Annotated in this window: 84 protein-coding genes, 6 pseudogenes and 2 riboswitches; of the genes and pseudogenes, 52 read left to right on the top strand and 38 right to left on the bottom strand. The window is 60.4% G+C overall.

The features are described 5' to 3' along the window. Nucleotides 1-384 precede the first annotated feature (384 nt). Nucleotides 385-1125 carry a TetR/AcrR family transcriptional regulator gene (locus tag R8871_RS36170; protein ID WP_175054704.1) on the bottom strand — a complete coding sequence of 247 codons (741 nt, stop codon included), beginning with the start codon at nucleotides 1123-1125 and terminating at the stop codon, nucleotides 385-387. Between the two features lie 280 nt (nucleotides 1126-1405). Between R8871_RS36170 and R8871_RS36165 the strand changes: the two genes are divergently transcribed. The 4 genes from R8871_RS36165 to R8871_RS36150 all read left to right on the top strand — a co-directional run bounded on the left by R8871_RS36165 (nucleotide 1406) and on the right by R8871_RS36150 (nucleotide 7235). Continuing rightward, a complete protein-coding gene (locus R8871_RS36165) occupies nucleotides 1406-2587 on the top strand; it encodes an isovaleryl-CoA dehydrogenase (protein WP_175054697.1) in 1182 nt (393 codons plus the stop codon). Between the two features lie 119 nt (nucleotides 2588-2706). Next, complete coding sequence (locus tag R8871_RS36160) at nucleotides 2707-4314, top strand: carboxyl transferase domain-containing protein (RefSeq protein WP_175054696.1); 1608 nt, start codon at nucleotides 2707-2709, stop codon at nucleotides 4312-4314. Nucleotides 4315-4342: 28 nt separating this feature from the next. Next, a complete protein-coding gene (locus R8871_RS36155; protein ID WP_175054695.1) occupies nucleotides 4343-5128 on the top strand; it encodes an enoyl-CoA hydratase/isomerase family protein in 786 nt (261 codons plus the stop codon). 94 nt (nucleotides 5129-5222) lie between these two features. Beyond that, nucleotides 5223-7235, top strand: a complete 2013-nt coding sequence (locus R8871_RS36150; protein WP_175054694.1) for an acetyl/propionyl/methylcrotonyl-CoA carboxylase subunit alpha — start codon at nucleotides 5223-5225, stop codon at nucleotides 7233-7235. Between the two features lie 15 nt (nucleotides 7236-7250). Here R8871_RS36150 and R8871_RS36145 read toward each other — a convergent pair whose 3' ends face one another. The 4 genes from R8871_RS36145 to R8871_RS36130 form a co-directional block, all read right to left on the bottom strand. Then, the gene (locus R8871_RS36145; RefSeq protein ID WP_175054693.1) at nucleotides 7251-8042 is read right to left on the bottom strand and encodes a phosphate/phosphite/phosphonate ABC transporter substrate-binding protein; all 792 of its coding nucleotides are present in this window, start codon (nucleotides 8040-8042) and stop codon (nucleotides 7251-7253) included. Between the two features lie 19 nt (nucleotides 8043-8061). Further along, nucleotides 8062-8340: a DUF1488 family protein gene (locus tag R8871_RS38820; RefSeq protein ID WP_154558316.1), complete on the bottom strand. Its 279-nt coding sequence runs from the start codon at nucleotides 8338-8340 to the stop codon at nucleotides 8062-8064. 183 nt (nucleotides 8341-8523) lie between these two features. Further along, the gene (locus tag R8871_RS36135) at nucleotides 8524-10659 is read right to left on the bottom strand and encodes a pyridoxamine 5'-phosphate oxidase family protein (RefSeq protein ID WP_175054692.1); all 2136 of its coding nucleotides are present in this window, start codon (nucleotides 10657-10659) and stop codon (nucleotides 8524-8526) included. Between the two features lie 38 nt (nucleotides 10660-10697). Beyond that, a complete protein-coding gene (locus tag R8871_RS36130; RefSeq protein ID WP_175054691.1) occupies nucleotides 10698-11339 on the bottom strand; it encodes a glutathione S-transferase family protein in 642 nt (213 codons plus the stop codon). Between the two features lie 128 nt (nucleotides 11340-11467). On the opposite strand from R8871_RS36130, the gene R8871_RS36125 reads away from it, so the two are divergent. The 6 genes and pseudogenes from R8871_RS36125 to R8871_RS36100 all read left to right on the top strand — a co-directional run bounded on the left by R8871_RS36125 (nucleotide 11468) and on the right by R8871_RS36100 (nucleotide 17046). Next, nucleotides 11468-12382 (top strand): LysR family transcriptional regulator, encoded by a 915-nt coding sequence (locus tag R8871_RS36125; RefSeq protein ID WP_175054690.1) that lies wholly within the window; start codon nucleotides 11468-11470, stop codon nucleotides 12380-12382. A gap of 301 nt (nucleotides 12383-12683) precedes the next feature. Further along, nucleotides 12684-13589, top strand: coding sequence for a TauD/TfdA dioxygenase family protein (locus R8871_RS36120; protein ID WP_246288001.1), 906 nt, complete (start codon nucleotides 12684-12686; stop codon nucleotides 13587-13589). Nucleotides 13590-13647: 58 nt separating this feature from the next. After that, nucleotides 13648-13905, top strand: a pseudogene (locus tag R8871_RS36115) (ABC transporter permease); the annotation flags it as partial. A gap of 136 nt (nucleotides 13906-14041) precedes the next feature. Beyond that, complete coding sequence (locus tag R8871_RS36110) at nucleotides 14042-15448, top strand: selenium-binding family protein (RefSeq protein WP_175054688.1); 1407 nt, start codon at nucleotides 14042-14044, stop codon at nucleotides 15446-15448. Beyond that, entirely contained in the window at nucleotides 15445-16128 is a 684-nt protein-coding gene (locus R8871_RS36105) for a hypothetical protein (RefSeq protein ID WP_175054687.1), read from the top strand. The genes R8871_RS36110 and R8871_RS36105 overlap by 4 nt, the downstream gene beginning before the upstream one ends. Nucleotides 16129-16335: 207 nt before the next feature. Then, nucleotides 16336-17046 carry an SDR family NAD(P)-dependent oxidoreductase gene (locus R8871_RS36100; protein ID WP_175054686.1) on the top strand — a complete coding sequence of 237 codons (711 nt, stop codon included), beginning with the start codon at nucleotides 16336-16338 and terminating at the stop codon, nucleotides 17044-17046. A gap of 67 nt (nucleotides 17047-17113) precedes the next feature. Here R8871_RS36100 and R8871_RS36095 read toward each other — a convergent pair whose 3' ends face one another. The 3 genes from R8871_RS36095 to R8871_RS36085 all read right to left on the bottom strand — a co-directional run bounded on the left by R8871_RS36095 (nucleotide 17114) and on the right by R8871_RS36085 (nucleotide 22668). After that, a complete protein-coding gene (locus R8871_RS36095; RefSeq protein WP_175054685.1) occupies nucleotides 17114-19330 on the bottom strand; it encodes a TonB-dependent siderophore receptor in 2217 nt (738 codons plus the stop codon). 196 nt (nucleotides 19331-19526) lie between these two features. Further along, the gene (locus R8871_RS36090) at nucleotides 19527-21851 is read right to left on the bottom strand and encodes a sensor histidine kinase (protein WP_175054703.1); all 2325 of its coding nucleotides are present in this window, start codon (nucleotides 21849-21851) and stop codon (nucleotides 19527-19529) included. Nucleotides 21852-21858: 7 nt separating this feature from the next. Next, the gene (locus R8871_RS36085) at nucleotides 21859-22668 is read right to left on the bottom strand and encodes a response regulator transcription factor (RefSeq protein ID WP_175054684.1); all 810 of its coding nucleotides are present in this window, start codon (nucleotides 22666-22668) and stop codon (nucleotides 21859-21861) included. Between the two features lie 443 nt (nucleotides 22669-23111). Here R8871_RS36085 and R8871_RS36080 point away from each other — a divergent pair, with 443 nt between their 5' ends. From R8871_RS36080 to R8871_RS36070, 3 genes are all read left to right on the top strand, one after another. Continuing rightward, nucleotides 23112-25079 carry a YadA family autotransporter adhesin gene (locus R8871_RS36080; RefSeq protein ID WP_175054683.1) on the top strand — a complete coding sequence of 656 codons (1968 nt, stop codon included), beginning with the start codon at nucleotides 23112-23114 and terminating at the stop codon, nucleotides 25077-25079. A 1282-nt stretch (nucleotides 25080-26361) separates the two neighbouring features. After that, on the top strand, nucleotides 26362-32805 hold the full coding sequence (locus R8871_RS36075; RefSeq protein WP_175054682.1) for an ESPR-type extended signal peptide-containing protein: 6444 nt from the start codon (nucleotides 26362-26364) through the stop codon (nucleotides 32803-32805). An 81-nt stretch (nucleotides 32806-32886) separates the two neighbouring features. Then, nucleotides 32887-33609 carry an OmpA family protein gene (locus tag R8871_RS36070; RefSeq protein ID WP_175054681.1) on the top strand — a complete coding sequence of 241 codons (723 nt, stop codon included), beginning with the start codon at nucleotides 32887-32889 and terminating at the stop codon, nucleotides 33607-33609. Nucleotides 33610-33781: 172 nt separating this feature from the next. Here the strand turns inward: R8871_RS36070 and R8871_RS36065 are convergent, their stop codons facing one another. Continuing rightward, nucleotides 33782-35053: a trans-sulfuration enzyme family protein gene (locus tag R8871_RS36065; RefSeq protein WP_246287999.1), complete on the bottom strand. Its 1272-nt coding sequence runs from the start codon at nucleotides 35051-35053 to the stop codon at nucleotides 33782-33784. Further along, nucleotides 35050-36276 carry an MFS transporter gene (locus tag R8871_RS36060; protein WP_175054701.1) on the bottom strand — a complete coding sequence of 409 codons (1227 nt, stop codon included), beginning with the start codon at nucleotides 36274-36276 and terminating at the stop codon, nucleotides 35050-35052. Before R8871_RS36060 ends, R8871_RS36065 begins: the two co-directional genes overlap by 4 nt. 150 nt (nucleotides 36277-36426) lie before the next feature. Between R8871_RS36060 and R8871_RS36055 the strand changes: the two genes are divergently transcribed. Continuing rightward, a complete protein-coding gene (locus tag R8871_RS36055; protein WP_175054680.1) occupies nucleotides 36427-37221 on the top strand; it encodes an AraC family transcriptional regulator in 795 nt (264 codons plus the stop codon). A 460-nt stretch (nucleotides 37222-37681) separates the two neighbouring features. Beyond that, the gene (locus R8871_RS36050; RefSeq protein WP_175054679.1) at nucleotides 37682-38041 is read left to right on the top strand and encodes a VOC family protein; all 360 of its coding nucleotides are present in this window, start codon (nucleotides 37682-37684) and stop codon (nucleotides 38039-38041) included. A 142-nt stretch (nucleotides 38042-38183) separates the two neighbouring features. On the opposite strand, the gene R8871_RS36045 is transcribed toward R8871_RS36050, so the two are convergent. Further along, nucleotides 38184-39077 carry a LysR family transcriptional regulator gene (locus tag R8871_RS36045; protein WP_175054678.1) on the bottom strand — a complete coding sequence of 298 codons (894 nt, stop codon included), beginning with the start codon at nucleotides 39075-39077 and terminating at the stop codon, nucleotides 38184-38186. A gap of 115 nt (nucleotides 39078-39192) precedes the next feature. On the opposite strand from R8871_RS36045, the gene R8871_RS36040 reads away from it, so the two are divergent. After that, on the top strand, nucleotides 39193-39804 hold the full coding sequence (locus R8871_RS36040; protein ID WP_175054677.1) for an NIPSNAP family protein: 612 nt from the start codon (nucleotides 39193-39195) through the stop codon (nucleotides 39802-39804). Between the two features lie 128 nt (nucleotides 39805-39932). Then, entirely contained in the window at nucleotides 39933-40370 is a 438-nt protein-coding gene (locus R8871_RS36035) for a YciI family protein (protein ID WP_175054676.1), read from the top strand. 1006 nt (nucleotides 40371-41376) lie between these two features. On the opposite strand, the gene R8871_RS36030 is transcribed toward R8871_RS36035, so the two are convergent. Beyond that, complete coding sequence (locus R8871_RS36030) at nucleotides 41377-42417, bottom strand: GlxA family transcriptional regulator (RefSeq protein ID WP_175054700.1); 1041 nt, start codon at nucleotides 42415-42417, stop codon at nucleotides 41377-41379. A 109-nt stretch (nucleotides 42418-42526) separates the two neighbouring features. Here R8871_RS36030 and R8871_RS36025 point away from each other — a divergent pair, with 109 nt between their 5' ends. The 8 genes from R8871_RS36025 (at nucleotide 42527) to R8871_RS35990 (ending at nucleotide 49202) form a co-directional block, all read left to right on the top strand. Further along, nucleotides 42527-43060 carry a tautomerase family protein gene (locus R8871_RS36025; protein ID WP_175054675.1) on the top strand — a complete coding sequence of 178 codons (534 nt, stop codon included), beginning with the start codon at nucleotides 42527-42529 and terminating at the stop codon, nucleotides 43058-43060. Nucleotides 43061-43145: 85 nt separating this feature from the next. Next, complete coding sequence (locus R8871_RS36020; protein WP_175054674.1) at nucleotides 43146-43568, top strand: hypothetical protein; 423 nt, start codon at nucleotides 43146-43148, stop codon at nucleotides 43566-43568. Between the two features lie 7 nt (nucleotides 43569-43575). Continuing rightward, a complete protein-coding gene (locus tag R8871_RS36015; protein ID WP_175054673.1) occupies nucleotides 43576-44040 on the top strand; it encodes a MarR family winged helix-turn-helix transcriptional regulator in 465 nt (154 codons plus the stop codon). 78 nt (nucleotides 44041-44118) lie between these two features. Beyond that, nucleotides 44119-45111 carry a carbon-nitrogen hydrolase family protein gene (locus R8871_RS36010; RefSeq protein WP_175054672.1) on the top strand — a complete coding sequence of 331 codons (993 nt, stop codon included), beginning with the start codon at nucleotides 44119-44121 and terminating at the stop codon, nucleotides 45109-45111. Between the two features lie 66 nt (nucleotides 45112-45177). Further along, nucleotides 45178-46242: an alpha/beta fold hydrolase gene (locus R8871_RS36005; protein ID WP_217468937.1), complete on the top strand. Its 1065-nt coding sequence runs from the start codon at nucleotides 45178-45180 to the stop codon at nucleotides 46240-46242. Nucleotides 46243-46327: 85 nt separating this feature from the next. Then, complete coding sequence (locus tag R8871_RS36000) at nucleotides 46328-47263, top strand: SDR family NAD(P)-dependent oxidoreductase (protein WP_175054671.1); 936 nt, start codon at nucleotides 46328-46330, stop codon at nucleotides 47261-47263. 100 nt (nucleotides 47264-47363) lie between these two features. After that, nucleotides 47364-48716, top strand: a complete 1353-nt coding sequence (locus R8871_RS35995; protein ID WP_175054670.1) for an epoxide hydrolase family protein — start codon at nucleotides 47364-47366, stop codon at nucleotides 48714-48716. 147 nt (nucleotides 48717-48863) lie between these two features. Beyond that, entirely contained in the window at nucleotides 48864-49202 is a 339-nt protein-coding gene (locus R8871_RS35990; RefSeq protein WP_175054669.1) for a muconolactone Delta-isomerase family protein, read from the top strand. A gap of 412 nt (nucleotides 49203-49614) precedes the next feature. Here the strand turns inward: R8871_RS35990 and R8871_RS35985 are convergent, their stop codons facing one another. The 3 genes and pseudogenes from R8871_RS35985 to R8871_RS35975 all read right to left on the bottom strand — a co-directional run bounded on the left by R8871_RS35985 (nucleotide 49615) and on the right by R8871_RS35975 (nucleotide 52243). Beyond that, complete coding sequence (locus tag R8871_RS35985; protein ID WP_175054668.1) at nucleotides 49615-50088, bottom strand: DUF6130 family protein; 474 nt, start codon at nucleotides 50086-50088, stop codon at nucleotides 49615-49617. A 597-nt stretch (nucleotides 50089-50685) separates the two neighbouring features. Then, a pseudogene (locus R8871_RS35980) lies at nucleotides 50686-51030 on the bottom strand (fatty acid desaturase); the annotation flags it as partial. Nucleotides 51031-51931: 901 nt separating this feature from the next. Next, complete coding sequence (locus R8871_RS35975; protein WP_175054666.1) at nucleotides 51932-52243, bottom strand: hypothetical protein; 312 nt, start codon at nucleotides 52241-52243, stop codon at nucleotides 51932-51934. Between the two features lie 809 nt (nucleotides 52244-53052). On the opposite strand from R8871_RS35975, the gene R8871_RS35970 reads away from it, so the two are divergent. Next, entirely contained in the window at nucleotides 53053-53298 is a 246-nt protein-coding gene (locus tag R8871_RS35970; RefSeq protein WP_175054665.1) for a hypothetical protein, read from the top strand. A gap of 429 nt (nucleotides 53299-53727) precedes the next feature. On the opposite strand, the gene R8871_RS35965 is transcribed toward R8871_RS35970, so the two are convergent. Together R8871_RS35965 and R8871_RS35960 are read right to left on the bottom strand one after the other, a co-directional pair. Beyond that, on the bottom strand, nucleotides 53728-55053 hold the full coding sequence (locus R8871_RS35965; protein WP_175054664.1) for a PQQ-dependent sugar dehydrogenase: 1326 nt from the start codon (nucleotides 55051-55053) through the stop codon (nucleotides 53728-53730). A 171-nt stretch (nucleotides 55054-55224) separates the two neighbouring features. Continuing rightward, nucleotides 55225-55944, bottom strand: coding sequence for a Crp/Fnr family transcriptional regulator (locus R8871_RS35960; protein ID WP_175054663.1), 720 nt, complete (start codon nucleotides 55942-55944; stop codon nucleotides 55225-55227). 265 nt (nucleotides 55945-56209) lie between these two features. On the opposite strand from R8871_RS35960, the gene R8871_RS35955 reads away from it, so the two are divergent. Then, nucleotides 56210-60247, top strand: coding sequence for a CheR family methyltransferase (locus R8871_RS35955; protein ID WP_175054662.1), 4038 nt, complete (start codon nucleotides 56210-56212; stop codon nucleotides 60245-60247). Between the two features lie 23 nt (nucleotides 60248-60270). On the opposite strand, the gene R8871_RS35950 is transcribed toward R8871_RS35955, so the two are convergent. Continuing rightward, nucleotides 60271-61356, bottom strand: coding sequence for a lysylphosphatidylglycerol synthase transmembrane domain-containing protein (locus R8871_RS35950; RefSeq protein WP_175054661.1), 1086 nt, complete (start codon nucleotides 61354-61356; stop codon nucleotides 60271-60273). Between the two features lie 300 nt (nucleotides 61357-61656). Here R8871_RS35950 and R8871_RS35945 point away from each other — a divergent pair, with 300 nt between their 5' ends. From R8871_RS35945 to R8871_RS35925, 5 genes are all read left to right on the top strand, one after another. Further along, nucleotides 61657-62694 (top strand): zinc-dependent alcohol dehydrogenase family protein, encoded by a 1038-nt coding sequence (locus R8871_RS35945; protein ID WP_175054660.1) that lies wholly within the window; start codon nucleotides 61657-61659, stop codon nucleotides 62692-62694. 332 nt (nucleotides 62695-63026) lie between these two features. Beyond that, nucleotides 63027-64412 (top strand): glutamate decarboxylase, encoded by a 1386-nt coding sequence (locus tag R8871_RS35940; RefSeq protein WP_175054659.1) that lies wholly within the window; start codon nucleotides 63027-63029, stop codon nucleotides 64410-64412. A 27-nt stretch (nucleotides 64413-64439) separates the two neighbouring features. Continuing rightward, on the top strand, nucleotides 64440-65960 hold the full coding sequence (locus R8871_RS35935; RefSeq protein WP_175054658.1) for an amino acid permease: 1521 nt from the start codon (nucleotides 64440-64442) through the stop codon (nucleotides 65958-65960). A 33-nt stretch (nucleotides 65961-65993) separates the two neighbouring features. Then, nucleotides 65994-67037: a DnaJ C-terminal domain-containing protein gene (locus R8871_RS35930; protein WP_175054657.1), complete on the top strand. Its 1044-nt coding sequence runs from the start codon at nucleotides 65994-65996 to the stop codon at nucleotides 67035-67037. Beyond that, entirely contained in the window at nucleotides 67034-67345 is a 312-nt protein-coding gene (locus tag R8871_RS35925) for a chaperone modulator CbpM (protein ID WP_175054656.1), read from the top strand. Before R8871_RS35930 ends, R8871_RS35925 begins: the two co-directional genes overlap by 4 nt. Before the next feature lie 10 nt (nucleotides 67346-67355). Here R8871_RS35925 and R8871_RS35920 read toward each other — a convergent pair whose 3' ends face one another. From R8871_RS35920 to R8871_RS35910, 3 genes are all read right to left on the bottom strand, one after another. Continuing rightward, a complete protein-coding gene (locus R8871_RS35920; protein ID WP_175054655.1) occupies nucleotides 67356-68645 on the bottom strand; it encodes an NRAMP family divalent metal transporter in 1290 nt (429 codons plus the stop codon). A 42-nt stretch (nucleotides 68646-68687) separates the two neighbouring features. Then, complete coding sequence (locus R8871_RS35915; protein ID WP_175054654.1) at nucleotides 68688-69239, bottom strand: general stress protein; 552 nt, start codon at nucleotides 69237-69239, stop codon at nucleotides 68688-68690. Nucleotides 69240-69318: 79 nt separating this feature from the next. Further along, nucleotides 69319-69606 (bottom strand): hypothetical protein, encoded by a 288-nt coding sequence (locus tag R8871_RS35910; RefSeq protein WP_175054653.1) that lies wholly within the window; start codon nucleotides 69604-69606, stop codon nucleotides 69319-69321. 593 nt (nucleotides 69607-70199) lie between these two features. Between R8871_RS35910 and R8871_RS35905 the strand changes: the two genes are divergently transcribed. After that, on the top strand, nucleotides 70200-70919 hold the full coding sequence (locus R8871_RS35905) for a Crp/Fnr family transcriptional regulator (RefSeq protein WP_175054652.1): 720 nt from the start codon (nucleotides 70200-70202) through the stop codon (nucleotides 70917-70919). A 516-nt stretch (nucleotides 70920-71435) separates the two neighbouring features. Here the strand turns inward: R8871_RS35905 and R8871_RS35900 are convergent. After that, the gene (locus R8871_RS35900) at nucleotides 71436-75476 is read right to left on the bottom strand and encodes a chemotaxis protein CheB (protein ID WP_175054651.1); all 4041 of its coding nucleotides are present in this window, start codon (nucleotides 75474-75476) and stop codon (nucleotides 71436-71438) included. Nucleotides 75477-75740: 264 nt separating this feature from the next. Between R8871_RS35900 and R8871_RS35895 the strand changes: the two genes are divergently transcribed. From R8871_RS35895 to R8871_RS35885, 3 genes are all read left to right on the top strand, one after another. Then, nucleotides 75741-76460 carry a Crp/Fnr family transcriptional regulator gene (locus R8871_RS35895; protein ID WP_175054650.1) on the top strand — a complete coding sequence of 240 codons (720 nt, stop codon included), beginning with the start codon at nucleotides 75741-75743 and terminating at the stop codon, nucleotides 76458-76460. A gap of 208 nt (nucleotides 76461-76668) precedes the next feature. Beyond that, nucleotides 76669-77256, top strand: coding sequence for a BPSL1445 family SYLF domain-containing lipoprotein (locus R8871_RS35890; protein WP_175054649.1), 588 nt, complete (start codon nucleotides 76669-76671; stop codon nucleotides 77254-77256). Nucleotides 77257-77317: 61 nt separating this feature from the next. After that, complete coding sequence (locus R8871_RS35885) at nucleotides 77318-77464, top strand: DUF3096 domain-containing protein (protein WP_115102851.1); 147 nt, start codon at nucleotides 77318-77320, stop codon at nucleotides 77462-77464. A gap of 203 nt (nucleotides 77465-77667) precedes the next feature. Here the strand turns inward: R8871_RS35885 and R8871_RS35880 are convergent. From R8871_RS35880 to R8871_RS35870, 3 genes and pseudogenes are all read right to left on the bottom strand, one after another. Next, nucleotides 77668-78388 (bottom strand): annotated as a pseudogene (locus R8871_RS35880) (Crp/Fnr family transcriptional regulator). 370 nt (nucleotides 78389-78758) lie between these two features. After that, nucleotides 78759-79112, bottom strand: a complete 354-nt coding sequence (locus R8871_RS35875) for a hypothetical protein (RefSeq protein ID WP_175054648.1) — start codon at nucleotides 79110-79112, stop codon at nucleotides 78759-78761. 71 nt (nucleotides 79113-79183) lie between these two features. Then, nucleotides 79184-79531, bottom strand: coding sequence for a Spy/CpxP family protein refolding chaperone (locus tag R8871_RS35870; protein WP_175054647.1), 348 nt, complete (start codon nucleotides 79529-79531; stop codon nucleotides 79184-79186). A gap of 311 nt (nucleotides 79532-79842) precedes the next feature. Between R8871_RS35870 and R8871_RS35865 the strand changes: the two genes are divergently transcribed. Then, nucleotides 79843-80022 (top strand): CsbD family protein, encoded by a 180-nt coding sequence (locus tag R8871_RS35865; RefSeq protein WP_175054646.1) that lies wholly within the window; start codon nucleotides 79843-79845, stop codon nucleotides 80020-80022. On the opposite strand, the gene R8871_RS35860 is transcribed toward R8871_RS35865, so the two are convergent. The 3 genes from R8871_RS35860 to R8871_RS35845 all read right to left on the bottom strand — a co-directional run bounded on the left by R8871_RS35860 (nucleotide 80017) and on the right by R8871_RS35845 (nucleotide 84109). Further along, on the bottom strand, nucleotides 80017-80877 hold the full coding sequence (locus tag R8871_RS35860) for a sensor histidine kinase (RefSeq protein ID WP_175054645.1): 861 nt from the start codon (nucleotides 80875-80877) through the stop codon (nucleotides 80017-80019). The genes R8871_RS35865 and R8871_RS35860 overlap by 6 nt on opposite strands. Nucleotides 80878-82725: 1848 nt before the next feature. Next, a complete protein-coding gene (locus R8871_RS35850; protein WP_175054644.1) occupies nucleotides 82726-83076 on the bottom strand; it encodes a hypothetical protein in 351 nt (116 codons plus the stop codon). Nucleotides 83077-83494: 418 nt separating this feature from the next. Further along, nucleotides 83495-84109, bottom strand: coding sequence for a TetR/AcrR family transcriptional regulator (locus R8871_RS35845; protein ID WP_175054643.1), 615 nt, complete (start codon nucleotides 84107-84109; stop codon nucleotides 83495-83497). 117 nt (nucleotides 84110-84226) lie between these two features. On the opposite strand from R8871_RS35845, the gene R8871_RS35840 reads away from it, so the two are divergent. The 3 genes from R8871_RS35840 (at nucleotide 84227) to R8871_RS35830 (ending at nucleotide 86735) form a co-directional block, all read left to right on the top strand. Continuing rightward, nucleotides 84227-85201 carry an SDR family NAD(P)-dependent oxidoreductase gene (locus tag R8871_RS35840; RefSeq protein ID WP_175054642.1) on the top strand — a complete coding sequence of 325 codons (975 nt, stop codon included), beginning with the start codon at nucleotides 84227-84229 and terminating at the stop codon, nucleotides 85199-85201. A 161-nt stretch (nucleotides 85202-85362) separates the two neighbouring features. Further along, nucleotides 85363-86109, top strand: coding sequence for an SDR family oxidoreductase (locus tag R8871_RS35835; protein WP_175054641.1), 747 nt, complete (start codon nucleotides 85363-85365; stop codon nucleotides 86107-86109). A 197-nt stretch (nucleotides 86110-86306) separates the two neighbouring features. After that, the gene (locus R8871_RS35830; RefSeq protein ID WP_175054640.1) at nucleotides 86307-86735 is read left to right on the top strand and encodes a RidA family protein; all 429 of its coding nucleotides are present in this window, start codon (nucleotides 86307-86309) and stop codon (nucleotides 86733-86735) included. Between the two features lie 126 nt (nucleotides 86736-86861). Here R8871_RS35830 and R8871_RS35825 read toward each other — a convergent pair whose 3' ends face one another. Both R8871_RS35825 and R8871_RS35820 read right to left on the bottom strand, forming a co-directional pair. Further along, on the bottom strand, nucleotides 86862-87608 hold the full coding sequence (locus R8871_RS35825) for an SDR family NAD(P)-dependent oxidoreductase (RefSeq protein ID WP_175054698.1): 747 nt from the start codon (nucleotides 87606-87608) through the stop codon (nucleotides 86862-86864). Nucleotides 87609-88443: 835 nt separating this feature from the next. Further along, entirely contained in the window at nucleotides 88444-88923 is a 480-nt protein-coding gene (locus R8871_RS35820; protein ID WP_217468936.1) for a cupin domain-containing protein, read from the bottom strand. A 283-nt stretch (nucleotides 88924-89206) separates the two neighbouring features. Between R8871_RS35820 and R8871_RS35815 the strand changes: the two genes are divergently transcribed. The 3 genes and pseudogenes from R8871_RS35815 (at nucleotide 89207) to R8871_RS35805 (ending at nucleotide 90964) form a co-directional block, all read left to right on the top strand. Beyond that, the gene (locus R8871_RS35815) at nucleotides 89207-89794 is read left to right on the top strand and encodes a TetR/AcrR family transcriptional regulator (RefSeq protein WP_175054638.1); all 588 of its coding nucleotides are present in this window, start codon (nucleotides 89207-89209) and stop codon (nucleotides 89792-89794) included. 81 nt (nucleotides 89795-89875) lie between these two features. Then, nucleotides 89876-89986, top strand: a pseudogene (locus R8871_RS38770) (SDR family oxidoreductase); the annotation flags it as partial. Nucleotides 89987-90412: 426 nt separating this feature from the next. Then, the gene (locus R8871_RS35805; RefSeq protein ID WP_175054637.1) at nucleotides 90413-90964 is read left to right on the top strand and encodes a hypothetical protein; all 552 of its coding nucleotides are present in this window, start codon (nucleotides 90413-90415) and stop codon (nucleotides 90962-90964) included. Between the two features lie 522 nt (nucleotides 90965-91486). Here the strand turns inward: R8871_RS35805 and R8871_RS38605 are convergent. Continuing rightward, nucleotides 91487-91753 (bottom strand): annotated as a pseudogene (locus R8871_RS38605) (rhomboid family intramembrane serine protease); the annotation flags it as partial. Between the two features lie 701 nt (nucleotides 91754-92454). On the opposite strand from R8871_RS38605, the gene R8871_RS35795 reads away from it, so the two are divergent. Further along, entirely contained in the window at nucleotides 92455-92700 is a 246-nt protein-coding gene (locus R8871_RS35795; RefSeq protein WP_175054636.1) for a helix-turn-helix transcriptional regulator, read from the top strand. Here R8871_RS35795 and R8871_RS35790 read toward each other — a convergent pair. Continuing rightward, nucleotides 92657-93958 (bottom strand): tyrosine-type recombinase/integrase, encoded by a 1302-nt coding sequence (locus R8871_RS35790; RefSeq protein WP_175054635.1) that lies wholly within the window; start codon nucleotides 93956-93958, stop codon nucleotides 92657-92659. The genes R8871_RS35795 and R8871_RS35790 overlap by 44 nt on opposite strands. Before the next feature lie 739 nt (nucleotides 93959-94697). Between R8871_RS35790 and R8871_RS35785 the strand changes: the two genes are divergently transcribed. From R8871_RS35785 to R8871_RS35770, 4 genes are all read left to right on the top strand, one after another. Continuing rightward, nucleotides 94698-95435 (top strand): response regulator transcription factor, encoded by a 738-nt coding sequence (locus R8871_RS35785; protein WP_175054634.1) that lies wholly within the window; start codon nucleotides 94698-94700, stop codon nucleotides 95433-95435. Then, on the top strand, nucleotides 95432-96886 hold the full coding sequence (locus R8871_RS35780; RefSeq protein ID WP_175054633.1) for a FecR family protein: 1455 nt from the start codon (nucleotides 95432-95434) through the stop codon (nucleotides 96884-96886). The genes R8871_RS35785 and R8871_RS35780 overlap by 4 nt, the downstream gene beginning before the upstream one ends. 66 nt (nucleotides 96887-96952) lie before the next feature. Further along, entirely contained in the window at nucleotides 96953-99466 is a 2514-nt protein-coding gene (locus tag R8871_RS35775; protein WP_175054632.1) for a CHASE2 domain-containing protein, read from the top strand. A 34-nt stretch (nucleotides 99467-99500) separates the two neighbouring features. Then, complete coding sequence (locus tag R8871_RS35770) at nucleotides 99501-100097, top strand: DUF4136 domain-containing protein (protein ID WP_246287995.1); 597 nt, start codon at nucleotides 99501-99503, stop codon at nucleotides 100095-100097. A 22-nt stretch (nucleotides 100098-100119) separates the two neighbouring features. Here R8871_RS35770 and bluB read toward each other — a convergent pair whose 3' ends face one another. From bluB to cobA, 5 genes and pseudogenes are all read right to left on the bottom strand, one after another. Then, nucleotides 100120-100779, bottom strand: a complete 660-nt coding sequence (bluB, locus tag R8871_RS35765) for a 5,6-dimethylbenzimidazole synthase (RefSeq protein WP_175054630.1) — start codon at nucleotides 100777-100779, stop codon at nucleotides 100120-100122. Then, nucleotides 100763-102061 (bottom strand): cobyrinate a,c-diamide synthase, encoded by a 1299-nt coding sequence (locus tag R8871_RS35760; protein WP_175054629.1) that lies wholly within the window; start codon nucleotides 102059-102061, stop codon nucleotides 100763-100765. The genes bluB and R8871_RS35760 overlap by 17 nt, the downstream gene beginning before the upstream one ends. 3 nt (nucleotides 102062-102064) lie before the next feature. Further along, nucleotides 102065-102667, bottom strand: a complete 603-nt coding sequence (gene cobO, locus R8871_RS35755; RefSeq protein WP_054036361.1) for a cob(I)yrinic acid a,c-diamide adenosyltransferase — start codon at nucleotides 102665-102667, stop codon at nucleotides 102065-102067. Continuing rightward, nucleotides 102664-103209: a cobalamin biosynthesis protein gene (locus R8871_RS38810; RefSeq protein WP_322789533.1), complete on the bottom strand. Its 546-nt coding sequence runs from the start codon at nucleotides 103207-103209 to the stop codon at nucleotides 102664-102666. Before R8871_RS38810 ends, cobO begins: the two co-directional genes overlap by 4 nt. Further along, nucleotides 103210-103932, bottom strand: a pseudogene (gene cobA, locus R8871_RS38805) (uroporphyrinogen-III C-methyltransferase); the annotation flags it as partial. Nucleotides 103933-104155: 223 nt separating this feature from the next. Beyond that, a riboswitch (cobalamin riboswitch) is annotated at nucleotides 104156-104383 on the bottom strand. Nucleotides 104384-104462: 79 nt separating this feature from the next. Continuing rightward, nucleotides 104463-104735: riboswitch (cobalamin riboswitch) on the top strand. Nucleotides 104736-104919: 184 nt separating this feature from the next. Between cobA and cobW the strand changes: the two are divergent. From cobW to R8871_RS35730, 4 genes are all read left to right on the top strand, one after another. Continuing rightward, nucleotides 104920-106020 carry a cobalamin biosynthesis protein CobW gene (gene cobW, locus R8871_RS35745; protein ID WP_175054627.1) on the top strand — a complete coding sequence of 367 codons (1101 nt, stop codon included), beginning with the start codon at nucleotides 104920-104922 and terminating at the stop codon, nucleotides 106018-106020. A gap of 6 nt (nucleotides 106021-106026) precedes the next feature. After that, complete coding sequence (gene cobN, locus R8871_RS35740; protein WP_175054626.1) at nucleotides 106027-109827, top strand: cobaltochelatase subunit CobN; 3801 nt, start codon at nucleotides 106027-106029, stop codon at nucleotides 109825-109827. After that, a complete protein-coding gene (locus R8871_RS35735) occupies nucleotides 109824-110891 on the top strand; it encodes an ATP-binding protein (protein WP_175054625.1) in 1068 nt (355 codons plus the stop codon). The genes cobN and R8871_RS35735 overlap by 4 nt, the downstream gene beginning before the upstream one ends. An 80-nt stretch (nucleotides 110892-110971) precedes the next feature. Further along, nucleotides 110972-111562 (top strand): vWA domain-containing protein, encoded by a 591-nt coding sequence (locus R8871_RS35730; RefSeq protein ID WP_175054624.1) that lies wholly within the window; start codon nucleotides 110972-110974, stop codon nucleotides 111560-111562. Nucleotides 111563-111603: 41 nt separating this feature from the next. Here the strand turns inward: R8871_RS35730 and R8871_RS35725 are convergent, their stop codons facing one another. After that, nucleotides 111604-112545 carry a flagellar brake protein gene (locus tag R8871_RS35725; RefSeq protein WP_175054623.1) on the bottom strand — a complete coding sequence of 314 codons (942 nt, stop codon included), beginning with the start codon at nucleotides 112543-112545 and terminating at the stop codon, nucleotides 111604-111606. Between the last annotated feature and the right edge of the window lie 753 nt (nucleotides 112546-113298).

Here is a 113298-nt window from a genome sequence, read left to right as displayed (position 1 = left end):
CATCTTCATCGCAAAGATCACGCCGCGCTCTTCGGCGCTCAGATGTTCGTATATTTTTCCCATGCAACGCATCCTAACTGAGGCTGTTGCACTTGTATTTTGAAACCGCCCCTACTTTTCTTTGCAGCCGGCAAAGAAAAGTAGGGGCCGCCCCGCACAGGGGCAACGCTAATAGACCACTAACAATGCAAGGAAAGGCACGAAAGCCAGAGCAAGGAAAGGCACGAAAGCCAGAGCAAGGAAAGGCACGAAAGCCAGAGCAAGGAAAGGCACGAAAGCCAGAACAAGGAAAGGCACGAAAGCCAGAACAAGGAAAGGCCAAAGCCCTAAGAACACTGACAACAAGCGTCGCGCAGACAAAAAAAACCAAAAAAACCAAAACAACTATCTGCCGCGAGGCCCCCGAGCCGCCCCAGCCGCCTCTTCAAACCTCCGGTTAGCCTCCTCAACCTCAGCCCTGAACTGCTGCAAAGCACTAACCTCCAGATCCGGCGGCATCAAAGCCGCCCATAACACGTCAATTAACTGCCCCGCGGTAGCGTCAATATCGATATGCCGATTAGCCAGCGTAGCGTCCCACAGCACATGTTCCATCGGCCCAAACACCATCGACCGCAACAACCTCAACGGCATGTCAGCCCGAATCTGCCCCGTCTCCTGGCCCTGCGCCAGCACCCGCATCAATGGCGCCGTATACCGCCGCTGCAATTCAGTCAGCGCCTCACTCAACTCATGATGCCGGGCCCGGCCCTCGGACAACACCAAAGCACACAGGTCCGTGCCATTCAGCAGCATCAACCGCAAATGCGTCCGCACAATAAAAGCAAACTGCTGCCGCACACTGCCATCACGCGGCAGCCCCGACTCGATCGCTTCAATGATCTCGTCATACCAGTCGCCGATCACCCGCGCGCATAACTCCCGCTTGCCGCGGAAATAACTGAATACCGTCGCCTCGGAAATCCCCAGGCGCTGCGCAATCTCCGCCGTCGTCGCGCGCTCGTAGCCCTTCTCGGAGAACACGTCGCGCCCCGCCTGCAAGATCTCCTTCACGCGCTGCTGAGACTTGCGTCCGGCCGGCTGGCGGCGCGAGGCGGGTAACTCAGCCTTCATGGCAACCGTCATATGAGTCCAGTTCAGTTTTGTGAGGCCAACGGCCCCGGTCACATCCATCCCATCACTGTATAGCGGCTCCAGACGCGTGCCAACCGGTTTCTGAGTGATACTCAAAAATACCACTTGACGCTTACGTAAATCTGGCGTGAAATGCGCCTTGAACGTTTCGCGCCTCGTGCGGGGCGGCAAGGGCGGCCCATAAGGCTGCCGCCGCCAGCTGAGCCGCACTCAGACGGGCCGGCGCCTAGCCAGGCAATCCGGTCCGCTAACGAACTCTGGAGACACTGCAATGAGCAACCTGCCCGGTCTGCAATTCCCGCTCGGCGAAGAAATCGAAATGCTGCGCGACAGCATCGCCGGATTCGCTGCCAAAGAAATCGCCCCGCGCGCCGCGGAAATCGATCGCACGGATCAGTTCCCCATGGACCTGTGGCGAAAATTCGGCGACCTGGGCGTGCTCGGCATGACGGTCTCGGAGGAATACGGTGGCGCGAACATGGGCTACACGGCGCACATGATCGCGATGGAAGAAATCTCGCGCGCGTCGGCATCGGTTGGCCTCTCGTACGGCGCGCACTCGAATCTGTGCGTCAACCAGATTCATCGCAACGGCACGGCAGCGCAGAAGGAAAAATATCTGCCCAAGCTGGTCTCCGGCGAACACATCGGCGCGCTCGCCATGAGCGAACCGAACGCGGGTTCGGACGTCGTCAGCATGAAGTTGCGCGCGGACAAGAAGGGCGATCACTATGTGCTGAACGGCACGAAAATGTGGATCACCAACGGCCCGGATTGCGACACGTTGGTCGTCTACGCCAAAACCGATCTCGAAGCGAATTCACGGGGCATTACGGCGTTTATCGTCGAGAAAGGCATGAAGGGTTTCTCGGTCGCGCAAAAACTCGACAAGCTCGGCATGCGCGGTTCGCATACCGGCGAACTGGTGTTCCAGGACGTCGAAGTGCCGGAAGAAAATATCCTCGGCCAGTTGAACGGCGGCGTGAAGGTGCTGATGAGCGGCCTCGATTACGAACGCGCCGTGCTCGCCGGTGGCCCGACGGGCATCATGGTCGCGGTCATGGACGCGGTTGTGCCGTATATCCACGACCGCAAGCAGTTCGGTCAGCCGATTGGCGAATTCCAGCTGATTCAGGGCAAGGTCGCGGATTTGTACACCACGCTGCAGGCGTGCCGCGCGTATCTCTACGCGGTGGGCCGTCAACTCGATACGCTCGGCAAGGAACACGTGCGCCAGGTGCGCAAGGACTGCGCGGGCGTGATTCTCTACACCGCTGAAAAAGCGACGTGGATGGCCGGCGAGGCGATCCAGATTCTCGGCGGCAATGGCTATATCAACGAGTATCCGGTCGGCCGTCTGTGGCGCGATGCGAAGCTGTATGAAATCGGCGCGGGCACGAGCGAAATCCGCCGCATGCTGATCGGCCGCGAACTTTTTGCCGAGACGGCTTGAGCCAGACTTTGCATGGGACCGGAGTAGGTGCTGAAGCGGCAACTCCGGTCGACAGCTTTGCATGGGACCAGAGTAAGCGCTAAAGCGCTAACTCTGGTCGACAAAGGAGAATCCAAGCAATGCCGATTATTGAATCAAAACTGAATCCGCGCTCGGACGACTTCCGCACCAATGCGGTGGCGCTCGAAGCGCTGGTCGCCGATCTTCGCGCGAAGGTCGAGAAGCTCGCGCTGGGTGGCGGGCAGGCGGCGCGCGACAAACACACGGGCCGCGGCAAACTGCTGCCGCGTGACCGTATTGAGAAACTGCTCGATCCGGGCACGCCGTTTCTCGAGTTCTCGCAACTCGCAGCCTACGGCATGTATCACAACGATGCGCCGGGTGCAGGCGTCATCACCGGCATTGGCCGTATCGCGGGGCAGGAGTGCGTGATCGTCTGCAATGACGCGACAGTCAAAGGCGGCACGTACTATCCGGTCACCGTGAAAAAGCACGTGCGGGCGCAGGAAATCGCCGCCGAAAATCATCTGCCGTGTGTCTATCTGGTCGACTCGGGTGGGGCAAATCTGCCGAATCAGGACGACGTGTTCCCCGATCGCGATCACTTCGGTCGCATCTTCTTCAACCAGGCGAATCTGTCCGCAGCGGGCATTCCGCAGATCGCCGTCGTGATGGGGTCGTGCACGGCAGGCGGCGCCTACGTGCCGGCCATGAGCGATGAATCGATCATCGTCAAGAATCAGGGGACGATTTTTCTGGGCGGCCCGCCGCTCGTCAAAGCCGCAACCGGTGAAGTGGTGAGCGCGGAAGACCTCGGCGGCGGCGACGTGCATACGCGTCTGTCGGGCGTGGTCGATCATCTCGCGCAGAACGACGCGCATGCGCTGGGTATTGCACGCAGCATCGTCGGCAATCTGAATCGCACGAAGCAGGTGCCGGTGGCGTTGCAGGAACCGAAGCCGCCGCGCTACGACGTGAAGAGCATGTACGGTGTGATTCCCGTTGATACGCGCAAGCCGTTCGATATCCGCGAGGTGATCGCGCGTATCGTCGACGATTCCGCTTTCGACGAATTCAAGGCCCGTTACGGCACCACGCTCGTGTGCGGCTTTGCGCATATCTGGGGGCATCCGGTCGGCATCATCGCGAACAACGGCATTCTGTTTTCGGAGTCGGCGCTCAAGGGCGCGCACTTCATCGAACTGTGCTGCCAGCGCAAGATTCCGCTGGTGTTCCTGCAGAACATCACAGGCTTCATGGTGGGCCGCAAGTACGAGAACGAAGGCATCGCGCGTAACGGCGCGAAGATGGTGACGGCCGTGGCCACGGCGAAGGTGCCGAAGTTCACGGTGATCATCGGCGGTTCGTTCGGCGCAGGCAACTATGGCATGTGCGGCCGCGCGTATTCGCCGCGCTTCCTGTGGATGTGGCCGAATGCGCGCATCTCGGTGATGGGCGGCGAGCAGGCGGCGTCGGTGCTGGCCACGGTCAAACGCGACGGCATCGAAGGCAAGGGCGGTTCATGGAGCGCCGAAGAGGAAGAGGCGTTCAAACAACCGATCCGCGACCAGTACGAGCACCAGGGCCATCCGTACTACGCCAGCGCCCGTCTGTGGGACGACGGCGTGATCGATCCGGCGCAAACGCGCGATGTGCTTGGCCTCGGCCTCTCGGCGACGATGAACGCACCGATCGAAGACACGCGTTTCGGCGTGTTCAGAATGTGACAGAGCGCAACGCGAAGGAGCTGTAACGATGCAATACGAAACGCTGAATGTCGCCTACGCCGGGCAGATCGCCACGGTCACGCTGAATCGGCCTGACGTGCGCAATGCGTTCAACGAAGCCATGATCGCCGAAATCACCTCGGTTTTCACGGCCCTGAATGCGCGCGACGACGTGCGCGCCGTGGTGCTCGCCGCGAACGGCAAGGCATTCTGCGCGGGCGCCGATCTGAACTGGATGAAGAAGATGGCCGGCTACTCGGACGACGAGAACCGTGCCGACGCCATGCTGCTGGCGAACATGCTGTCGTCGATCTATCGCTGCAGCAAACCGGTGATCGCGCGGGTGAACGGCGACGCCTACGCGGGCGGCATGGGTCTGATCTCGGCGTGCGATATCGTCGTCGCGGTGGAGAGCGCGCGTTTTTGCCTGTCGGAAGCGCGTCTCGGCCTGATCCCGGCGACCATCGCGCCGTACGTGATCCGCGCATTGGGAGAGCAGGCCTCGCGCCGCTACTTCGCGACCGCTGAGCAGTTCGATTGTGCGACGGCGTTTCGTCTGGGTCTGGTTAGCGAAGCAGTCAGCGCGGAACAACTCGACGCTACCGTGCAGCAGATCGCCGAGACGCTTTGCGCAAATGGTCCGCAAGCGGTGCGTGCCTGCAAGCAGCTCGTGCAGGATATTGCCGGTCGCGAGTTGAACGCGGCGCTGATCGAGGACACGGCGGCGCGCATCGCGCGCACGCGAGCCGGCACGGAAGGCCGTGAAGGCGTCGCGTCGTTCCTCGAAAAACGCACGCCTTCCTGGCGCAACTGAAGCGCAACAGGCAGACATTCAAGCAGACATCCCGAGGCGCTTGTCAGCCCTCATCAGAACAACAGCCCGAGCGGGACATTCACCGAGACACCTCATGTTCAACAAGATCCTGATTGCCAACCGCGGCGAGATTGCGTGCCGCGTCGCCGCGACCTGCAAGCGGCTCGGTATCGCGAGTGTGGCCGTGTATTCCGATGCGGACGCCAACGCGAAACACGTAGCCGCATGTGACGAGGCCGTACATATCGGCGGATCGACCGCGGCGGAAAGCTATCTGCGGGTCGAACGCATCATCGAAGCCGCGCGTGCGACCGGCGCGCAGGCGGTGCACCCGGGCTACGGTTTTCTATCGGAAAACGAAGACTTCGCGCATGCCTGCGAAGCAGCCGGCATCGTCTTCATCGGACCGCCGGTCGAAGCGATCGCCGCCATGGGCTCGAAGGCGGCCGCGAAGGCGCTGATGCATGCGGCCGCCGTGCCGCTCGTGCCGGGTTATCACGGCGACGATCAGGACGCTGAGTTGCTGCATCGCGAAGCCGATGCGATCGGTTACCCGGTCTTGCTGAAGGCGAGCGCGGGTGGCGGCGGCAAAGGCATGCGCGTGGTCGAACGCACGGAAGACTTCGCGGCCGCATTGGCGTCGTGCAAACGCGAAGCGGCCAGCAGTTTCGGCAACGACCGCGTGCTGATCGAAAAGTATCTGACGCGGCCGCGTCACGTGGAAGTGCAGGTGTTCGCGGACCGTCACGGCGGCGCGGTGTATCTGTTCGACCGCGATTGCTCAGTGCAGCGGCGTCACCAGAAGGTGCTGGAAGAAGCGCCGGCGCCTGGCTTGTCGGCGGAAGTCAAACGCGAGATGGGCGAAGCGGCGGTGGCTGCTGCGCGCGCGGTGAATTACGTGGGCGCGGGCACGGTCGAGTTCATCATGACCAGCACGGGCGACTTCTACTTCATGGAGATGAACACGCGCCTGCAGGTCGAGCATCCGGTCACGGAAATGGTGACGGGACAGGACCTGGTGGAGTGGCAATTGCGCGTCGCCGCCGACGAACCGCTGCCGCTTTCGCAGGAGCAACTGAAGATCGACGGCCATGCGATCGAAGCACGTATTTACGCCGAGCATCCTGCCCGTGGCTTCCTGCCGTCGACGGGTACGCTCAAGCATTTGCGCATGCCCGAAGGCGTCGAATTCACCCTCGGTGAGCCGGATCGCAAGGCGCCGGTGCGCATCGACAGCGGCGTGCGCGAAGGCGACGCCATCACGCCGTTCTACGATCCAATGATTGCCAAGCTGATCGTCCACGGCGCGACGCGCGAAGAGGCGCTTGCGCGGATGAATCGTGCGCTGCGTGCCTGCGAAGTGGTCGGTCCGCACACCAACGTCGAGTTCCTGCAACGCATTGTCACGAGCGAACCGTTTGCGACGGGCGATCTCGATACGGGTTTGATCGAGCGTCATCACGATGCCTTGTTCGCGCCCGTGAAAAAGCCCTTCAAGGAAGCGCTCGCGCTCGCTTGCGCTGCATTGTTGACGCGTGAAGGCGGCACCGCGCACGGCGCGTCGCCGTGGGATGCACTTTCGCACTGGCGTCTGAACAGCGGCTATACGCAGACGCTCGGTTGGCGTGACGTCGAAAACGAAAGCGTTTTCACGGCCACGTTTGCTCGCGACGGCGCCACGCAAACGCTCGAACACGACGGCGTGCGCGAAGGCTTCACGTGGTCGGAGGGCACTGGCCAGCACGAATATCGCGCGACGATCGGCGATGCGCGGGTCACGGGTCGTGTTTTCGTCGACGGCGATACGTTCCACGTGTTCTGCCTCGGCGAGGCGCTGGCGTTCGAGTGGCAGAACCTGCTCGCGCATGCCGCGGATGCTGAAGGCGGCGAAGGCCGCTTGACCGCGCCGATGCCGGGCAAAGTGATCGCCGTGCTGGTCGAACCGGGCACGGTGGTGGAGAAGGGCACGCCGCTGATCGTGATGGAAGCGATGAAGATGGAGCACACCATCGGCGCGCCGGCGGCAGGCACGGTAACGGAAGTGCTATATGCGGTTGGCGATCAGGTTGCCGATGGCGCGCAGCTTCTGGTGCTGGACGTAGGCTAACGGTAACGGCCGTACTTAAACGAGGTGCGCGTAGCCGGCGGCGCGCGCTTCGTTTTCGAGTTGCTCGATCCGTTCGTAGTCGGCGAGCGGCAACGCGGAAAAGCCCTTCAAACGCAGGCGTTTGGCACGTTCTGGCTGGGTGCGGTGTGCTTCATTGAGTGCCTCGCGCAGCGTTTCGATCGTCGCGCGCGGCACGTTGTTGGAGGCAATCAAAGGCAAGCCCGGCGATGCCGCCGTCAAGCCGATTTGACGAACCTTTTGCGCGAGCTCCGGCAATTCATCGCAGACAAACGCGAACGTTACGCAGTCGATTGCGGCGACGTCCGCGCGATTCTCGATCACCGCCCGCAACGACCCGAGATGCGAGCCGGTGCGCAGAACCGCGCTGAAAAACGCGCTCTTGCGTGCAAGTGGCGCCACCGCGTGGCGAAACACATTCATGCCGCTATTCGAATCGTCCTGATTGTAGGCGGCGCGCGCGCCGCGGCACGCCGCGAGCGAATCGAACTGCGACTCCGCTCGCGTGACCAGCACGCTTGAATAATCCGCGCCTGCACAGCCCGGCGCATCGAATCGCGGTGTGGCGATCACCTGAACCTGCTCGTTCAAGCCATGCACCAAGGGATAGCCGCAGGTTTGCGAAAGCAGTACGTTGGGCCGCCGCCAGAAGCCATGCAATTCTTCGTCAGGCTCGACGATGTGGCAGGCCGGGCTCACCCTGCGCAGGACGTCGTCCAGCCACTCGCGCCACACAGTGGCGAGCGCGGGTGTCACGTTGTACATCGGCAGGGCGGCGATCCAGGTCATGGACGCGATTCTGGCATACCTAATGTCTGACCATTCGAAATTCGTCGAGGCCCAGGCGCACGGGCTCGGTCTGTTTGAACGGCCACTTGCATTCCACCACCTTCAATATTTCCAGTTGTGCGTCTTCGAACGCGACGAGCAAATCCGTGCGCCGCTTACTCGCGGCCCCGCAATAGGTCATCAACGCCTCGGCGCTGACCTCGAAGACCTGCACCCGATCGTCATAACAGACGCGGAAGGCGACGGTTGCGCATTCCGTGACACAGGGCCTGAATCCTTCATCGACATATACCGACATGACAACCTCCCGCCGCACGCCTGAGTCATCAGGATGACTGGCCGTAAGCTTTCGGTATGTGGGAAAACCGGCATTCGCTGTGAAAATGCCGGGCCTCCGTTCCATCTTACCGGTCGGAAATAATTGTTGCTTGAGTGGCCGCGTGCGTAGTCCGACTTTGCGCCAGGACGGCGGGCCGGTCGTTCAGAGTTCCAGCGTCAGTCCGTCCTTCGCGGCGACTTCGTCGGCGACCGGCCGCCCCATGCAGATGAGGGCATGGCCTGCTGCGATGGCGGCGTCCGTGGGTTCTTCGTAGGCGACTCGCCCGTCCAACACGCGCGTGGAGCATGTGCCGCACATCCCGGAGCGGCAGCTCGACGGCGCGGCGATACCGCATGCCTCGGCCAGCTCGAGAAGCGTGCCGTTCTTCGGCAGCCATTGAACCGTGCGCTGCGATCGCGCGAACGTTATGGGTATGCCGGTCTCATCGTTTGCCGGCATGTTTGCGGGGCGCGAGCTTTGGGCGTTTTCCGCCAACGCCGGTGGGATTGCCGACGTGCGTTTGACGGTTGCCGGTCCGAACGCCTCAAAGCGGATTCGGTTATCGGCAACATTGAGCGCGCGCAACCCTTCATACAGGTCGCGCATGAACGACTCGGGACCGCACAGATAGAAGTCGTAGTCGTCGAAGGGCAGTGCGCGTTTGATTTCAGCGAGGGTCACGCGACCGGGCACGGTGCCGGAAAGCGCGGGGCTGGCTGGATCGGCGGCGCTATCGAACAGGTGCATGGAGACAGCCGGATGGCGCGACGCGAGTTCCCGCAGGTGCGCGCTGAACGGCCGGTCGCCGTCGCGTCGCGCACCATGGAAAAAATGCAGCGGCGTGGGCGCACTATGCGGCTCGCGCGCGGCAATGGCGTGATGCAGCATGGTGATCATCGGCGTAATGCCGATGCCCGCTGAGATGAATACGGCAGGGCGCGAGCTGGTTGAATCGTAGGTGAATGCGCCACGCGGTGCCATCGCTTCGACCTGCATGCCGGCGGCGAAGCGCTCGTGCAGCCAGCTGGAGCCGACACCGTCGCGTTTCACGGTGATCCGATACTGCCGGCGGTTGCTCGTGTCGGACAACGTATAAGTGCGGGTCAGCGGCTTGTCCAGGCCGTCGACGGGCACGCGGATCGGCAGGTATTGCCCAGGCTCGTACGCCGGCAACGGCGAGCCGTCCGCCGACTCAAAATAGAACGAGCGGATCATGGGCGTTTCTTCGTGCACGGCGGCAATCTTGAGCTTCTTCCACGGCGATTCGGGCGTTGAAGCGAGCGGCGAAGCGGGCAGCGAGGCAGGCTGTAAAGCGGGCCGTAAAGCAGGCGTCACGAACTGCGGCGCGTACCCGACTTCCGACCAACGAAACGGTAACGCCTGGCGGCTGCGCCGCACTTCGGTAATACGAAAGCGCACCAGCCGTTCGGCCAATGGAAACCTGGCCAGTTCCGGACCGTCCCACACGATCTCAGCGAGGGCCGCGACGTACAGCATGTCACCATTCGCGAAGTCGACGAACAGCAGGCCGGCACGCGGATCGTGGAGCAGATTGCCCAGTGTGTTGAAGAAACGGTTGCCGCTGAAATCGGGCGTTGTCAGAGTAGTCGCGTCGTCAACGCGCACGAAGCCCGGCATGCCGCCGCGATGTGAAACATCGGCGCCACGAGCCGGACCTGCATCTTCACTGACGTTCGCGCTGGCGATAAAAAACGTATCCGCGTTGGCCAGCAATGCGCGGTCCGCGTCGCTGAGTTGGGTCGACGTTTCGACGGGCGTCTGCGTGCCGGTTGCGCCGCGCGCAATAAAAGTCGGCGTACGGCTTTGGATATATTTTGCGCAATTGCCGAAGCTTTGCATGACCTCGAGCGTGACCGTATCGCCATCTACCGACGACACCACGCCGTTGACGCGATTGCGCCGTCGGGTCTGCGCCTGCAGCCCCAGGCCACCGATCATCATGCCGGGCTGCCAGTACCCAGCCAGCGGGTCGCCCGGCAAAACGCCGCCGTCGATCCGCAACGTGCGCGGGTCTGGGGACGATACAAAGCCCGGTTCGGCCGCCCGCAGGGTTGCCCACGGCTGGCCGTTTGCGTCGAGGCCGCCGAACACCATGAACGGCTGTTCGGCATAAAACTGCCGATGCTGATCCGGCATATAGCGACGGATGCCGCGGCGGCCAATCGACTCCGCCTCTTCGTTGACGCCCGCGTGTTGCTGTACCAGGCGTTCGGCGGCGTGAAACGGCGACTCGGCGGCGTCCCAACCGCGCGGCGCGCTAGAAGAATGTTGGGACATATCGGCCTCTGCCCGTTGGGGCGTGTGCATTTCTCTGGTTAGGCGGCGAGCAGTCCGGCCTTCGTCGCAGGCATCGCGATGAAGCGTGGCAGCGCTTCGACACGGCGCAGCCACGCCCGGATATTCGGGTACGGCTCGAGCGATACGCCGCCTTCCGGCGCATGGGCGATGTACGTGTGCGCGGCGATGTCGGCAATGCTCACGTGGTCTCCCGCGGCGAAGTTCTTGCCGGCCAGCTCGGCGTCAAGCACGTCGAACAGCTTGTTGGCGATCTTCTGCGCGGTATCGAGATTGAGCGGCGCACCGAATACCGTGACCAGCCGCGCTGCGCACGGTCCGTAAGCGATCTGTCCGGCCGCGAGCGACAGCCACCGTTGCACGGCGGCGGCGCCGAGCGCGTCTTCCGGCAGCCATGACGGGTCACCATAGCGTTTCGCCAGATAGACGAGGATTGCGTTGGAATCGAACAGCACCGTCTCGCCGTCTTCGATCGTTGGGACCTGGCCGAACGGATTGAGCTTCAGGTATTCCGGACGACGATTGTCGCCGGCAGCCATATTCAGCTCGATCACTTCAAAGGGCAGATCGAGCAAGCTCAGGAACAACTTCACGCGGTGCCCGTGCCCGGAGAGGAGTGTGGTGTGAAGGCGGATCGGCTGGGCGGGTTTGGCGGCAGACATTGAAAGCTCCTGGGGCGGGGAAAGCCGACAACCGTCGACTGGAATGGGGTAAGCGTACCGGCTCGCGGCGCCGCGCAGAAGCCTGCTAAGCTAGAAAACATAATCAATCAAAGATGGACAATCGGCGAATGGCAGATCTGAAAGATGTCAATCTGAACCGCCTTGCGATTTTCGTTGCAGTGGTGGAAGCGGGCTCGTTTACCGCCGCCGCGGCGCGTCTCGGCCTGACCAAAACCATGGTCAGCACGCATCTGCAGCGGCTCGAGCGCGAAATCGGCGCGGGTCTGCTGGTCCGAACGACGCGGCGGCTCAGCGTGACCGAAAGCGGGCGGGCCTTCTACGAGGCAAGTTGCAAGATCTTGCAGGCGGCGGAGGAAGCGCTATCGGCCGTGTCGGGGGAATCGGCGCCGTTACGCGGCACGTTGCGCGTGAATGCGCCGATCGACTATGGAGCGTTGGTGGTGACGCCCGCGCTGGTGGAGATGCGCCGTGCGTATCCGGAACTCGACATCGAACTGGTCTGCAACGATCACTATGTGGATCTGATCGCGGAAGGCATCGACGTGGCCATCCGTCTGGGGCAACTCGCCGACTCGGGCTACCGCGCGGTGAAGCTGGGTGGTTTCGTCAAATGGATCGTCGCGAGTCCGGAATTCATCGATACCTGGGGCAAGCCTAAGACACCGGCTGCGCTCGCGCCCATGCCGCATGTTGCGCTATCTGTGTTGCAGCATCCGCTGACGCTTGAGTTGCAGCGGGCGAAAGGCGCAAAACAAAGCGTGCGGTGCGAGAATGTTCTGCTGGTGAATACGGCCGATGCCGCCCGTGCGGCGACACTGGCGGGTGGTGGCTTCGGATTGCTGACTGATTTTTCGATCGCGGACGACGTGGCGGCGGGTCGGCTGGTCCGCCTGTTGCCGGATTGGACCGGCAAACCCAAGGGCATCTATGCGGTCTTTCCGCCTACCCGGTATCCGACGGCAAAGGTACGCGCGTTGATCGACGTGATCAGGAGAAGGCTTGAGCCGCCGGTAAACGGCTAGCGTCGGACAGAGCATACTCGCCAATGGTGAAGGCCTCACCTCCTATCAACGCTGGAACTTGAGCACGAAGCGGGCTGAAATCACCGCGGCTTCGACCACCGCTTCTGGTGGATAGGCCCTGCAGCGAACAGGGGCTTGGGGCCGAACGCGGCCCGCAGCGCGTTAAAGCATCGGGGTTATCACTCCAGCAGATAACCGTATGGGATTTGCTTCGTTGTCGTCGCGCGCATGCACCGGTAAATTCGTCTGACTTCGCCTTTGCCGGCGTCCTTCGAACAGATTCGACGAAGAGCTTCCTGTGATGACTGCCTTTACACCTACCGCCGCCAGTGCCGCTGGCCATGCCAATCGAGCCGGGCACATCGAAATTCGCGCTTTCGATGGTCCAGTCGGCGCTGAAGTTCTGGGGCTCGATCTCCGTGAACCGCTGAGTCAGGAGGATTTCGCACGCATTCACCGTGCGCATCTGGACCATCACGTGCTGGTGTTTCGCGATCAACGCATTACACCTGATCAGCAGATTGCCTTCAGCCGCCGCTTCGGCCCGTTGCAGATTCACGTGCTGCATCAATTCCAGTTGCCGGGTTATCCGGAGGTGCTGGTCGTCTCGAACATCGTCGAGAACGGTCAGCCGATCGGTCTCGGCGACGCCGGTCATTTCTGGCATTCCGATCTGTCGTACAAGGAGAAGCCGAGCCTCGGGTCGCTGCTGCACGCTCAGGAACTGCCTTCGGAAGGCGGCGACACGCTGTTCGCCAACATGCATCTCGCGTGGGACACGTTGCCGGCGCACTTGCGTAACGCGGTGGAAGGGCGTTCGGCTGAACATACGTATCTCGCGAAATATGCGGAATTGCAGAAGCGCAGCCCATGGCGGCCGAATCTGTCGGCGGAGCAGATCGCACAGGTGAAACCGGTTGTGCAGCCGATTGTGCGCACGCATCCAGAGACCGGGCGCCGCGCGCTCTTCGTCAGCGAACATTTCACGACCCGTGTGATCGGCTTGCCGGAAGACGAGAGCAAGTCGCTTCTCGAAGAAATTTTCGCGCACAGTGTGCGCCCCGAGCATTTGTACCGGCATCAATGGTCCGAACACGACATGGTGTTCTGGGACAACCGCTCGCTAATGCATCTGGCGGCCGGCACGCCCGATCATCTGCGTCGCAAACTGTATCGCACGACGATTGAAGGCGACGTGCCGTTCTGACGGCAACGCGGCCCGCCACAACCACGATACGTGCTGACGGCGATGTTCAACCTGTTGCCTTCCATCGCGCTGTGGCCGCTTGCGCGTGGGCTGGGCCTTTGCGTTGCGCACACTTATCGCCGCGGAACTCGTATTCGGAGCGAGTTCCGGCAGCAGTGGGCCTGGGTGGTATATCTTTGAGAATCGCAACGAGTTGTATACGGATCGCGTTTTCGCCGGGCTGGCTGCGGTCGTCGTGATTGGCCTGCTGATCGAGCATCTGGTGTTCGATATGCTCGAGCGCGTGAGCGTTCGGCGTTGGGGCGTGCGGCACTGACGGTCCGACGGCGCGACAATGAGAGTGCAGCAACGCGCTTGAGTATGCCGAACGGCGAAGCGCGCTGAAGTTGGCGAAATAACCGGTCGCTCTCGCCGCGACCGGCCCCGAACCAGATCGACAGGAGGACCCCGTCATGGGAATGCGCCCAGATCCTACGTTCCACGCATCGCCGAAACTCGCCATGGACGCGCCAGCGGAAGACTTCGCTTACACGCTGCTGCTCAGTCCCGATTTCTCGCAGCCCGATGCGCTCGCTGTTGTCGACGTGAAGCCCGGATCGCCCACTTACAGCCAGGTGGTTCACACGGTGCCGGTGCCGAACAAGGGGGACGAATTTCATCACTTTGGCTGGAATGCGTGCTCGTCGTCACTCTCGCCGCTGACCGGCCACGCCTTCCTCGAACGGCGTTATCTGATCATTCCGGGCATGCGCTCCTCGCGCATTTACATCGTGGATACCAAGCCCCATCCGACGCAGGCGAAAATCCACAAGATCATCGAACCCGAGGAAATCTTCCGCAAGACGGGCTACTCGCGTCCTCACACGGTTCATTGCGGACCTGAAGGCATCTACGTCAGCACGCTCGGCGGCGCGGGGAAGGATGGCACAGACGGGCCGCCGGGGATTTTCATCATGGACTGCGAGACCTTCGAGGTTCTCGGCCGCTGGGAAATCGACCGTGGGCTCCAGGAAAAACACTACGATTTCTGGTGGAACCTGCCGCGCGACTACATGGTGTCGAGCGAGTGGGCGTTGCCGCCGCAATTCGAGAATGGGATCGTCCCCGAAGATCTTCTCTCGAACAAGTACGGGCACCACATCCACTTCTGGGATTTGCGGGCGAGGCGCAACGTGCAGACGATCGACCTCGGCGCCAACCATCAAATGGGCCTCGAAGTACGGCCCGCGCACGATCCCAGCCGCGAATACGGCTTCATCGGCGTGGTGGTGGATACGACGAACCTAGAAGGATCGATCTGGACCTGGTGGCGGGAGGATGGAAAGTTTCACATCGAGAAAACCGCGACGATTCCGCCCGAGCCGGCGGACCCAGAACTGCTTCCGCCCCTGCTTCAGGGATTCGGCGCGGTGCCGCCGCTCGTCACCGATATCGATCTCTCCATCGATGACAAATTCCTGTACGTCGCCTGTTGGGGGACCGGCGAAATGCGCCAGTACGACGTGACGGAACCCCGCAAGCCGAAGCTCACAGGATCGGTCCACATCGGTGGGATCGTGCGGCGCACGCCTCACCCGAACGGTCAAACCTTCGCGGGTGGTCCGCAGATGGTCGAGATCAGCCGTGACGGGAAACGTGTCTACTGGACCAACTCGCTCTACTCGACGTGGGACAACCAGTTCTACCCCGACGGCGTGCCCGCGGCACAGGTCATGGCGCGGGCTGAACCGGGCGGCGGCCTTGCGCTAGCCGACGACTACTGGGTCGACTTTCCCGACGGGTACCGGGCTCACCAGATCCGGCTCGAAGGCGGCGACTGCTCGACCGATTCGTTTTGCTACCCGTCGGTGGGGATTTGATTGGGAGCGGCTGGCCGCAGACCGGCCTCTGGTTAGCCGTCGCGGCGAGCGGCCTCTATCACGGGCTCAACCCGGCGATGGGATGGCCGCTTGCCGTTTCGAGCGGGCTGATGGACAAACGTGCTCGGGCGCTGTTCTCCGCGCTTCTGTATCTCGCGGCGGGGCATGTGTTGGCCATGTTCGTAGTGATCGTGCCCTTCGCGATGCTGGCGATGCTGCTCACCTGGCAGCGCGAGATCCAGATCGGCGCGAGTGTGCTGGTCATCGGCTTTGGCGTCTGCCTTCTGATCTGGCGGCGCCATCCGCGGGTACTCGCGCGTATCCCGCCGTCGCGGCTTGCGCTCTGGTCCTTCGCCGTTGCTATCGCGCACGGCGCTGGACTGATGCTGGTGCCGATCTACCTCGGCCTTTGCCGGTCCTACGACATGGACCGTGGGCATCAGGCCGCGCGCACCCTGATCGACGCCAATCTGGGCATGGCGCTGCTTGTCTCAGGCGTCCATGCGACCGCCATGATCGCCGTCGGCGGGCTGCTGGCCTGGTTGGTCTATCGCTACCTCGGGCTCAAGTTCGTGTCACGGAGCTGGTTCAACCTGGACGCAGTCTGGGCATCGAGCCTCATTCTGGTGGGCACGCTTTCGTTGGTGTTGAATGCCGCGGTGCCTGGCGGCGAGGGCTGATAGGGGCGCGGGGCTCGCGTCGACCCACGGCAAGTCACCCGATTCGTTCGCACAGGACGTCACCGTCGATCCCATTTGTTCCGCTCACGCAAAATAGTTTGTCCATAGCGGGTGTTTGCTCAGCGCGTGAATACACCTAGATTAGGCACCTATCGGAGCCACCGGCCCGGTGGGCAAGAAAGCCCAATCTAATATTCGAGGTATTCCATGAGCACGTCGCAAAAGGTCGTAGTTGTTACTGGCGCATCGCAAGGCATCGGCGCCGAGACCGTCAAGGCATTCCGCAAGCTTGATTACCGCATCGTCGCAACGGCACGCAGTATCGCGCCGTCCGACGATCCCAACATCGTGACCGTGGCGGGGGACATCGCCGATCCCGCGACGGCGCGTCGCGTGATCGCCGAGGGTGTGGCGCGCTTCGGCCGCATCGACACGCTGGTCAACAACGCCGGTGTCTTCATTGCCAAACCATTTACCAGCTATACCTCAGAAGACTACGCTGTGATGACGGGCGTGAATCTGAACGGTTTCTTCTACATCACGCAGTTGGCGATCGCCGAGATGGAGAAGAACAACAGTGGCCATGTGGTCAGCATCACGACGACCCTGGCCGACCACGCTATCGACGGTGTGCCGTCGGTGCTGGCATCGTTGACCAAAGGCGGTCTGAACGCCGCCACGAAGTCACTCGCAATCGAATATGCGAAGCGTGGCATCCGTGCGAACGCGGTTTCACCCGGCATCATCAAGTCGCCGATGCACTCAGCCGAAACGCACGGGGCGCTCGGCGCACTTCACCCGATGGGCCATATGGGCGAGATGAGCGACATCGTCAACGCGATCCTGTATCTGGATGCGGCGCCGTTCGTGACGGGCGAAATTCTGCACGTCGACGGCGGTCAGAGCGCTGGGCACTAAAGCAACACGGGGGCGCTGCCGGTTGCGCCGTTGTCTGACGCGCCCCCAAAAAATCGGGGATGCTTCGTCACCAGGTGTATTTCGCGTTGGCTAGCACGGTTCGCTCGTTGCCGAATGCGCAGACCGAGTACGATTGGCAGCCGCTGATGTAGTGACGGTCGAACAGGTTTGTCGCGTTCAGTGTGAAACGCCAGTTGCGCATCTGATAGTGGAGCGCCGCGTCGTACAGCGTATAGCTTGCGACCGTCAGCGAGTTGTCCGGCGCACCGGCGGACGAGCTCTGGTAGCGGATCCCACCACCAATCCCGAAGCCGGCGAGCGCTCCTGTATGCCATGTCCAGTCGGTCCACAGGGACGCCATCTGGCGAGGGCGAGGAATGTCGACCGGCCAGTTGTTCAGCGACGCGTCGTTTGCCTTTACGCTCTTCACGTCCTGATAGATGTACGACGCGATAATGGAGAGTTCGCGCGTCACGTTTCCGACCGCGCTCAGCTCGATACCGCGCGAACGCACCTCTCCGGTCTGCACGGAAGACGTTCCTGTCGGATCGAGGTTCGTCGGCGCCGGTGTCACGACGTTCGTCTGGTTGATCTGATAGACGGCTGCGCTCAACATCAGGTTCTTGTGGGCCGGCTGCCAGCGCAGGCCAGCCTCGATCTGCCTGCCGCGCGTCGGCGCGGGCAATCCGCCGCCGAACATGTCTACGCCGATGACCGGATTGAACGATGTCGAATAGCCAATGTACGGCGACAGCCCGTAGTCACCCTGGTACGTGAGGCCGACGCGGCCCGAGAACGCGCTGACATCCTGGTTGGTCTGCTTACGGGCCACGTAGTCGTTGAGGCGCGTGTTGACCCAATCCTCGCGGCCGCCGAGCGTCAAGGTCCAGCGATTCCATTTGACCTGGTCCTGCGCGTACACGCCGAACGTGTTCATCGTCGTGTACTGCTCCTGGCGGCCGAGCGACGTCGGGCCCGAGAAGATCGCGGTCGTGATCGGCGTGTAGACCGGGTTGTAAAGGTTGAGCTCCGGCGCCAGTGCGAGCGATACGCTGTCGGTCGTCGTTTGCCGGTTGTACTGAAAGCCGAGCAGCACAGTATGCTCGAGCTGGCCAGTACCAAAACGTGCCTGCGCGTTGTTGTCGATGTCGAAGCGGCTGTAATTGGGCTGAAACAGCCCTGCGTAACGCGTGATATCGGTCGTGCTGCCCGGGGCAAAGCCGCCGCCAAAGACCGACGCGTCGCTGAGCGACAGGTGCATCCAGCGCAGGTTCTGGTTTAACGTCCAGATGGAATCGAGGTCGTGCGAGAACTGGTAGCCGAGCGACGATTGCTTCTTGCGGTAGTCATTGAATGTCGGTTCTCCCGTGTAGACGTCATGCGACAGCTGCCCATTCGGGTTTGGCACGACGGTGCCCTGCGCAGGCAGGAAGTTGTGCGAAATATCATTCCAGTCTTGCAGGTAGGTCGCCGTGAGCGTCAGCGAAGTGCCAGCATCCGGTCGCCAGCGAAACGACGGCGCAAGCGCGACGCGTTGGTCCGCATGCGGTCCGGTCACTGCGTTGCCGTCGCGCGCGTCTCCCACGAAGCGATACGCGTATTTACCGTCGGCGTCGAGCGTGTCGCCGATGTCGAACATTATCTGTTTGCGCGCGTAGTTGCCGACCTGCACGTCCACCTCGCGCACGCGCTCGCCGTCGGCCCGTCTGGTTTGCACGTCGACGATCGCACCCGGATCTCCTGCCCCATACAGAACCGACGTCGGCCCGCGTAGCACAGTGATGCTGTCGATCATGTACGGGTCGACGCGCCAACTCGCAATGGGCGTTGTATTCGGCGCTTGCAACCCGTCGATGAACAAGGTGGGAGTAAAGCCGCGCAGCACCGCATACAGGTCTGTGCGGCTGTCGGATCCAAACGATGCGAAGCCTGGCAAGTAGCGCAGCGCCTGATTAAGGTCGGTCGCGCCGGTCATTTCGATCTGCTGCGCAGTGACGACGTTGATCGTTTGAGGAACTTCGGCGATCGGTGTGTCGGTCTTCGTGCCGGTCGCGGTGCGTTTGCCGACGAGTCCGACTGACGCCGCGTTTGCCGCGTCTTCCACTTTAATCTCCGACAGCGTGACGCCGGGTTTCACATCGGCTTGTCCCGCGACGCTTGTCGCTTGCGTGTCCTTCGCTGGTTGTGTCACCTGCGCGTACGCATGGCCCACAGTCGCTGCGCAAAATATCCCCTTCACTGTCACTGTGATCGCACGCTGCCTCGTGCCTATCGTCCACACCATCTTCTGCTGCTCCGTTTTGCTGGCAACCTGCTCGGCCGGCCGTTTGTCAAGGAGCGACAGCCATCCGGCCGCCGCCTTATTTGTCCCCGGTGAGCGTCGCACGCTTCAGTGGCGTGTCTTTCTTCGTTGCGTTGCGCACGAGTGTTTCGAGGATATCGGCCGAAAGTTGCACTAGCTTGAAAACAGCCAGGCTACGTTAGCAGGCGCGTGAGACGTCGTATGTTTTGTGTGGTGCGAGAGCAAGAGCCTCGATGCCTAGGAAATCCAACGCTTCGAGGCAATGCCGCATGTCAGTCAGAAACGCGGTACATGTGGGATGAGCGTTGGTCATGTTTTCTATCCATCGTTCTATGTCAGTCAGGCGTCCGTCTTTCGCAAGAACGGCCAGTTCCCGGCGATCGCTCTCTGGAGGAACGGCAACGGCGATTGCGTGTTTGCGTTGTGAGCGAACAGGAGCAGAACCGCTGGAAGAATGCGCGACGATGTTCGACGGCAACGCCTCCTCATCTGCCGCAGATGGAACGATGAGTTCGAAGGTAAACGAGGTGCCGCGATGCGGTGTACTTGACACGCGCAAGTCGCCGCCCATGGTGTTGACGATGCGCTGCGCAATGATAAGGCCAAGCCCCGTGCTACCGTTCACAGCCTGTATCTGGCGAAAAGCCGTAAAGAGTTTCGACTGCGCTTCAATGTCGATGCCGATACCTGTATCAGCGACTTCAAAACTCATGTGCCATTGATCGTCCTGCAGGCGCGCGCTCACCGTCATCGTGACGAAGCCGTCGCGAGTGAACTTGGACGCGTTCGAGAGCAGATTGAGCAATACCTGTTGCAGCCGGCGGCCATCGATCGTCAGCCGACGGGGTAACGACGTCAGTGCCTGATAGTTGAACTGATTGTTCAACTGCGAGCAGAGTGCGAGCGCGTATTCGGCAATGTCATTGAGAAGTGCAGGCAGGTCGGTTGCGACCGGGGCGATATCCAACGGCTGCAACTCAGTTTTCGCGTACCCGACCAGTTCGTCGATCAGGCCGAGTTGATAGTTCACGCTGCGCTCGATTGCCTGGATCGGTTTAACCTGCTTCGAATCCGCCAGTTCCCGCAACTGTCTGGCATAACCCGTGATCGTAGCCAGTGGCGCACGGAGGTCATGACTCACGTAACCCAAGGTTTCGATCAGCTGCTGGTTTTTCTCCTCGGCGTAAAGCAATGCTTCATTCAATTCCAATGTGCGCTGCGCAACCTGCTCGCGTAGCCGGTCGTGTTCGGTTCTTTGCCAGTCTGCAAGTTCGGTCCTCGCCGCTATTCGCTGCTTTCCGACGTGGTTTATCCACGCTGCAAGCACAATGAGGTTGGTGGCCAAACCAATGATTGCAACAACGGGGTTCGGATGAATGTCGGACTTCAACCAGACGAGCGCCGTGGGCAAAGAGCCAAGCGTTTCGACCATGCGCAACGCAAAGCTGAACAGCGAAAAGATCATGACGAGCAGCATGATCCGCGCGGTGGGGGTCGACTGACGCGCGAGGTGTGCAGCGATAATCACCGTGAAGACGCCGAACAGCGCATTGACATACACGCCGACTTGCGAGAACACGAACAGATTGCCGAATGCGGCGCCTATCGCTGCGACACACTCCAGCAAAGCAAACCCGAACAATATGTAGCGCGCAGGCAGATTTGCCTTTTCGCTGTGAGAGATGCGTAAGATGAAGACGATGAACAGCAGGACGGCAACACATCCGAGTACCGTCACACTTCTGGCGCTCCACTCGGTTGCGAGCGGCCACAAATATATCTTCGTATAGCCGCGATCCGCGGCTTCGAACAGCGCTGTCATGGCACACAGTGCTGTCAGGACGAGAAACGAGGCACTGCGGGAAAAATAGGCGATGAGCAGCGCGCACCATGCGAGTGCGAGCGTTCCGCCAATCAGTCCGCCGTCCCAGAGTGCTGCGCGTTTCTCAAGCGCGTCGTATGCCGCTGCGGTATACAGCTTGGGTTGGAGCGTGATCGCGGTATCGCTGGCTACCCGGATGAGAAAAAGGCGCTGTTCACCGGGAGCGAGCGTGAAATCGACCAATGGATACCGCGACGAGAACGACCGGGACGTGGGGAGGGCGGGATCGATGCCGTCATGTGTCCAGTGGCTGCTGTACCCAGAGTAAAAGTCCACTTTCTGGAGACGCGCGTCCTGGAACACGAGCACGAGTGGGAGGTCCGTTGAACTACCGTTGCTCACCGCCACGCGGAGCCACCATGCCGAGTGGGTGAAACCCGGCTTGAGTCGATTCCCTTGCACGGGAAGGAAGCCTCGCGTGGCTGGCGTGGCTCCCGCGGACAGTGTGAGTATGTCGTCCAACGTCATCGTGCCCGAGACGTCTTCGAATACCCGCACCTGGTCCAAAGTAGGAACCCGTTGCGTCTGCTTCCCAGTGGTGTCGAGACCGACTGCAAAAGAGTGAGTGGCCCACCAGCTCAGACATAAGAACAGTAAGCGGCGCCATCGAGCTGTAGTCATGATGTCGTTACTCCGCCTCAAGGGTGGGTTCCGCGGTATCAACCAGATCCCGATTGCGAAATTCTTCCCGATAGCTTGAAGGGGGCGTACCAAATCGCTCACGAAACGCCGTGGCGAAATTTGCAGCGCTGGAAAAACCAATTTCTTCGGCGATGCTGGCGATACTCAGTGACGTACTACTCAACAGCTTTTGCGCAATCCGCAAGCGTTCGTCCCGGAGATACTCGAATACTGTCCGGCCCAGGTTGTCCCTGAACGCACGCGACAGTCGTTTTTCATTGGTCCCCACCAGGCGCGCGAGTTGTTCGACCGTTGGCGCGTCGTTCAGCCTTTGCGACAAATGTCGAATGGCGGCGCGAACGATGACGCTGTTGCCTGTGAAGTCCGAAGCGGATATCTCATCTTCCGTATCCCGTTTGCCGCGCGTCCGGGCGAGGTGAACGCGAATCCTTGCAAGTACCTCGTCCGCCTCGAATGGCTTGAGCACATAGTCCACGCCACCGATTTCCAGACCGTTGATCCGATCGTGAAGGTCACCGGCCACGGTGAGAAATATGACGGGAATCTCAGAGGTGCGAGGATCCGCGGCAAGAAGCCGGCAGGCGGCGAATCCATCCATCCGCGGCATCCGTACGTCCATCAGGATCAGGTCGGGCGAAATCGCCAGTGCTCGTTGATACGCCTGCGACCCGTCGAATCCGACGCTGATCCGGCATCCAGCGTTGCGCAGCACATCAATTAGCAATCGAAGCTGGTCCGGCTGGTCGTCTACCACAAGAAGATGGGCATCCGTGAGGGCACTGTTTCGGGGCGACATCGTGTAGGCGAAAGAAGCTGACGGGTAACTGTCTGGTTAACGGCGGCTGATTGCGCAGCTTGAGGCTCGTCGGGATCGGTCGCCAGCATAAAGCCGCGAAGCGTATCAGATTGTTAATTCAATTTAAATCGAGCGGTTTCCGCACGGATATCAAAAGAATTTTCCCTCCGGCAAAGGATTTCGTCCCTCTGGCAAAACGATTGTGGCAGTAACGCTGCCCATAATTCTTCGCGTCCTTACACAAAATTTCTAATTCAAACATTTGTGGCCACGGGTGCCAGTGGCTTGACTGTGGCGGTCGACGCGTTGCAGCGATCGCCGCTATCGGATGGCGTGCCGGGAAAAACCAGACGGCATGGGCAAGCTAAAGACTCAGATAGAGCGTGACGGAGACCAGACATGAATCCTTTTATTGGCCATTAGACGAGTGAGAACGGAACGTAATGAATAAGAGCAGATATAAATTGGTTTGGAATCGCCGAATTGGCGCACTGGTCGCGGCAGCGGAGACGCAGCGCGGCGTGCAGGGCGAAGCGGGACAAGCGGAAATAGGGCAGGTCGGTCGACCGCTGAAGTCGAAAGTGGCACTGGCTGCACTCACGGCGCTCACGCTCTCGGCTGGATATGCACATGCAGATAACCTTGCCGTTGGCGGCGAGGTCGGTGGGACGACGGCAACGATAGGGGGTGCAACGGCACCGTCCGCGAGTACAGGGGGCACGAATCCCGCTGTAGCGGGTGACGCGAGCAACACAAGTCAGAATACGGCGGTCGGGATTAATGTCACCGCTAATGGCGGAGCTGCAACCGCTCTGGGTGATACGGTAACTGCGAGTGGCCAGAACGCCACTGCAGTTGGCGCAAATTCGGTCGCGACCGGCACCAGAGCAGTGGCGTTCGGCGGTGGTTCGAGCGCGGCAAATGCTGACTCGACTGCGCTTGGCGCTCTGGCACACACTACTGCTCAGTTTTCAACGGCGGTCGGCACCAATAGTTCAGCCGCTGGCGGAACGGCGGTGGGTTTTCAGGCGAACGCGAGCGCGGTTGACGCTACGTCCATAGGTGTGGATTCCGTTGCGTCGGGGATCGGTAGCGTTGCAATTGCCCGCGCACAGGCGACTGCCCAGAATGCAATCGCTATTGGTGAGTCTTCAACGGCAAGCAACGTATCTGCCGTGGCCGTAGGCACCGGAGCAAACGCGAGCAGCAACAGCGCCACGGCAATTGGTCCCCTGGCGACAGCAAGCGGCGGCAGCTCGACGGCGCTCGGCAATTCCAGCGTGGCGAGTGGCGGATCGGCCATTGCAATTGGTCAGTCGTCAACCGCATCATCAGTCACTTCTATCGCAGTCGGATTTAATGCGAATGCCGCATCGGCCAATGCGATCGCGCTGGGCACGCTCACTCAAGCAACAGGCGCCAATTCAATCGCAATCGGTAACGCAGCCGCAGCTTCGACCGCTGAATCGACAGCACTCGGTTCCGGCGCCGTCACACGGGCAGCAACGAACGTGAGCAGCGTCACGCTGAACGGCGTGACGTTCGGCGGTTTCGCGGGCGCGGCACCAACCGGCGTCGTAAGTATCGGCGCGGTCGGTCAGGAACATCAGTTGCAAAACGTAGCCGCAGGCCAGATCAGCGCAACGAGCACGGACGCGGTGAACGGCTCGCAACTCTTCTCGATTGCCTCGCAAGTCTCGGCACTTTCGAGCAATCTGACGTCAATCACCACCACCGTCGACAGGATTTCGACATCCGGCTCGAATGGCACGGTTGCGGACCCGACAGGTACGGCAGTGGGTAACAATTCGGTCGTATCCGTTCCCAATGGAACGGCGGTCGGTAACGGTTCGAACGTTTCGGGCCAGGATGGCACGGCAATCGGCACGAACTCGACTGTCACGGCTGCGCGTGCAACCGCAATCGGCACGAATTCCAAAGTCACAGGCACGGATTCGACCGCAATCGGCACCAACAGCCAGGCGAGCGCGAATAATTCGGTTGCCCTGGGTGCAAATTCAGTTGCAGACCGGGACAACACGGTTTCGGTTGGTGCGCCGGGTGCTGAGCGTCAGATCACCAACGTTGCAGACGGTACGGCTCCGACCGATGCGGTCAACGTGCGACAGCTGAATGGTGCAATCAACAGCGTTCGCGATGACATGCAGAAGTATCGCCGTGACGCGAGCGCGGGTACAGCATCCGCAATCGCCATGGCGAACTTGCCGCAAGCTGTGTTGCCGGGTGAGAAGGTTGTAGCACTCGCGGCCGGCAACTACGGCGGGCAGTCCGCGATGGCTGTGGGTCTCTCGGTCGCGACGCAAAAGTGGATGGTTAAAGGCTCGGTCACCACGGGCGTCTCTGGTCACGGCTCAGTGGGCGCAGGCGCGGGCGTTGGCTATCGCTGGTAAGTAATTTGTCGGTATCCCGCCGCCGTCGCCCTTGTGTTGCGGCAGCGGGAGAAGCGCCGCGGAAGTTGGCAGAGGAAGACCATGTTCATAAAAGTACGAAGCGACACGAAAAGAAAATGCTTCGATAAGGCGCCCCTACTTCTACGAGAAACGGATCAGTTGGCGCGCGCAGATATTGAAGGAGTAGAAGCGTCCGGGAACACAGTGCCACGAATATGAATTTCCATTTCATTTTCGCTCTCTGACTTTCACGAGGGCGTGAGAACAATGGCGAGGCTGGAAGAGTCTTCGTTATCTGTATCGCATGAATTTCATCAATAAGAATTGTTTCATAAAACTGACTTAGAAAGGTGCCGGGGAAAGTATGAAAAGCCTTTGGTTTTCCGTAAGGAAATCCTGACAGGAATTTGGTTGTTTGGAGAGGCGAAAGGATTTTGCAATCCATCACGTTCCACCCATCGATGATTGTCGCAGAAGGGCTCAGCAGCCCAGTAGTAGTGATATATGGCCGCGCCGCAAACGCCATGCTGTGTCGAGCGCGACACAGACAAAAAGGCGAATTCGCAATGGGTTCGTGGTCTGTCAATTGTTAAATTTCGCAATGCCCAGATATCGCAAAGGCTTTTTGTAGACAAATGAAAAGACCTATGAGAAAGTTCCCGCGGACTCTTATCTTTCTTTCCATTACACGATTTAATAAAGAGAGAAGTCGCATTTGGTGGGAATAACTTGGCGGCCTTTGTCTCACATAGTGCGCAAAATGCTGCGAGAAAGAAAAACGGTGCGTGTAGCCTGGCGCAAGACTATTTGTCATGCCACGAGCCGAGGGAACGTTGCAACAGGCTACTGAGGGGGCAGTAACGATGAATATCCCAGTCGGAACAGAGCCGGGCGCTGGCTCGGCGAAGAAAGCGCATCAGTCTGGCCGGCAATTGGCGCTCCGCCACGCGACAGCCTTTCCTCCGCTACACCCCTTCGGGCCTTCATAAACCCGTCATTCGTCGATCGTCTCAGCGGCCGGCAAGCCGAAAACTGGCCATCTGACCGACCCTCATCGTCTACTTAGTCATGCGAATTCCTACGTCAGCATGGGTATTCGCTCGCGCTCAGGATTCGTCATTCACCGAGGGCGGAAGCAACTTGCCTCAGTTCCAACGCTGAAGCAACGCGCGCCGTAGTGAGACGTTTTAAACACCATAAATAGGCATCCTGAATAAACGGGATGCATGCACACGCTCGTGCTTAGGAACTTCTCATTTCAATTACCTGGTGAGGCAACGACATGAACAAGGCATATCGGACCATCTGGAACAAGGCGCTCGGCGCCTTCGTAGCCGCGTCGGAGTTGGACACATCGCGCGGCAAGGGAAAGTCAGGGGCGGCTGCTTCCATATGCGATGGGCGCAGCGCTGAACATTGTGAATGTGGTGAATGTGGTGCTGCGGCGTTGCACGGTTCCAGCCCCCGTGTCGTCACCGTACTGTTGTTGATGGGTTTGGGGGGATGGGGCGCGCAGGCGCAGGCGCAGCTGAGCTGCGCGTCGGCGCCTTATAACTTCTATAGTGGCAGCACCACGTGTGTGGGCCAACAGTCTACCGCCTCTGGCGGCGGAGCCACCGCGGTAGGTTATGGGGCCAGCAGTACGGGCATTAATGCCTTGTCCTTCGGCTTTCAGGCCATTGCCAATGGTATCAACGCCATTTACGTGGGCGCGCGCACTGCTCCGGGTACCGGCGCGACCGCGCAGTCGGCGATTGGCATCGGTACCGATGTCGCCGCTAGCGGCTCGGCGGCCATCGGGATTGGCGTTGACGCTGTCTCGAGCGGCAACCAGTCGACTGCCGTCGGCCCCTTGGCGAAGGCAACTGGAGATAACGGCGTTGCACTGGGTGCGAGCGCCAACGCCGCCGCGTCGGGCGCCGTCGCATTGGGCAGCGGAGCCACAGGCTCGCAGACCAACGGTATAGCCGTTGGCTCGGGCGCCAGTGCCACCGGTGCCAACTCCGTTTATCTCGGAGCGCGCACCGCTGCAGGCACCGGTTCGACGGGAACTGCGTCCATTGCCATTGGCACCGACGTCACCTCTAACGCCGACTATGCCACCGCGATTGGCTTCCAGGCGTTGGTGAGCGGGCCTGGCGCCGTCGGGATGGGTTATATCGCGACAGCCTCCGGGACGCACGCTGTCGCTGTCGGCTTTCAGTCGATTGCCAGCGGCCTCAACGCCATTTATCTCGGGCCGCGTTCTGTCGCAGGCACGGGCGCAACGGCGGCGGGTGCGATTGGCATTGGCACGGACGTGGCTTCGTCCGGTCCCTCGTCGCTGGCAGCTGGCACAGTGGCCAACGCCTCGGCACAGAATGCGGTGGCATTAGGGGCGGGCGCCGCCGCCTCAGGGCTCAACTCGCTCGGCATGATGAACGGCTCCAAAGCGAGTGGTGCAAATGCAATAGCGGTGGGCGGAGCGGATTCCGTCGCGGAAGGTGGTGCGTCTACTCCGGCGACGGTGGCGGGCGCCGCGGCGTCAGGCATTCGCGCCATTGCGATCGGCTCCGGCGCGAACTCGGCTGGCTCATCGTCCATTGCGATAGGCGACTCGGCTCAGACAGGGGCTAACACTGATGCCCTCGCCATGGGTACCTCCGCGACGGCTAACGCGGCCAATGCCTCTGCCATCGGCAATGCCGCAAGTGCGCTCGCCGCCTCCACGGTCGCCATCGGCGACGGCAGCACCGTCGCTGCCGCCGCCGGCGCGGGTTCGTTCGCCGGCGGCCATAACTCCCAGGTACTCGGTGGCACGGGCGCAGTGGCGCTCGGTCAGGCGCAGACTGCCAGCGGCAACGGCGCGGTCGCGATTGGCGATCCCAATACCGCGACCGGCAATGGTGCGGTCGCCGTGGGTGCGGACAATACCGCCACGGGCAATGGCGCGGTCGCGCAGGGCAACGGCAACACCGCCAATGGTCAAGGCGCGGTCGCGCTGGGCAACGCGAGCAATGCGAACGGCGCGAGCGCGCTGGCGCTCGGCGATTCGGCGGTGGCCAACCAGGCTCGCGCGATTGCGCTGGGTGCCGGCGCGTCAGCCAGCAACGCAAACGACGTCGCGTTGGGTGCGGGCAGTACAACCGCAGCGCCGCATACGGGCACCACTGCGCTTTACGGGGGCACGGCGGCGGGCATCGCGAGCGCGGCCAATGGCGTGGTGTCGGTTGGCTCCGCTGGGAAGGAGCGGCAATTGCAGAACGTGGCCGCGGGCGTGATCTCGGCTGCCAGCACAGACGCAATCAACGGCTCGCAGCTGAATACGGTTGTCACCGGCGTCAATAATCTCGGCGCGTCGACAGCGGGTACCTTGGGCGGCGGCGCCAGCTATAGCGCGGCGACCGGCGATCTGACCGGCTTTAGCCAGCCGGTCAACACCGTCAGCACGACCGGGGCCGTCAGCGGACCCACGCCGCAAACGACGGTTGCCGGTGCGTTGAGCGCGCTGAATACGAATATCGACAACACGGCCAACATCGCGGTCAAGTACGACGCGGCGGGCGGTACGAAGATCACGCTCGGTGCGACCGGCGGCGCGGGAGCCGGGTCTCCGGTGACCATCACCAACATGGCGCCGGCCGCTTTGAACGCGACGAGCACGGATGCCGTGAACGGCTCCCAGCTTTTCGCCACCAACCAGCAGGTCACAGCCAATACGACAGCGATTTCGAATATCAACAATGGCGGCGGGATCAAATATTTCCACACCAATTCGGTGCTGGCGGACAGCGTTCCCACCGGCACTGACGCAATCGCAGTGGGACCGGCGGCCAATGCGTTCGGCAACGATTCGATCGCCCAGGGTCTGAATGCGGTGGCCGGCGTGAACGGCGCACCGACGACGGCCAACGACATTGCCCTGGGCAACGGGGCTCAAGCCACGGGCGGCAATTCGATCGCCCAGGGTGCCGGGGCAACCGCGAACACGGCCGGCGCCATAGCGATTGGTCAGACGGCAACCGCTACGGGCGGCAAGGCCGTGTCGATCGGCGTAGGCAATACGGCCAGCGGTAACGGCGCGGTTGCCATCGGCGATCCGAACTCGGCGATCGGCACCGGTGCGATAACCATGGGCGCGAACAATACGTCCAACGGCCAGGGCGCGGTGGCGCTCGGCAATGCCAATACAGCGACCGGGCAGGGCGCCGTCGCGCTCGGCAATGCGTCGCAAGCGAACAATGCCGGTTCGGTTGCGTTCGGCGACGCTGCAACGGTGTCGGCCGCGGCGACGCAAGGCGTTGCGATTGGCTCCGGCGCCACCGTCACCAACGCCGGTTCGATAGCGCTGGGTGCGGGAAGCGTGACGGCTGCCGCGGTGGGGACGCCAGGCGCGACGATCAACGGGACCGCGTACACGTTTGCCGGCACCACGCCGGCGAGCACGCTCAGCGTCGGCAAAGTGGGTGCCGAACGCACCGTGACGAATGTTGCCGCGGGTCAGTTGAACTCGGCCAGTACCGACGCGGTGAACGGGTCGCAGTTGTACGCGACCGATCAGGCGGTCGACGCGCTTTCCTCGACGGTAACCGCCAACAAGACGCACTACTACAGCGTCAACGACGGCGGCACACAAGGCGCCAACTACGCCGACGACGGCGCCACTGGCGTGAACGCCCTCGCTGCGGGTGTCGGCGCGCTGGCTTCGGGGGTAAGCAGTACGGCACTGGGCAATGGTGCCCAGGCGCTGGCGAACAACGCAACAGCATTCGGCCTGCAGGCGACTGCTTCGGTCGTTGGCGGCGTGGCGATTGGATCGGGATCGGTTTCCGATCGAACGGTTCTGCCCGGCGTCGGATCCATCGCCAACGGCTCCCACGCGATTCCGTTCAATACCTCCGACGAGACTTTGCTGGGTGCGGTGTCCGTTGGCACTAGCACGGCTTACCGCCAGTTGACCAATGTCGCCGACGGCACGCAGGCGCAAGACGCAGTCACCGTCAGGCAACTCGCGGGCGCATTGTCATCGTTCTCGGTGACGGGCACGAACTATTTTCACGCGAATTCGACGGCGGCCGATTCGCTGGCCGTGGGCGCGCAGTCGATTGCTGTTGGACCGACGACCGTCGTCAACGGAGACAACGGTGTCGGTGTCGGCAACGGGGCAGTCGTCGATGCGACGGCGCCCGGCGGTCTCGCGATTGGCCAGCAAACGCATTCGGCCGCGGCCGACGCAATGGCGCTCGGCAGCGGCGCGGTGGCGAGCGGTGCGCAGTCGATCGCGCAAGGCGCCAACGCGAATGCCGCTAACCAGGGCGGTGTGGCAGTGGGTTCAGGCGCGCAGAGTAGCGCCACGGACGCCGTAGCGCTTGGCGCAGGGGCGAGCTCGACGTTCGCCAACAGTGTGGCGCTGGGCAGCGCATCGACAACCGCCGCAGCGGTGGTGACGACCGGCGTCACGATCAATGGCACGGCCTACACGTACGCCGGGACTGCCCCGACGAGCACGGTGAGCGTGGGCAGCGTGGGTAACGAGCGCACGGTGACCAACGTGGCGGCGGGCCGGGTGAGCGCGAGCAGTACCGACGCGGTGAACGGCTCGCAGCTGTATGCGACCGATCAGGCAGTCAGCAGTCTGTCCACGGTGATCACCGCCAACAAGACGCACTACTACAGCGTCAACGACGGCGGTACTCAGGGTGCCAACTACGCCGACGACGGCGCCACCGGCACCAACGCGCTTGCGGCAGGCGTGGCCGCCACCGCGGCCGGCGCGAACAGCACGGCCCTGGGTCAGGGCGCGGTGGCCAATAACGCCAATGCCGTTGCGCTGGGCAGTGGCTCGACCACGGCTGCTGCAGTGGCAACGACTGGCGACACGATCAACGGCACGGCCTACACATACGCAGGGATTGCCCCGGCAAGCACGGTGAGCGTGGGCAGCGCAGGTAACGAGCGTACGGTGACGAACGTGGCGGCGGGCCGGGTGAACGCGACCAGCACCGATGCGGTGAACGGTTCGCAGTTATATGCGAGTGACCAGGCGATCAACAGTCTTGCGAGCACGGTCACAGCCAGCAAGACGCACTACTACAGCGTCAACGATGGCGGCACGCAGGGCGGCAACTACAACAACGATGGCGCAACCGGCACCAATGCGTTGGCGGCGGGCGTCGGGGCGACGGCCGCCGGCGTGAGCAGTTTCGCTGGCGGCAACGGCGCTGCCGCACAGGCGAACGACGCGCTTGCGCTGGGCGCTCTGTCGAGCGCCTCGGTGGCGGGCGGGGTCGCGATCGGCTCGGGATCGGTGTCCAATCGCGCGGTCCTGTCCGGTATCGGTTCAATTGCGAATGGCTCGCATGCGATTCCCTTCAACACGTCGGATCAAACCTTGCTCGGCGCAGTATCTTTCGGCAGCGCGGCCGGCAACACGTATCGCCAGTTGACCAACGTCGCGGACGGGACGCAGGCACAGGATGCGGTCACCATCCGGCAGCTTGCGGGAGCGCTGTCTTCGTTCTCCGTGACCGGACAGATGTACTTTCACGCGAATTCGACGGCGGCGGATTCGCTGGCGGTCGGCGCGCAGTCGATTGCCGTCGGACCGACGACGGTGGTCAACGGTGACAACGGCGTGGGCATTGGCAACGGCGCTATCGTCGATTCAACCGCACCGGGCGGCGTCGCAATCGGCGAAAGTTCGAATGCGGCACAGGCCGACGCGATTGCGCTCGGCAGCGGTTCGATCGCAAGTGGCGCCCAGTCGATTGCACAAGGGGTGAACGCGAAGGCTGCGAATGCCGGCGGCATTGCGATCGGCTCGGGGGCGCAAAGCAGCGCCGTCGATGCAGTCGCGATGGGCTCCGGCGCGAACGCGTCGATGACAAACAGCGTTGCGCTGGGCGCGGGATCGGTGACCACGGTTGGCGCGTTGAGCAACTACATTGCGTACGGACTGAGCAGTCCGCAGTCGTCCGCGGGCGAGGTCAACATCGGCAATCGGCAGATCACCGGCGTGGCAGCCGGCAAGGCTGGAACCGATGCGGTCAACGTAAGCCAGCTTGCCGCAGTCACCACGCAGTTGACCACGCTGATCAACAATCAAAGCGGGGGCGGTGGCGGTGGCGCCCCGTTCTCGTCCACTCCGGGTTCTTCACCCGCGTCCACGGGCTCGAATTCGTCGGCGGGCGGGCAGGGCTCGGTAGCTTCCGGCTCGAATAGCACGGCGGTCGGCAACAGTTCGCAAGCCAGCGCGAATGGCGCGACCGCGGTAGGCGTTGGAGCCGCCGCGAGTGGCAATAACTCGGTGGCGCTGGGTTCCAATAGCTCGGACGGAGGCCGAAGCAACGTGGTGTCCGTCGGCTCGCTTAACGATACGCGGCAGGTGGCAAATGTGGCTGCGGGAACGCAGGGGACGGACGCAGTCAACGTGGACCAGCTCAATGCCGGGCTCTCACAGGCCAATGCCTATACCGATCAACGGGTGGACCAACTGCAGTCGGGAATCAACTCCGTCGCGCGCAATGCTTATTCCGGCATTGCCGCGGCGACGGCATTGACGATGATTCCGGAGGTCGACAAGGACAAGACGTTGTCGTTTGGCATCGGCACGGCGGGCTTCCGCGGCTATCAGGCCGTCGCGCTCGGCGGAACCGCGCGTATCACCGAAAACATCAAGATGAAAGCAGGCGTCGGTATGAGCCCCGGCGGCACAACCTTCGGGATGGGTGCAGCCATGCAATGGTAGAGCGCAGACGCCTTCGCTCAAGTGCGGACAACGTGATCGTGCGCCGAACCGGACGTGCGAAAAAATAGTATGGAGAACACAATGAAGCAGCTTTCTGGATGGAGTTTATCGCTGAGCCTGGTTTTTCTTGCGGGGTGTTCGAGTGCTTCCGGGCCGACGTTTAACGCATATACGGTCACGGCCGCGGATGGCTCGCGGCTTCATCAGGTCGAATGTCATGGGATATTCGAAGGACCTGCTACCTGCATGAAGGTCGCCGAGCGGATATGTCAGGGAGAACCGGTTCGCCCGCTGCAGAAAGTCGGACGCCTTCTGCCAGACAATGATGAAACCGATGTCACGCGGCGGCTGACCTTCGCGTGTGGTGACGCGCCGACTACCCCGGCTGCGGCGGCCGCGCAACCGGTGGCGCCTGTGGCGCAAACGGTCGATCAGTTCGTGTTGCAAACCGATGCCCTGTTTGCTTTCGGCCAGTCCAGTCTGGCTTCGATTTTGCCGGGCGGCGCGGCCAAACTCGAGCAGGTCATCGCGCGTATCAGGCAGCGAACGGGTGTTCAGTCCATTTCGGTCGTAGGCCATACCGACCGCCTCGGGTCAGATGCGCTCAACCAGCCGTTGTCGCTGGCCCGTGCGGAGACGATAAGGGAATACATGATCAAACGTGGGCTCGACGGTGAGGTGATTCATGCGACGGGAGTCGGGTCCCGTGATTCAACAACTCAATGTCCGGACGGCGGGAGCAGGGCAGTCATCGCTTGTCTTCAACCGGACAGGCGGGTCTCCATCGAAGTTCGGGCGCAGTGAGATGGCTCAGTGCCGAACTGGTTCGCGATGAACGCGCGAACCAGTTCGGTGCTACGGCACTCGAACGACCGCAACCCGGCTCTCACGGGCCATTTCTGAAAACTTCAAAAGCACTCGAGGAATGGCCTTACGCGAATATCGGGAACAATATTGTGCAAACCATCGCGTGACGTTAGGAGTGACTCCGCGCCGACGCTTCGTCAGCCTGCATCACGAATAGCGCGCTCGCCAGGTCATTGCACAAATCCTGGGAATCTTCCAATCCGATGTGCAGCCGCACAAGTCGTGGCGCATCGGCAGATCCGGGCAGAGCGCGCAGATGGTGAGGCACCGCGGGCATGACCAGACTTTCGAAGCCACCCCAGCTCGTCCCCAGACTGAAGAGCGAAAGACCGTCGATAAAACGGGCAAACGCGGCTTCGCTACAAGGAGCGAGCTCAATCGTGAACGGACCCGCTGCACCCGAAAACTGGGAGAGCCACAGCGCATGACCCGGGTCAGTTTCCAGCGCGGGGAAAAGCACACGTTGGACCATCGGTTGAGTTTGGAGCCATTTTGCAACTGCGAGTGCGGAGCTTTGATGGCGTTCCAGACGCACAGCCAGTGTGCGCAATCCACGCATCGTGAGCCAGCAGGCATCGGGGGCAGCGTGAGCGCCGCTGCGATCACAGTAAGCACGAACAGCCGACAGCGCGTCCAGGGTGCCGGTGATGAGGCCAAGCAGCAGGTCAGAGTGCCCGTTGATGAACTTGGTGGCGGCGTGCACGGAGATGTCAATTCCGAGCTTGTGTGCGTCAAAAAATAGCGGCGTTCCCCACGTGGAGTCGCACGCCACCACAATTCCACGCTCATGGGCAGCGGTACAGATTGCGCCCACATCAAACATTTCCATCGTCAACGAAGCAGGCGTTTCGATGAATACAAGACTGGTGTTGTCACGTAGTAGAGAGGTTACATCGACACCGGCTGCGAAAAACTCTACGGAAGTTCCGGTTAAAGCCAGTTCCTTCTCGCAGAACACACGTGTCGGTCCGTAGACACCATCACTAAGCAGGATGTGCCGTCCGGGACCTGCATGCGCTCCAAGCACCGCAGTTATTGCGGAAAGTCCGCAGCTTGTGGCGATGCAGGTCTCAGTGCAAGCCAGCGTCGCAAACGCGCGCTGCAGTTCGTATGTAGTGGACGTACCTGATCGTCCGTAACGAGGTCCATCGAACACCAGCCCACGCTGCGCCTGTTTGTAGGCCGCGAGCGTGTCGAATACGGTGGTCGATGTGCGAACAAGTGGCGGGTTGACCGAGTTCGCTGCCCCGGCGCTTTCGCGGGCCGCGTGAATCAGGAGCGTGTCGATATGCATAGGATGATGTGAACAGTTGGTCTTGATTGGCAAACAGGCTTGAGTCAGGGGCGTGCGAAAACAGCAGCCTCTTTTTTCATCGATCACGCCCTGTGAATGCCCTTAGGCAAAAGGACCGCCACGACGCCCAACAGAGGTAGGTAAGCGATGGCCTGGTACACGAATGCGATGCTGGTCCGGTCAGCGAGGATGCCGAGTACTGCCGCACCCAGACCGCCCATGCCAAACGCGAAGCCGAAGAAAAGTCCCGACACCATGCCAACCTTGCCCGGCATCAACTCCTGCGCATAAACGAGAATCGCCGAGAAGGCAGAGGACAACACCAACCCAATGACGATAGTCAGCGCAGTCGTCCAGAAAAGATTGGCATGCGGCAGCAGAAGCGCGAACGGCGCGACGCCCAGGATGGACACCCAGATTACCGGCTTGCGTCCAATGCGGTCGCCAATTGGGCCACCGAGCACCGTACCCACCGCGGAGGCGAACAGGAAGAAGAACAGGTATAGCTGTGCGTTTCGCACCGTCAGGCCGAAGCGCTCCATCAGGTAAAACGTGTAGAAGCTGCTGATACCCGCCAGATAAAAGTACTTGGAGAAAATCAGCACGAGCAGCACCGCCGTAGCGCCGATCACCACCTTGCGCGAATAGGGGGACACGATCGTGAGTTTCTTGCGCTCATCCGTGGCGATGTGGCGCGAGGCATACCAGTGGCTGACCCACAGTAGGAGGCCGATGCCAAGCATTGCCGCCAGCCCGAACCAGGCCACGCTGCGCTGGCCAAAAGGCACAATCACAAGAGCCGCCAATAACGGCCCGATGGCAGTGCCGGTGTTGCCGCCCACCTGGAATATCGACTGCGCGAAGCCGTGCTGCCCACCCGATGCCAGTCGTGCGATGCGTGAAGACTCTGGATGAAAGATGGACGAACCGATACCCACCAAGGCCGCCGCCAGCAGCACGAAACCAAAGTTGGGCGCAAAGGCCAGCAGAATCAGCCCGATCAGCGTGGACATCATCCCGAAGGGTAGCGAATACGGCTGCGGCCGACGGTCAGTAAAGAGGCCCACTAGCGGCTGCAACAGCGAGGCAGTGAGTTGGTAGGTCAACGAAATCAATCCGATCTGACCAAAGCTGAGCGAGAACTCACCCTTCAGGATGGGATACATCGCGAGAATCAGCGACTGCATCATGTCGTTGACCATGTGCGAAGTGCTGATGGCCGTCAGGATGCCGAAGGCAGGTTTGGACTTCTGCTGTGTGGCGGTGGATGTGTCCCTGGCGTCCAGGGCTCCAACTGCGTTAGTCGTCATGTGGATGCCTTTCACTCTGGAATAGAAGCGACCCGCAGTTCGGGAAGCGGGAGTCGCTTACCCCGGTATGAGACCCGGTGTGACAGAATTGTCGAAAATTTCGCTTCTCCTGTCTCGCGCCAATCCACCAGCCACTATCGCAAAAAGGACATGGACACATCTCGCAGGCCAAAGCCCCTGACTCGGACGCTCAGGGAAATCGACGAGGCGCGCTCACCCGTAACGGGCCTAGCCACCGACTACCCGGTCAATTGGCATATCGAACCGCATGTACACACCAGGCATCAGCTAATCTATGCTGTCCGCGGTGTAATGGTGGTGCAGGCCGAGGCTGGCCGCTGGGTGGTGCCGCCCACCCGCGCCATCTGGATGCTGGCCGGTATGACCCATGAAATTCGTTGCATCGGCGAAGTGCACATGCGCAGCTTGCAGGTGACGACCGATGCCGCGCCCAAACTGCTTGGCGAGACCCAGGCCGTAGGCATATCGCCTCTATTGCGTGAGCTCATCCACGCCGCAATGGAGATTCAGCAGCCTTATGTGTCCGGCACCCGCAACGCCCGTGTCATGCGGCTGATTCTGGACGAACTGCGAGCGCTGCCAGTACTGCCGTTGCACCTGCATATGCCCTCAGATGCGCGGTTGCTGCGGATTTGCGAATTCCTGCAGCAGCAATTGGACGACTCATCCACCATGGCGGATTGGGCGCGGCGCCTCACGGTAGACGTGAAGACCATCCAACGGCTTTTCGTGAAAGAGACCGGCATGACCTTCGGTCAATGGCGGCAGCAGGCTCGGCTGCTGCGGGCGCTGGAGCTGCTGGCGACCGGAGAGAAGGTTATCGACGTTGCTCTGGCACTGGGTTACGAAAGCCCCAGTGCTTTCGCCAACATGTTCCGCAAGCAGTTCGGTCAGACGCCCAGCCAGTTCTTCGTCGAAGGTTGAGTTTTCGTTGCAGCACTAACGATAGCGGTCGCGAAACGTCGCAACCTTGGTGAAACGCCAGACGACAATTTCTGGTGTTTGCGACGCGGCACGCACACGCAGACCGTCGAAGTGCGCAGGCGTTATATCGCCATTCATGCCAGTGCGCGACTCGAAGCAGCGCAGCAGGGTTTCGCCTCGCCAAGTGCGTCTGTCACCGATCAGGCAACGGTCGATTGGTTCTTACTCTTACTATGAGGGACCGCTGTGAGTCGAACGCTGCCGAGTACAAACGGCATGTGTAACTTTGCCGGAAATCTGCTTACAGCCTGGTTTTGCGAGATCGTCTTACCGTATGCCATCGTTGCAGGCTGGCGCCGCTGATCCCGCTGCTAGACTTGCACCGTGCAAGCTTATTCCGCTCCTGTTCCCTTTGCGTTATGCCGAGGGGTTCCTAAGGTATTCACGCGAGATTGCCGACATGCAGCCGAGTCTCACCGCCATACTGCCCTGCAATGATCTTGATCGCACCGAAGCGTTTTTCGCACGGTTAGGCTTCAGACGCGAGAAAAGCAGTCCTGATGACTATCGAATGCTCGCCGATGGCTTCGGTGGGCAAATCCATCTCAATCCTGCTGTCGAAGGGTGGCTCGTGCCGGGGCGCAATCCGTTCGGGCTTTACCTTTACCGTGAGGATGTAGACGAACTCGCCGCTGTGTTTCGTGGCGAAATCCTCGGAAACGGCGACCCGAGCGACAAACCGTGGGGCATGTACGAGTTCGCCCTGAACGCACCTGACGACGTGTTGGTTAGAGTGGGATGGCCGACGCGCCTCCGCTAGTCCGAGTGCCCGTTCAGGATTGGGCAGGATTCCAGGGTGACTCGTCGCGCAACGCTCTGGCGCCGGTCGGCTACGGGATGGCAGATTGTTTACCATCAAGGAACCATCGTTGACTCCCCATAAAAGGCGTAGAGCACGTCATTCAGCCATGGCGATTTTGTGAGGAACCATCTTCATCTGCGTAATGCGGTTCATGGCTAACGCAACGCACCAAAAAGTCCATCACTGCCTTGATCGATGGCGTACGTCGCAGATCGGGATAAGTAACCAGCCAAAGGCCCGTCTCAGGCGGCTCGAACCCAACGCGAAGCCTGACCAGCTCAGCATCGGTATCGCCGATCATCGTGGGCAGGACCGCGACGCCGACACCGTTGCGTGCAGCCATCTGCTGCCCAATCACATCGTTTGTTTCGAATACGATGGGTCGGCTGTCCAAAAACTGCCGCAGCCAGTTTTGATGTCTCACGTGGTCCAACGACGAGTCATAAGCGATGAACTCCCATTGTCCAGGCGGGCGAGCCGCATAGGCCAGGTTGGCATATAGACCGAATCGGATCGTGCCTATCCGTCGTGCGACGAGGCTGCCCTCCTGTGGCTTGACCATGCGAATGGCGATATCTGCGACGCCTCTGTCCAGCGGTGCAATGTCGGGAGAACCTTCCATGACGATCTTCAAGGATGGATGCGATTCGCGGAATGAGCGCATGTGCGGTGAGATGCAGTAGTTACCGATCGTCGGAGGCACGCTGAGACGGACCGTTCCAGACAGTGCGGACGATGCCCGCAGCGCATAGGCCTCGACGGTCTGTGCGCAGTCGACCATCGGTCCGGCCAGCATGGCGATGGTTTTTCCATCCTCGGTCAAACGGCTGCTGCGGGGCAGCCGATGAATCAGTTTCAACCCGAGCGCGGTCTCTAGCGACGTGACACGCCGACCAACGGTGGCGTGTTCGACCGATAGCTCGCTGGCAGCGCCCGAGAGCGAGCCGGTGCGCGCCAGCACGAGGAAATAACGCAAATCTTGCCAATCGTACATAGCTAATTTTTGACAGAGACTGTGAACAAATAGGGAATTCTCAAGCAGAAGGGGTAAGTCTAATCTTGTCCTTCAGCGGACGTCCGATGGTTCCTTACTGACTCTGGAGAAGTGAATGTTCTATGAACTAACTACCCTGTCGTCGCATATTCTCAAGCTGGCCCAGGTGATCGCGAACGCGGAGGGTTACCTCGCTCATGCAGAAACCACAGGGCGCTGGCTCGGTGCATGGACCTCGGAAAATGGACGACTAGGGAGCGTGCGTATCCTTCGCAGCTTCACCGACGAAGAGGAACTGGCGCAAGAAAGAGTACGTGCGCTACATCATGCTGACCCGTTCGGCGCGTTCGATAGTGAGTGTACGATCGAGATGGAGAGCTACGCCGGTTTTCCATTCCTGGCTCCTGTCGAACCGGGTTCGTTCGGCAAGTATTATGAGTTTCGTACCTACTGGCTAAGGCCGGGGGGCCTGGCGCCAACCATCAAGGCGTGGGAGGCTGCGATGCCTGAGCGCTCGAAACGGTCAAGCCTGACAGTGAACATGTACGCGCTTGATGGCATACCGCGCATCACGCACATATGGCCTTGGGAAAGCCTCGATGAGCGCATCGCGATACGCGCAAAGTCGTTCGCTGACGGGATCTGGCCGCCGAAGGGAGGTCCTGAGCAATTCTATGAGGCGACATCCACTATCTGGATGCCGACCGTCAAGTCGCCGCTGCGGTGAACTGTCCGGACGATTCCTCTCTCCGGAACGGACGTTCACGGATTCGGCGCGAGAGGCCGCGACGTGTCGATTCGACGACCCTTCGTTCGTCGTGGTTCTGCAGCACCATTCAACTCAGGAGAACGACGATGCGTTTCATCATCACAGCCCAGGCAAGCGAAGAGAAAAAGGCGCCGGATGCCGGCGGCGGTTTGGACGAGGCCCTTCTCACGGCGTACATGAAGTTCAACGAAGAGATGTACCAGGCCGGTGTCCTGGTGGCTTCAGAAGGCTTGAACCCAGCGGCGCCCGGTGCGCGAATTGCGGTTAGCAAGGGGAAGCGCCACGTCGTTGATGGCCCGTTTGCCGAGTCCAAGGAGCTGGTCGGTGGCTTTTACATCATCGAAGTTGGATCGCTTGAGGAGGCGATTTCCTGGGCATTGCGCGCGCCATCCGGTCTCGGAACGGACGACGTACTGGAGGTGCGTCAACTCACCGGAGCGGGCGACGTCCCGCCGGAAGTCCTCGACATCATCCGGAGAGCGGCGCCGACCTGGAGCGAGTCGGTTTGGCAGGCGCGCAAGTGAAGGCCACGTACGGAACCGCCAAATTGCGATTCAGTCGGGCGCTTGGGCCGACATCCGCAGGCGAATCACCGTCTGCGGCTCAGTGTCAGCGTAGAGCGACCGCATTTCTCGCTAGCCCTATCCGTCAGCAAGAATAAGGGGAGGACGTGTTGGCGCATGCTCTGCGCTCCGAATTATCGTGTTGGTGCTTCCTCGGACGGTATCGACACCGGGATGCCGGAGACAGATAAGTCACTGTGTAAACGTACAGTATCGCGGATTGCGCGTAAAGACATAGACTTACCATTCCGACACAAACGCGGAGCGCGCCATGGTCACCAAGACCGTCCGCCGGACATTTTCCGGTTTGACTTCGGCGTTTTCGCCAGGTCCGAAGGGCAAGCAAGGGGTCGCATATACCCTGAAATCGGCCCAGCAACGCGCCGACGAAGCCTGGAGGCGCACGACGCACGGAGTCCACAGTTCCCCACTCAGTAAAGTTCCCAAAGCCTGATTTTCGGAAACCAGAAGCAGGACCGAGCCTGCCGTTCGAATTAGCTCTCACTGAAGCCGGAGACGAACCATGACTGCGCCGCAAAAACTTTACGGTGTGACGCTGAAGCCCCAAGCCAGGGCCCCGCGCAAGCTGATCGAAGTCCCCGACCCCGAGGTGCGCCCGGACCTTCTCGAAGCCGTTCGCCGAGCCGTGGTTGAGAATCGGGAAGCTGGGGAGCGACGACCCCGAGAATAATTCGATCGAGTATGGTGGCCGTGGCATAGGCGATTTGAACTACGAGACATAGCCGCTCGGATCTGAAAAACGATCGAATCGGGTAACCGGCGGGTACGGCGTAGGGAATCGCTCCACGGCTGAAAGCAGAAGTCGGGTGGCGACCAAAGGTAACGACTGACGATATGGCGCGGTCGGGGGGACTCCGCGAACCGGCTGTCAGATACAAGGTAGGTTCGTACGTCTCTAAACCAACGTCTCTTTCCGAGCCTTGACGTGTCTCTCGACCGCAATCGGTCAACGGCTAAGTTGGGTCGAACTGTGCCGGTTGTTGTCAGCCACAGAAGCGCGCGCAAAGCGCATTTGATACTCGCTCGGCGAAAGTCCGGTTTTACGCTTGAACAACTCTCGAAACGTACTGATGTCTCCATAGCCAACACGCTGGCTGACTATCTCAAGCCCGATGGGCCTCGACTCCAGCAACTGTTTGGCTACTTCTATGCGCAGGTTCTGCAGATACGTTAGTGGCGCAAGGCCTACTGCCTGCTTGAAACGCCGGTTAAGCGTCCGTTCGCTGACAGCAAGCCAGGCGGCGAGCTCGCTCAGCCGGAACCCCTCCTGAAGTGTCGCCTCCATGCGCTGTTGAGCTCGCGCGACGAGCGAGTCTACATGTCCGTGGTCGTCGAGCAGTTTCGCGTAAGACGCTTGAGAAGTCCGGTTCATGTCGATCAGTAGCGACTTGGCGGTCATCGCCGCAAGCTTGTCGCCGGCGAACATCTCTACCAGCCGTACGGCGAGATTGAGATACGACGTCACCGAACCGCCGGAGACAATGCCGTCCTGCCAGGTCAGGATTTCCCGGGCACGGAGTTCAACACGCGGATACCGCCGGGCGAAGTCAGCCGCGTTGGCCCAGTGTGTGGTGGCGACCCGGCCGTCCAGCAAACCCGCCTCGGCAAGCAGATAGTTGCCAGTGCAGTATGCAGCCAGCACGGCGCCTGCCTTGCGCTGGCGCCGTAGCGCGGAAGAGAGTGCATTCATCTGCTCGCGGCGGCCGATGAACTCATCCATGTTGGAAAAAAACGGGGCCGTCAGCAGGATGGCATCTGCACGTTTGCGCGGATCGATTTTGCCGTCCACCGGAATGCTCTGGCCCGACGCAGCCGTGACGGGCTGTCCGTCCAGCGATTCCACGCGCCACGCGAACATGGGTAAAGGTTTGGCCCCACGCGCGGCTAACTTGCCGTTCAGGTAGTTGGCGGCGCTCAGGACGTCGATGGGTCCCGCGACGCCCGACGCCAGAATTCCGTCATAGACCCAGATCCTGATCGTGATCATTTGCGTGTGTGTCTGATATTCCTCGAATAATGGCAATGCTGCCACTTCCGGGTGTGTCCGTAAAGGCCGATTATCGCCCCATCGAAACACCTGAAGAGGGAACGACATCATGCCAATGATCGACGCACTGTGGCCCGACGACGCCTTGACGCCAGAAGCGGAAGCACGCCTGGTTAAAGAACTGACTGACATCCTGATCAAGGCGGAAGGCTATGACGCGGCTAATCCGATTGCGCAAAGCGTGACGGTGCTTCATCTCCATCGGCCGGCCGCGATATTCGTCGCAGGAGAACGTTCGAAGGCGGCGCGCTACCGGATCATTCCGTCGGCGCCAGAGGGGCAATACACGGCAGAGTCACGCAGCGCATTGGTTAAAGCGGTGACGGAAGCGGTGGCCCGCGCCGAGAACCGACCGTTCGAAGAGGTCGCGCCACGCGTCTGGGTTTTTCCGACGGAGATTCCGGACGGCACCTGGGGCAGTCGCGGCGCCATCTGGACGCTCCCCGACATTCACGCAATTCTGGCCGGTGAGTCCGAGCGAAGCGTCGGCGAGGATCGACTCGCCCGCAGACGACGGGAAAAGGCACGCATCACGCTGGTAGCCGCAGTCGATGCCGCTAGCGTTGCGACTTCCATGTCCTGATAGCGTCTCTCGCGTTCTGTTCAGCGAGACGGCAGAGGGTGTCGCGCTCGCTAACTATTTCCATACTACCGATGGAGAAGCCGATATGAAATTCAACGATACCGCGCCAGTTCTTGAGCCTGCCGGCGACCTGCCGTTCTGGCTGGCAAAGCTGGCCGAAAATGCGACGCTTGAGGCGACTGTCCTGAAGCGTCCGGTGGAAGGGCGAGCGGACATCCTGGCGGTGATCAGGCACGCTGTCGCGCTCTACGAGTTCCAGCATCACAGCTACAAGGGCGAGATCGGCAACGGACTCTACATGGAGTCCTACCGTTCGCAGATTCAGGGCGTGCCGATCGAGACTCTGCTCGTGGCGCACATAAATGAACAGGGTGAAGCTGATTCCGTGGTGATCAACCATCGTCCGATGAATGCGGCGATTCTGTTTTCAAAACTGATGCGGGAGCGGGTCGATGAACGGTTCCGCGACCTCTATCTGGCAGGGCCGGAAGCCGACACCGAAACATGAGCCGATCATGTCTTTAGATATTCAAAACAAAGCAGGTCATGACGTCAGCGGTGAGATTGCGCAGAACTGTCTGCTGACGCGCACGCGGCAGATCTCCAGAGTTTTGACCGCGATCTACGACGAGGCGCTACGGCCGTTCGGCATTAACGCCTCTCAATTCAGCCTGCTTGTCCTCATTGTTGAGCTTGGACCTATCAGCCGCGCGGATCTGGGGCGCAAGAATCATCACGATCGGTCGACGCTTACAAGGAATTTGCAACCTCTCATCCTTCAGGAGTGGGTTTTCGAAGGTGCCCCTGAAAGCAATGGCCGCAGTCGGCCCCTTGCGCTGACAGGACAAGGCAAAGCATTGCTCGGCGACGCTGCGTCTGCGTGGTCGACTGCGCAGGCAAGCGCCAGATTGCTTGTCGGAGAGCCCGGTGCTAACGCGCTGATGGGCATCGCGGGCAAGTTACCGCAGCGCATGCGCTAATTTTTCTAATCATCAATGTTGCATATGCAATATCGCAAGGGCGCTCTGTGCCCGTTCTTATGAATCAAGGAGTTTGCAATGAAAGTCGTCAAAGCCGCAGCAGTCCAGATCAGCCCGGTGCTTTACAGCCGTGAGGCCACCGTCGCAAAGGTCGTGCAGAAGATCCACGAACTCGGCCAGCTGGGCGTGCAGTTCGCTACGTTTCCGGAAACTGTGGTGCCTTATTACCCGTACTTTGCAGCGGTCCAGACGGGCATTCAGCTTTTGTCTGGAAAAGAGCATCTGAGGCTGCTCGAGCAGTCCGTGACGGTGCCGTCTCCCGCGACCGACGCAATTGGCGAGGCGGCTCGCAAGGCAGGCATGGTGGTGTCGATCGGCGTCAACGAGCGTGATGGTGGAACCATCTACAACACTCAGTTGCTCTTCGATGCCGATGGCACCTTGATCCAGCGCCGGCGCAAGATCACGCCTACGCATTTCGAGCGGATGATCTGGGGGCAGGGCGACGGGTCGGGTCTGCGCGCCGTCGATAGCAAGGTCGGGCGCATTGGTCAGTTGGCATGCTTTGAGCACAACAATCCGCTGGCGCGCTACGCGATGATGGCCGACGGCGAGCAGATCCATTCGGCGATGTATCCGGGTTCCGCTTTCGGCGAGGGATTTGCGCAAAGGATGGAAATCAATATCCGCCAGCACGCACTGGAGTCCGGCTGTTTCGTCGTCAACGCGACGGCGTGGCTGGACGCCGATCAACAGGCGCAAATCATGAAGGACACGGGCTGCGAAATCGGTCCGATCTCGGGTGGTTGCTTCACCACCATTGTGACGCCCGAGGGCATGCTGATCGGCGAACCCCTCCGCTCGGGCGAGGGCGAGGTCATTGCCGATCTCGACTTCACCATGATCGACCGACGCAAGCTGTTGATGGACTCAGCCGGTCACTACAACCGGCCGGAACTGCTGAGTCTGATGATCGACCGTACCCCGACTGCGCACATTCACGAACGTGGCGTCCACGGCAAATCGATCGCAGAACAGGACTCGGACGATGTGAGCATCACGGCTGCCTAAGCATGTCGAATCGACCGCGGTACATGCCTTCTTTTAACTAACTCTCTAAATGTAGGGAGACGTACTTTGAAAGTCATATCGAGAATTGCCACTGCCGGCGCTGCGTTGGCAGCGCTGATGTTGCCCCTTGCGCCCAGTTACGCGCAGCCACGGTCCCACGTCGGCACTGATGCGACGATCGTGCATAAGACGACCACAGCGAAGAACGCCAACGTATCCGACGCGGCGTTGGTGAAGTCGCTGCCCGGATTCAGGAACGGCTACGCCGAGGTGGATGGCGTACGGCTGCATTACGTCGTGGGCGGCAAAGGCGAACCATTGGTTCTGCTGCCGGGCTGGCCTGAGACCTGGTGGACGTTCCACAAGATCATGCCGGCGCTGGCCGAGCAGCACACCGTCATCGCCGTGGACCTGCGAGGTATGGGTTCATCGTCGAGACCCGCCGATGGTTACGACAAGAAGACCATGGCCAGAGACGTCTACGAACTGGTCAAATCATTGGGCTATGACAAGGCCAGTGTTGCCGGACATGACATCGGTTCGGCTGTGGCGTTCGCATATGGCGAGAACTATCCGCAAGCCACCAACAAACTTGTGATGATGGAGTTGCCACACCCGGACGACAGCCTGATGTCGTTTCCGCTGCTACCGGCGCAAGGCGCCTTCAGCGACAAGCTGGGCACGGCGCGTCCTTACTTGTGGTGGTTCGCGTTCAATCAGGTGCAGGGGCTGCCGGAAAAGCTTCTGGCCGGTCACATTCGGGTGGAACAGGACTGGATCTTCAACTACTTTTTAGAGGACGCGAGCGCAGTAGACGCGCGCGACCGCGCCGTGTACGAGCGGGCGTACAACACGGCTGACGCGATCCGTGCAAGCAATGCGTGGTATCAGGCCTTCCCCCAGGATGTGATCGACAACAAGGGGTACGGCACGCTGCAGATGCCCGTCCTTGCATTAGGTGGCCCGGCGTACGGATGGATGAAGAAGGTCGTCGCGCAGAAAGCGGCGAATCTGACCGCGATGAAGGTGGAGAACAGTGGCCACTTCATTCAGGAAGAGCAGTCGGAACTCGTGGCCAGAACGATGACTGATTTCCTGCAAGACGATCATCAACCGGCACTGAAACTCTAATCCGACAGCCACTCCGCGGGATTCATTTCGTCCTTAAGTGTGCATATGCATAAATGCATGGGTACTTATCGAAGAGGTTAAAGATATGAAGATTCAAACTACACAGGATCGGCCGATTCTGGTCACGGGAGCCGCCGGCGCGATTGGTGGCATCGGCCGCAATGTCACCGAAATGCTCCTCGCCAAGGGACATAAGGTGCGCGCTCTGGTTCGTCGTGAGGATAAACGCGCGGAAGAATTGCGTCGGCTCGGCGCCGAGGTTGTGCTGGGCGATCTGACTGATCTCACCTCGATGCATCGTGCGATCGAAGGGTGCTCGCGCATTTATTTCGGCATGTCGATCTCGGCGAATTACCTGGAAGCCGCGGTCAACGTCGCTGCAGTGGCGCGTCACCATGGCATCGAAGCCCTCGTGAACATGTCGCAGATGACGGTCACGGAAATGAGCATCACGGAGACCACAAATAGTCCTCAGCACAAGCTGCACTGGCTTGCCGAGCAGGTCCTGGCATGGTCGGGGCTGCCGGTCGTCACGGTGCGGCCTACGGTCTTTCTCGAAGGCTTCTTTCTGCGTCTTGCCGACGCAGGCGTGCGTGATCGCGATGAACTGGTGTTACCGCTAGGTAGCAGCCGCACTTCGCCGATCTCTGCTGTCGATGTGGCGCGTGCCGTATCCGTCATCCTCGACGATCCGGCGCCGCACATCGGCCATGTCTATAACCTGACGGGGCCCGAGTCTGCTGATCTCGAACACTATGCGCGCGCTTTTTCCGACGCGCTCGGCCGGACGATCCATTACCGCGACGTGCCGCTTTCTGCGTGGACCAACACGCTCCGGGAAGTGGGCGTGCCAACGCATCTTGTCGATCACCTCGCCGTGATGGCTGAACTTCACACGCAGGGAAGATACGACCGCATGACGGACGATCTGTTCAAGCTCACCGGTAAGGCACCGACGAACATGCACGAATTCGTGACGCTCCACGCCGCTGAGTTCACTCGCGGTGAAACGACCATTTGATGCCTTCGTCTTCTGCAGACGCCGGCTTATTGCAATCGTTAGCGCGTGAGATCACGCAGCTACTAACCGAGGACCTGGCCCATCGCCAGTCGAAAAACCTATGTCAGACAACACCTTTCCCCAATCACCATCGCGCCGTCGCTTTGTTGGCGTGGCAGCGGCAGCCGTTGCTGCCGGCTCCCTAAGTCAGCTCGCGTTCGCGCAGACGAATCAAGCCATCACTGACGCTGCCTCGTCGACAGGTGCCGACAAGACCGCTGTTCGTCCGCTTCGTATCCATGTGCCCGAGTCGCAACTGACCGACTTGCGGCGACGCATCAAGGCGACGAGATGGCCGGATCGGGAGGTAGTCACCGATGACTCGCAAGGCGTGCCGCTCGCGATGATTCAGGAACTCGCGCGTCATTGGTCGACCGATTACGACTGGCGCAAGGTTGAGGCGAAGCTGAACGCGCTGCCGAATTTCGTGACTGAGATCGACGGCGTGGACATCCATTTCATCCACGTCCGTTCAAAGCATGAAAACGCGATGCCGCTCGTGGTCACGCACGGATGGCCCGGCTCCGTCATCGAGCAACTCAAGATCATCGATCCGTTGGTCAATCCGACCGCGTATGGCGCGAGCGCATCGGATGCATTCCATCTAGTGATTCCGTCGTTACCGGGTTATGGATTTTCGGGCAAGCCTAGAGAAGTCGGCTGGGGTCCGGAACGCACCGCACGTGCCTGGGTCGTGATGATGAAGCGCCTGGGCTATGCGAAATTCGCGGCGCAAGGCGGCGATCTCGGCGGCATTGTGGCCAACGTGATGGCCAAGCAGGCCCCGCCGGAGTTAATTGGTATTCATGTCAACTTCCCCGCGACGGTTCCACCAGCGATCGCAAAGGCACTTCAAGTCGGCGATCCCGCGCCAGCAAGCCTGTCGGCTGACGAAAGACTCGCGTATGACCAACTCAGCGCCCTGTCCAAGCGGCGCGCCTACGCATTGGAGCAGGGCACGCGTCCGCAAACCCTTTACGGACTGGCGGACTCACCCGTTGCATTGGCAAGCTGGCTGCTGGATCACCCGGACGGTTACGGCCAACCCGCAGCGGCACTCACCTCAGCGGTGTTCGGGCGCACGATCAACGGACACTCTGCGGGCGACGTGACACGAGACGACGTTCTCGACGACATCACGCTTTACTGGTTGACGAATACAGGGGTTTCCGCGGCTCGCTTCTATTGGGAATCTCACTTCAACTTTTATGCTGCCGCCGACGTCTCCGTCCCGGCTGCCGTGAGTGCCTTTCCCGGTGAGAATTATCAGGCTCCGCAGAGTTGGTCGGAGCAGGCGTATCACAACCTCATTTACTACAACCGACCCGAAAAAGGCGGTCATTTTGCGGCGTGGGAGCAGCCGAGGTTGTTTGTGGAAGAGGTTCGAGCGGGTCTGAGACCGCTGCGCACGTAACGGGGCGGAGGAGGCTCCGGCCTCCTATCTCTTGTGGCTAGCCTTCATCAGATTCCTGAGGTCGCGAGCCTGGCTCGTTTCGGTAACTTTGCTTGTCCAATTTCGTAAGCAACAGCCTCTGTGCTGATCATTTCTGCTGGAGTTTCCATGTCGCAAATCACCCCGATGCCAACCACGCCAACCACGAAGATATTGGCGATTGGCACCTTTCCGCCGGGCACGGACATGCAACTTGTCCAACACATTCTTTCGACCGAAGTTCGCGAGACGGCGCAGCTCTACCTCGAGGGCAAGATTGACCAGTGGTATTCACTGCAAGACCAGGCCGGGGTGGCGTTCATCCTGAACGTTACGGACGTAAATCAGGCGCATGAAATGCTTGAGGCACTTCCATTGGGGAAAGCGCACTTAATGACATTCTCGCTCCTCCCAATAGGCCCACTGAAACCGTTGAGCAAGCTTTTGAATCCACCCCCACCTCAGTAGAAAGCGCTGGAGTGTACTGGGCTACTGTTAATGTGCACCGTCGGTTTAACGTTCAATGAACCTGTTGGCCGACAGTTTTATACCGTTGACGTGCGCAGTTCAGCGTTACATGAACATCGACCGTGGCCATCCAGCGATGCGAACGAGAAGGGAAGCGACCGTTCGTTCGCCGGATCCAACGACCGTTTTCGGAAGCCACGAACGTCTCTTCGGGGGTGAACTGTGACGGTGGTCATCCGTCTTGGTGCGGCCACAACGCGACATTCGCGTGGGCGCAGCCCCCGCCATCCAGATGACAGCTCAGCGCGGCAGAAGGGTCATAGACGGACGCGTGTCGCGTGCCGACGCTCCTGGTATTCGGGCGTCGGACGTCATTCGCGACGGACTAACGGAGAGGCTCTTGTCATCGCCTTCAGTGTGAGTGAGGCGTGCCCTCTGGGACCGTGAACGTCACCGTCTGCCTGCACTCAGCGCACCCAGCGAATACGTGGTGTTGAGCGTCGACTAACTCGACAAGCATCTTGTGCTGACCGGGTGGCAGACCTGCCACGCTGATTGTATTGACGTCATTCGCTTCTACCCAACCCCAGGGCAGATCGTCGATATGTACGTGCAGATGCCCGATTCGTGGAGACACGTTGAGCGCGGCTGCCCCGAACACCGGTACGATATGCACGTTCTCCAGCCGATATTGGATCCAGACGATGCCGTGGGCCAATCCTGCGGGAAGCGGCGTGGGATCCACAATCAGTTTGGGTGGGGGTTCGTTATCGATGGCGACGTACGGTGAGGCCACGCCGACCGCCCCTGTGCTCTGGGCGAAGGCGGTCGTTGCGAGCACGGTACTAGCCGCGACTGCGGCAAGCGTCTTGATCAGCATGTTCATTTGCGTTCTGACTATTTGATCCCCAACGGGAAAAGTTTCGATTGGCTTGGCCTGAAATCGCCGGGCCGTGTCATGGCAGTTGCACGGATGTGACCTCCAGGGCTCTCCGACAGTCAGCCATCGGTTATAAATGTGATCCATTGAGCGGCCATCGTTACAAAATGGCCCGGCACGAAGAACACATCCAACCGATAGTGCGGTAGCAACCTGATATCCGAAGCAAGCCCAGTTTTTGAGGTGCGCTGTTCTGCTAGCGATGGGCGTATTTGAGCAGATGAGTGTATCCCGCTTGTGTCCGAAAGTCAGTTGTGTGTAAGCGCGTGTATCTCTTTCTGTCTGGAGATACGTTGGAGTACAAAAGGACAGTGCGGGACAGGAGGGAAGCCAGCGCCGAGAATCAGTTGCTGTTCGAAGTGATGCCCTGATTGCCGGTCATGGACAAGGCCATGACGATCCTCGACGACGCAGACGGAGTACTGGGGGAATGGCGAGGGCGGTAGCGCGATGATCCCGCGAGATCTCCGTCGCCGGTGCTGTGTGACTCGTTTCTACATTCTGCTTTGGATCTTCTGCAGCAACTGCAGATATCTCCGCTAACTACGCGACTTGGCTTGTGGTTTCGCGTTCAGCAGGAGCGGATAGGTGAGTTTCATGGCGAGCTCCGTCACGGACAACTACCATGAATTTTTCCTGCAATTTACCTGCCAAACCGATGGAAGCTGGCGGATCTTCTTGGAAGCGATCGGAGCTACCGCCAGCCACTGGATGCGCCACCGCAGTGAGTCCATATCGCGTGAACCATTCGCTGTAACCGTGTACAAGAAACTCTCCCGAGCGCTCTATGTACTGCTGCCGGGACGTTTCATAAACCTTCCGAATCGCAAACCAAGGCACATGCGGCAAATCATGATGCACCAGATGATAGTTGTTGTTGAGGACCAACTCAACATCGCGCACAGCCTTGCTGCTTGGGACTTAATGGCACATTGTTGAGTGAAAATTTTCATTTTTACCCGCCATTTACCCGCAGGACGTTACTGCTGTCTGCTGCGACGCTTTCAAGGTCCGGCTCGCTCAAGTCGCGGATATCGAGCGTTGCGAGCCAGTTGTGGTGCCCTGGCGACACGGGCTAATCTCGCCGGGGGAGCCAGCAAGCTTCTTTTGTCAGATTCGCCAAGAAGATCCTCGAGGAACAATTCGGTATCGCACCGAATGCGGCCACGGTCTAGCTCGGCTGCCCGGTAACGGGAGCTGCTCTGCGCGGGGCCAGGAGAGGACTCGAATGGCTGGTGTAAGTGTATAAATTAAAATGAAAAAATATTGCTTGCCGCGCGAAATATACGCACTCGTATACGCAAAAAATCCGGATGTTAACCCAGATTCTTCCGAAGTCTCTCCGGAAAGCTGACTTTTCATACTTTCATTTTAAGAAATGGGGTCATTCTCTTGCGATTCTCTGTGGCCAGGCAAGCCAAGCTTCAACGTCGGTACCGCTGATGGGACCGAGATCTTTCGTCTACTGGCCGGACCGTTGTGAGCCATCGAGAAGAAGGACTTGGTGAGCGCTCGGTTCGACGTTGTCCACGCGATTTGCACAGACGAAATCGCAAAGTGCTAAGCTAAATTGTTACTTGTCGCAAAGCGATTTGTTTCATAAAGCTTTCGAACATGTCAAACGTAATATCCGAACTGGGGTTTCTTTGCCCCAAGTGCCGCGTCCCAATGGAAGATGGTTGGGAAGTCCTTGCTGCGGGGGAGGTTCACCGCCTCACTTGCCAGTGCTGCGGCACCGAGTTCGACGGTTTGCTTGTCGAATGTCTCGCTTGTGGATTCGAAGACTTTATTACGAGCGTCTCGGCAATCGATCCACCACGGTATCCGCGCGGATCGTCTGCTCATCATCGAGCGTTCTGCCGCTCTGGCCACACATCTGCGTTCCAGATTCCCCCGACTCAGAATTGTTCAGGGTGACGCCGGTAACCTTGGCGACTTTTTGCCGGCAGACACGCCAGTTGACGCCGTTGTTTCCGGTGTGCCGCTGCGTTCCTTGCCTTATGCCGAATCCCACGCAATTGTCGAGCATTGGCGCGCAGTACTGCCAGTGGGAACGCTGATAGTCCAGTTCACTTATGCGCTCTCCGGCCCGTTGCGTCATCTTACGAACGGCTTCATCCAGTTGACGTCTGAAATCATCTGGTTCAACTTTCCGGCAGCCCGTGTAGTAGCACTCGAGTTATCGTGTGCGACCGCATGCGCGGTCGGACGTCACGGTAGGTTGAAGTGGTCGTCTGGCAAGAAGTAAGCGTGCCCGCTTTCAAATTGATTGTAGAAGACGCGCGTTTCGCGACGGAACCTGGCGGCCGTGCGTGCGTTGCCCGTGAGACCGCTATTGATGCAAGGTGCGCACGGTCATGCGTTCGAATGCGACCCGGTCGCCGTGCATATCGACCACGGCAATGTTCATTTTTCAGTTGTGTCTCTTTGCCAAGGCTTCGGCCGCTGAAAATACCCTGTTCGCGGCATCTATGCCAATCGACGTGCCATAAGGAATGTCGGTCGGCATCCGTGCCGGCGGCGCACTGGCGGTTGGTGGCGACGGTGGCGTCTGCGCCGCAGTGAGGGTCGCGCCGACGCACAGGGTCGTACATGCAGCGTGGCCGAGCTTACGCATAGCCGTGTCTCCAGTCGTCGTTCCGAACTGCGTCAATCGCAACGACCTGCTCAACCCGACTATTCCCTTCCGCACGTGGCTGGTCGACATCAAACGCATTCATCAGCCGCTCAATACGTTCAGACGAGGCGGCTGCGGAAACAATCGGACGCGATCCCAGAGAGGCGCTGTTCCCAGCGAGCCTTTACTGCCCGCGACTACGCGATTTCACGAAGGGGCGACCAAGTAGACGCCACCGTACAGACGGGAGAATTTCATCCGGGCCATGATGATCTCAGCTTCAGGAGGCCACCATGTATATCCAACTCTCGGCCGAAACTGTCCAGGCTCTCAAATCGCTCGATCGAATTCCTGATTCCGAATCGGAGATTTCGCGCACCATGACCAACGAACTATTGACTCTCGGGCTTGCGTACGAGTCGCGCACCGGCGGCGTCATCAATATGACGGCCGCAGGCCGACTGTGGCTCAACCAGCGCGCGGGGACGAGTTACGTATGGAACGAATTGGTGCTGCCTGGCGCGTTGTCGCGAAGTTGACCTTTGGATGATCGGAAGTCCCATCCTTACTTACCCTCGCAGCGACGTGTTCCTCGACGTACCGCGACTTTTTCGCCGACGCAGACGTCGACGGTCACGTCGGAAATTTTTTGTCCGGTAGTTTTGCATGGACAGCTTCCGCGGGGGCGCACGATACATGGGTGATGCGGCATTGCGAAATCTGCGTTGCCCTCGCCGGACGAGTCCATACCAGGATTCAAATCAAAAGCACTCCAATCTTTAAAATTGCGGAAACACCGCATATACGTTAAGCAGCGTCAACCCGGCCGGTCTTCTCATTGGCTATCCAGGGGCACCGGTGCGCGCTGTGCAGCTCGGATTGATCGAACGTTCAGGCTTCACACCGTCGCGCCTGCGGCGAGCCATGACCGACGGAAGGGTGGGCACGCAAGCAAGCCGCGGCGGCATTCATTGCCGACTGGCTGCGTCGGCAGGGGCTACACGCCAGACGGCATTGCCAACGTCGTCGGCCACCAGCAATGCCCCCCTATGGTCGATTGCGACGCCAACCGGTCTCCCTTCCGCATATCCGCCCGCAGTGAGAAAGCCAGTGACGAAATCTTCCGGCGCGGTGACGGGTTGCCCGTTCGCAAATGGCACGAACACGACCTTGTAGCCGCTATACGGCTTGCGATTCCACGATCCATGCTGACCGACGAATGCGCCGCCCCAATAGTGTTTGGGAAATAGCCGCGCCGTGTAAAAGACCAGTCCGAGCGACGCCGTGTGATTGCCCAGTGCGTAATCGGGAGTGATCGCTTGCGCAACCAGATCCGGGCGCTGCGGTTTGACTCGCGTGTCGATGTGCCGTCCATAGTAGCTATAGGGGAAGCCGTAAAACGCTCCGTCACGTACTGCTGTCATGTAATCCGGCACAAGGTTATTGCCCAGGTCGTCGCGTTCGTTGACCGTGGTCCACAACGCGCCGCTTTCCGGCTGCCACGAGAGGCCATTGGGATTGCGCAAGCCAGTCGCGAAGGGGCGCAGGCTTCCCGTGGCGACATCGAACTCGAGAATCCGGCCGCGGCCGTCTTCCGCGGCTACGCCGTTCTCGCCCGCGTTGCTGTTCGATCCCACCGTCACGTAAAGATGCTTGCCGTCGCGATCGGCGAGGATGTTTTTGGTCCAGTGGTGATTGATCGGTCCGGCTGGCAGGTCCGCTATTTTTACGCCCGGCGAACTCAGCGTGGTTTCGCCCGTTCGATAGGGAAAGCGAAGCAGCGCGTCCGAGTCAGCAATATAAAGTTGATCCCCGATTAGCGCCATGCCGAATGGCGAATGAAGGTTTTTCAGAAACACCGTTTGTGTCGCTGCGATGCCACTGCCGTTTGCATCGCGTAACAGTACAATCCGGTCCGGACTGGGCACGCCAGCCCCAGCACGTTTCATCACCTGCCGTCTGATCCACCCGAACACGCCGCTTCCTTCGTCATGCTCCTTGGGCGCATCGCTTTCGGCAACCAGTACGTCGCCATTCGGCAGCGTGTACAGCCAGCGCGGGTGTTCCAGTCCTTGCGCAAATGCCGTAACTGTGAATCCTGCTGGTGCAGTCGGTTTCGTATTGGCTGCGCGCTGGGCGACAGGCGCGATATTGACTGTTGGCGGTAAGGACGACTGCGGGGCGGCTAATGCCGGACTCGGGCCGAAGCCCGTATCTGTCGTTGCTCCCGGACCGAGCGCGCACGCCGCAAGGGGGAGTGTAAGGAAGCCAATGACAAAATCGGGCGCGCGCATGGGGTTTCCAGGTGACGATCTGTTGAATTAAATCCCCCGCAGCAATTTTTCTGCCTGCCCTATCGCGGGATGGCCCCCTCTGGAAGAAGAGCGGGGGAAAGCTGACCTTCAGATGATCTAAGGAGAAGGTGGACGATGGGTGACTTACCAGCTTTATAGAAGTTGACTCCGTCACATCGCCTTCAGATCAGGCAGCAGTCTTTCGCACTCTCTCCTGACAACGCGATAGCACTCGCACGCGCGCTTTTCGAGTCCAGCTCGGTCCAGCACCTCAATACGGCCATGGCTGTAGCGGATCAGCCCGGCATCCTGCAGTTTCACCGCCGCTTCTGTCACGCCGGCTCGCCGGACGCCAAGCATGTTGGCGATGAGTTCCTGTGTCATCGTCAGTTCATTCGATGGTAACCGGTCGATGCTAAGAAGCAGCCACCGACACAGTTGCTGGTCAATTGAGTGGTGCCGGTTGCACACGGCGGTCTGAGCCATCTGCGTGATCAATGCCTGGGTATAGCGCAGCAACAGACGTTGCACCGCACCCGCGCGATGGAATTCCTCTTTGAGGACATTAGCATCCAGTCGATATGCGCGCCCGGCGCTCTGCACAACCGCCCGGCCCGACGTGGTTTCGCCGCCCATGAAGAGTGCTATGCCAATCAACCCTTCGTTACCGACGACGGCAATTTCCGCGGACGCGCCGTTCTCCAGAACGTACAGCAACGAAACGATCGATGTCGCCGGGAAATAGACGTGGTTGAGACGATCGCCAGCCTCGTAGATGACCTGTCCCAATGACATGTCCACCGGCACCAGATGCGGAGCGACGCGTGCCCACTCCGACTCGTCCAGCACCGCAAGAAGGTGATTACCGTTTCGATTGTCTTCCTTCAACATTTGCCACATTCCTCGCAGATTGTCTGGAAACCGCACCGTGTCGCCGACCTGTTCCTGTGCGTGACACATCGATGTGGATATTGGAAGCAGTGCGCATAGTACGTCGAGCATGGGAGCGCGAGTCTGTTTTCACATCAAACGCGTCCTCGCCGGGTCCGTTTGCGACGCAGGACGATAAAAGCTGAATGCCCCTGCGCCTGAAGTTCGATCAGCCGCCGCGTAATAGGCGCTACACTGGCGATCCAGCAGTCTCCAGCGTGGCGCCATGAATGATTCCAATAACACTTCTGCTGCGCCAGGGCTGGTCGTCGCTCCCCGCATAGTCGCAATCGGTGCGTCGGCCGGTGGCCTTCATGCGCTGAGCCTGTTTTTCAGGGCGGCTTCCGAAATTCCGGCCGACGTTGCCTTCGTGGTCGTTGTCCACCTGGCTCCAGGCGCCGAGAGTCATCTCCCGGGGTTGCTGGCGAAAGACACGGCTTTGCCTGTGTCGGCGATTGAGGACGGCGTTATACCGCGCGCGGGGCACGTCTATGTCATCCCGCCGAAGGTGTCGGTTGTTATCGAGCAAGACGCGTTCAGGCTGCGTGCCGCCGTTGATCGTCCAGCAATCCCCATGCCGATCGACGCGTTCTTCACGTCACTAGCGGCTGACCAACGGGACCGTGCTATCGGGATCGTGCTCACTGGCGCGAACGCGGACGGTTCAGCGGGCCTGAGAGCGATCAAGGCCGAGGGCGGCATGGTCATGGCGCAAACGCCTGACACGGCGGAGCACAGCGCAATGCCTGGCCATGCAATCGCAACGGGGTTGGTCGATTATGTGCTGCCGGTTGAAAACATGCCTGCTGCGCTGTTCGATTACATCACACGATCCACGGCCGGGACGTCGCTAGCCGCGGTGGATGCCGCGCGGCCAGTCGATCTTGAACCGGTGCTCAGGGCGCTTGCGGCTGCCGGATCAGATTTCAGGGGCTACAAACGGGGAACGCTTCAGCGTCGCATTGCCCGCCGCATGGCGGTCAACCGGATTGATAGCCTTGATGCCTATTGCGGCGTCCTGTCGGCCTCGCCCGAGGAGGCTCAGGCACTCAGTCTCGATATGATGATCGGTGTGACGGAGTTCTTCCGCGATCCTGATGCTTGGACCGCACTGTCCGAACGCGTGCTGAGCGTTCTGCTGGAGGAGCCTCAGAGCGAGCAGCCAATTCGTGTATGGGTGCCGGGATGCGCAACGGGCGAAGAAGCCTATTCGATGGCCATGCTGCTGACCGAGGAGATCGAGAAGCGCCGGGTGACGCGGCCGTTCATGATCCTTGCCTCCGACGTGAACCGCGTTGCGCTGGGACGCGCACGTCAGGGCATCTATTCGGCCAGCGTCGCGTCACCAGTGGGTGAAGCGCGGCTCGAGCGTTTCTTTCAGACGCACAGCGATGGATTCCAGATCCGGCAGGAACTTCGCGAAACGGTTCTGTTCACCCCGCAGAACCTTATTGCTGATCCACCGTTTTCCCGCGTCGATCTGATCAGTTGCCGGAACCTGCTGATCTACCTCGAGCCCGAAGCCCAGCAGCGGGTATTTGAGCTATTCCACTTCGCGCTCAATCCGAAGCGCTACCTGTTTCTGGGACGATCGGAAAGTACCGATCCCGATTCCACCCAGTTCCAGGAGGTGTCGAGAGCCTGGCGTATTTACCAGCGCAGTCCGGTCATCGCACCGGCTGTCACTGGCTACCGGTTTTCCGCAAGTACGGCGCGCCGCGAGGAATTCCCGCCCGCAAGCCGCGTCGGTGTCCGCAGCAAAGGTTACGCGGAACTGGTCAACGCCACGCTGCTGGAAGAGCACCATGCCGCCTCGGTGCTGATCAATTCTGCTCACCAGGTGCTCTACGTGAGCGGCTCGACGGACGAATACCTGACGCAGCCGGCAGGTGAGCCAACCGGCAATATTCTCGACATGGCGCGCGACGGCCTGCGCCTCAAGCTGCGGATTGTATTGCGCCGGGCGGTCCAGGACCAGGCAGCCTCGCCGGTCAGTGAAATCGTCGCTGACGGTGGCGCGCCCGCGGTGAAAATCACGGTGACGCGACCGTTCGACACGATGCATGCCGGCAAGGCATTGCTTGTCATCTTCGCGAGGTTGCCGACGGCCGACCGGCCTGCGTCGACGGCGCCCTCCGGCGCGGATTCCGACCTCTGGCATCTCGAGAGCGAGCTTCGCACAACGCAGGTAGAGCTTGGCAGCACAATCGAGGAACTGGAGGAGAGCAATAGCGAATTGCGGGTATCGAACGAAGAAATCCTTTCGATGAATGAGGAACTGCGCTCCGCGAACGAAGAGCTCGAAACGTCGAAAGAGGAGCTACAGGCGGTCAACGAGCAATTGAATGTCGTCAATTCCCAGCTCGAGCAGAAGGTCCACCAGTTGGAGGTTCTCAGTGAGGACGTCACGAATCTGCTTGCCAGCACGGAAATATCAACACTGCTTCTCGACAGGCAGGGTCTGATCAAACGGTTTACGCCCAGCGCGGCGAGGATCCTGGGACTTGCGCCGCCGGACATCGGGCGCAGGATCGTAGAGGTTCTCGGCAACCCGCTCGGCAACGCGTTGCCGGAGGAGGTCGACAGGATACTTCTGGGCCTCAACGAGAAGGTGGAAAAGGAAATCGAAACCGCGACCGCGGAATGGTATGTCCGCCGCATTACGCCCTACATTGCGGTTCGCGGAATGCCGCCTGCTGGCGTCGTGGTCACATGGACAGATATCACCCAGGTCAAGCTGTCCGATGAACGTGCCCGGCGCCTTGCCGCCGTGGTTCAGGATTCGAACGACGCGGTGACGGTATTCGACCTCAAAGGCCGCTTTCTCGCCTGGAACCGCGCGGCTAGCGCGATGTACGGCTATAGCGAGACTGAAGCGTTGTGTATGACCGTCTCCGACCTGGTCCCACGCGGTGCCAGGCAGGATCATCTCGACTTCATCCACCACGCTGAGCACAATGAGGCGCTGCATTCCTACGAGACACAGCGGGTAACGAAGGACGGACGCGTGGTTGATATCTGGCTCACGCTGTCGGTCCTGTCGGACGACGCGGGCAACGCTATTGCGGTGTCATCAACTGAGCGCGATCTCGTCAACCGCAGCGTGAGCAATGCTCACCTTCGCGAGCGAGCCGAACAGCTGGCGGTCGCCGACCGTCGAAAAAACGAATTTCTGGCCATGCTCGGCCATGAGCTGCGCAATCCACTTGCGGCGCTGGTTTCCGCCGGAGATTTGCTCGCGTCGAAAACGGTTCCGGTCACGCAGAAGGACTGGGCCGCCGGCGTCATTCAAAGGCAGGGGCGCGCAATGATGCACCTCGTGAACGACATGCTCGATATCACCCGGATAACAAGTGGCAGCATCGAGTTGAATCGACAGACGGTTCTGCTGAAAACAATCGTCCAGAGCGCCATCGAAGTTTGCCAGCCGATCGTCGATGAGCGCCGCCATTCATTGTCCGTCTCCCTGCCTGAAGAGCCCATCTGGCTAAACGCAGACTCGACCCGCCTGTCGCAAGTCATCGAGAACATCATAATCAACGCGGCGAAATACACCGCGCCGGGCGGTTCCATACAACTGCGGGCGACCACCGCGGCGCATCGGCTTTCACTCAGCATCAAAGACAACGGGAATGGTATCCCGTCCTCGATGCTCGAAAGTCTTTTCGACATGTTTGTCCAGGGGCCCGCATCCGGCAGCCAGCGCAACAACGGCCTGGGTGTTGGCCTGTCCGTGGCGCGGCGACTGGTCGAGTTGCATGGCGGTTCGGTTCGGGCCATTAGCGATGGCAAGACTGGCAGTGAGTTTGTCGTCGATCTGCCTCTCGATCCGGGACCCGTCCCCGGAGATCGGATCAGTTTGCAGCCGGCACCTGTCATCGCCTGCCCGCAGCGGATTCTGATTATTGATGACAACGCCGATGCGAGTGAGGCGTTGGGCATGCTTCTCGCCAATGAGGGTCATCAGGTCGAGACGCGCATAGATGGTGTTTCGGGACTCAGCGCGGCGGCGACCTTCAACCCTGACTTCGTACTTCTCGACATCGGCCTTCCAGGCATGGACGGTTACGAAGTAGCGAGAAGGCTACGCGAATCCGGGGCAAATCGAAATGTGATCCTGGTGGCCGTCACCGGATACGGACTGCCGGCGGATCGCCTCAAATCAGTCGAGGCTGGGTTCGACCATCATCTGACCAAGCCGGTCGACTATGAAGCCTTGATCCGCTTATTTGGCGCAGGGACGCAGGGGACGTCACGCATGTAGAGGTTCCCTCAGCCGTAAAGCGCCTAACGGCGCCGTATTTCCCGGCGCGCTAACCAGATGCCGGGCAGCATCGGCAGCCAGAACGTCAGGGCGCGCAACAGAAGGGTGGCGGCGAGCGCCGCCTCCATCGACACACCAAGCAGACTCAGCATCCCCACGGAGGTGGCTTCAAAGGTCCCCAAGCCGACCGGAATGGGACCGATGGTGGCCACCATTGACGCGATGATGAAGCTCACGAACACCACCCAAAGCGGCGGTACTTCGCCGATCGCGTTGAACGCAAGCCAGAGGGTCAAGGCATCGAAGATGAAGATGGCCAGTTGCAGTCCCACTGTCTGCAGCAGCAGGCGCGGGTTGCGCAGCAGGCGAGTGGGTGCGTCGGCCAACTCCTGGAGCAGCGCGGTCACGCCCAGGCACCTGCTGAGCCACGCGATCGGCGCACGTTGGCCCCATTGTTTGAGCCCCAGCACGGCAGCGGGCACCGCCACCGTCACGACCACGAAGATCGCCACGCCGGCGATCAGCGCCACGTTCAGCCGATGTTGAAGCCACAGCACGCCGGCACTTGCGAGCACCACGAACAGGTAGGCGATGTCGTACGACACCATGCCGACCAGCATGGCGGCCATCGCGATCCCGGCAGGGACTCGCCGGCCGGTCAGGCCGCGTACCACGAGCATCGTGCCGCTGATGCCGCCGCTCGGCAGCACCTGATCGGTAAAGACCTTGGCGATGCCGAGTGGAATCAGGGCGCGCAGAGACAGGGGATGTCCGGCCTGGCGCAAAGCCTCGCGCCATACGAATGCCGCACTGACATAGGTGCAGGACTGAACCGCAAGCGCGACAAGCATCCAGCCGGGACGCGCCGAGCGTATCAGTCCGGCCATCTTTTGCAGCGAGCCGAGGTGAAGCACCACCAGAATGACGGCGAGAAAGCCCATTAGCCCGACGATCCAGAACACGAGCGAGCGAAACCGCGATGATTTACCGAGCAGCCCAGGAGCGATGTGTACGAGGCCGGTTTCGGCGACGGGCATCGGCTTGGGCAGCAACGCGCCGGTTCCCGGCATACGCGGGGTACGGGCGGAGCGGATCTGCGAAGTGCTCATTGGACGAGATGGGATTGAAAGTGCCGCAAGAGTTTGGGCGCTTGCGGGTGGCGTCACGTTGCCTGCCCCTGAGCGCTTAAAAACACGTTGCTCGCGACCTGGCGCGATGTCGGTACGGTGCCGTACGCGGTCGGAGCAACGCGCTCGGTCGGCCGCCATGCGGTCTGCCACCGTACCGACTTTCTCCGGGTGACACGGCAGAGTGGGTTCAAGCGACGACAGTCGCGCGTCAGTTCAACCGCCCGAACAGACATGAACCACTGCGTACGGGCCGATCCAATGCAACCGGAGTTACCGACAATGAAAGCATTCGTTTATCTTGGTGCTGGCAAGAAGGCTGTTGAAGAACGGCCCAAACCCGAGATCGAGGCGTCCACCGACGCCATCGTCAAGATCAGCAAGACGACAATTTGCGGCACGGACCTGCACATTCTCAAGGGCGACGTCGCGACCTGTCAGCCCGGCCGCGTGCTCGGCCATGAAGGTACCGGCGTAATCGAGCAGGTCGGCGCAGGCGTCACGGCGTTCAAGCCAGGCGAACGCGTCCTGATTTCTTGCATCAGCGCGTGCGGTAAATGCATGTACTGCCGCAAACTCATGTATTCCCATTGTGTCAGCGGCGGCTGGATTCTTGGCAACAGGATCGACGGCACACAGGCCGAGTTCGTGCGGATTCCGCACGCGGATACCAGTCTTTACCGGATTCCCGACGGCGCCGACGAAGAAGCGCTGGTGATGCTGAGCGATATCCTGCCGACGGGCTTCGAGTGCGGTGTGCTCAATGGGAGGGTGCAGCCCGGTAGCATCGTGGCTATTGTCGGCAGCGGGCCGATCGGGCTTGCGGCATTGCTCACAGCCCGTTTCTATTCTCCCGCCGAAATCATCATGATCGATCTGGACGATAACCGGCTTGAGACCGCAAAGCGCTTCGGTGCGACCGCGGTGATCAACAACGCGGATGGCAATGCGGTGAAGGCGATCATGAAACTCACGGCCGACCGCGGCGTCGATACCGCAATAGAGGCGGTCGGCATTCCGGCTACCTTTGAATTGTGCGAGGCTATCATCGCGCCGGGCGGGACGATTGCGAACGTCGGCGTACATGGCGTGAAGGTCGATCTTCATCTGGAGCATCTGTGGGACCGAAACATCACCATCACCACGCGGCTGGTCGATACCGTCAGTACACCGATGCTGATGGATACGTTGCGCGCCCGCAAGCTCGACGCCAGCCTTCTGATTACGCACCGCTTCAGGCTCGATCAGATTCTCGACGCTTATGAGACCTTCGAGCGTGCCGCGGACACGCACGCGCTGAAGGTGATCATCTCTGCATAGCCGGTCGCCGCGACGATAGTGTTGCCGCTCGAGCGCGGCCTCTCATACATCACAGCGGCAACGTCAGCATGCCCCGGTTTGGCCAACTCCACGTGCTGACCGATTGGAACCAGTTCAGTAAATAACATCACCTTGCGCGTAATAGCGTTGTAATGCAACGAACAGATCGCATCGGGATGCCGCAGTGCGGTACGGCACCGTACCGACTTCGATTGGTCCTGCGCGCACCGTGGCAGTGGAAGCTCTCCCGTCTACCTGACGTCGCCATTCCGTTCGCCCAGGTGTTTGTTCACGAACCTGCCATGCTCAATTCAAGTCAGGAAACTCGCCTCATGACCTTTCTCAAGTCCCCGCCACCCACGCCCGATGCCGTCGCTGATGAATACGCCGCGATGATCTCCGGTTCGTCGCTCCCGAAGTACCGGATTCCGGAAACATCGTCCGACCGCCGAGCCGTATTCGATCTGGTGCGCGACGAATTATTCATGGATGGCAACTCACGGCAGAACGTCGCGACGTTTTGCACCACTTACGCCGACGACGAAGTTCGGCGCCTGATGGATCTGTCGATCGACAAGAACATGATCGACAAGGACGAATATCCGCAAACTGCCGAGATCGAAATGCGCTGCGTGCATATGCTCGCCGATCTGTGGCATGCCACGAAGTCGTGGAAGACCACCGGCTGTTCGACGACGGGGTCGAGCGAGGCGTGCATGCTCGGTGGTCTCGCGCTCAAGTGGCAGTGGAAAAAGCGCAGGCAGGCGCAAGGCAAACCGACCGACAAGCCGAACTTCGTCTGCGGACCGGTGCAGGTGTGCTGGGCGAAATTCGCGAGGTACTTCGACGTTGAGATGCGGCAGGTGCCGCTCAGCGGCGACGCGACCGGACTACGGCCGGAAGATCTGGCCCAGTATTGCGACGAGAACACAATCGGCGTCGTGGCCACACTCGGCATCACGTTCACCTGTGTCTATGAACCGGTGAAGGCGCTGGCGGGCGCGCTCGACGCCTTGCAAGCCAATGTCGGGCTCGATATCCCGATTCACGTCGATGCTGCCAGTGGCGGCTTCGTCGCACCGTTCATTCAGCCGGACCTTGAATGGGACTTCAGCGTATCGCGCGTCAAATCGATCAATGCGTCGGGCCATAAATACGGACTCGCGCCGCTTGGGGTCGGCTGGGTCGTCTGGCGCAGCACTCAGGACCTGCCCGACGAACTGATTTTCCGGGTCGACTATCTGGGCGGCGACATGCCGACGTTTGCACTGAATTTCTCCCGGCCGGCCGGACAGATCATCGCGCAGTACTACATGCTGCTGCGTCTGGGTCGCGAGGGCTATCGGCACATCCAGCAGGAGTGCGCCGACACCGCGCAGGCGCTGGCCGACGGTCTGGCGAAAATCGACGCACTTGAGATGATCTACGACGGGCGCGGCGCGTTGCCGGCCGTTTGCTACAAACTGAAGCATCCCGAAACAGCGGGTTTTACGCTATTCGATCTGTCCGACCAGGTCCGCATGCGCGGCTGGCAGATCGCCTCGTACGAGCTGCCAGCAGGGCGCGAGGACACCATCGTGCAACGCGTGTTGATCCGGCGTGGCGTGACCCGCGACATGGCGACGATGCTGCTCGAGGACATCGGGCACGCCGTCTCGCATCTGACAAAAAATCCGGTGCTGCATTCGACCGCCGGCCCTACCTTTCATCACGATTGATGTCGCCTCTTCGCAGGAGCGCACGAAATGGATAACACCGTTACTACCGCGGCCGCGTTACCCACCGTGGATGCCGCAAAGCGTGGCAAATACCTGAGCGTCACATCGATAGGCCTGATGACGGCCGCCGCGGTTGTCACCAGTTTGCGCGGACTTCCGTTGCTGGCGAAGGAGGAGATGACGATGTTCGTCTATCTCGCCTTTACCGTCGTTTTCTATCTGATCCCCGCGTCGCTGATTTCGGCTGAACTGGGCGGCGCGTTTGCTGACCGGCGCGGCGGGATTTACACGTGGGTTGCAGAAGCATTCGGCACACGTTGGGGCTTTCTCGCGATCTGGCTTCAATGGATTCAGAACGTCGTATGGTTTCCGGTCGCGCTGACCTTCGGCGCGGCGGCGCTCGCGTACACGATCGGCCGGCCGGAGCTGGCGAAGAACGGCGTTTACGTCGGGATATTCTGCATCGTCGCGTACTGGCTCGCGACGTGGGTTGTGCTGCAAGGCGTTGAAGTTTTTGCGAGGATCGCCAACTGGACCTTCGTGATTGGCACCATCGTGCCGGGCATCGTGCTGCTCGCGCTACTCGGCTACTGGATCAGCAGTGGCCACCCGCTCGGCTGGCAACACCTGAACGATGCCGCACTGTCTCAGGATGGCCATGCCCGCTTCTGGCCCGCGATTCACGGCTTTGGCACGATCTCGTTTCTTGCCGGCATCGTCTTGCTGTTTGCCGGTGTCGAGGTCCAAGCGGTTCATGTGATCGACATGCGCAGCCCGAGTCGCGGTTATCCGGCGGCCATCGGACTGGGTGCGCTGATTTCGGTGCTGATCTTCGCTCTCGGCGCCTTGCCGATCGCGGCAATCTTGCCGTACGAGAAGATCTCGCTGCAATCCGGCGTGTTCGACGCATTCGGTGCCGTGTTGGCGGACATCTGGCATATGGGCTGGGCTGTAGCCGCATTGTCGTTGCTGGTCGGCGTAGGTGCAATCAGTGGTGTGCTAGCGTGGCTCGGCAGTCCATCGCGCGGCTTGCTCGAGACCGCACATGAGGGCGAGTTACCGCCGATCCTTCAGGCGAAGAATCGCAAGGGAATGCCCACTCATATTCTGTTAGTGCAAGGTCTGATCGTGACCGTCATTTCGTGCTTCTACTTCGTGATCCGGGATGTATCGGTCGCGTTCTTTCTGATCTCCGCGATGACGATCGCGCTTTACCTGATCGCCTACATGTTCATGTATGCGGCGGCGATCAAGTTGCGCTATTCCGCACCTAATTTGCCACGACCATTCACGGTGCCTGGTGGCTTAGGCGGTATGTGGTTGACGGCCGGCATTGGTTTTATCGGAGTGCTGTTCAGTTTCGTCGTGTCGTTCTTCCCGCCAGACCAGTTGCCGGTCGGCTCGCCCTGGTTTTACACGGGACTGGTTGTCCTCGGCATTGTCGTGTTCGCGGGCATTCCGCTGATCATCCACCACGTGCGCCGCAGCGACTGGGCGACCGTTCATGACGCACCGTCTGTTCGTCCCGCCACGATACCGCTGAAATAGGTGCGCGCGCGGCCTCTCTCATAGGCCTTCGATATGAAATACAAAGACTATTACGAAGTGCTGGGATTGCCGCGCAGCGCGACACAGGACGATATCAAGCGTACGTATCGCAAGCTCGCTCGCAAATATCACCCGGACCTGAGCAAACTCGACGACGCGGAGCCGCGCTTCAAGGAGGTCGGCGAGGCGTACGGCGTGCTCAAAGACACGGAAAAGCGCGCGGCCTACGACCGGATGGGCGACCAGTGGCGCAATGGTCAGGACTTCGAGCCGCCGCCGCAGTGGGACGAGGGCTTCGAATTCAGCGGCGGGGAAGACCGCGGAGCCGAGGATGCACGCTTCAGCGAATTCTTCGAGGCACTGTTTCGCGGTGAACATGCCGGTGGTGGTCGCGCCTCGACAAGACGCGGGCGGCACGCTGCCGGCGGCAGACATGATCGCGCAAACGCGCAAGACATGGAGGACGCCTATGGCGGTGTGCCGCACTCGGCTTCGGGGCAGGACCACCATGCCAAAGTGGTGATCGATCTGGAAGATACCTATCGTGGGGCGCAGCGCACGATTTCGCTGGAGATGCCAGTACTGGATGCGAGCGGCCGTGCCGTGCTGAAGTCGCGGACGCTTGACGTCTCCATTCCGAAGGGCGTGCACAGTGGGCAGCATTTGCGACTCGCCGGCCAAGGGGGGAGGGGTTTCGGAGAGGGGCGCGCTGGAGACCTGTACCTTGAAATCGCGTTGCGCCAGCACGGACTTTTCAGCGTCGACGGCCGCGATGTGACGATCGTCGTGCCGGTAGCCCCTTGGGAAGCGGCACTTGGCGCCCGTATTACCGTGCCGACGCCCGACGGCGCCGTCGAAATAGCCATACCCAAAGATTCCAGCGGAGGCCGACGCTTACGCTTGAAAGGCAAGGGAATCCCCGCGAGCGGTCCGACCGGTACACCGGGAGATCTCTATGCACAATTGAACCTCGTTCTGCCGCCGGCTGACAGCGAGCAGGCACGCGCAGCTTACGAGACACTACGACAGGCGTGTGACTTCAACCCGCGCGCGCACTTTTCAGGTGATGCATCATGAACGAATCGCGCACTGGCTGGCTCGAATGCCTGATCGTCGAGGAGCAGGTGGAATTTACGCTACTCGAATTGTGCCGGGTGTCCGGCGCTTCTGAAGTCCAGCTCGTTGAATGGATCGAGCAAGGCGCAATTGAGCCGAAATACGTCAGCGAGGACGATGGCCCACACTTCGACGGCGTCTCATTGCGCCGTGCGCGCAAGGCTCGCCATCTCGCGCAGGATCTCGAGATCAACGCTGCCGGCATCGCGCTCGCACTTGATCTGCTTGATGAAATCGAAACCTTGCGAGCGCGGTATCTAAGCCGATAGCGCAGCGCCCTCACGCGAGCCAGGTGACACCCATTGCCAAGACTGTTGCCGCCATCGCGCCGGTAGCAACCCAGCCGAGGACACGTAGTGCTGGCGGCAGCGTGAAGCCGGACATGATGCGGGTACGCATCGAGAGATGCATCATGACGATCATCACGGGTACCGCGACGATACCGTTGAGGACTGCGCTCCAGTAGAGTGCCTTGACCGGATCGATCGATGTGAAGTTCAGGCCGGCACCGATTGCCATCGCCATGGCGATCACGCCATAGAACGCCTTCGCCTGCGACGGCAGGCGCGCAAGGCCCACGCGCCATGCGAATAATTCGCCCACCGCATATGCACCCGAGCCGGCCAGCACGGGCAGTGTCAGCAAACCGGTGCCGATAATGCCGGCGGCAAACACAACGAACGTAAATGGACCTGCAATCGCACGCAGCGCTTCCGCGGCCTGCGCCGAGGTTTGAATATCGACGAGTCCGTGTGCATGCAAGGTCGTCGCCGTCGTCACGACGATGAAGAACGCGATCACGTTCGAGAGTGCCATGCCGAGGTACGTATCGACGCGGATCCGCGTGAATTCCGCGGGCGCTTCCCATGGCGCGTGGGTCAACGGATGTGCGCCGGGTCGTTCCTTTTCGTCTTCGACTTCCTGCTCTGCCTGCCAGAAAAACAGATAGGGGCTGATTGTCGTACCCATGACCGCGACGATGGCGACGAGGTAATCCGGCTTGATGGATAGCGGCGGCAGCAAGACAGCCCAGCCCACCTGATCCCACGGAACTTTGACAACAAAGGCGCAGATCACATAGCTGAACAGCGACAGGCACAGCCATTTGAGCACCGAGACATAACGTGCATAGCGCGTGAACACTTCCAGCACCACTGACAGCAGCCCGAATCCGCACACATAGAGTAGTGCGGGACCCGAGATCAGCAGCTTGAGCGCTGCGCCCATCGCGCCGAGGTCCGCACCCAGGTTGATGATGTTCGCGACGAGCAGCAATCCGACTACGCTTGTCGAAAGCCAGCGCGGATAGTGCTCACGCAGATTGCCTGCGATGCCGCTGCCAGTCACCCGCCCGATGCGTGCGCTGATTTCCTGGATCGCGGCCATCAACGGATAGCTGAACAGGAGTGTCCATGCGAGGCCATAGCCGAATTGCGCGCCGACCTGCGAATACGTCGCGATTCCGCTCGGATCGTCGTCCGAAGCGCCGGTGATGAGTCCGGGGCCCATCACCTGCAAAAGCTTTGGGCGAGTCGGCTGCTTGACCGGATCGCGGGTGAGTGTATCCATGAAAGGGGTGCTCCTGATGGCTGGCGAGGCCGTACCGGCCCCTCAGGCAGTTTCGGGTGTGGCAGGCTCGGTGGGCGTGACGCCTTCGTGCGAATCGAGACGGGCCGGTTGATGGGTCACGAGAACGGCTTTTGCGCGCGCCATGTCATCCGGCGTACCGTGGGCCATCACGATGAATCCTTCGGCTTTGATGGCGGCCTCGTAGTGGACCACGCTTTCCTTCGGCAGTCCCGCATTGACGAGTGTTGCGCCTAAAGCACTGAGGGTGCCGACAACAACAGCCCCTTCGACCGCCGACACGATAACAACAGCGAGATGGCCCAGCACCACGATCGGGCCGAGCACCGGAATCGTCAGAAACACGCCGCCCATCAGCAGACCCCACAGGCCGCCCCAGAACGCGCCGAACTTGCCCCACATCTTCATACGGTCCCCGATCGTGTAGAGACCGACGATCTTTTCCTCGGTGTGATAGCCCTTGCCGACCACACTGAAATTTTTCATATCGAAGCCGCCGTCTATCAGCTTGCGCACGGCAGCATCGGCTTTGTGGTGGTCATCGAAGACCGCGATTACGACGTCATAGGGAGTCATGCGATTGATCCTTGAAACGATAGGAAGTAGGCGAACTATTGCGACCGCTCACGGTAAGATTTGGACGTGCGGCCCCGCGCTATTTCAGATTGTTGAGCTCGGCACGTGCAAGCGTCTCAGCCGATTTCCATGCGACATCTTCACATTCAAAGAAAGTGTCGAGTTTGACGATGAGGTCATTGTTCTTTGCTGCGCCTTTCGGAACGACACACACGCTCGCTATCCAACCATCGGCAATATGGTTTCTGACGGTCATGTAAGCGTCGTGTGTCTTGCTTGAGATGATTCTGTCTGCCATAGCGTCGCCCGTTTGATTAAACGACAGCCACACTGGCCATCGTCGCTGCCGGTAAAGCTTGCGGTTCATCGAAAACCATCAGCATTGCTATTAATCCGCTACGACTCGTCTGTCGGCGCCGACATCCGGTCAATACCCGTGCTTGCCGTAAAAAACTCGTCTAAGCATGACTTTCTCCCCGCTGGTCGGCGATATGAGACACGATACGCTCACTGAGAGAGAAAGCGGTACGACAACGTACAAAGACCTGTCTATGTTCAAACGCACAATCCGCCCTGATCTCCACGGACTTTTTTTGATAGCAGGCAGCCTCCAGTTCTCCGACGCTTGTCGCAATCATCAGACTAGATTTAACGTCACGGTGTTTTGCGCAACTTGGTCGTTCTTGCCAATTTGATTGTCGGCGTTCGTGCAATGCGCGTGGACAGGTGTGCCGCAACGCATAGTCATGCCAGGGCGCGGATCGGCGCCGTAATTTCGGCGTGACTTATAATCTGCTGTGTAACGGCCAGATGTTGATTGGCGCGACGATTGCCGCATGGTGACGCGCTGCGGCAGGGTCCGCAAAGGTGTCGGAGCATTTTTCCTCCTATCCATACTTACCGGTCAGGGAATCGTCGGCGAAAGTGGCGTGGTTCCGGGCGAACTGCGGAGAGTGCGCAATGTCTCAAGATCATCGTCAACACGAAAACCATCTGCTGGCGGTGTTGCCAGACCTGGAGTGGGGGCGTGTGTTTCCACATCTGGAGGCCGTGGATATGCCGCTCGGCAAAGTCGTCTACGAATCCGGCGATCGCCTCAACTACGTCTATTTCCCGACCACCTGCATCGTGTCGCTGCTGTATGTGATGGAGGACGGTGCGTCCGCCGAAATCGCGATCGTCGGCAACGAAGGGCTCATCGGCATCGCGCTTTTCATGGGGGGCGAGACCACGCCCAGCCGGGCGGTCGTACAAAGCGCGGGCAACGCGTACCGGCTGGACGCTCAAATCCTGAAAGCAGAATTTCATCGTGCCGGTCCTGTTCAGCGCCTTTTGCTCCGCTATACGCAGGCGCTGATCACCCAGATGGCGCAGACTGCTGTGTGTAACCGACATCATTCAATCGACCAGCAGTTGTGCAGGTGGCTGTTGCTAAGTATCGACCGTCTCTCTTCGAACGAACTGAAGATGACGCAGGAACTGATCGCCAATATGCTGGGCGTGCGCCGATCCGGTGTCACTGAGGCCGCGTTGAAATTGCAGGATGCAGGTCTGATTCGCTACAGCCACGGGCACATCGAGGTACTGGACAGACCGGGACTTGAAACACGAGTGTGCGAATGCTACGGCGTAGTGAAGCGCGAGTTCGACCGGCTGTTACCCGCTTTGAAAGCACTATAGAAATGGCGTGAGTGCGCCTCAGTGCAAATTCAGTTTCATGAAGGAGCTGGATGGGGAGCAAAGAAAAGAATTGCAGCTGTGGTGCCGCTTTGCGCCGCATTACGAAGTCATTGAAACGGGGGCTCCGAGTCGACGAGTTTGTCAATGCATCAAGCACCGGTCGGGCTGCTCGATGCCGCAGCAGTCAGCAATCCGCCACATTGCTGACGAAGAACCCAGGCCGCCTCAATGGCGGATAACTCACCGAGCAAACCAGCGAGGCGAGCGTCCGCTGCACTCCGGAAGCGGTCGTGGCGGTGTGAAAACTCAGAACGGCAGTTGTGGGTCGACGAGAGCCGGTCGTCGTCGGGCTCAGTTCGACCCACTCGTGCCACTCGCGGAAGATCGGCGAGCGTCCGCTGTTGAGCCGGCACGAGACGTTCGCTGATGACACATCGATCTTCCGGTCGCAAGCGACCGTACCGAACGGTCGAAGCGAGGTCGCCCGCTGGCATCCGTGTAATCTGGTTAGCGACTTCACTGGTTTGCTGCCGAGATCCCTCCCTCGGCAAGCAACCGCATTAACACCTGAAGGTCCACCGGCTTGGTCAAGTGATGGTCGAATCCCGCCTCGGCTGACTGGAGTAGATCCCCTGGTTGCCCGTAGCCCGTGACGGCTATCAGTATGGTGTCTCGCAACGCTTCAGACTCCCGTAACTTCCGTGCTACTTCATACCCGTCCGCTCCAGGCAACCCGATGTCCAGAAGGACGATGTCTGGTCTGAATGTCGCGGCGACACCGAGTCCCTGGATGCCATCGGCACGTGTCGCTACCACATGACCTTCGCAGGTCAGAAGCAGAGCGAGTGCCTCGCGCGCATCCGTGTTGTCGTCAATGATCAGTATGCGTTTGGACAATGTCCCGGTCGATACCCGCACAGCGTCGACCGGTTCCACGTAGGGACGCGACACGTCCAGAGGCAGGTCGACGATGAACTCGCTACCGGTTTCGCCATCACTGCTAACCCTGACTGTGCCACCGTGCAACTCGACCAGCCGGCGAACCACGGACAGGCCGACTCCCAGCCCGCCATGGACCCGTCCGTCAGCCCCGGACCCTCTGACGAACATGTCAAAAATACTACCGAGCATTGAAGACGGGATCCCTCTTCCGTTGTCCCTGATACGGATTGACAACCGGTGCCCGGTTCTTTCCGCTGTCAGACTGATTTCCCCACCGGGAGCGGTGTATCTGGCCGCGTTGATAATAATATTTTCCAGAACCTGCGATAGGCGCACAGGGTCGACATACAACTCCAGGGGTTCGTCGGGTAGCGAGACCGACAGGCGGTGATCGCGTTCGTCGATCATGGGCTGGCACACTTCGACTGCGCCGCGAACGACTGTATTCAGCGTGACAGTCTGACAATGCAACTCGATGCTGCCATTTGTGATGCGCGTGAGATCAAGCATGTCGTTGACCAGTTGCGTCATCACGCGCCCCTGTCTCTGTATGACACCGGTGGCCCAGGCCTTCTGCGGCGCGGCAACCGTTTCGTCGGCAAGCAGATCGCTAGCTGAACACAGGGCAGCGAGCGGATTACGCAGTTCATGTCCGAGCATTGCCAGAAATTCGTTCTTTCGCCGGTCGGCCAGTGCAAGACGCTCGGCGCGCTCGCGAAGCTGGGCATTGCTGGCACTCCGGTTGGTGAGATCGCGCTCCGTTGTCGCAACAGCGGCACCTCTGCCCAGATCGTCCGACAGAACCGATAACGTTATCCATATGTCGAGCGTCCGTCCGTCTTTCGTTACCCTCTGGGTCTCATAGGAATGCAGCGCCTCGTTGTTGGCAGCGTGGCGGATGAAGTCGAGATGATCGTGCCTGGCGCCGCGTGGCAACATGTCGGAAACGGTCATACGCAGCGCCTCGGTCTCGCTATAGCCATACATCGCGTATGCAGCCCTGTTCCATGCGATAAAGTGGCCTTTGAGGTCGAATACCGTTACGGCGTCGTTCGAGTCCTGAACCACGGCAGCGAGACGTCGTGCGCGTTCGTCGGACAGCTTGACATGGGTGATCTCGGTCCAGGTCACCACGGCGCCGGCGGGCGCGGCTCCGCGAATTGCAATGTACGGTGTGACGCGGCGAACATACCATTGTGCGGTCGCGGTTTCGATTTCCTTCTCAGCCGTCTCATCCAAACCAAGAAGCACCCGGTCGACATCTTCCTGCAAGGCGATGCCAAGCGGATTACCGAGGACGTCTGCGAATACGCGTCCAATGTCAGGCGGCGCCAGTCCAAAAATCCGCCCCGCGCTGGGCGTGAAGCGTTTGATCACGCGATTCTGGTCGAGAAGCAGCGTCGCGATGTCCGTGCTGGCAAGCAGGTTCGTGACGTCCTCATTCAGGACCTCCATCTGATGGACCTTCTGCTCAAGCTGAGAATTGACGGCATTCAACTGTTCATTGACTGCCTGCAGTTCTTCTTTCGACGTCTCGAGCTCTTCGTTTGCTGAGCGCAGCTCCTCGTTCATCGAGAGAATTTCTTCGTTGGATACCCGTAATTCGCTATTGCTCTCTTCCAGTTCCTCGATCGTGCTGCCAAGTTCCACCTGGGTCGTGCGAAGTTCGCTCTCCAGGTGCCAGAGGTCAGAATCCGCACCGGAGGGCGCAAGCAAGGCGGCCCGGTTGGCAGTTGGCAACCGGGCGAAGATGACGAGCAAAGCCTTGCCCGCATGCGCGGTGTCGAACGGTCGGGTCACCGTGATTTTTACCGCCGGTGCGCCGCCGTCCGAGACGACCTCGCTAACCGATGAAGCAGCCTGATCCTGAATCGCACGCCGCAAGACAATCCGTAGCTTGAGACGCAGACCCTCGCGCGCCATGTCGAGAATGTTGCCCGTCGGTTCGCCCGCAGGTTGCCTCAGGTACTCGTCGGTCGAACCGCTTACATAGAGCACCTGGTGAGCAGCGTTGATCAGCACGGACGCGGCATTGTGTTCTTCCAGCAGGGTGGCGTTGACCAGTTCCGCGTAACCCTTACTGCGAATGCCGACGCGACTCGCGGGCGGAAATTCCTCGTGGCGTACGGTTTTTGTGGAAAACCGGTAGCCGGAGACGGTCGGCGCGACTACCGGACTGCGCTGATAGATACGCCAGGCCCTGGACACTTCCTGAAACTGGGTGGAATCGGGATCGGTACTTTCCGATCGTCCCAGAAACAGATAACGCTTCGGATTGAGCGCGAAGTGGAATAGCTCAAACACCCGTTGCTGTGCTTCCGGCTCGAGGTAGATGAGCAGGTTCCGGCAACTGATCAGGTCTACGCGGGAGAACGGAGGATCGGCAATCAGATTCTGAGGGGTGAACAGGACCTTTTCGCGAAGCTCCTGCCGGACCTGATATCCATCGGCGTGCACAAGAAAAAAACGCTCGAGCCGGTCTTCGCCGATGGGTAACGCGACACCCGGTGGATAGACGCCCTGTCGTGCGCGTCCCAGCGCCACGCGATTCACGTCAGAGGCGAGGATCATGAACGGTCGCGTCACCCGGCGCTTCTCAAGCTCTTCGGTCAGTAACATGGCCATCGAATAGGCCTCTTCTCCTGTCGCACATCCCGGCACCCACACACGAATGGGCTGCTCGCCGTCCGGCTCTTCGAGAAGGCTGATCAGGACCCGCTCGGACAGTGCGTTCCATGCATCGGGATCGCGAAAGAACTCGGTCACACCGATCATCATATCGAGGCTCAGGGCCTGCGCTTCCCCGGCCGTGGTTCTCAGGATCTCGCAATACGCATCGAGGCTGTCAATCCGGTTGACAGTCATGCGGCGAGTAATGCGACGCTCCAGCGTCCCCCGCTTGTAACCCCTGAAATCGGACCCGGCAGCAGAAAGCGCTCGAAGCACCGGTTCAAGATCCACCGGATGCGCGGAATTCGCGGAAGCCGGAGACGTCCCGACACTGGAGCGCACGATGTAATCGAACAGTGCTGCCGGCATGTTTTCGACTGGCAACACATAGTCGACCAATCCCGTTGCGATTGCGTGGCCGGGCATTGTGCTGTGCTGGGCCGTTTCAGGCGTCTGCGCCATCACCATACCGCCCTCGGCCTTGATGGCTCTCAGACCCGCCGAGCCATCCGCATTCGCCCCCGTGAGCACAATCCCGATGGCGCGCTCGCGTTGATGGGCGGCAAGCGAAGTGAAGAACTCGTCGATCGGCATGGGAATTGATGGACGCTCAACAGCAGCCCGTAGTCTGAACGTGTCCTGCGTGAGAGCAACTGATACTTTCGGTGGAATAACATAGACGTGCCCCGCGCGCAGTATTGCACCGTCCTCGATGACCGACACCGTCAAAGGTGTGTTTCTCGCCAGCAACTCCGGAAGATGGCTCTCGGAGCCGGGAGCCAGATGGACGACAATTACAAAGGCAACGTCGTTGGGGATCGCGGAGGCCGCCTTGAAAAACTCGCTCAGCGCATGAAGGGCGCCGGCTGACGCGCCGATCGCGACTATTCGCGGAGTGATGGTGGCTGGCCGGGGTGTCGTGCAACTGTTATTGGAATCATTCATGGCGCGCCGCTGGAGACTGCTGGAATGTCAGTGTAGCGCTCAATCTGCCGCGAATGATCTAAATTTAGGTTCGGCGGGATCCTGCTTCGGTAGACCCGCTTCGCCAACTGATGAAGCAGAAACCGGCCAAAGGTGAAAGAAACTCATGGCTACCTGCTCGATTTACCATGCGAGCTGCTACAAATGTCCGTATCGATGTATCGTGCGCCGGAACCTGGCGGCGTAAGCGGTACGGTTTCCCGACTGCCTGCGGAGATGTAGCAAATGCTGAAGGAAGATCATCGAAACGGCAATCACCTGCTTGGGGTGTTGCCCGAAGCAGACTGGGCACGTTTCGCTACGCATCTGGTGCCCGTGGATATGCCACTGGGTCAGGTCATCTATGAGTCTGGCGACCGTCTCGACCACGTCTATTTTCCGGCGACCTCCATCGTTTCGTTGCTGTACGTCATGCAGAATGGCGCATCCGCCGAAATTGCAATCGTGGGTAACGAAGGGATGATCGGCATTGCGCTCTTCATGGGCGGCGAAACTACCCCGAACCGGGCGGTTGTGCAAAGCGCAGGACGAGCCTACCGACTGGATGCCCGTATCCTGAAGGACGAATTCCATCGCGCTGGGGTCGTGCAGCGGCTGCTGCTGCGCTACACCCAGTCACTGATCACACAGATGGCGCAGACCGCGGTGTGCAATCGACACCATTCAATTGACCAGCAGTTGTGCCGTTGGTTGCTGCTTAGCATCGACCGGCTACCGTCGAACGAATTGACGATGACGCAGGAACTGATTGCCAACATGCTGGGCGTCCGGCGCGCCGGCGTGACAGAAGCGGCGATGAAACTGCAGGATGCCCGGCTGATCCGTTACAGCTATGGCCATATCGAGGTACTGGATCGACCCGGGCTCGAAAAACGCGTATGTGAATGCTACGAAGTTGTCAGGAAAGAGTGCGAAAGACTACTGCCTGATCTGAAGGCAATGTGACACGTCCACCCTCTTAGCGTTTGCGGAAACGCACCTCCCGTACAGATCTTTGGGTACATCAATTTCCCACCAGGAGTATTGCGCCTTCATGCACGCTGGCATGGCCGCATTGTGCACTGTTCGCTGCATATTTTGTACGCTGTCGTACCGCATTCCCGTCCACTTGCGTGTAGCGTTAGATATATCCAGGAACAACATGGGGGAAATCATGCTACGACGAACATTCATATGGGGTACGCCGGGATCGATCCTGGCTATTGGCCTCGCAGTCTCAGGTTGCACGACGACCGGAACATCCGATGCCAGTAGTCATCAGACCGACAAGCGTCACACCATCGACGCGGGTGTCGACTCGACTCTTGCACGCCTTTACACCGCTGCCAACGGTTCACGTGAACTGGTAGGCAAAGCACGTGGCGTACTCGTGTTCCCGTCGGTCATCGCCGCTGGCTTCTGGGTCGGCGGCCAGTATGGTGAGGGCTCGCTACGCGTCGGCGGCAGCACGGTTGGGTACTACAGCACCGCAACCGGTTCGTTCGGCTTGCAGATCGGCGCACAATCGAAAGCAATCATTTTCCTGTTCATGACCGAGGACGCACTCAACCGATTCCGTAACAGCGAAGGCTGGTCGGCTGGCGGTGACGCGTCAGTGGCAATACTGAAAGTCGGCGCGAACGGCAACATTGATACCACCACCGCGACGGCGCCGGTCGAAGCGTTCGTGCTAACAAACAGTGGCTTGATGGCCGGTGTGACGCTCGAAGGCACGAAGGTCACGAGGCTTAAGTCGATATAACGAGCGACACAGGCGGGACAGGTTTGCGTCTGATTATCGACTTCAATCCGAAGGAGAGGGCATGCATATTCTCACGAACGCGGGCCCGCTGGTATCGCTGATTGCCGGCATTCTGATTCTCGTGGTGCCTCGCCTGTTGAATTACATCGTTGCGATCTATCTGATTGTTATCGGGCTGCTTGGACTGTTCGGGGGACATCTCCACTGAATCGAAACCGCCCATCAAGCAGCACGTAATGGTGACATCGGATGCGTTGACAATATTTATTTTGATGACGAGGCATGGGGGAATTCGCTATCTCGTGATCGACACGAGAAACTGGATGCGTGAGCGGCAGGTGATGATTATTGAGGAAGACCGTACGACATCGGGGCCATTGATAGTTCGCCTTTAAGCAGACGATGCGCCTCTTATAGCGCCCCCAGATCAGGCAGCAACCGGTCGAATTCCTGTTTCACCACGCCATAACATTCACACACGCGTTGCTCTAGCCCCGGTCTATCCAGCACCTCGATGTGCCCATGACTGTAGCGAATCAGTCCCGCGTCCTGCAGTTTCAGCGCCGCTTCCGTCACGCCGGATCTCCGCACGCCAAGCATGTTGGCGATTAGCTCCTGCGTCATCTTCAACTCGTTCGACGGCAGGCGGTCCATGCTGAGCAGCAGCCAGCGGCATAATTGCTGGTCGATCGAATGATGCCGGTTGCAAACGGCGGTCTGGGCCATCTGCGTAATCAGTGCCTGGGTATAACGCAACAACAGCCGCTGCACCGGGCCGGCTCGATGGAATTCCTCCTTCAGAATCCTGGCGTCCAGCCGATACGCCGCCCCTGCGCTTTGCACGATCGCCCGGCTCGGTGTGGTTTCGCCGCCCAAAAAAAAGCGCAATGCCGATGAGTCCTTCGTTACCCACGATCGCAATTTCGGCTGACGACCCGTCTTCCATGACATACAGCAGCGAGACGATGGACGTGGTCGGAAAATAGACATCGTGAAGGTGATCGCCCGACTCGTACACGACGTGCCCCAAAGGCATTTCAACCGGCACCAGATGCGGGGTAAGACGGAGCAACTCCGCTTCGGGTAGAACGGCGAGCAGGTGATCTTCTTTGAAACGAGGTTGGCTTTGCATGTGTCGCCCCCCGTGCACCTCCCCAGAAACTGCACGTCTTCACCGATTTGTTCCGGGCAATGTCAAGTTTCGACGGCAGCTTGGCGAAAGCGTCAGACAAAAAAACTAGCGAAGCCGCTGCGGCATGGCAGTACGCTCTAAACTCCGAGTTTGACCGAGCCCTCTTCAAATTATAGTTTGATCGCGCGCGATGGGTATGGCTCGTCGTTGCGCGCGCTGACGCGCCGTCAGCCGTGGTTCGCGTGTGGCCACGCTGAAGGTTCGTTGAGTTGAAAGAAGGGCTGAGCCGGCGCGCACGCTTCGGATAATCGAAGTTCCCTCTTTACTTAAATGGTGCCCCAGAATATCAGCAATACGCGGCTCCTTCGCTCTACCGGAACTGGAGCGGTATAAACAAGCTTATGCCCGGTGCCGACTCTGGGGCATAGACCACGGGGGGCGGTGCATACACATAGTCCTGGTTACCGTAATAATCGCCGCGACGGTGGTCATCGCCGTGATGCTGATACGCCTGCCGGTTGCCGTGATCCGACTGATGTCCTTCCTGGTTATGCCGATAGTTGTTACTTGCGCCATGCTGCTGTTGGCCCTCGTGGTTGCTATTTCCTTCGCCAAAGGCCGGTGCCATGGACATGCCGCCAACAGCCAATGCCAGGCAAGCTGCAGCCATGATTCTGGTCTTCATCGAGCCAAGGCACGCGGCTCGCACTCTTTGGATTTTCATGATGTGCTCCTGTCTGCGATCCGGGGCCTCACTGAAGCCCCAGCCCGCTTCCCGTTGCGGGTATCCCGAGATCACCCTTTCTTGGCGGAGTGGCGATGGTCAGTCTGGAAAATCAGATCGGCATTCTTCTTCTGAACGTCGGACATGCTGTCGTACAGTGCCTGAAACGCAGGAGTGAGCTTTCTGATGCCGTCCGCATGGGCGTCGGCGATCTGGCCATAGGACTTGAGATCGTCGACCGCGCTCATGCTGTTGACGTTACTGGCCCGTGCCTGTCTGAGCGAGTCCATCGTGCCCGCATTGTCACGCATGACCCGCGCGACCTTTTGCCAGAGTTCTTCCTGCGCCGCGGTGATCTGAAGTCTCGTGTGAAGTCCACTGATGCGCGTATCGACCCGGTCTTGGGTTGCAACGGTCATCACGCTTGCACGTGGTGGAGTCTGAGAGGGGGAGGTAGCGCCTGCAGGATTAGCGAACGCCGTTAGAGCGAGAAAAACCGCTATCGCGAACGCCGATACAGTTCGCGGTTGGAATTGAGGTGCAACGAGTCTCATGATCGGTCTCCAAAGGAGTTCGATGGACTCGCGAAGGGATTGCCATCGGTACGGCGAATTCCATCGAACAGATCATATGTGCGCCAACTCCCGAGCGGTGTCTGTCCGGTGGCGGACCGATTGTTTTACCGATTGCCATCATGCTGTTCCGATCGAAGCAACGCTCAAGGTGCACAATGATGAACAAGGACCAGATGCAGGGCTGGATACGGGAGATGACCGGCAAACTGCGTGCCGGCCTCGGCAAGATCATCGGAAACCGGACGGTCACTTGGAAGGGGCGCGTCGAGCAGGTCATCGGCAAGACGCAGGTATCGTATGGCAATGCCAAGGCGCGTCTCAGGAAACGCTCATAAGCCACCGATGCGCCGGTCGATCACGATGGGCAGCCGAAGCGTGAATTCGCTACCGGTACCGGGGCCGGCGCTGGTAGCCGACACCGTGCCGCCATGAGATTCAGCAACCGCCTTCACGACGGCAAGGCCGATCCCCAAGCCGCCGGCGCTTGCCGCAACTGTTCGGCTGGATTGAGCGAAGAGGTCGAAGATATGTGGCAGAAGTTCGCCCGATATGCCCAGACCACTGTCCCTGACGGATACGACGAGGTCCTTCCCGTCAGCGAGCACATGCACGGTAATGCACCCATTTTCCGGTGTGTATTTCACCGCGTTATGCAGGACGTTGTTGAAGGCCTGTGCGAGCCGGACAGGATCGCCGTCAATGACCATTGTCCTGTCGGAAATTTCCACGGTGAATATCTGGTTGCGTCTGCCTGCTTCCAGTGCAGCCGCGCTCAATGGAGCGGCCAGAACCGTGGCGACGTTGATGCGTTCCTTGCTGATGCGAAGTGCGCTCCTGCCGACCCGTGTAGCGTCCATCAGGTCGTCTGCAAGTCGGGCAATGAGTGTAATTTGCCGGTCGATCATGGCAAGCGACCGAAGCACCTCCGACCGATCCGTCGACACCCGGCGAATGAGTTGCGTGGCGAGCCCGAGCGGAGTCAATGGTCCACGAAGCTCGTGGGCCACCATCGCCAGAATCTGATCCTTCAGCTGCGGTGCGCCGACAGGATCGCCTACCCTTGGCGAATGAGCGAAAGGAACGACAGCGGTCTGCGGCAAAGCGTGCTCCATCATTTCGTCCGAGGCGACCGCGCGTCTCAAGACAGAACCGTATGCTGATAAACCGGCGGACGTAGTATGTGCTGACATTTTTATCCCCATTTCGCACCGGACGGCGCGCGAGGAACCGGCGATACGTTCCGGGCAGTTGCTACACGGTCACAGTAACTGACCGCGGTGCCAGTACCCGTCCCGGCGTTCCCAAAGGTCTGCCTTGCGGGGGCGATTCAACATCGTTGATGCACGCAGGTCCAAATAGACAGTCTCATGGGATGACGCGGTAAGTCTGTACGGTGGCGGTCGGATCAGTAAAAGCAACCGTAAAGGGAGCGCATCAGATAGAACAGATGACTGTTCTGCGCTATCGCTTGGCCAACGTCCGCGGCCGGTCACTCCGGTACGCAGAAGGGCTGCCGCATCAGGCGCCGGTCGGCCAGTTGCGGACCTTCGACAATCTCAGGTAAATCGCCGACAATCCGAACCGTGCGGTCGGTCTATTTCGTCACATGCGGGAAAGCTAAAGTTTCAGCGCTATCGGCCGACAGTGAGACTGTTTGGTAAGCGAGTCAGCAGTTGCTGAACGCACTCAACGAGACCTTCCAAAAAACGGGTTCGTTATGTTTGGCCGAGCTGTAGCAGTCGCTTTGATGATCATGGTCTTATGGGCGTGCCTTCGTTCACGCAGTAAGGCATATGTGTTCTGCGTGCTGCTGGCATGCGCGCCGGTGGTATGCGGGGCTGCAGGAATATCCTTTCAGCTACGCTCACTTAACTTCTGTGCGCTGCTTTTAGGTATCGCCGGATATATCTATTTTGCATTTGCAAGTTTTTTAGTCCGCCCAAAACTTCTTGGAGCCGTGACAGGCATTGTATTCACGACGCCCGTGGTCCTCGGCATTTTAATTTTGCCGGTTGGAGGACTAGGAATAATGTTTTTTTTGGGCGATGTTGTTGCGCCTTATGCGACTGTCGAAGTACGCGACGGAGTTCAGTGTCGTACCAAGGAAATCGGAAACGCTGCGGCCGGCGACGGAGTTCAGGTTGAGTTGGTACGGCCGCTTTGGGGTTTTGCTTACAAGACAATGTACGAGCACTCTTACATGTATTCGCAAACCTCGCCTCCAGCACCTTGCGGATATGCCTATGCCCAGCTAGGAGCGTCTCGGCGATAACGTCAAAACAAGGTGTTTAGTATGGAGTTTTCGCTTTCGATCCGGTTCGACTGTCTCCTACAGATCGATCACGGTAGTTCAGTGCCGGACGGTGAACGCCGCCGGAACGTACTGCTAGCCAAAACAAATTCACAACGCGCTAGGGTATGCACCGGGCGGCATCATTGAGGTCTACGATTTGAAGCAAAGGCTTCGCTGCATCATCAAAGCGAACAAAGTGTATAAGATCAAATTCGGCGATATTCCGGAGGAGGTCTGGCGTGGCGAAACGTTCTCCAGTGCCGAGGAATTTCGGGAGGTTCATATTCGGTGCATGACCATTTCGAATTGGTAACTCTGCATTTTGAATTGATCGAGGTCGTAGCGCGTGAAGTCGTGGACTAATGCCAAGAGTGAGAGGCCTGGAAGATCGTCGGTGGTCCTGCTAAATGAAGCCGTGATTTTTGACTGCTGAGCGTCCGTTTCGGAGAACCGAAAATGGCAGCAGTGGGTCGATCCTGAGCTGGTCATCATCCGGTTCAGCGCGACCACAACCTGCCGCTCACGTATCGTCGGGAGGGAAGTATGCACGAGCAATTTCTAGCAAAACTTAGTAAAGACATGAGCAATCATTTCGCCGCAGGTAGGCGAAGTAACTTGATCGATATATCGCCAAGCGTTAACGGAGAAGGCTCATGGCCGGCTCTCTGCTCGCTTACGATCGTCGGCCTGTTGAGGCCTATTGCGGGGTTGTCTCTCTGGCAATGCGGCAGAGATTGCACGGTCCCTAGTTTGGCCTCAACTCGTCTTCGCAGGCCGCATAGATCCTGCGGACAATCGACGACCGGTAGTCCAGCCGCCAGCCATCGGTGAAGAGTTGCGCAAGCGAATCTGAATCCGCGAACCCCGGCAACCTGGCAAAGTCCAGTGCTACCTTTTCCGATAGGGTGCCAAGATACGGCCGGTCCTGCCAGTTGGCTCTGGCTCCATTGCCTTTGAGCCAAATGTTTAGCAATTCCACAGCATGGTCGGTTCGCAGCCAGCCGCCTGTCCGCGCTTGTGCAACCAGTTGCCCCACCACCAGATAGCAGAGCAGTTCGGCACGGGCTTCGTCGTCAAGGTTGCTTGAATCGGTCATCTCTCGTTTGGTGCAGAGCTGGATGGGTGCAGAGCCAACAGTCTATGGCATTGGGTCGAGCCGTAGATCGGCGATTTCCATCAGATGAGCACGCGCGAGCGGCGACTGCGGAACAGTCGGCTAATGCATTGCGGTGGAGTCTTGTGTTGTCGGGTGCCACCAATAATGAAAAATGCGTCGTTGAAGGTAAGGCGATTTTTCAGCAAGAGTGGCGTCGAGCAACCAGCACGTGCCAAGGAAAATGAAATATCCGTCCCGCACTGCCGCAGTAAGTGAAAAAACTGTTGTGTTCCCATCGGCGCGCTTGGAGTCGATTGACCACGTCGCCACCTTGTTCATCAGACGACGAAACGCCCGGATCCGCCGCTCATGTCAGTTGTCGTGATCGTCTCTCAATGAATTTTCTTCCAATGACCCGTCAGACGCGTCGCGGCAGGAGCGCCAAGTCGGCCGCTTCCTCGGCATCGTTGAGGAGCGTCTTGCGCGGCACTCCTAGCTGCGCACGCATGGTTAGCCCACGCGCTAAATCCGTGACTTGGGTTGCGCGCGCGGCGACGGGAAAGTCAGATGGGATTTCTCCCGCGCTGATAGCGTCCCGGAAACGACCTTCCACCAGCGCGGTGCCACCAGCGGCCGCGTTCTGCAGGAACTGCCGGACCTCAGGGTCGTCCACAAGCGGCGCGACGCAAATCAGAAGGCAGCCCCGGGCGGACCCTTTCTCGGTCGCACTTTCGACGGCGTACCTCAGAAAGCCCGTGATCGAGTCGCGAAGACTCTGTGGTGAGAGGAGTGCCTTCGCGGCTGATGCGCCTTTCCGTTCTGCGTACGCCTTAAGGACCCGCAAGAATATCGCCCGCTTGTCCCCAAAGACGGCATACAGGCTCGGCCGTCCCACACCCATCCCGGCGACGAGATCGTCAATCGTCACTCCGTCGTAGCCTTTCGACCAGAACACCTGAGTCGCCTTTTCCAGCGCCCCTGTCTCGTCGAAGCTGCGCGGTCGGCCCCTCGGTCTAGCAGCATTTTGAATCATTTGGTTCAAAAATCCTTGACACTCGTCATTGCATCAATATATAACTGAATGGTTCGAAATTAGCAAGTCGTCCGTGGCCTCACGACTCGACCTTTCCCCTTTACCACTGAGACGCCCATGGAACATTCAATCGTGCTCGTCACCGGTGCCACCTCCGGGCTCGGTTATGCGGCTGCCCGCACACTTGCCGGAGAGGGCTGGCGCGAGATCATCGTCACTGGCCGTAGCCTGGCTCGGGCCCAGGAAACGGCCGCTCAACTCGCAGCGGAAACTAAAAGACAGGTCTTCACGCCGCTGGAGCTGGAGTTGGACACGCCGGCCAGCGTCCAGTCCGCGCTCGCCGAACTCGTCAAGCGAGGTCGGCCGATCGATTTCCTGCTGCTCAATGCAGGGATGGTTCCTGGCAAGGCGCGCGTGATCACTGCGGCGGGCGTCGAGGCGTCTCAGGCCCCGCTCATCGGTCATCATCAATTGACTGTCGGGTTGCTCCGCGCCGACCTGCTGAGCCCCAACGCGCGGATTGTCATCACCAGCGCGGAGCCTGCCCGAGGGGGCGTACCCATGTTCAAGTACACCGACGTGGACGCACTCGCTGCCAAATACCACCATAGCGACCTGACCGCTGCTATGGAAGCCCTGATTCGCAACGGGCCGAACGTGAAGTACGTGCCTAACAATGCGTATGCCGACGCGAAGCTCTTCGTCGCTTGGTGGGTCGCAGCGTTGGCGCGGCGGCTACCCTCTGGCATGGCCGTGTACGCTGTCTCGCCCGGTGCGGCGACTGCGACCAACGTTTCGCGACAGGCTAGCCTGGCCGTGAAGTATCTGTTTATCCCGATCGCGAACCTCATTCCCGGCATGAATCAGACGCCGGAGACGGCAGCGGGCCGGTATATCCAGGCCTCGAAGTTCGGAACCGAGGTCTCAGGGCAATTCTTCGCCTCCGCTCAAGGGAAGTTCTCAGGCCCAATTGAGGCGCAGCTACACCCACACCTCCTCGATGGCGCGAATCAAGAAGCCGCGTGGCAGGCCGTCGTCAACGTCTCTGGCGTCAACTGGTCGTACGCGGAATCCTTGCGCGCGGTGTCCTGAAGGTGCGCCGGTCGCGGCGAAATGGTCGCAGTTGTCAGAATCAGCGGGAGATTGCGTAGTTACATGATCGCCCACGGGCCATATGGTATTTTTAAATGAATAGTAGTGCAAAGTAGCTAAGTATCGGCAAAGTAACCCTAACCCTCTCAAGGAGAACACATATGAACCGGTACCAAGATAAAAAGGTGGTGATTATCGGCGGCACGAGCGGCATAGGGCTCGCGACAGCGAAGATGCTCATCGACGGGGGCGCGCGCGTTCTGGTGACCGGCCGCTCGCAGGAGGGCTTGGAGTCGGCGCAGCAAGAGCTTGGGGACGGCGCGATCGTGGTTTCGAGCGACGCGCGGTCGCTAACCGACATCGACGCCCTCGCCGCTCAGGTGAAGACCGAGTTCGACACCATCGACCTGCTTTTCGTCAACGCCGGGTTCAGCATTCCAACGCCTCTCGGGAGCGTGACGGAAGCCATCTATGACGAGATGTTCAACCTGAACGCCAAGGGCCCCTTTTTCGCGGTCCAGAAGTTCGCGTCGCTGATCAATCGGGGAGGCTCCGTCGTCCTCACGACCTCCGTCGCCAACGTAAAGGGACTGCCGGGCCAAGCCACCTACGGAGCCGCCAAGGCTGCGCTGCGATCACTCGCTCGGACGCTTGCCGTCGAGCTGCTTCCTCGCGCAATTCGCGTCAACGCGGTGACGCCCGGCCCCATCGACACGCCGATCCTCAACAAAGTGTTTCCCGATAAAGCCGTGGTCGCCCAGGTTAGGGAGAAGACGATCGGCATGATTCCGATGAAGCGCTTCGGCACGTCGGAGGAAATTGCGAAGGCGGTCCTCTACCTCGGGTTCGATGCGACCTTCACGACAGGCATGGAACTTCCAGTCGATGGCGGTTGGTCGCAACTCTGAAGGCGGTACGCGGGTACGGCCCTGATCTTTTAGATCGCGCGCTCGGGCGATTCCCTGGTCCGAGCGGCAAGCGATGATCGAGCGAAGTGGGAAGCTGCCTGTGAAGCGGCAGTGCGAGCTATTTGGACTGAACCGGACCGGCGTTTACTACCAGCCGCGTCCGGTGTCGCGGGGCACATCCCTTACAGGAGAGAAAGATGTCATCAGAACCACAGAAAGCCGCTGCGGCACCGGTAACCCATCATAACCCTTCCTTTCTATGGGACATGTCTGCGGGAGGGTTCGCGCAGATCAGCGTGGCAGAACCGGGCCGCTTGGCATTCCTGTCAGGCCAGGTCGCAGGCGCCCCCAATGGGGAGCACATGCCGCCGGATCTCACCTCACAAGCACACATCGTCGCAGCTAACCTCAAGATGGCGCTGACCGAATTGGGCGCCTCGGCAAACGATGTCGTGATGGTCCGGCTCTACGTTGTTAACGCGACGACCGGTCGCTTCCAACAGGCGCTCACGGCACTTCGGGATACGTTCAGCGGCGGCAAGCCGAGCATCACCACGATCGGCGTGCAGGCGCTGTATACGCCGGACTATCAACTTGAGGTCGAGATGGTCGTCCGAGTACCTTGAACTTCAGTTCCGTGAATCCTCCCTCCATCTCGACCACGCGCGTGATCTTGACGTTGCCGACTTTCCAGCGATTGATTTCGTCGGCCATAACGGCTCCTTCTGTTTGTTGTTCAGTCGGCGGCAGGTTTAGACAGCCGTTAGCCCGCCATCGACCGCGAGGTCGATGCCGGCGACGAAACTGCTTTCATCCGAGGCAAGAAACAGCGCCGCGGCGGCGATCTCTTCCGGTCGGCCGAGTCGGTTGAGCGGGGTCATCGTAGTGATCTGCTTACGGGCTTCGGCGGCGGCGTCGTGCGAGGGGTATTGATCGTTGAACATCGGCGTTTCAACGGCGCCGGGGCTTATCACGTTAGTCCTGATCTTCCGATCCTTGAGTTCGTTTGTCCAAGCCCGGGCGAACGAACGGATCGCCGCTTTGCTGGCGCTGTAAGTGCTGCGGCCCGGCATGCCTTTGTTCTTGCCGGCAGACGCCACGAGGATGATGGAAGCCCCATCATTCAAGTGGGGTAGCGCCTTTTGAACGGTGAAATAAGTACCGCGTGCGTTAGTGTTGAAGGTCTTTTCGAAATGCTCGGGCGTTGCTCCGGGGGTCATTGCCTTTTCGACAAAGGCCGCGCCGGCGAAGATCACATCGATCTTGCCCTTCTTCGCGACGGTCGCGTAGAGACGGTCGAGGTCATCGAGCTTGGAGATGTCGGTCTTTACGCCGGTGACGTTTGCGCCGATCTCCGCGACGGCCTTGTCGAGTTCGGCCTGGCGGCGGCCGGCGATAAACACGTGGGCGCCCTCTTCAACGAACCTTCTGGCGGTCGCGAGGCCGATGCCGCTGGTGCCGCCGGTGACTACGGCAATCTTGTTTTTCAGTTGAGGCATGTTGTTTCCTTCTTCGTTGGGGTGCAGCGCCGGTGGGTTGTTCGATGGTTCCTTGTTACTGAGGTCTCTGCGCGACCGTGCGCGCCAATTTAAGGGCGCATCCCCGACCCTGGCGCCGAGTCGATATGCCGTTTCATTCGCGGCCGAGATAATGCCCTGTGTCAGCGTGGACTGGCCGTCACCGATGCACGCCGAATCGGCGGCGACCGTAGCGGCGGCAATACCCTCCGCATCGAGGATAGGAAGGGAGGCCGCACCCGAACGATCGGGGCCGAAACCGGCATCGTTGAAGAAAACAAGGCGTGGCTTGAAGGATCGCGCAAATGGCGCAGCACTTCTGCCGCCATGACTACCGCTCGCCACGACCAAGCCTGCATCTTCGGCGTTACCCTGAGAGATGGAGTCTATGCAGAGGACGCCGTCGATAAAGGTGCGTGCCACCGCCGGCGCCTCCACATCTGCATGAGGCCAAGGCGCGGCTTTCAAAAGCTCTGCTGCTTGTGCGACGGTTTGGCCGCTCTCTACACCACAATTGGCCGCAATCTTGTTGACGCGACTGATGATGCCGCGCTTGAACATGTCTCCGGCGTCGCCGGCGCAGGCAGTGCCGGTCGCAACTGCCGCCATAGCCATGCCATGTTGTTCGGCCCAAGGCAGACCTCGGACCCCCGCCTCATCTCGACCGATGCCGCAGTCATGATGAATGGCGCGCGAGCGCCGGCTTTGGCTGAAAAATAGGCCGCGTAAATCGTGGCGTTCGAGCCGCCAATGACGATGGCACCGTTGGCTTCTGGAGGGAGCTTTGTCACCCCATCAAACACCAGGACGGGGACGCTCATGCCGCGGCCCCCGCGCGTTCGGCCCCGAGCACCACGAGAACGACTACGAAGTGCGCGGCGGAGCGGTTGCGCCACTCGTGAAAGTTACCGTTTTGCACGATGACATCACCCGGCTTGAGGTGAACCTCCATCAACTGGCCGTCTTCGTCGGGGTAAGCCATGACCCCCTCACCGCTGATCACGATCACGAGGTCGATGCTGTCGGTGCGGTGCATCCCACCGCCCGATTTGCCAGGAGTCATGTTGTGGCCCGTCCCGAGGTCGAGCATGGCAAGAAGCGGTCCAAGGTCCGGCGCCTGGTTGCCCGTCTCCGGAGGCAATGATTGGACGTCGATGCGCAGGGCACCTTTCGGGCCGAAAAGCCCCTTTTGCTGGTACTCGCCGAGCACCTGCTCGGCTGCAAGCGGCAGTTTTGGAAGCTGATCGAACCCCCAGATATTGGTCGGAAGAAGGTTCGGCGCGGTCGTGTCGAACAATTCACTCACCTGGACTGCAACGCCCGACTTTCTTTCGGCGGTCACTATTCTGCGTATTTTCATTTTGCATAGTCCCCTTCGGAAGTTTTTGCAGCGACGCGCCGCCTGCTCAGACGGCGACACGACGTTCTATAGCGGACGCTATACTATCTGGACGGGAAGGGTCAAGAGTTTTATACTAGTCGCTATACAATCGCTCGCGGAGCACGCCTAGCGTCATGGCGCTAATTGGAGTGACGAGAGCCGCCGCTTACAGCACAACGAGGGAGTTAGACGGAATTCGATGGGACGGCCACGCGAATTTGATATCGAGAAGGCGCTAGATACTGCGGGTGAATTGTTTTGGCGCAAGGGATACGAGGGAACGTCGCTCTCAGACTTGACGGGAGCCATCGGGATCACGCCGCCGAGCTTCTATTTCGCCTTCAAGAGTAAAGAAGCGCTTTTCAAACAGGTGGTTGACCGCTACCAATGTGGGCAGCAGCTTAATTTCTTTTCGGAGGCCCTCAACCAGGCGACGCCTTTGGCCGTTGCGGAGCGGGTGCTTTACGGGCTGGCCGACTCCTATACGTCAAAACAACATCCTCCCGGATGTCTCGTGCTGAACTGCAGCTTGCCCTGTTCCGACGAAACGGAAGGCTCTGTCCGGCATGACCTGGCCGAACTAAGGAAGGCGAGCCGGATCGAGTTGCGAAAGCGGTTTAAGCGGTTCAAATCCAGCGGCGCACTCCCTGCCGATGCCGATCCGGACGACCTTGCCAGGTATGTCTTCACGATTGCATGGGGCATGGCGGTGGAAGCGCAATCGGGGGCGAGCCGGGATGATCTTCATCGGATGGTGAAACTGGCGCTAAAGTCATGGCCGGCGTGAGGGCGTCTTGCGATTTCGGTTAGGCTGGCGCAAAGCAGCAGGCCGCGGCCGACTATGCAGTCAATGCCTTCGCGTTGAAGCTTGGCGCGCCCCGAGGAGATCGCCTCCGCAGCTTTATTCCTCGCCTCCGATCAGAGCAGCTACGTCGCCGGCATCGACCTGCCGGCCGATGGCGGCCTGACGGCTGTCTAGACTGAACAGGACTTTGCCGTACCCGACCTCCGCATCCCACTACACGCATAAGGTCCGCCGCCGGAATTTTTCACTAACCGTGTCAGCAGTTTTTCACTTACCTGGCACAGTTTTCACTTTCTGTGTCACCCGACATGTGTGATACAGATTTCCTACAGCAGTGGTCGCAACCCATTTCAAAAAAATCAGCCCTGGGCCGTTCACTCTTTGAACCTACGTCCATTCCAATAATGCTTGGCAACTAGTTTGGTCCGCATAACGGTCTTCGGGGCCGTTGGCGTTCCGGGGCGATTCTCCTGATAAATGCATATAACTCGCAACGGCGGAGATTGAGTCTCCCTCAGGATCGCCACCATTATTATTTTTTCTGCGAAATCGTTTTTTTGACAAGCCAGTCATGAAACACTAGATAAGGTATTGCTTTGGATGGTTGTCACCACAACTGTTTCTGGTGTGCTTCTATCGGCGGTACAACTGGTTGCTGCTTACAAGCTAGCATCGGCCGCATCTTCGAAGGATATGGGATCCCAAGGTGGCAGCGTTGATCTGGAAGTTGGAAAGATTTCCGTCAAGTCTTCTGTCACTGGGCTATTAATTCTTGCGGTCTCATTTGCCTTTTTTATTGTATTTGTTAATTCAGTTTATTCTTTAAAGAATAGATTTCTTGACCCAGCGATTCCGGCTGCCGACGGGGCTGAAAAAGAACTAACCTCAAGCAGCGGATTGAGTTCAACGGGCGCTGTGAATCCTCAAGATGTATCAAATGCGCGCCGATTGGCACCGGGCGGGCTGGGACCATCGCCCCCTATGATGGATAAAGCGTTGGCTCCAGGCGGACTCGGATTGCCTCCACCGGCAACCAAAGAAAAGATCGCAGGACAAGTCCGCACTCAACGCGAAGTTGGGAATACTCCGCGTGCCAATACAGTCGATAAGCAGACGACCTGTCTAAATGGGCCGAACCGGAATCATCCCTGAGCACTTGCTGCGCGGGAGTGTGAGCGCAAAAGCTGCGACTACGCAATAGTCAGCTGATGCTCTAACAGAGCAAATATCGCGGGCTACAGATTTGCTACAGCAATGGTAGCAATCCATATCTGACAGGCCTTGCACCTGTCATTCCACCCCCTGAACTATGGGGCGGAAACGCTTACAAGATTATTCGCGAAGGACGAGCAAGCGATTAAGAAGAAACGCGCGTCACTGCATCGCACCGCTCAACTCTGGGATCAATCTGGCAACATCTTGCGATTGATGCTAGGAGAGCAGTCATTCGCTCAGTTGCGATCCGATGGAAGCCCAACGTCGGCTACGGCCGAACTTCAGCCATCTGAACTTACCAGTCAATGCGGTGCTTTTCATCTGCTTCGCGATGACGACGATCGTCGTCCACGCGAAGATACTGACTGGTGGTCGCTGGGGACGCAGGCTTTGTCGCGACAGTCGCGCGGCGATGATGCCGCCAATCGCGCCACCAAGATGGCTTGGCCACGATACGCCCGGGTAGAGGGGCAGCGCGCCAAGCAGCATACTCAGTTCGTAGCTACTGGCCACGAATAGGGCGACGAGAATCGAGATGATGCCGCGCGTGCAAACACCGCGTGCGACGAGATACCCTGCGTATCCGAACACTACGCCGCTCGCGCCGATGTGCACAGAATATGGTGCGCCCAGCAGCCGTGCACACAATCCCGCGCCGAGGATGGCGCCGGCGGTCGCCTGCCAGAAATTCGCAATGCGCGGCCACATCGTGAGCCAGCCGAGCACCAGCAGCCCGCCTGTGTTGGCGGTGATGTGCCACAGCCCGGCGTGCAGCCACGGCGCAACAGGATGCCCTTCAGGCCGCTCAGCGTGCGCGGGACAACGTCATGCCGATTCAGATGCAGGAAAGGCATTGAAACCGACAGGAAGAACGTCGCCCAAATGGAGCCGACAAAGACGGCGAGCAGCACGACCCGAACCTTGAACTGGTCGACGGACGAACCCGCGGCTCGCGATGGGGCGAATGAAACACCGGGTTGCGACATGTCCGATTCTCCAAAGTGGCATCGGCGGTTTAGGACCCGCAGATATCGATCTGCGCACGCAACGCACGGCATGTTAAGTGGGGAACGGGAGTTCATACCCCTGACGCGCTGCGTGGGCTAGATATCCATTGAACCTGAAATGGAAAGAATCGTGCTTGAAGGCGCAGGATGACGATGATTTTCGTCTCAGCCTCATTTGGTAAAGGACTACCGCGGAACTCTGAGGAAAGCCTACGTCCGATCGATATACCAATGAACGCAATTTTATTCCTGGGAGCGTATTTGCGGCGTTCGAGGTTGCCCATTAGATTTAGACGTGCGCTCTCCCACCGCGGCACGTGTGAGGTGTTATCGATACCTCATCAATTCGCCGGTTGTTCCTCATCTAAACGGCGCAACGGGGATGGGGAGGACGCATAACGTACGAAAGGTGAAGTCGCAATGAAAATTTGTTTTTCTCTGAAAGAGGTGGCAGAGGCGCTCTCACTGTCGCCGACGACCGTACAGAAACTGGTGCGCGAGAAAACGTTTCCCGAACCGCGGCTACTGTCGGGCCGGAGGGTAGGGTGGCTTGCGCGCGAGGTTCAGGAGTGGGCTGACGCGCGTCCGATTGCCGATCTCCTGCCGCCAGAGAATACAGGCGTTAGGAAGCGGCCAGTTCCTCAAGGCGGGCGGCCAGCTTCGTAAGCCACTCTCGCTTTTCGGCATCGTAGGTATAAAGGTTGTAGACCCCCACGATGCCCGGCTTGATGTGTCCAATTATCTCTTCGGCTACCTCGTTCGCACATCCCATCGCGCCGAGCATCGTGCGCGCGGTGCGGCGAAGATCGTGTGGCGTCCATCCCGTCACAGGGATTGGACGTTCAGTCACCAGCTTGTTGTTTCCCTTCCAGTAGGGTTGGCAGCGGGCAATGATCTGCCCGACACTCGCTTGAGTAATGCCTTTGCGCGACTTGGCCGGGCGGCGTCCCGATTTCGGCGCAGCGTAAGGAAATAAATGGCCGGCGCCGTAAATCGCCCATCGCCGCCGGACGATCAGCTCAGCCCGACCGACGAGCGGTACGCGATGCGCAGTCGCGCGTTCTATGCGCTTGTTTTTCGTCTTTGCCTTCGGAATGGTCCACCAGAAACCATCCGTCTCTTCGCTCAACTCGACGCCCTGCATGGCGACAATCTCGTTGCCGCGTTGTCCTGTCCATAGATAGAGTTGCACCGCATCCGCTACATCCTCTTCAAGCACCTGTACCCACGGAACGAGAGCAGTGATCTCGGGACCAGTCAGTACACGCTTGTCTGTGACACGCTCACCGTTGCGACTGCGGCCCTTGCTGCGCAGTCGTCCGCGCATGATCTGGCGCCACCAGTTTGGGGTATTTTCGGGAAGCCGGCCGGCATCGAGCGCGTAGTCCCATGCCGCGCCAAGTTCCATCTTGATGCGGTTCGCATAGGTTGGGCGATCTCGCAACCCTTCCAGCAGGTCGAAGGCCATCTTGCGAGTGACGCTTTCAGGAAGCTTGTCCAGAATCGGTTCGATGGGGCTGCCAAGTGCGTATCGAGTATTTGTCTGCACTGCAGGGCTAGCGTTGTGCTCGACGTGTCCAGCTAGATAATCGGCGACGAGGCACCGAACGGTATATGCACCTAGACCATGTTTGACGTCCGGTGCGGCGACGTGCTCCCTGGCCCGGCGTCGTGCAAGGGCGGGATCTTCGCCGGTATCACGGATGCCTCGTTTTGTCTCCCACTGAACGACTGCGGCGGCGAGAGGCATTGCTGGCCAGTCCCCGAGCTTGATTTGTCGCATGTTACCGTCGAGGGGCGATCGGTATCGGTACGTCCAGGTGCGTCGCGTCGCCGTCGCTTCAAGTCGTAAGCCGGGGAAGTCGTCGAACGCTATATGTTGTTGCGGCTGGAGGAGCTTGGCCCGTCTGGCGTCGAACTTCATCTTGGGTCTGATGTCGGTTTCCGGACTACTTTGGTTGCAAAAAAACCTACGCTAAATGTTACGCTGGCCGCGAAGTTTTGCAACGCGACAGCGCACGTCGCCATTACGTCGATTGATCCGATTGTTGTTTTAAGTGATTGTTTTTAAAGTTGTTTTTGTGGTGTCTATGTGTTTCGATGTATATCTGCAATCGCATCCTTAAACCGGTTTGACAATTCTTAAACGATTTATTTTGAGACTGTTCCTATACTGACTCGCAAATTGTCAAATCGCTGTTTCCTGAACGCCGGGGGGCACAGCCCGATAGGACAAAAGGCAGACGGGGCCAATCACCGTGCGAGCGAGACCAGCCGACTCGAATAGCGACCCATTGAGGTCGATATCAATAACAGGCAGAGCCTGAGAGAGACGTTGGGGAAAATCCCATAGAGCGGCCCGCAGTGGCCGAGCCGGGCCGGATAGCCGCATAAGAGCATCCGGAAAAAAGAACGGCCGTTTTCGATTATGATGATCTGCCCCCTCGGTAATCAGCGCGCTAAAGCCAAAAATACGCGCTAATTTCGAGACAATGGGGCGGCAGAACTGAACAGGGCGCGAGGCAAAGGACCGTTAATCGAAAAAGAGTGCAGCCGAGGATGAAAACAGGAAGCTGGATCGTCGGTGTTCGCACCGCCATCCCGGCCATCTGCCGGCTCACCGGCCAACAGTTACGAAGGACGATGTCGCGTTGCGGGGTTTTATGAGAATTGCAGTCCTGGATGACGATTCGGCTCAGGCCGATCTAGTTTGCCAAACGCTGTCGGCGGCCGGCCACGTCTGTCATGCTTTCGGCGCGGGCCGTGAACTGGTGCGGCAGCTGCGGCGCCAGACCTTCGACCTGCTCGTGCTCGACTGGAACGTGCCCGACATGTCGGGCGAAGAGGTGCTGCGCTGGGTGCGCGAAAGCCTCTCCGAGCGCTTGCCGGTTCTGTTCATGACGAGCCGCGGCCGCGAAACCGATATCACTTCGATCCTCAACACTGGCGCGGACGATTACGTCGTCAAACCGGTCTCTGGTGCGGTCCTGCTGGCGCGTGTCGGCTCCTTGCTGCGCCGGGCGTATCACCTCAAGCCGCCTGCGACGAAAGAAGTCTTCGGCGAATTCGAATTCGATCTGGGCGCAAAGCACGTGGTGGTGCGCGGCGCGGCCGTCGCCGTGACGCAGAAGGAGTTCGAGCTCGCGCTGCTGCTGTTCCAGCACCTGAGCCGGCCGCTCTCTCGCGCGCACATTCTCGATGTGATCTGGAAGCAGGCAACGGACATTCCGTCGCGCACGATGGACACGCACGTGTCGATGCTGCGCAGCAAGCTCGGCTTGCGTCCGGAGCATGGCTATCGTCTGACGCCGATCTACGGCTATGGGTACCGGCTCGAACGGATCGAATCCGGCTCGCCGCCCGTGGCGACCGAAGAGCGCCCCGAAGCGGGGGATGCGTGACGGTTGCTTTCGATGCGGTAGCGCCCGGTTGCGCAAGTTCGACGGGCTGGCGCGCCGGTGCGGCGCTAGCGGTGGCCGGCCTGATTGCAATCACGTGCTTCGCGCCGGTTTCGGCGGATGCACAGTCGCCGCGCGCGCCGAAGCCACGTAGCAAAATGACTGCACCCGTCTATGTGTCCTACGTGACCCACGATGGCGACACCTTGTATGAAATCGCCGGCCGCTATCTGCGCGACTCCGGCGATTGGGCCATGTTGAGCCGCCTGAATCACGTGCCCGCGCCACGCCGTATGCCGGCCGGCATCACGCTGCGTCTGCCGGCCGACAGGCTCAAACAGGACCCCGAGTCGGCGCGCGTGATCGCGACGAGCGGTCCGGCGGAGCATGCTTTCGGCAAGAATCCCTTTACGCCGCTCACCGCGGGCACGACGCTCGGCGAAGGCGACCGCATTCGTACCGGCCATAACGGCTTTGTCACGCTGGAGTTGCCGGACGGCTCGCACATCACGGTGTCGCAGGACGGTGTGCTCGATATCGGCACGCTGCGGCGTACCGTGCTGACCGGTTCGGGCGATCGCGTACTCGATCTGCAGCATGGCGAAGTCGAGAGCCAGGTCACGCACGCCACCAAAAAGGACGACCGCTTCCAGATTCGCTCGCCATCGGTTGTAGCGGGCGTGCGCGGTACGCGCTTCAAGGTCGCCTACGACGGCGACGCACAAACCACGGCGGTGGAAGTGCTGGACGGAGCGGTCGGCGTCGACCCGGCCGCTGTCAATGGCCGGATCTCCGCGCCGTCACCCGGCGTACCGCTGCAGGCGTCGGCGCAACTCGTCAAGGCGCGCTATGGCAGTGTCACGCGGGCGGGTGGCGCGATCGGCGGCCCGGTGGAATTGCTGGCCGCGCCGTCGCTTACCGACCCGGCCAAAGTGCAGGACGGCAAAACGGTCGCGTTCGACCTCGTCCCCGCCGAGCGCGCCGTGGCCTATCGCGTCCAGATTGCGCGCGATGCCGATCAGCTCGACCTGATCCGCGATCTGCGCGTGAACGCGCCGCATGCCGATTTCGGCGATCTGGCCGACGGCACGTATTTCGTGCGCATCGCCGCGATCGACTCGAACGGCCTCGAAGGCCTGCCGCAGGTTTACGGTTTCGAGCGGCGCCAACTGGGTCTGAATGCGTCGGCGGGCCCGCGCGCCGGCAGCCGCGACTACGAGTTCCGCTGGTTCGTCAGCCGCTCCACGGTCGCGACGCGCTTTCGTTTTGTGCTGGCCACGACCGCCGACCTGCGCCACCCGCTCGTCGACAAGACCGATCTGACGGGCGGCCAGATTGTGGTGAGCGACCTGCCGGGCGGCGTCTACTACTGGACGATCGTCGCTGAGCAGTTCGAAAACGGCCGCTTCTACGAGAAGAGCAGCACGGTCCGCTCGTTTACGCTTGCACGCTGACGCTGGTAGATTCACGGGGCCGGGTCAACAACCGACCTGTTCCTTAGCTCTCAACCACGCCACGCCTTGCCGACCACACACACGCGCCTGAGCCTCGACCCGCGCGCCCGTCTCGGACGGCGCGCCGGCCGCCGCTTCCTGCTCGAATGGGTGGCGATCGGCTGCCTGGGCATTGTGGTGATTCTGCTCAGTTCGCTCGGCCGGCTGACCGCCGGCGTCGATCATCTGGTCTATGACCGGTTTCTGAGTTTGCGCGCGCAACCGTTGCTGCGCGATATCGTGGTGCTGGAAATCGACAACGCCAGCATCGCGCAGCTTGGCCGCTGGCCATGGCCGCGCAGCGTCCACGCGAGGCTGCTCGAACAGATTGCGAAGGCGAGGCCCGCCGCCGTGATCTACGACGTGCTGTTTACCGAGGCCAATGCCGAAGACGCCGAGCTCGCCCGCGCGGTCGCCCTGAGTCCCACCTATCTGCCTATGCTGCTGACGCCGCCGGACAGCGCCGGCCAGCGCGTCGCGGTCGAGCCGGTGGCGCCGCTTGCGCGTGCGGCAGCGGGGCTTGGACATATCAACCTTGAAGTCGATAGTGACGGCATCGTGCGCAGCGTTGCGCAGTTCGAGGGCGACGCGAATTCTCGCTGGCCGCAATTGATGGTGCCGGTCGCCCAGGATGTCGAGCGAGGCGCGCTGCAACTGAACGAGCTGCCGCACCGGCCGTCTTCCGGCGAGGCGCCGGCCCAATCCGATGACCATGACGAAGGCGAAGGCCGCTTCCTGATTCCTTTCGGTCCGAACGCGCAGAACTACGCGAAGCTCAGTTTCGCGGATGTGCTCGCCGGCAATGTCCCCGCGGACAAGCTGCGCGGACGCATCGTGCTGATCGGCGTGACTGCATCCGGCTTATATGATCGCTTTGCCACACCGGTGTCCGGTGAGCTGGGCCCGCTGCCCGGTGTCTATATCCACGCGAACGTGCTCGACACGCTGCTGACCGGTCGCGAACTCGAGCCCGCCGGACCCTGGGTGCTGTTTGCGGTGTCGCTGGTGCCGCTCGCCGCGCTGCTGGCAGGCTTTCTGGTGCTGTCGCCGCGACGTTCGTTGCTGTTGACCGTCGCGTTGGGCGCGCTTGCCACCGTCGGCAGCGCGGCAATGCTGTACGGCGCGCGACTGTGGATGTCGCCGGTGCCGGCGATCGCCGGGTTGATCGTGGTGTATCCGATCTGGAACTGGCGGCGCCTCGAAATGACGATGGCTTATCTGCGCGAAGAACTGCAGCGTCTCGCCGACGAGCCGCACCTGCTGCCGGAAACGCCACAGCGCCGCCGCGAGTTTGGCGGCGACGTGCTGGAGCAGCATATGGCGCTGATGGCGCAGGCGGCGCAGCGCGTGCAGGACATGAAGCGCTTCGTATGGGACAGCCTCGACAGCATGCCCGAGCCGATCCTGGTGAGCGACGTGGAAGGCATCGTGCTGATTGCGAACCATGCCGCCAAGGCGCATTTCGCGCGGCTCGGCGCACCGCTGCCTGAAGGCAGCCCGATGCGCACGGTGCTCGGTGGGCTAACGCTGGTCAAGACCATCGACAGCGGCGCGGCGTCGGACGCCGAAAACAATCTCCTCGCCCATGCCCAATGGCCGGCGCTGCTCGATCCCGCGCGCAGCGAGTTCGCCGAGCTGATGGCGCAAGGCGTCGAGGTGCGCGACGCCCACGAGCGCGACCATCTGTTGCGCTATGCGAATTGCACGAACGAGCAAGGTGAGACGACGGGCTGGATCGCGGGCCTCGTCGACGTATCGGCCTTGCACGCGGCCGAGCGTCAACGCGAAGACGCGTTGCGGCTGCTGTCGCACGATATGCGCTCGCCGCAGGCTTCGATTCTGGCGCTGGTGGAGATCGAGCGGGCGCGCAGCGAGCCGGTGCTCGCGCGCGGCCTGCTGGAGCGCATCGAGCGTTATGCGCAACGCGCGCTGACGCTCGCCGACGATTTCGTGCAACTCGCGCGCGCCGAATCGCAGACTTATGTGCTCGAACCGGTGAGCATGACCGAGCTGCTGATCGACGCCAGCGACGAAGTCTGGCCGCAGGCCCACGCCAAGCGCATCGCGCTGCAAACCGATACGGCGGATGCCGACGATGGCCACTGGATCTGCGCCGACCGTTCGCTAATGACGCGTGCGCTCGTCAACATTCTGAACAATGCGGTCAAGTACAGTCCGCCGGATACGCGGATCACGTGCAGCCTGAAGAGCCTCGGCGGTCCCAGCGCCTCAGGCGGTCTGGCGCAGACGGCCGCGCCCGTTGCGGCAAAACGTGTATCGTGCACGATTCGCGACGAAGGCTATGGGATTCCCGAGGAGCAGCAGGCGGGGCTGTTCGAGCGCTTCCGGCGCTTTCACGAGACGGAGCGGCCGGAAGTGGGCGGCGCCGGATTGGGTATGGCGTTCGTCAAAACCGTCGTGACGCGCCATGGCGGCGAGGTCGAGGTGGTCAGCGCGCCGGGCAAGGGGACTGCATTTACGATTTCCCTGCCGGCACTCGACGAAGCGCAAGCCGACGTGTCCACAACGTCGCGCTTATGACTATGAACACTCACCTTATCGAAGCGAGAAGCCGGTGAAAGCGATATTGATCTGTGCCGCGCTGGCCGCGGCGAGTCTGACCGGATGCGCGGGGTTGAACGCCGACGTGCACACAGCGAATCCTTCCGCCGCGCTGCAAGGCGAGCGCACCTATACGATTGCGCGCATGCCGTCGCAGGATGCCAGTGCGGATCATCCGCAATTTGAAACCATGCTGCGCGATGAACTGGCGAAGAACGGCTTTACCGATTCGGCGGGCAAGTCCGCGCACTATTTGCTGTCAATCGCGTATGACACGCGGCCGGCAACGATCGGCGTGGGCGCGACGGACTGCGCACCCGGTGCGTGCGAACGCTCGCCCGAACCGCCGTTTTCGCTATTCGGCGGACGCGCTTATCAGCACGCGCTGACGCTGAGATTTTTCGAGCAGTCGAGCGGACAGGAAGTCTACAAGGTGAGTGCGGCCAGCAGCGATCGCGATGCCGACCCACTGCATGCAATGCCGGTGCTCGTGAAAAGCGCGCTGGCAAAATTTCCGTTCGATGCGCCGCCCGACTGGCGCGTAAAACTGCGGGCCGATCAGGCGGGCGGCGTGCCGGCCGTGGTGTCGGTCAAGCCTCTTCAGCCGTAGCAGTCAGAGGTCTGCGCCCGGATTATTCCGGCGCTTTATCGTCTTCCGGCCAGCGATTCTCGAACACGCACTCGGCGAGCGGCATGCGGCTCGCCCAGCGTTCGGTTTCCAGCATCGGCTCGCTGTAGAACTGATCGACGTGGCCGAGACACAGGATCGCCACCGGCCGTGCGCCCTCGGGCATGTGCAGCAGCGTACGCACTGTGTCGACGTCGAATAGCGACACCCAGCCCATGCCCAGTCCTTCCGCGCGCGCGGCCAGCCACATGTTCTGGATCGCGCAGGCCACGGAAGCCAGGTCCATTTCCGGCAAGGTGCGGCGTCCGAAGATGTGACGCTCGCGGCCGTCCATCAGCGCCATCACCAGCAGTTCGCCGCATTCCAGCATGCCTTCCACTTTCAGCTTCATGAACTCTTCGCGACGCTTGCCGAGTGCGTCGGCGGTGGCGAGGCGTTCGCTTTCTACGGTTGCATGCAGCGCGGTGCGCAAAGCCGGGTCGGTAATACGCGCGATGCGCCAGGGCTGCATGAAGCCGACGCTCGGCGCGTGATGCGCTGCATCGAGCAGGCGTTGCAACACAGCAGGCTCAACCGGGTCGCGCACGAAATGGCGCATGTCGCGCCGCTCGTAAATCGCGCGGTAGACGGCTTCGCGTTCGGAATCGTTAAAAGGCTTCGCCATGGAACAGGGCGGCCGTGAAGGCCGGGTTGGAGGGCCAATAAGCATGCATATAGGTTGCCACGATCGAGCCGGCACGGAACACGGCCTCGCCGGGGGCATCGTTATTTGGCCGGGTGGCTGAACGCAACGGCGTGAGCGGCGTCGTCAGTTTTGAGTAGTGGAACGTGTGACCGGTCATTGAACCGTGCAGGCTGTCGATCTGTTGCATGCCGAGCGCGGTGAAGCGCGTTTGCATTGTGGCATGGCCGGGCAGCAGGCCGAGCATCGGCGTTGTGGCGCCGCCCGTGTCGGTCAATTGTTCAAGCAGGTAGAGCATGCCGCCGCATTCGGCGACGACCGGTTTGCCTGCTGCGGCGTGTGCGCGGATCGTTGCGGCACTGCGCAGATTGCCGGCGAGCAGTTCAGCATGCAGTTCGGGATAGCCGCCAGGCAGGTACAGCGCGTCGGCGTGCTCCGGCAGCGCTTCATCGGCGAGGGGTGAAAAGTAATCGATGTGCGCGCCCAATGTCTCCAGCAGCGTGACGTTGGCCGGGTAGATGAATGAGAACGCGGCATCGCGCGCAATGGCGATGCGCTTGCCTTCCAGAAGACGCGGCGGTGCTTGTTCTACAGGCGTGCCGAATTCGACCGGCGGCGGCAACTCGGCCAGCGCGGTTTGCGCGAGCGCATCGGCCGCGCGATCCAGACGTGTGTCCAGATCGCCGATCTCCGCCGCCTGATGCAAACCGAGATGACGATCGGGAAGTTCGATTTCGTCGTTGCCGCTGATGTGCCCGCACCAGCGCAGGTCCCGGGCTAAAGCCTCCTCGAGCATTTGCGCGTGCCTTGGCGAGCCGACGCGATTGGCGAGAACGCCGTAAAACGGTACCTCCGGCCTGAATTGCGCAAGGCCGAAAGCGACCGCGCCGAAGGTCTGCGCCATGGCTTTTGCCGAAATCACCGCGAGCACCGGCACGCCGAACGTGGTGGCCAGATCGGCGCTGCTCGATGTGCCGTCGAACAGCCCCATCACGCCTTCAATCAGGATCAGATCCGCCTCGGCGGCCGCCTGCGCAAGCAGGTTGCGACAGGCCGACTCGCCCACCATCCACAGGTCTAGCGACAGGACCGGCGCGCCGCTGGCGCGTGCGAGGATCATCGGGTCGAGAAAGTCGGGGCCCGTTTTGAATACGCGCACGCGTCGCCCCAGCCGCCGATGGTAGCGCGCCAGACCCGCGGTAATCGTGGTCTTGCCTTGGCCCGACGCGGGCGCGCTAATGAACAGGGCGGGGCACGCGGACATTGCTCAGAACTCCACGCCGCGCTGCGCTTTCACGCCTTGCTCGCGATACGGGTGCTTGACGATGCGCATTTCGGTGACGAGGTCGGCGGCTTCGATCAGCGCGTCCGGTGCGTGACGGCCGGTCACCACCACGTGCAACATCTCCGCACGCGCGTTCAGTACCGACAGCACTTCGTCGAGTGGCAGGTATTCGTACTTCAGCACGGTGTTCAGTTCGTCGAGGATCACCATCTGATAGTCGCCGCTTTCGATCATGCGGCGCGCTTCGTTCCACCCTTTGCGCGCGGTGGCGATGTCGGCGTCGCGATTCTGCGTGTTCCAGGTGTAGCCGTCGCCCATCGTGACGAAGTCGCAATTGGCGATTGCGCCGAGGAAGTCGCGCTCCGACGTATGCAACGCGCCCTTGATGAATTGCACGACGCCGAGGCGCATGCCGTGCCCAAGCACGCGCACGGCCATGCCGAACGCGGCGGTGGTTTTGCCTTTGCCGGTGCCGGTATTGACGATCAGCAGACCTTTTTCGACGGTGGCGCTGGCCTGCTTTTTTTCGTGACCCTCGCGCCGGCGTTCGGTCATGCGTTGATGCGATTCGGGATCGGTCTTCATGGAAGGTCCTGTTTTTGAGTGTCGTTGTTTGTCTGTTCGCAGGCGAGGCGGGCGGCGGTCGATGCAATTGCGACGGTGACGCCGGCGTGTACGGTTTTGCGCACGAGCAGCCGTGCATTGGAGGTATCGGCTGCAAACGAGGCAACTGGGGTCATTGAGCCAATTGAGGCATGGGCTGCGTCGGGCGCGCGGGCCGCCTCAGATTCGTTCGCCGCAGCGAGCAAGGCGCACGGCTCGCAGACGCCGTCTATGCCGAGATGCTCGCGGGCCGCTGCCGACCGATCCTCCACGGAGACCGCCGCAATCTGCTCGCGGCTGAACAGTTTCAGCGGCAGCGCATGACGTGCGCAAAATTCGAGCAGGCCGGTTTCGTGGGCTTTGACGTCAACCGAGGCGATCGTGCTGATTTCGTCAAATGAACGCAAACCGAGCGTGGCGCGCACAGCCGCTTCGATTTCCTCGGCGGAGCTATGCAAACGACAACCGATGCCGACGGTTAGCGTTTTCCTTGCGCTGCTGTGAGCTTCGCTGCCGATATTCACCGCATCACGCGCCAAAGCCAGCGACGCCACACCACCGATCACCACAATCGCCGGCGAGCCAAGCCCGGCGCGCGCGACCGTATCCGCGAACGCGCCGAGCCGCGCGAGCGCATGCCGTTGCTCGGGGCGTGTAGCCGATTCGATCGCGGCGCACGGCGTATCGGCGCTCATCCCGGCCGCGAGCAACGCGTCGACGATTTCGTTCAGTCGCCGCATGCCCATGTAAATCACCAGCGTCATTCGTGTGGCGACGAGCGCGGCCCAGTCCGGCTCGCCGCTGCCGGCGCCGTGTCCGGTGACGAACACTACGCCTTGCGCGTGATCGCGATGCGTCACAGGAATGCCGATTGCCGCGGGGGCCGCGATCCCGGCGGTGATGCCATTGATCACGTCTACGCTAATGCCCGCGGCATGTAGCGCCTGCTGTTCCTCGCCGCCACGGCCGAACACGAACGGATCGCCACCTTTCAAACGGGCGACGCTGCGTCCCGCCCGCAGATGCTCGAGCATTTGCGCGACGATGCCGGCCTGCGGCGTCGACGGATGGCCGCCGCGTTTGCCGACATACACGACCAGTGTGTCCGCGCGCGCGAACTGCAGTACTTCAGGATTCACCAGATCGTCGACCAGCACCACGTCGGCTTGCGCCAACGCGCGCGTCGCTTTGAGCGTCATTAGTTCGACGTCGCCGGGGCCGGCGCCGATCAGCCAGGCGCGGCTCATCGCGGCGTGCATGGCGCACGCCATGTCGTGACAAGCGGGAGCGGGTGAGGCGCGAAGATGCCTGAGGCGGCTGAAATTGAGGTCATGCGGTGCAACGAATTACGCGCGACGAAAAATGCCGCTCGCCGCGTTTCTCACAGAAAACGCCAACGGCCGCGCCATGTCGTGCTTCAGCGCCTTCACATCCGTCCCTCGCGGATTCCGGCGGCCGGCAGCGTGATGTTCGCTGCCTCCGCGTCTGGCCGGTATCCGGGCTGACGGCCTCATGCGTTTTGCCTTCCCGCCCGGATTCGCCGGACAGTGGCATCAAAAACGCATGCGCGATGCGAAAGCACCGCAGGTCGCTTACCGTTGCGGGGACAGCACAGGTTGAGCGCAGCGAGCGCGGCCTGTTTCCCGTTTAACTGCACATGCGAACGCATATGCGGGCACCAAACGCGCGCATACGATAGCACACGGCAAGCCGCGCCGGCACTGTGGAAAGGCCTTGCCGAAGCCCGCGTTTCCTTGACGGCACGGGGCGCTCGGCCTAAACTCGCACGCACTTTGGTGCTCGTGTGCGCGCTCGTGCGCATGCAGTTAAACGGGAAACAGGGTGCCCACCTGCAATGGACCGGGTCAACCTGTGCTGCCCCCGCAACGGTAAGCGAAAAGCGGTGCGTTTCTAAGCGCCGCGGAGCCGGCTTCGATGTCCACGCGCAAGGCCGCGTCGGCATATAACCACTGGGCGAGAAACCACTCGTCCGGGAAGGGGAAGCGGCGCTTTCGCCAGCCCGGATACCGGCCAGACTACGAAGAACGACCATCGCGGGGATGCGGTGGCGCGTTCATGACCTCATTCTCGTTTCCAGTTTTCGGTTGCTTCGGCAACGCCGTTGTCCGTCCCCGTGTTTTGTTAAGGTCGTGGTTTGGGGTATGTGCCCCGTTTGCCCGACCTGTACACGATGCCCCGGCGTGCTCGAGCAACTCCTACGGATGGCTCCCACGATGCAAACTCAAATGCGCAAGATCCCCGTCACCATCGTCACGGGCTTTCTCGGCAGCGGCAAGACCACACTGCTGCGGCACATTCTTCAGCATGCGGGCGGCAAGCGCATCGCGGTGATCGTCAACGAGTTCGGCGAACTCGGCATCGACGGGGAAATCCTCAAGGGTTGCGGCATCGGCTGCGATGAGAACGGCGTCGAGACCGAAGGGCAACTGTATGAACTCGCGAACGGCTGCCTGTGCTGCACCGTGCAGGAAGAATTTTTCCCGGTGATGGAAAAGCTGGTCGAGCGCCGCGAGCAGATCGATCACGTGCTGATCGAGACGTCGGGCCTCGCCTTGCCGAAGCCGCTGGTGCAGGCGTTCAACTGGCCGCAGATCAAGAATAGCTTTACCGTCGACGCGGTCGTCACCGTGGTAGACGGCCCGGCCGCAGCGAGCGGCCAGTTCGCCGACAACCCAGTCGCCGTGGATGCGCAACGCAAGGCCGATCCGAATCTCGATCACGAATCGCCGCTGCACGAATTGTTCGAAGATCAATTGTCGGCAGCCGATCTGGTGATTCTGAACAAAACCGATTTGCTCGACGAAGCGCATCAGGCTTCTGTCGAAGCCGTCATCCGCGAAGAAATTCCGCCGCAAGTGAAGATCGTGCGCGCGCAGATGGGTCAACTTGATCTGCATACGCTGCTGGGCCTCGAAGCGGCGTCGGAAGAAACAATTCATCTGCGCCACGACCATCACGGTTCGGCTGAAGACGCCGATCACCATCACGACGAGTTCGATTCGGTTGTCGTGCACGCGAATGTTTCATCGCGCGAGGCCGTGATCGCCGCGTTGCAAGGACTCGTCGAAACGAACACGATTTACCGCGTGAAAGGTTTCGCGGCGTTGCCGGGTGCGGCGATGCGTCTGGTGATCCAGGGCGTGGGCCGTCGTTTCGATAGTTATTTCGACCGGCGCTGGCAAGCGGGTGAAACCGACGCAGAGCAACAAAGCCGCTTTGTGCTGATCGGCGAAGACCTCGACCAGGCCGCGCTGCAACAGGCATTCGAGGCCGCGTTGGGCGCCGTGGCGAGCACCCAGCCGCAACAGGCGTAACCGGTCATGCATCTGCTGCGCACCACGCCGGGCGGTTTTGTCGACGATACACAGGGTGTGATCCGGATCGATCAGCAGCCCGCCGATATCGTGGTGCTCAGTTCCGCGGATACCACGCTGTCATTGCTCGCGAGCGTCTTTCCGCGTCTGGGAGAGGGTTTTCCGAGCGTGCGGCTTGCGAACGTCACGTATTTGCGGCAGCCGGCTTCGGTCGATTTCTATATCGAAGACGTGTTGCAGCACGCGCGTGTCGTGGTGGTCGACCATCTTGGTGGCGAGGCGTACTGGCCATACGGCATCGAACAGGTGGTCGCCCTCGCCGAGCGTAAGCAGCAGACGCTCGCAATGTTCTCCGGCGATCTGCAGGAAGACCCCAATCTGCTCGCGCGCAGCACCGCCGACGCCGAACTGTGTCATCAGCTATGGCGCTATCTGCGTGAAGGCGGGCCGCAGAATGCCGAGGCCTTCCTGCGTTTTATCGCGTACCGCTCGCTTGGCTGGGGGCGCGAGCCTGCGCTGCCGCGCGCGTTGCCTGCGGCGACGCTCTACCATCCCGAACGCGACACGCCGACCATTGCCGACTGGCAGGCGCGCTGGCGTGAAGATGCGCCGGTCGCCGCGATTCTGTTTTACAAGGCGCATCTGCAGGCGGCCAACACAGCGGTGTTCGACGCCCTGATCGATGCACTCGAAGCGCAAGGCCTGAATCCGTTACCGATCGCGATTACCTCGCTTAAAGACGCGATGAGCCGCGACGTCGTGCAGCAGCTGTGCGCACAACATGATGTCGCGCTGGTGCTGAATACAACCGCATTCGCCGCGTCTGCTATCGACGACCCCGAGCCGCTTGCGCTCGCCGGCGACGCGCCGGTACTGCAGGTGATCCTGAGCGGCGGTAATCGTGAAGACTGGGTCAAAGACAATCAGGGCCTCAACTCGCGTGATATCGCCATGCATATCGCGCTGCCGGAAGTGGACGGCCGGATCATCACGCGGGCGATCAGTTTCAAGGGGCTCGCCTATCGTTGCCCGCATACCGAAGTCGACGTGGTTCGCTACCAGCCGGACCTCGAACGCGTCGGCTTTCTGGCCGAACTGAGCCGCCGCTGGTGCCGCCTGCGAACGCTCGATAACGCGGACAAGAAACTTGCGCTGATCCTCGCCAACTATCCGATGAGCGAAGGGCGTATCGGCAATGGCGTGGGGCTCGATACGCCGGCCTCGGTGGTCGGACTGCTGTCCATGCTGCGTGATGAGGGATATCGCGTGGCCGAGCTGCCCGGCGACGGCGACGCGCTGTTGAAGAAGCTGACCGAAGGCGTGACCAACGATCCGGTCGTGCGCGACTTGCGGCCCGCGTTGCAAAGCCTTGCGCTCGACGATTACCTTTTGTACTTCAACGCGTTGCCGGCGGAAGCTCGCAATGCGCTGAACGCGCGTTGGGGCTCGCCGGAACAGGATCCGACGTTGCGGCGCGGCCGTTTCATGATTGCGGGCTGGCGTTGCGGGCAGGTGTTCGTTGGCATACAACCCTCGCGTTCGCGCGAGCAGGGCGATTACGCGAGCTATCACGACGCTGAACTCGTGCCGCCGCACGCCTATCTGGCGTTTTATTTCTGGTTGCGTCATCAGTTTGGCATCGACGCTGTCGTGCATGTCGGCAAGCACGGCAATCTCGAATGGTTGCCGGGCAAGAGCGTCGCGTTGAGCGATGCCTGTTGGCCCGATCTGATTCTCGGTCCGATGCCGCATCTGTATCCGTTCATCGTCAACGACCCGGGCGAGGGCAGTCAGGCGAAGCGTCGCGCGCAGGCTGTCATCATCGATCACCTGATGCCGCCGCTCACACGCGCTGAAAGTTACGGGCCGTTGCAGGACCTCGAGCGCCAGGTCGACGAATACTATGAAGCGCTGATGGTCGATCCGCGCCGCTCGAAACTGTTGAGGCGCACCATTCTCGCGACCATCGTCGAGCATAAGCTGCATGACGAGTTGAGTCTTGCGGAGCCGAACGGTCAGGACGATGAAGATGCGCTGCTGACGCGGGTCGATGCGTGGCTGTGCGAGTTGAAGGAAGCGCAGATTCGCGACGGCTTGCATACGTTCGGACAGTCGCCTGAAGGTGTACAGCGGCGCGATACGTTGCTGGCGCTGGGGCGCTTTCCGGTTGGCGATGGCCAGGGCGGCAAGGCCGGTCTGATCGACGCGTTGGCGCGCGATCTGCAGATGGATCACCTATTCGATCCGTTGTCGGTGGATTGGGCTGCGGCGTGGGACGGTCCGCGTCCGGAGGTATTGCAGCAGGCGAGCGACGCGCCCTGGCGGCATTGTGGCGATACACGCGAGCGTCTGGAACTGCTGGCGGCTGAGATGTTGCGTGAAGTGTGCGGCGATGAACCGTCCAATGCGACGCCCGCAGGCGGAACGTTGCTGCAAGCCGAACGGGTGATCGAACGCCTGCGCAACGACGTATTACCGCGACTCGACGCCTGCGGTCCGCAGGAAATGCTGCACCTGAGGCGCGGCCTTGAGGGGCGTTTCGTGCCGCCGGGGCCGAGCGGTTCGCCGTCGCGCGGAAGGCCCGATGTGCTGCCCACCGGCCGCAACTTCTATTCCGTCGATACGCGCGCCGTGCCGACGCAAGCGGCATGGTCGCTCGGTTTGAAATCCGCGCAGCAATTGATCGAACGGCACTTGCAGGAGAAAGGCGACTATCCGCGCGCGATCGGTCTCTCGGTATGGGGCACCGCGACCATGCGCACCGGTGGCGACGATATCGCCCAGGCGCTTGCTCTGCTCGGTGTGCGGCCGAAGTGGGCGCCTGGCAGTCACCGCGTGACCGACTTTGAAATCATGCCGATCGAGGCTTTCGACCGGCCACGTATCGACGTCACGTTGCGCGTATCCGGCTTTTTCCGCGATGCCTTCGCGAACGTGATGCATCTGTTCGACGCCGCCGTGCAGGCCGTGGCCGAACTCGACGAACCTGAAGACCTGAATCCGATCCGCGCGCGCGTGCTGCGCGAACGCGATGCGCTGATTGCACGCGGCATGGACGCCACCGAGGCGCGCAAACGCGCCGGCTGGCGCGTGTTCAGCGCGCGGCCCGGCGCGTATGGCGCGGGTCTGCAGGACATGATCGACTCGCAGCAATGGCAAACCGACGCCGATCTCGCGAACGCCTATCAGGCATGGGGCGGTTACGCCTACACGCAGAAAAGCGCCGGCGAAGAAGCGCGCCACGCATTCGGCACACGTCTCGCCGCAATGGACGTCGTGCTGCAGAACCAGGACAACCGCGAACACGACCTGCTCGATTCGAACGATTACTACCAGTTCCAGGGTGGCATGGTCGCGGCGGTGCGGCATCTGGCCGGCAATCAGCCGCAGATCTATCACGCCGATCACAGCAATCCGGCCGCGCCGCGTGTGCGCACGCTGCATGAGGAGATCGCGCGGGTGGTCCGCTCGCGCGTGGTCAATCCGAAATGGCTCGATGGCGTGAAACGCCACGGCTACAAGGGTGCCGCTGAAATCGCGGCGACGGTCGACTACCTCTATGGCTACGATGCGACCGCGCGGGTGATCGCCGATCATCAATACGCGCTCGTCACCGATGCTTATCTGAACGACGCCGACACACGCGAGTTCTTGCAGCGGCACAATCCGCACGCCATGCATTCGATCTGCGAGCGTCTGCTCGAAGCGATGCAGCGCGGTTTGTGGCAGGCGCCCGGCGAGTATCGCGCGCAAGTCGAACAGCATCTGCTCCAGAGCGAGCAGCAGATCGAAGGAATGCAACCATGACGAACGCTGCGACCCAACGGCCCGCTTTTCCCTTTGCTGCGCTGATCGGCCAGACGCCATTGCAACAGGCGCTTCTCCTCGCTGCGATCGATCCGGGTCTGGGTGGCGTGCTGGTGAGCGGGCCCCGCGGCACGGCGAAATCGACCGCGGCGCGCGCGCTCGCCGAATTGTTGCCGGAAGGGCAATTGGTGAATTTGCCGCTCGGCGCGAGTGAAGACCGCCTGATCGGCACGCTCGATATCGAAACCGTGCTGCGCGACGGCTCGGTGCGTTTTTCGCCAGGCTTGCTTGCGAAAGCGCATCGCGGCGTGCTGTATGTCGATGAGGTGAATCTGCTGCCCGATGCGCTTGTCGATGCGTTACTCGATGCGGCTGCCAGTGGCGTGAATACCATTGAACGCGATGGCGTCTCGCATAGTCACGATGCGAGCTTCGTGCTGATCGGTACGATGAATCCGGAAGAAGGCGAGTTGCGGCCGCAGTTGATCGATCGCTTTGGTTTGATGGTTGGGCTGCAGAACTGTTTTGAGCCGCAGGTGCGTCAGCAGATCGTCAAGGCGCGTCTGGCGTTCGATCTCGATCCGCAGGGTTTTCGTGCGGGATATACCGAGCAGCAGGAAACGTATATTCAGCGGATTCGTGCGGCACGTGAAGCGCTGCCGCAACTCCACTTCGACGACGCCGTGCACGCGCATGTCAGCGCGCTGTGCATCGACGCGGCGGTCGATGGGCTGCGTGCCGATCTCGTCATGTTGCGTGCGGCGCGGGCATTGGCAGCGCTGGAGCAGGCGAATGCGGTGACGACGGAGCATGTCGAACGGGTTGCTGAGTCGGTGCTGGCGCATCGGCGTCATGATCGGGAGACGCGTGCAGGTGGTGACGCACGTGAGAGCGAAGCGCCACGGCAGGCTGCCGACGATGCGGACGCCGCGTCATCGGCATCTTCGCTGGATACGACGCCGGACGCTGCCGCCGGCGATAGCGATTGGGGTTACTTGCCGCCACAGCCCGCGGGCGTTGCGCAGGTCAAAGGCGTCATTCCGCTCAACGCAAAAAAACGCTGAGCCATCGGAAGGGTGCCGCCGCTGACTCGCGCAGCGGTTTTCGATGGCGGCAAGGGGCCGGCGCAGGTCCGCGTAGCCGCTTGCAAGGTGCGCCGGGCAAGCGCATTGCATGGCTGCCGACGCTCGTCGCAAAGCGTCAGGACACATTGCGCGCCGGGCATCTGCGTTTCGCACGAGAGGCGCCATGGAGCGGTGTGCTGCATTGCTTCGTGCTCGATTGTTCCGGTTCCATGCTTGGCGGGCAACGCCTCGCGCTCGCCAAGGGTCTGCTGATTGCGTTGTTCGATCGCGCCGGTGCCTCGCGCGCGGAGGCGGCGCTGGTGTGTTTTGGCGGGGCTGGCGCCGATCTGCGTTTCGGTCCGGCTGTGCCGCGCTGGTGGAACGAGCGGTGGCTTAGACCGGTGGGCGGGGGCGGTGGGACGCCGCTAGCGTCCGGTGTCCGTCAGGCTGCGCAGGTACTGGAGCTCAGCGCCCGGCGCAAGCCCGCGCAGCAGCGCTGGCTGTGGATATTGACTGACGGCCGCAGTAGCGATCAGCCGGTGCGGCCCCGCCACGCGGACGAGGTGGTGTTCGTCGACTTCGAGCGAGCGGCGATACGGCTAGGCCGTTGCCGGACGCTTGCCGATGCGTGGGGCGCGGCGCTGTTTGCGCCGGACGAACTGATCGCCTGAGTCTGGGCGGCACGCGCGACGTGCGGTACGGTTTCGCGCGTTTATTTCAAACCGTTGGACCAGTACTGCACATCGTCCTGGCGGTCGAATACGAAGACTTTCATCGCCATCTGCTGTGCGGCGTCGAGTTGATCGAGTTCGAGGCCGTGGGTTGACGGCTCGCCCGGCAGACTGCCTTTCTGCACGTTGCGGATGATTGCAGTGGTTTCGATCTCCGTTTGCATCTCTGCCGATTTGAGGCAGAAGGCGACGCGCAGGCGCTCGCCGACTGCCCCCAGCGTCCACGAAGCGGCCAGCGACATGCCGAGTGCGCTGATGCTTTTGGCAAGACCCAGACCGTCATATGAATCGCCGGTTTCGCCGATGCCGAAGCGCACCGCGAGGTGCGCGTGGACGCGAATCGATTTGCGTTCGCGCAGGCGGCGGATCACGCCGGGTTTCGACAGCACCACGTAGTCGAATGGGGCGCGGCAGACGGCCTCGACCGTGCAGACGAAACGAAACACGGCATGACTCGCTATGGCAACGATCTCGATGTTTTCACCGAGGCGTAGCGGGAGGATGCGGCCGTCTTGCAGTGGCGGCGTGACAAAGAGCGCATGGTTGGGCGCGAAGCCGATGATGCGGCATGGATGCATCGGCGCGCCGCTGCCGAGTTGGGAGCGCACACCGATTAATGCACCTATCGTCAGGTGCATGTCTTTTAGTGTGAGGTTGCCGGTGGTGGGTTGCTCAGCCTGGGGCTCCGGTTGTGGCGCTTTTTCCAACAGGTCGCCGCGGTGCGGGTGGAAGTTGTCGAAGAGGAAGTTGCGCTCGTCCGTGGTCGCCAGGATGGAGCCGCCGGCGAAGAGGAGTGTGCCGTCGGAGTCTGCGATCGGCCAGGCGAGAGGGGTGCCTACCGGCACGGCTTCCAGCGTCAGCGACGGGGTGGGGGCCGTGGCTTGAGCTTCGGCTTGGGCTTGGGCTTCTGTCGGGTTTTCCATGGGCGGTGGCTAAATATGTCGCGGGATTACTTGTTTACGGCGGTTCTTGCTGGGAGCTTTAGGGGGTGTTTGCTTTGGGCTTGTGGTTTTTGTGGTTTTCCTTGAATTGTTGGTGGTCTATTGGCGTTGCCCCTGTGCGGGGCGGCACTTACTTTCTTTGCCGCCGCAAAGAAAGATAAGCAAAGAAAGCGGCTCAAACCACTAATGCTAAGTGGGGCCCGTGGTCTGCTGCAGGTAGTGGTGCATCTGGAATCTGTGTTCGTGCACCGGCATGCGCTTGTGACAAGAGCGTCATTCTTCCGGCGGCGCTGCGCGCGCCGAAGCGTTCTTCATAACACCACTCCTCTCGGTTGCGCTTCTTGTGGTGTGAGTTCGTTCGTTGGCATTGGTGGTCCGCGCTTGCAAAAAAATGCGATCACTGCTACTGCTCGAAATTAGCTTGGATGCCTAAGTATTTTTTTGGTGTCGTGGACAAGGGCCGTTTCGGTGTCTCTCAACTTTTTGAAAATAATTGCACAAGGGGGATTGACGAGGTGCCGACCGATCTCCATAATCTCGTTTCTCTGCTGCTGATGCAGCGACGCAGAACGAAGCGGTGCCGGGTGGTTGAAGTGGGCGCGGGTTCGGTAGTGAATGCGTAATCGATCTTTAAAAATTAACAGCCGATAAGTGTGGGCGCTTGATGCGCGACGCGCTGGTGGACTCTTCGGGGTCTGCCGGAAGCGAAAGTATCAAGTCTCACACTAGTATTAA

Origin of the sequence: Paraburkholderia sediminicola (assembly GCF_902859805.1) — a bacterium.
Classification (GTDB): domain Bacteria; phylum Pseudomonadota; class Gammaproteobacteria; order Burkholderiales; family Burkholderiaceae; genus Paraburkholderia; species Paraburkholderia sediminicola.
Note: the sequence above shows the minus strand (reverse complement) of the source record. Positions and strands in the feature narration are given on the sequence as shown.

What these genes read in the sequence shown, in the direction of transcription:
- R8871_RS36170 (WP_175054704.1), bottom strand. Translation starts at nt 1,125, where the DNA reads ATGACGGTTGCCATGAAGGCTGAGTTACCCGCCTCGCGCCGCCAGCCG.
- R8871_RS36165 (WP_175054697.1), top strand. Translation starts at nt 1,406, where the DNA reads ATGAGCAACCTGCCCGGTCTGCAATTCCCGCTCGGCGAAGAAATCGAA.
- R8871_RS36160 (WP_175054696.1), top strand. Translation starts at nt 2,707, where the DNA reads ATGCCGATTATTGAATCAAAACTGAATCCGCGCTCGGACGACTTCCGC.
- R8871_RS36155 (WP_175054695.1), top strand. Translation starts at nt 4,343, where the DNA reads ATGCAATACGAAACGCTGAATGTCGCCTACGCCGGGCAGATCGCCACG.
- R8871_RS36150 (WP_175054694.1), top strand. Translation starts at nt 5,223, where the DNA reads ATGTTCAACAAGATCCTGATTGCCAACCGCGGCGAGATTGCGTGCCGC.
- R8871_RS36145 (WP_175054693.1), bottom strand. Translation starts at nt 8,042, where the DNA reads ATGACCTGGATCGCCGCCCTGCCGATGTACAACGTGACACCCGCGCTC.
- R8871_RS38820 (WP_154558316.1), bottom strand. Translation starts at nt 8,340, where the DNA reads ATGTCGGTATATGTCGATGAAGGATTCAGGCCCTGTGTCACGGAATGC.
- R8871_RS36135 (WP_175054692.1), bottom strand. Translation starts at nt 10,659, where the DNA reads ATGTCCCAACATTCTTCTAGCGCGCCGCGCGGTTGGGACGCCGCCGAG.
- R8871_RS36130 (WP_175054691.1), bottom strand. Translation starts at nt 11,339, where the DNA reads ATGTCTGCCGCCAAACCCGCCCAGCCGATCCGCCTTCACACCACACTC.
- R8871_RS36125 (WP_175054690.1), top strand. Translation starts at nt 11,468, where the DNA reads ATGGCAGATCTGAAAGATGTCAATCTGAACCGCCTTGCGATTTTCGTT.
- R8871_RS36120 (WP_246288001.1), top strand. Translation starts at nt 12,684, where the DNA reads ATGACTGCCTTTACACCTACCGCCGCCAGTGCCGCTGGCCATGCCAAT.
- R8871_RS36110 (WP_175054688.1), top strand. Translation starts at nt 14,042, where the DNA reads ATGGGAATGCGCCCAGATCCTACGTTCCACGCATCGCCGAAACTCGCC.
- R8871_RS36100 (WP_175054686.1), top strand. Translation starts at nt 16,336, where the DNA reads ATGAGCACGTCGCAAAAGGTCGTAGTTGTTACTGGCGCATCGCAAGGC.
- R8871_RS36095 (WP_175054685.1), bottom strand. Translation starts at nt 19,330, where the DNA reads ATGGTGTGGACGATAGGCACGAGGCAGCGTGCGATCACAGTGACAGTG.
- R8871_RS36090 (WP_175054703.1), bottom strand. Translation starts at nt 21,851, where the DNA reads ATGACTACAGCTCGATGGCGCCGCTTACTGTTCTTATGTCTGAGCTGG.
- R8871_RS36085 (WP_175054684.1), bottom strand. Translation starts at nt 22,668, where the DNA reads ATGTCGCCCCGAAACAGTGCCCTCACGGATGCCCATCTTCTTGTGGTA.
- R8871_RS36080 (WP_175054683.1), top strand. Translation starts at nt 23,112, where the DNA reads ATGAATAAGAGCAGATATAAATTGGTTTGGAATCGCCGAATTGGCGCA.
- R8871_RS36075 (WP_175054682.1), top strand. Translation starts at nt 26,362, where the DNA reads ATGAACAAGGCATATCGGACCATCTGGAACAAGGCGCTCGGCGCCTTC.
- R8871_RS36070 (WP_175054681.1), top strand. Translation starts at nt 32,887, where the DNA reads ATGAAGCAGCTTTCTGGATGGAGTTTATCGCTGAGCCTGGTTTTTCTT.
- R8871_RS36060 (WP_175054701.1), bottom strand. Translation starts at nt 36,276, where the DNA reads ATGACGACTAACGCAGTTGGAGCCCTGGACGCCAGGGACACATCCACC.
- R8871_RS36055 (WP_175054680.1), top strand. Translation starts at nt 36,427, where the DNA reads ATGGACACATCTCGCAGGCCAAAGCCCCTGACTCGGACGCTCAGGGAA.
- R8871_RS36050 (WP_175054679.1), top strand. Translation starts at nt 37,682, where the DNA reads ATGCAGCCGAGTCTCACCGCCATACTGCCCTGCAATGATCTTGATCGC.
- R8871_RS36045 (WP_175054678.1), bottom strand. Translation starts at nt 39,077, where the DNA reads ATGTACGATTGGCAAGATTTGCGTTATTTCCTCGTGCTGGCGCGCACC.
- R8871_RS36040 (WP_175054677.1), top strand. Translation starts at nt 39,193, where the DNA reads ATGTTCTATGAACTAACTACCCTGTCGTCGCATATTCTCAAGCTGGCC.
- R8871_RS36035 (WP_175054676.1), top strand. Translation starts at nt 39,933, where the DNA reads ATGCGTTTCATCATCACAGCCCAGGCAAGCGAAGAGAAAAAGGCGCCG.
- R8871_RS36030 (WP_175054700.1), bottom strand. Translation starts at nt 42,417, where the DNA reads ATGATCACGATCAGGATCTGGGTCTATGACGGAATTCTGGCGTCGGGC.
- R8871_RS36025 (WP_175054675.1), top strand. Translation starts at nt 42,527, where the DNA reads ATGCCAATGATCGACGCACTGTGGCCCGACGACGCCTTGACGCCAGAA.
- R8871_RS36020 (WP_175054674.1), top strand. Translation starts at nt 43,146, where the DNA reads ATGAAATTCAACGATACCGCGCCAGTTCTTGAGCCTGCCGGCGACCTG.
- R8871_RS36015 (WP_175054673.1), top strand. Translation starts at nt 43,576, where the DNA reads ATGTCTTTAGATATTCAAAACAAAGCAGGTCATGACGTCAGCGGTGAG.
- R8871_RS36010 (WP_175054672.1), top strand. Translation starts at nt 44,119, where the DNA reads ATGAAAGTCGTCAAAGCCGCAGCAGTCCAGATCAGCCCGGTGCTTTAC.
- R8871_RS36000 (WP_175054671.1), top strand. Translation starts at nt 46,328, where the DNA reads ATGAAGATTCAAACTACACAGGATCGGCCGATTCTGGTCACGGGAGCC.
- R8871_RS35995 (WP_175054670.1), top strand. Translation starts at nt 47,364, where the DNA reads ATGTCAGACAACACCTTTCCCCAATCACCATCGCGCCGTCGCTTTGTT.
- R8871_RS35990 (WP_175054669.1), top strand. Translation starts at nt 48,864, where the DNA reads ATGTCGCAAATCACCCCGATGCCAACCACGCCAACCACGAAGATATTG.
- R8871_RS35985 (WP_175054668.1), bottom strand. Translation starts at nt 50,088, where the DNA reads ATGAACATGCTGATCAAGACGCTTGCCGCAGTCGCGGCTAGTACCGTG.
- R8871_RS35975 (WP_175054666.1), bottom strand. Translation starts at nt 52,243, where the DNA reads ATGACGCAACGGGCCGGAGAGCGCATAAGTGAACTGGACTATCAGCGT.
- R8871_RS35970 (WP_175054665.1), top strand. Translation starts at nt 53,053, where the DNA reads ATGTATATCCAACTCTCGGCCGAAACTGTCCAGGCTCTCAAATCGCTC.
- R8871_RS35965 (WP_175054664.1), bottom strand. Translation starts at nt 55,053, where the DNA reads ATGCGCGCGCCCGATTTTGTCATTGGCTTCCTTACACTCCCCCTTGCG.
- R8871_RS35960 (WP_175054663.1), bottom strand. Translation starts at nt 55,944, where the DNA reads ATGTTGAAGGAAGACAATCGAAACGGTAATCACCTTCTTGCGGTGCTG.
- R8871_RS35955 (WP_175054662.1), top strand. Translation starts at nt 56,210, where the DNA reads ATGAATGATTCCAATAACACTTCTGCTGCGCCAGGGCTGGTCGTCGCT.
- R8871_RS35950 (WP_175054661.1), bottom strand. Translation starts at nt 61,356, where the DNA reads ATGAGCACTTCGCAGATCCGCTCCGCCCGTACCCCGCGTATGCCGGGA.
- R8871_RS35945 (WP_175054660.1), top strand. Translation starts at nt 61,657, where the DNA reads ATGAAAGCATTCGTTTATCTTGGTGCTGGCAAGAAGGCTGTTGAAGAA.
- R8871_RS35940 (WP_175054659.1), top strand. Translation starts at nt 63,027, where the DNA reads ATGACCTTTCTCAAGTCCCCGCCACCCACGCCCGATGCCGTCGCTGAT.
- R8871_RS35935 (WP_175054658.1), top strand. Translation starts at nt 64,440, where the DNA reads ATGGATAACACCGTTACTACCGCGGCCGCGTTACCCACCGTGGATGCC.
- R8871_RS35930 (WP_175054657.1), top strand. Translation starts at nt 65,994, where the DNA reads ATGAAATACAAAGACTATTACGAAGTGCTGGGATTGCCGCGCAGCGCG.
- R8871_RS35925 (WP_175054656.1), top strand. Translation starts at nt 67,034, where the DNA reads ATGAACGAATCGCGCACTGGCTGGCTCGAATGCCTGATCGTCGAGGAG.
- R8871_RS35920 (WP_175054655.1), bottom strand. Translation starts at nt 68,645, where the DNA reads ATGGATACACTCACCCGCGATCCGGTCAAGCAGCCGACTCGCCCAAAG.
- R8871_RS35915 (WP_175054654.1), bottom strand. Translation starts at nt 69,239, where the DNA reads ATGACTCCCTATGACGTCGTAATCGCGGTCTTCGATGACCACCACAAA.
- R8871_RS35910 (WP_175054653.1), bottom strand. Translation starts at nt 69,606, where the DNA reads ATGAACCGCAAGCTTTACCGGCAGCGACGATGGCCAGTGTGGCTGTCG.
- R8871_RS35905 (WP_175054652.1), top strand. Translation starts at nt 70,200, where the DNA reads ATGTCTCAAGATCATCGTCAACACGAAAACCATCTGCTGGCGGTGTTG.
- R8871_RS35900 (WP_175054651.1), bottom strand. Translation starts at nt 75,476, where the DNA reads ATGAATGATTCCAATAACAGTTGCACGACACCCCGGCCAGCCACCATC.
- R8871_RS35895 (WP_175054650.1), top strand. Translation starts at nt 75,741, where the DNA reads ATGCTGAAGGAAGATCATCGAAACGGCAATCACCTGCTTGGGGTGTTG.
- R8871_RS35890 (WP_175054649.1), top strand. Translation starts at nt 76,669, where the DNA reads ATGCTACGACGAACATTCATATGGGGTACGCCGGGATCGATCCTGGCT.
- R8871_RS35885 (WP_115102851.1), top strand. Translation starts at nt 77,318, where the DNA reads ATGCATATTCTCACGAACGCGGGCCCGCTGGTATCGCTGATTGCCGGC.
- R8871_RS35875 (WP_175054648.1), bottom strand. Translation starts at nt 79,112, where the DNA reads ATGAAAATCCAAAGAGTGCGAGCCGCGTGCCTTGGCTCGATGAAGACC.
- R8871_RS35870 (WP_175054647.1), bottom strand. Translation starts at nt 79,531, where the DNA reads ATGACCGTTGCAACCCAAGACCGGGTCGATACGCGCATCAGTGGACTT.
- R8871_RS35865 (WP_175054646.1), top strand. Translation starts at nt 79,843, where the DNA reads ATGATGAACAAGGACCAGATGCAGGGCTGGATACGGGAGATGACCGGC.
- R8871_RS35860 (WP_175054645.1), bottom strand. Translation starts at nt 80,877, where the DNA reads ATGTCAGCACATACTACGTCCGCCGGTTTATCAGCATACGGTTCTGTC.
- R8871_RS35850 (WP_175054644.1), bottom strand. Translation starts at nt 83,076, where the DNA reads ATGACCGATTCAAGCAACCTTGACGACGAAGCCCGTGCCGAACTGCTC.
- R8871_RS35845 (WP_175054643.1), bottom strand. Translation starts at nt 84,109, where the DNA reads ATGATTCAAAATGCTGCTAGACCGAGGGGCCGACCGCGCAGCTTCGAC.
- R8871_RS35840 (WP_175054642.1), top strand. Translation starts at nt 84,227, where the DNA reads ATGGAACATTCAATCGTGCTCGTCACCGGTGCCACCTCCGGGCTCGGT.
- R8871_RS35835 (WP_175054641.1), top strand. Translation starts at nt 85,363, where the DNA reads ATGAACCGGTACCAAGATAAAAAGGTGGTGATTATCGGCGGCACGAGC.
- R8871_RS35830 (WP_175054640.1), top strand. Translation starts at nt 86,307, where the DNA reads ATGTCATCAGAACCACAGAAAGCCGCTGCGGCACCGGTAACCCATCAT.
- R8871_RS35825 (WP_175054698.1), bottom strand. Translation starts at nt 87,608, where the DNA reads ATGCCTCAACTGAAAAACAAGATTGCCGTAGTCACCGGCGGCACCAGC.
- R8871_RS35815 (WP_175054638.1), top strand. Translation starts at nt 89,207, where the DNA reads ATGGGACGGCCACGCGAATTTGATATCGAGAAGGCGCTAGATACTGCG.
- R8871_RS35805 (WP_175054637.1), top strand. Translation starts at nt 90,413, where the DNA reads ATGGTTGTCACCACAACTGTTTCTGGTGTGCTTCTATCGGCGGTACAA.
- R8871_RS35795 (WP_175054636.1), top strand. Translation starts at nt 92,455, where the DNA reads ATGAAAATTTGTTTTTCTCTGAAAGAGGTGGCAGAGGCGCTCTCACTG.
- R8871_RS35790 (WP_175054635.1), bottom strand. Translation starts at nt 93,958, where the DNA reads ATGAAGTTCGACGCCAGACGGGCCAAGCTCCTCCAGCCGCAACAACAT.
- R8871_RS35785 (WP_175054634.1), top strand. Translation starts at nt 94,698, where the DNA reads ATGAGAATTGCAGTCCTGGATGACGATTCGGCTCAGGCCGATCTAGTT.
- bluB (WP_175054630.1), bottom strand. Translation starts at nt 100,779, where the DNA reads ATGGCGAAGCCTTTTAACGATTCCGAACGCGAAGCCGTCTACCGCGCG.
- R8871_RS35760 (WP_175054629.1), bottom strand. Translation starts at nt 102,061, where the DNA reads ATGTCCGCGTGCCCCGCCCTGTTCATTAGCGCGCCCGCGTCGGGCCAA.
- cobO (WP_054036361.1), bottom strand. Translation starts at nt 102,667, where the DNA reads ATGAAGACCGATCCCGAATCGCATCAACGCATGACCGAACGCCGGCGC.
- cobW (WP_175054627.1), top strand. Translation starts at nt 104,920, where the DNA reads ATGCAAACTCAAATGCGCAAGATCCCCGTCACCATCGTCACGGGCTTT.
- cobN (WP_175054626.1), top strand. Translation starts at nt 106,027, where the DNA reads ATGCATCTGCTGCGCACCACGCCGGGCGGTTTTGTCGACGATACACAG.
- R8871_RS35735 (WP_175054625.1), top strand. Translation starts at nt 109,824, where the DNA reads ATGACGAACGCTGCGACCCAACGGCCCGCTTTTCCCTTTGCTGCGCTG.
- R8871_RS35725 (WP_175054623.1), bottom strand. Translation starts at nt 112,545, where the DNA reads ATGGAAAACCCGACAGAAGCCCAAGCCCAAGCCGAAGCTCAAGCCACG.